The sequence below is a fragment of the Micromonospora sp. WMMD710 genome, assembly GCF_029626045.1.
Taxonomy (GTDB): Bacteria; Actinomycetota; Actinomycetes; order Mycobacteriales; family Micromonosporaceae; genus Micromonospora.
Genome location: NZ_JARUBD010000001.1, coordinates 5,257,816 through 5,372,791 on the forward strand (window position 1 = coordinate 5,257,816; position 114,976 = coordinate 5,372,791).

104 protein-coding genes, 2 tRNA genes, 1 pseudogene and 1 riboswitch (1 of these 108 cut by a window edge) are annotated in these 114,976 nt (G+C 71.2%); of the genes and pseudogenes, 54 read left to right on the plus strand and 53 right to left on the minus strand.

The features are described 5' to 3' along the window. Positions 1-1,592: the 5' portion of a molecular chaperone DnaK gene (dnaK, locus tag O7620_RS24350; RefSeq protein ID WP_278125349.1), read on the minus strand. The gene continues 277 nt to the left of window position 1, outside the view; only the first 1,592 of its 1,869 coding nucleotides appear in the window; it begins with the start codon at positions 1,590-1,592; its stop codon lies beyond the left edge, outside the window. 220 nt (positions 1,593-1,812) lie between these two features. On the opposite strand from dnaK, the gene O7620_RS24355 reads away from it, so the two are divergent. Genes O7620_RS24355 through O7620_RS24365 form a run of 3 tightly spaced genes read left to right on the plus strand, consistent with a single transcriptional unit; the run spans position 1,813 to position 6,592 of the window. Beyond that, positions 1,813-3,630 carry an ABC transporter gene (locus tag O7620_RS24355; RefSeq protein WP_278125350.1) on the plus strand — a complete coding sequence of 606 codons (1,818 nt, stop codon included), beginning with the start codon at positions 1,813-1,815 and terminating at the stop codon, positions 3,628-3,630. Further along, entirely contained in the window at positions 3,627-5,312 is a 1,686-nt protein-coding gene (locus O7620_RS24360) for a GTPase (protein ID WP_278125352.1), read from the plus strand. The genes O7620_RS24355 and O7620_RS24360 overlap by 4 nt, the downstream gene beginning before the upstream one ends. Before the next feature lie 56 nt (positions 5,313-5,368). After that, entirely contained in the window at positions 5,369-6,592 is a 1,224-nt protein-coding gene (locus O7620_RS24365) for a hypothetical protein (RefSeq protein WP_151492642.1), read from the plus strand. A gap of 84 nt (positions 6,593-6,676) precedes the next feature. On the opposite strand, the gene O7620_RS24370 is transcribed toward O7620_RS24365, so the two are convergent. Further along, complete coding sequence (locus O7620_RS24370) at positions 6,677-7,297, minus strand: phosphatase PAP2 family protein (RefSeq protein WP_278125354.1); 621 nt, start codon at positions 7,295-7,297, stop codon at positions 6,677-6,679. A 126-nt stretch (positions 7,298-7,423) separates the two neighbouring features. Here O7620_RS24370 and O7620_RS24375 point away from each other — a divergent pair, with 126 nt between their 5' ends. The 7 genes from O7620_RS24375 to O7620_RS24405 all read left to right on the plus strand — a co-directional run bounded on the left by O7620_RS24375 (position 7,424) and on the right by O7620_RS24405 (position 17,568). Beyond that, the gene (locus O7620_RS24375) at positions 7,424-8,038 is read left to right on the plus strand and encodes a hypothetical protein (protein WP_278125356.1); all 615 of its coding nucleotides are present in this window, start codon (positions 7,424-7,426) and stop codon (positions 8,036-8,038) included. A gap of 641 nt (positions 8,039-8,679) precedes the next feature. Continuing rightward, on the plus strand, positions 8,680-9,855 hold the full coding sequence (gene pdhA / locus O7620_RS24380) for a pyruvate dehydrogenase (acetyl-transferring) E1 component subunit alpha (protein ID WP_151492116.1): 1,176 nt from the start codon (positions 8,680-8,682) through the stop codon (positions 9,853-9,855). Continuing rightward, entirely contained in the window at positions 9,855-10,844 is a 990-nt protein-coding gene (locus O7620_RS24385) for an alpha-ketoacid dehydrogenase subunit beta (protein WP_151492115.1), read from the plus strand. Before pdhA ends, O7620_RS24385 begins: the two co-directional genes overlap by 1 nt. Positions 10,845-10,849: 5 nt before the next feature. Further along, a complete protein-coding gene (locus O7620_RS24390; RefSeq protein ID WP_278127132.1) occupies positions 10,850-12,316 on the plus strand; it encodes a dihydrolipoamide acetyltransferase family protein in 1,467 nt (488 codons plus the stop codon). A 220-nt stretch (positions 12,317-12,536) separates the two neighbouring features. Continuing rightward, positions 12,537-12,674, plus strand: a complete 138-nt coding sequence (locus tag O7620_RS24395; protein WP_167454674.1) for a hypothetical protein — start codon at positions 12,537-12,539, stop codon at positions 12,672-12,674. 333 nt (positions 12,675-13,007) lie between these two features. Then, entirely contained in the window at positions 13,008-15,536 is a 2,529-nt protein-coding gene (locus O7620_RS24400; RefSeq protein ID WP_278125358.1) for a hypothetical protein, read from the plus strand. 193 nt (positions 15,537-15,729) lie between these two features. Continuing rightward, positions 15,730-17,568, plus strand: coding sequence for an NHL domain-containing thioredoxin family protein (locus O7620_RS24405; protein ID WP_278125361.1), 1,839 nt, complete (start codon positions 15,730-15,732; stop codon positions 17,566-17,568). Between the two features lie 3 nt (positions 17,569-17,571). On the opposite strand, the gene O7620_RS24410 is transcribed toward O7620_RS24405, so the two are convergent. From O7620_RS24410 to O7620_RS24420, 3 genes are read right to left on the minus strand one after another with little or no spacing between them, the layout of a single operon-like run. Beyond that, the gene (locus O7620_RS24410; RefSeq protein ID WP_151492112.1) at positions 17,572-18,321 is read right to left on the minus strand and encodes a 5-oxoprolinase subunit PxpA; all 750 of its coding nucleotides are present in this window, start codon (positions 18,319-18,321) and stop codon (positions 17,572-17,574) included. Then, positions 18,305-19,162, minus strand: coding sequence for a biotin-dependent carboxyltransferase family protein (locus O7620_RS24415; protein ID WP_278125363.1), 858 nt, complete (start codon positions 19,160-19,162; stop codon positions 18,305-18,307). The genes O7620_RS24410 and O7620_RS24415 overlap by 17 nt, the downstream gene beginning before the upstream one ends. Continuing rightward, complete coding sequence (locus O7620_RS24420; RefSeq protein ID WP_278125364.1) at positions 19,159-19,824, minus strand: allophanate hydrolase subunit 1; 666 nt, start codon at positions 19,822-19,824, stop codon at positions 19,159-19,161. Before O7620_RS24420 ends, O7620_RS24415 begins: the two co-directional genes overlap by 4 nt. 107 nt (positions 19,825-19,931) lie before the next feature. Between O7620_RS24420 and O7620_RS24425 the strand changes: the two genes are divergently transcribed. After that, positions 19,932-20,609 carry a hemolysin III family protein gene (locus O7620_RS24425; RefSeq protein WP_151492110.1) on the plus strand — a complete coding sequence of 226 codons (678 nt, stop codon included), beginning with the start codon at positions 19,932-19,934 and terminating at the stop codon, positions 20,607-20,609. 139 nt (positions 20,610-20,748) lie between these two features. Here O7620_RS24425 and O7620_RS24430 read toward each other — a convergent pair whose 3' ends face one another. Continuing rightward, positions 20,749-21,036, minus strand: a complete 288-nt coding sequence (locus tag O7620_RS24430; protein WP_278125365.1) for a DUF6458 family protein — start codon at positions 21,034-21,036, stop codon at positions 20,749-20,751. A gap of 112 nt (positions 21,037-21,148) precedes the next feature. Between O7620_RS24430 and O7620_RS24435 the strand changes: the two genes are divergently transcribed. Further along, entirely contained in the window at positions 21,149-21,685 is a 537-nt protein-coding gene (locus O7620_RS24435) for a histidine phosphatase family protein (RefSeq protein WP_278125367.1), read from the plus strand. A gap of 42 nt (positions 21,686-21,727) precedes the next feature. Here O7620_RS24435 and O7620_RS24440 read toward each other — a convergent pair whose 3' ends face one another. The 4 genes from O7620_RS24440 to O7620_RS24455 form a co-directional block, all read right to left on the minus strand. Then, complete coding sequence (locus O7620_RS24440; protein ID WP_030487564.1) at positions 21,728-21,997, minus strand: DUF6458 family protein; 270 nt, start codon at positions 21,995-21,997, stop codon at positions 21,728-21,730. A 444-nt stretch (positions 21,998-22,441) separates the two neighbouring features. Further along, positions 22,442-24,298, minus strand: a complete 1,857-nt coding sequence (locus O7620_RS24445; protein ID WP_278127133.1) for an acyl-CoA dehydrogenase — start codon at positions 24,296-24,298, stop codon at positions 22,442-22,444. A 128-nt stretch (positions 24,299-24,426) separates the two neighbouring features. Then, positions 24,427-25,554, minus strand: a complete 1,128-nt coding sequence (locus O7620_RS24450) for a PP2C family protein-serine/threonine phosphatase (RefSeq protein ID WP_278125369.1) — start codon at positions 25,552-25,554, stop codon at positions 24,427-24,429. A 101-nt stretch (positions 25,555-25,655) separates the two neighbouring features. Further along, positions 25,656-26,288 carry a septal ring lytic transglycosylase RlpA family protein gene (locus tag O7620_RS24455; protein ID WP_278125371.1) on the minus strand — a complete coding sequence of 211 codons (633 nt, stop codon included), beginning with the start codon at positions 26,286-26,288 and terminating at the stop codon, positions 25,656-25,658. A 187-nt stretch (positions 26,289-26,475) separates the two neighbouring features. On the opposite strand from O7620_RS24455, the gene O7620_RS24460 reads away from it, so the two are divergent. The 3 genes from O7620_RS24460 to O7620_RS24470 are packed head-to-tail and all read left to right on the plus strand — an operon-like array spanning position 26,476 to position 28,590. Continuing rightward, positions 26,476-27,027, plus strand: coding sequence for a phosphoribosyltransferase family protein (locus tag O7620_RS24460; RefSeq protein WP_278125373.1), 552 nt, complete (start codon positions 26,476-26,478; stop codon positions 27,025-27,027). A gap of 33 nt (positions 27,028-27,060) precedes the next feature. Then, positions 27,061-28,101, plus strand: coding sequence for a questin oxidase family protein (locus O7620_RS24465; protein WP_278125375.1), 1,041 nt, complete (start codon positions 27,061-27,063; stop codon positions 28,099-28,101). A 57-nt stretch (positions 28,102-28,158) separates the two neighbouring features. Beyond that, positions 28,159-28,590, plus strand: a complete 432-nt coding sequence (locus O7620_RS24470) for an ASCH domain-containing protein (protein ID WP_151491508.1) — start codon at positions 28,159-28,161, stop codon at positions 28,588-28,590. A 10-nt stretch (positions 28,591-28,600) separates the two neighbouring features. Here the strand turns inward: O7620_RS24470 and O7620_RS24475 are convergent, their stop codons facing one another. Continuing rightward, entirely contained in the window at positions 28,601-29,482 is an 882-nt protein-coding gene (locus tag O7620_RS24475) for an LLM class flavin-dependent oxidoreductase (protein ID WP_278125377.1), read from the minus strand. Positions 29,483-30,745: 1,263 nt separating this feature from the next. After that, entirely contained in the window at positions 30,746-30,961 is a 216-nt protein-coding gene (locus O7620_RS24480; RefSeq protein ID WP_278125378.1) for a hypothetical protein, read from the minus strand. Between the two features lie 12 nt (positions 30,962-30,973). Here O7620_RS24480 and O7620_RS24485 point away from each other — a divergent pair, with 12 nt between their 5' ends. After that, the gene (locus tag O7620_RS24485) at positions 30,974-31,459 is read left to right on the plus strand and encodes a tyrosine-type recombinase/integrase (protein ID WP_278125380.1); all 486 of its coding nucleotides are present in this window, start codon (positions 30,974-30,976) and stop codon (positions 31,457-31,459) included. 79 nt (positions 31,460-31,538) lie between these two features. On the opposite strand, the gene O7620_RS24490 is transcribed toward O7620_RS24485, so the two are convergent. Further along, positions 31,539-31,612 (minus strand) — tRNA-Gly (locus O7620_RS24490). 191 nt (positions 31,613-31,803) lie between these two features. Here O7620_RS24490 and O7620_RS24495 point away from each other — a divergent pair. Further along, positions 31,804-32,645: pseudogene (locus O7620_RS24495) on the plus strand (zinc metalloprotease). A gap of 76 nt (positions 32,646-32,721) precedes the next feature. On the opposite strand, the gene O7620_RS24500 reads toward O7620_RS24495, so the two are convergent. Next, positions 32,722-33,279: a pyridoxamine 5'-phosphate oxidase family protein gene (locus O7620_RS24500; RefSeq protein WP_151491511.1), complete on the minus strand. Its 558-nt coding sequence runs from the start codon at positions 33,277-33,279 to the stop codon at positions 32,722-32,724. A 99-nt stretch (positions 33,280-33,378) separates the two neighbouring features. On the opposite strand from O7620_RS24500, the gene dcd reads away from it, so the two are divergent. After that, positions 33,379-33,957: a dCTP deaminase gene (gene dcd, locus O7620_RS24505; RefSeq protein ID WP_151491512.1), complete on the plus strand. Its 579-nt coding sequence runs from the start codon at positions 33,379-33,381 to the stop codon at positions 33,955-33,957. Positions 33,958-34,035: 78 nt separating this feature from the next. On the opposite strand, the gene O7620_RS24510 is transcribed toward dcd, so the two are convergent. Further along, positions 34,036-35,076, minus strand: coding sequence for a C40 family peptidase (locus O7620_RS24510; RefSeq protein WP_278125384.1), 1,041 nt, complete (start codon positions 35,074-35,076; stop codon positions 34,036-34,038). 13 nt (positions 35,077-35,089) lie between these two features. Next, a riboswitch (cyclic di-AMP (ydaO/yuaA leader) is annotated at positions 35,090-35,225 on the minus strand. A 234-nt stretch (positions 35,226-35,459) separates the two neighbouring features. Between O7620_RS24510 and O7620_RS24515 the strand changes: the two genes are divergently transcribed. After that, positions 35,460-37,442 carry a peptidoglycan recognition family protein gene (locus O7620_RS24515; protein ID WP_278125385.1) on the plus strand — a complete coding sequence of 661 codons (1,983 nt, stop codon included), beginning with the start codon at positions 35,460-35,462 and terminating at the stop codon, positions 37,440-37,442. Positions 37,443-37,497: 55 nt separating this feature from the next. On the opposite strand, the gene O7620_RS24520 is transcribed toward O7620_RS24515, so the two are convergent. From O7620_RS24520 to O7620_RS24540, 5 genes are all read right to left on the minus strand, one after another. Continuing rightward, positions 37,498-38,508, minus strand: a complete 1,011-nt coding sequence (locus tag O7620_RS24520) for a C40 family peptidase (RefSeq protein WP_278125387.1) — start codon at positions 38,506-38,508, stop codon at positions 37,498-37,500. A gap of 167 nt (positions 38,509-38,675) precedes the next feature. After that, a complete protein-coding gene (locus tag O7620_RS24525) occupies positions 38,676-39,677 on the minus strand; it encodes a hemolysin family protein (protein ID WP_278125388.1) in 1,002 nt (333 codons plus the stop codon). Then, complete coding sequence (locus tag O7620_RS24530; RefSeq protein ID WP_278127135.1) at positions 39,670-40,983, minus strand: hemolysin family protein; 1,314 nt, start codon at positions 40,981-40,983, stop codon at positions 39,670-39,672. The genes O7620_RS24525 and O7620_RS24530 overlap by 8 nt, the downstream gene beginning before the upstream one ends. Before the next feature lie 119 nt (positions 40,984-41,102). Beyond that, on the minus strand, positions 41,103-43,301 hold the full coding sequence (locus tag O7620_RS24535) for a (Fe-S)-binding protein (protein ID WP_278125389.1): 2,199 nt from the start codon (positions 43,299-43,301) through the stop codon (positions 41,103-41,105). Between the two features lie 288 nt (positions 43,302-43,589). Next, positions 43,590-43,853 carry a cell division protein CrgA gene (locus O7620_RS24540; protein WP_151491519.1) on the minus strand — a complete coding sequence of 88 codons (264 nt, stop codon included), beginning with the start codon at positions 43,851-43,853 and terminating at the stop codon, positions 43,590-43,592. Between the two features lie 222 nt (positions 43,854-44,075). Between O7620_RS24540 and O7620_RS24545 the strand changes: the two genes are divergently transcribed. Genes O7620_RS24545 through O7620_RS24560 form a run of 4 tightly spaced genes read left to right on the plus strand, consistent with a single transcriptional unit; the run spans position 44,076 to position 47,485 of the window. Continuing rightward, positions 44,076-44,879, plus strand: a complete 804-nt coding sequence (locus O7620_RS24545; RefSeq protein ID WP_151491520.1) for a DUF881 domain-containing protein — start codon at positions 44,076-44,078, stop codon at positions 44,877-44,879. After that, complete coding sequence (locus tag O7620_RS24550) at positions 44,876-46,543, plus strand: class E sortase (RefSeq protein WP_278125391.1); 1,668 nt, start codon at positions 44,876-44,878, stop codon at positions 46,541-46,543. Before O7620_RS24545 ends, O7620_RS24550 begins: the two co-directional genes overlap by 4 nt. Positions 46,544-46,547: 4 nt before the next feature. After that, entirely contained in the window at positions 46,548-46,832 is a 285-nt protein-coding gene (locus O7620_RS24555; RefSeq protein WP_151491913.1) for a hypothetical protein, read from the plus strand. Positions 46,833-46,834: 2 nt separating this feature from the next. Then, positions 46,835-47,485 carry an aminodeoxychorismate/anthranilate synthase component II gene (locus O7620_RS24560; RefSeq protein WP_151491912.1) on the plus strand — a complete coding sequence of 217 codons (651 nt, stop codon included), beginning with the start codon at positions 46,835-46,837 and terminating at the stop codon, positions 47,483-47,485. Between the two features lie 14 nt (positions 47,486-47,499). Here O7620_RS24560 and O7620_RS24565 read toward each other — a convergent pair whose 3' ends face one another. Genes O7620_RS24565 through O7620_RS24600 form a run of 8 tightly spaced genes read right to left on the minus strand, consistent with a single transcriptional unit; the run spans position 47,500 to position 57,205 of the window. Further along, positions 47,500-48,195 carry an ElyC/SanA/YdcF family protein gene (locus tag O7620_RS24565; protein ID WP_278125392.1) on the minus strand — a complete coding sequence of 232 codons (696 nt, stop codon included), beginning with the start codon at positions 48,193-48,195 and terminating at the stop codon, positions 47,500-47,502. A 15-nt stretch (positions 48,196-48,210) separates the two neighbouring features. Next, positions 48,211-50,031 carry a Stk1 family PASTA domain-containing Ser/Thr kinase gene (gene pknB / locus O7620_RS24570; protein ID WP_278125393.1) on the minus strand — a complete coding sequence of 607 codons (1,821 nt, stop codon included), beginning with the start codon at positions 50,029-50,031 and terminating at the stop codon, positions 48,211-48,213. After that, on the minus strand, positions 50,028-51,443 hold the full coding sequence (locus O7620_RS24575) for a serine/threonine-protein kinase (protein WP_278125394.1): 1,416 nt from the start codon (positions 51,441-51,443) through the stop codon (positions 50,028-50,030). Before O7620_RS24575 ends, pknB begins: the two co-directional genes overlap by 4 nt. Before the next feature lies 1 nt (position 51,444). After that, the gene (locus tag O7620_RS24580; RefSeq protein WP_151491908.1) at positions 51,445-52,950 is read right to left on the minus strand and encodes a penicillin-binding protein 2; all 1,506 of its coding nucleotides are present in this window, start codon (positions 52,948-52,950) and stop codon (positions 51,445-51,447) included. Next, positions 52,947-54,437, minus strand: a complete 1,491-nt coding sequence (locus tag O7620_RS24585; RefSeq protein WP_151491907.1) for an FtsW/RodA/SpoVE family cell cycle protein — start codon at positions 54,435-54,437, stop codon at positions 52,947-52,949. The genes O7620_RS24580 and O7620_RS24585 overlap by 4 nt, the downstream gene beginning before the upstream one ends. A 30-nt stretch (positions 54,438-54,467) precedes the next feature. Further along, positions 54,468-55,928, minus strand: coding sequence for a protein phosphatase 2C domain-containing protein (locus tag O7620_RS24590; protein WP_278125398.1), 1,461 nt, complete (start codon positions 55,926-55,928; stop codon positions 54,468-54,470). Beyond that, positions 55,925-56,410: an FHA domain-containing protein gene (locus O7620_RS24595; protein WP_074315675.1), complete on the minus strand. Its 486-nt coding sequence runs from the start codon at positions 56,408-56,410 to the stop codon at positions 55,925-55,927. Before O7620_RS24595 ends, O7620_RS24590 begins: the two co-directional genes overlap by 4 nt. Positions 56,411-56,416: 6 nt before the next feature. Beyond that, positions 56,417-57,205, minus strand: coding sequence for a DUF3662 and FHA domain-containing protein (locus tag O7620_RS24600; protein WP_139586798.1), 789 nt, complete (start codon positions 57,203-57,205; stop codon positions 56,417-56,419). Between the two features lie 207 nt (positions 57,206-57,412). On the opposite strand from O7620_RS24600, the gene O7620_RS24605 reads away from it, so the two are divergent. The 3 genes from O7620_RS24605 to O7620_RS24615 all read left to right on the plus strand — a co-directional run bounded on the left by O7620_RS24605 (position 57,413) and on the right by O7620_RS24615 (position 59,481). After that, positions 57,413-57,498: transfer RNA gene (locus tag O7620_RS24605), tRNA-Leu, on the plus strand. 64 nt (positions 57,499-57,562) lie between these two features. Beyond that, the gene (locus O7620_RS24610) at positions 57,563-58,678 is read left to right on the plus strand and encodes an NAD-dependent epimerase/dehydratase family protein (protein ID WP_278125402.1); all 1,116 of its coding nucleotides are present in this window, start codon (positions 57,563-57,565) and stop codon (positions 58,676-58,678) included. Next, on the plus strand, positions 58,675-59,481 hold the full coding sequence (locus tag O7620_RS24615; RefSeq protein WP_278125404.1) for a WecB/TagA/CpsF family glycosyltransferase: 807 nt from the start codon (positions 58,675-58,677) through the stop codon (positions 59,479-59,481). Before O7620_RS24610 ends, O7620_RS24615 begins: the two co-directional genes overlap by 4 nt. A 67-nt stretch (positions 59,482-59,548) precedes the next feature. Here O7620_RS24615 and O7620_RS24620 read toward each other — a convergent pair whose 3' ends face one another. Then, positions 59,549-61,117 carry a S8 family serine peptidase gene (locus tag O7620_RS24620; protein ID WP_278125405.1) on the minus strand — a complete coding sequence of 523 codons (1,569 nt, stop codon included), beginning with the start codon at positions 61,115-61,117 and terminating at the stop codon, positions 59,549-59,551. Positions 61,118-61,335: 218 nt separating this feature from the next. Between O7620_RS24620 and O7620_RS24625 the strand changes: the two genes are divergently transcribed. Further along, positions 61,336-61,935: a hypothetical protein gene (locus tag O7620_RS24625; protein WP_278125406.1), complete on the plus strand. Its 600-nt coding sequence runs from the start codon at positions 61,336-61,338 to the stop codon at positions 61,933-61,935. On the opposite strand, the gene O7620_RS24630 is transcribed toward O7620_RS24625, so the two are convergent. From O7620_RS24630 to O7620_RS24640, 3 genes are all read right to left on the minus strand, one after another. Beyond that, positions 61,903-62,289 carry a hypothetical protein gene (locus tag O7620_RS24630; protein WP_278125407.1) on the minus strand — a complete coding sequence of 129 codons (387 nt, stop codon included), beginning with the start codon at positions 62,287-62,289 and terminating at the stop codon, positions 61,903-61,905. The genes O7620_RS24625 and O7620_RS24630 overlap by 33 nt on opposite strands. Before the next feature lie 213 nt (positions 62,290-62,502). Continuing rightward, entirely contained in the window at positions 62,503-62,724 is a 222-nt protein-coding gene (locus O7620_RS24635; RefSeq protein WP_278125409.1) for a DUF397 domain-containing protein, read from the minus strand. Next, positions 62,694-63,575, minus strand: a complete 882-nt coding sequence (locus O7620_RS24640; protein ID WP_278125410.1) for a helix-turn-helix transcriptional regulator — start codon at positions 63,573-63,575, stop codon at positions 62,694-62,696. The genes O7620_RS24635 and O7620_RS24640 overlap by 31 nt, the downstream gene beginning before the upstream one ends. Positions 63,576-64,202: 627 nt before the next feature. Here O7620_RS24640 and O7620_RS24645 point away from each other — a divergent pair. Both O7620_RS24645 and O7620_RS24650 read left to right on the plus strand, forming a co-directional pair. After that, positions 64,203-64,487, plus strand: a complete 285-nt coding sequence (locus O7620_RS24645) for a hypothetical protein (RefSeq protein ID WP_139586807.1) — start codon at positions 64,203-64,205, stop codon at positions 64,485-64,487. A 98-nt stretch (positions 64,488-64,585) separates the two neighbouring features. Next, complete coding sequence (locus tag O7620_RS24650) at positions 64,586-65,029, plus strand: hypothetical protein (protein ID WP_151493021.1); 444 nt, start codon at positions 64,586-64,588, stop codon at positions 65,027-65,029. Between the two features lie 7 nt (positions 65,030-65,036). On the opposite strand, the gene O7620_RS24655 is transcribed toward O7620_RS24650, so the two are convergent. Continuing rightward, a complete protein-coding gene (locus O7620_RS24655; protein ID WP_278125411.1) occupies positions 65,037-65,867 on the minus strand; it encodes a PASTA domain-containing protein in 831 nt (276 codons plus the stop codon). Positions 65,868-65,991: 124 nt separating this feature from the next. Beyond that, on the minus strand, positions 65,992-66,687 hold the full coding sequence (locus O7620_RS24660; protein WP_278125412.1) for a PASTA domain-containing protein: 696 nt from the start codon (positions 66,685-66,687) through the stop codon (positions 65,992-65,994). Positions 66,688-66,812: 125 nt separating this feature from the next. Between O7620_RS24660 and O7620_RS24665 the strand changes: the two genes are divergently transcribed. Next, positions 66,813-68,153, plus strand: coding sequence for a hypothetical protein (locus tag O7620_RS24665; RefSeq protein WP_278125414.1), 1,341 nt, complete (start codon positions 66,813-66,815; stop codon positions 68,151-68,153). 57 nt (positions 68,154-68,210) lie between these two features. Here the strand turns inward: O7620_RS24665 and O7620_RS24670 are convergent, their stop codons facing one another. Both O7620_RS24670 and O7620_RS24675 read right to left on the minus strand, forming a co-directional pair. Beyond that, positions 68,211-69,689: a glutamate--cysteine ligase gene (locus O7620_RS24670; protein WP_278125415.1), complete on the minus strand. Its 1,479-nt coding sequence runs from the start codon at positions 69,687-69,689 to the stop codon at positions 68,211-68,213. A gap of 293 nt (positions 69,690-69,982) precedes the next feature. Beyond that, positions 69,983-70,564 (minus strand): YceI family protein, encoded by a 582-nt coding sequence (locus O7620_RS24675; protein ID WP_278125416.1) that lies wholly within the window; start codon positions 70,562-70,564, stop codon positions 69,983-69,985. An 86-nt stretch (positions 70,565-70,650) separates the two neighbouring features. Between O7620_RS24675 and O7620_RS24680 the strand changes: the two genes are divergently transcribed. Then, positions 70,651-71,154, plus strand: coding sequence for a MarR family transcriptional regulator (locus O7620_RS24680; protein ID WP_151492509.1), 504 nt, complete (start codon positions 70,651-70,653; stop codon positions 71,152-71,154). A gap of 223 nt (positions 71,155-71,377) precedes the next feature. Here the strand turns inward: O7620_RS24680 and O7620_RS24685 are convergent, their stop codons facing one another. The 3 genes from O7620_RS24685 to O7620_RS24695 form a co-directional block, all read right to left on the minus strand. Then, positions 71,378-74,047: a helix-turn-helix domain-containing protein gene (locus tag O7620_RS24685; RefSeq protein ID WP_278125419.1), complete on the minus strand. Its 2,670-nt coding sequence runs from the start codon at positions 74,045-74,047 to the stop codon at positions 71,378-71,380. 158 nt (positions 74,048-74,205) lie between these two features. After that, positions 74,206-75,354 carry an acyl-CoA dehydrogenase family protein gene (locus O7620_RS24690; RefSeq protein WP_278125420.1) on the minus strand — a complete coding sequence of 383 codons (1,149 nt, stop codon included), beginning with the start codon at positions 75,352-75,354 and terminating at the stop codon, positions 74,206-74,208. 78 nt (positions 75,355-75,432) lie between these two features. Continuing rightward, the gene (locus O7620_RS24695) at positions 75,433-76,965 is read right to left on the minus strand and encodes an acyl-CoA carboxylase subunit beta (protein ID WP_278125421.1); all 1,533 of its coding nucleotides are present in this window, start codon (positions 76,963-76,965) and stop codon (positions 75,433-75,435) included. 163 nt (positions 76,966-77,128) lie between these two features. Between O7620_RS24695 and O7620_RS24700 the strand changes: the two genes are divergently transcribed. Further along, positions 77,129-77,701: a snapalysin family zinc-dependent metalloprotease gene (locus tag O7620_RS24700; protein ID WP_151492504.1), complete on the plus strand. Its 573-nt coding sequence runs from the start codon at positions 77,129-77,131 to the stop codon at positions 77,699-77,701. Positions 77,702-77,754: 53 nt separating this feature from the next. Here O7620_RS24700 and O7620_RS24705 read toward each other — a convergent pair whose 3' ends face one another. The 7 genes from O7620_RS24705 to O7620_RS24735 all read right to left on the minus strand — a co-directional run bounded on the left by O7620_RS24705 (position 77,755) and on the right by O7620_RS24735 (position 87,963). After that, a complete protein-coding gene (locus tag O7620_RS24705; protein WP_278125423.1) occupies positions 77,755-78,675 on the minus strand; it encodes a hydroxymethylglutaryl-CoA lyase in 921 nt (306 codons plus the stop codon). Positions 78,676-78,707: 32 nt separating this feature from the next. Then, positions 78,708-80,147, minus strand: a complete 1,440-nt coding sequence (locus O7620_RS24710) for a M1 family metallopeptidase (protein ID WP_278125424.1) — start codon at positions 80,145-80,147, stop codon at positions 78,708-78,710. Next, complete coding sequence (locus tag O7620_RS24715) at positions 80,144-81,034, minus strand: M20/M25/M40 family metallo-hydrolase (RefSeq protein WP_278125426.1); 891 nt, start codon at positions 81,032-81,034, stop codon at positions 80,144-80,146. The genes O7620_RS24710 and O7620_RS24715 overlap by 4 nt, the downstream gene beginning before the upstream one ends. 122 nt (positions 81,035-81,156) lie before the next feature. Continuing rightward, positions 81,157-82,524, minus strand: coding sequence for a biotin carboxylase N-terminal domain-containing protein (locus O7620_RS24720; RefSeq protein WP_278125427.1), 1,368 nt, complete (start codon positions 82,522-82,524; stop codon positions 81,157-81,159). 71 nt (positions 82,525-82,595) lie between these two features. Next, positions 82,596-83,195 carry a TetR/AcrR family transcriptional regulator gene (locus tag O7620_RS24725; RefSeq protein ID WP_151487724.1) on the minus strand — a complete coding sequence of 200 codons (600 nt, stop codon included), beginning with the start codon at positions 83,193-83,195 and terminating at the stop codon, positions 82,596-82,598. A gap of 83 nt (positions 83,196-83,278) precedes the next feature. After that, positions 83,279-86,173, minus strand: a complete 2,895-nt coding sequence (locus tag O7620_RS24730) for a hypothetical protein (RefSeq protein WP_278125429.1) — start codon at positions 86,171-86,173, stop codon at positions 83,279-83,281. Positions 86,174-86,175: 2 nt separating this feature from the next. Then, positions 86,176-87,963, minus strand: coding sequence for an HSP90 family protein (locus O7620_RS24735; RefSeq protein WP_151487722.1), 1,788 nt, complete (start codon positions 87,961-87,963; stop codon positions 86,176-86,178). A gap of 122 nt (positions 87,964-88,085) precedes the next feature. Between O7620_RS24735 and O7620_RS24740 the strand changes: the two genes are divergently transcribed. Continuing rightward, positions 88,086-89,309 carry an MFS transporter gene (locus O7620_RS24740; protein ID WP_278125431.1) on the plus strand — a complete coding sequence of 408 codons (1,224 nt, stop codon included), beginning with the start codon at positions 88,086-88,088 and terminating at the stop codon, positions 89,307-89,309. Here O7620_RS24740 and O7620_RS24745 read toward each other — a convergent pair. Beyond that, positions 89,306-90,463: an FAD-dependent oxidoreductase gene (locus O7620_RS24745; protein ID WP_151487720.1), complete on the minus strand. Its 1,158-nt coding sequence runs from the start codon at positions 90,461-90,463 to the stop codon at positions 89,306-89,308. The genes O7620_RS24740 and O7620_RS24745 overlap by 4 nt on opposite strands. Positions 90,464-90,570: 107 nt before the next feature. Between O7620_RS24745 and O7620_RS24750 the strand changes: the two genes are divergently transcribed. The 4 genes from O7620_RS24750 to O7620_RS32115 all read left to right on the plus strand — a co-directional run bounded on the left by O7620_RS24750 (position 90,571) and on the right by O7620_RS32115 (position 93,751). Further along, entirely contained in the window at positions 90,571-91,152 is a 582-nt protein-coding gene (locus tag O7620_RS24750) for a TetR family transcriptional regulator (protein ID WP_278125432.1), read from the plus strand. A gap of 68 nt (positions 91,153-91,220) precedes the next feature. Then, complete coding sequence (locus O7620_RS24755) at positions 91,221-91,661, plus strand: SigE family RNA polymerase sigma factor (protein ID WP_278125434.1); 441 nt, start codon at positions 91,221-91,223, stop codon at positions 91,659-91,661. 52 nt (positions 91,662-91,713) lie between these two features. Next, the gene (locus O7620_RS24760) at positions 91,714-93,276 is read left to right on the plus strand and encodes a recombinase family protein (RefSeq protein ID WP_278125436.1); all 1,563 of its coding nucleotides are present in this window, start codon (positions 91,714-91,716) and stop codon (positions 93,274-93,276) included. Between the two features lie 97 nt (positions 93,277-93,373). Continuing rightward, positions 93,374-93,751, plus strand: a complete 378-nt coding sequence (locus O7620_RS32115; RefSeq protein ID WP_347403779.1) for a hypothetical protein — start codon at positions 93,374-93,376, stop codon at positions 93,749-93,751. A 92-nt stretch (positions 93,752-93,843) separates the two neighbouring features. Here the strand turns inward: O7620_RS32115 and O7620_RS24765 are convergent, their stop codons facing one another. Beyond that, entirely contained in the window at positions 93,844-94,461 is a 618-nt protein-coding gene (locus O7620_RS24765) for a hypothetical protein (protein ID WP_278125438.1), read from the minus strand. Positions 94,462-95,457: 996 nt separating this feature from the next. Between O7620_RS24765 and O7620_RS24770 the strand changes: the two genes are divergently transcribed. The 5 genes from O7620_RS24770 (at position 95,458) to O7620_RS24790 (ending at position 99,834) form a co-directional block, all read left to right on the plus strand. Then, the gene (locus O7620_RS24770; RefSeq protein WP_278125439.1) at positions 95,458-96,294 is read left to right on the plus strand and encodes a DUF2637 domain-containing protein; all 837 of its coding nucleotides are present in this window, start codon (positions 95,458-95,460) and stop codon (positions 96,292-96,294) included. Positions 96,295-96,487: 193 nt separating this feature from the next. Continuing rightward, on the plus strand, positions 96,488-97,318 hold the full coding sequence (locus O7620_RS24775) for an IS5 family transposase (protein WP_278122041.1): 831 nt from the start codon (positions 96,488-96,490) through the stop codon (positions 97,316-97,318). Further along, positions 97,315-97,722, plus strand: a complete 408-nt coding sequence (locus O7620_RS24780; RefSeq protein ID WP_278122040.1) for a hypothetical protein — start codon at positions 97,315-97,317, stop codon at positions 97,720-97,722. The genes O7620_RS24775 and O7620_RS24780 overlap by 4 nt, the downstream gene beginning before the upstream one ends. Before the next feature lie 416 nt (positions 97,723-98,138). Beyond that, positions 98,139-99,074: a replication-relaxation family protein gene (locus O7620_RS24785; RefSeq protein ID WP_278125440.1), complete on the plus strand. Its 936-nt coding sequence runs from the start codon at positions 98,139-98,141 to the stop codon at positions 99,072-99,074. A 616-nt stretch (positions 99,075-99,690) separates the two neighbouring features. Beyond that, positions 99,691-99,834 (plus strand): hypothetical protein, encoded by a 144-nt coding sequence (locus tag O7620_RS24790; RefSeq protein ID WP_228543157.1) that lies wholly within the window; start codon positions 99,691-99,693, stop codon positions 99,832-99,834. 168 nt (positions 99,835-100,002) lie between these two features. On the opposite strand, the gene O7620_RS24795 is transcribed toward O7620_RS24790, so the two are convergent. Together O7620_RS24795 and O7620_RS24800 are read right to left on the minus strand one after the other, a co-directional pair. Further along, positions 100,003-100,635, minus strand: a complete 633-nt coding sequence (locus tag O7620_RS24795; RefSeq protein WP_278125442.1) for a 2'-5' RNA ligase family protein — start codon at positions 100,633-100,635, stop codon at positions 100,003-100,005. 13 nt (positions 100,636-100,648) lie between these two features. Continuing rightward, positions 100,649-102,118, minus strand: coding sequence for a helix-turn-helix transcriptional regulator (locus tag O7620_RS24800; RefSeq protein ID WP_278125443.1), 1,470 nt, complete (start codon positions 102,116-102,118; stop codon positions 100,649-100,651). 375 nt (positions 102,119-102,493) lie between these two features. On the opposite strand from O7620_RS24800, the gene O7620_RS24805 reads away from it, so the two are divergent. Genes O7620_RS24805 through O7620_RS24830 form a run of 6 tightly spaced genes read left to right on the plus strand, consistent with a single transcriptional unit; the run spans position 102,494 to position 108,216 of the window. Beyond that, positions 102,494-103,900: an APC family permease gene (locus tag O7620_RS24805; RefSeq protein ID WP_278125445.1), complete on the plus strand. Its 1,407-nt coding sequence runs from the start codon at positions 102,494-102,496 to the stop codon at positions 103,898-103,900. Then, positions 103,897-104,910, plus strand: a complete 1,014-nt coding sequence (locus O7620_RS24810) for an acetamidase/formamidase family protein (protein WP_278125446.1) — start codon at positions 103,897-103,899, stop codon at positions 104,908-104,910. Before O7620_RS24805 ends, O7620_RS24810 begins: the two co-directional genes overlap by 4 nt. A gap of 9 nt (positions 104,911-104,919) precedes the next feature. Continuing rightward, on the plus strand, positions 104,920-105,618 hold the full coding sequence (locus tag O7620_RS24815) for a GPP34 family phosphoprotein (protein ID WP_278125448.1): 699 nt from the start codon (positions 104,920-104,922) through the stop codon (positions 105,616-105,618). Between the two features lie 24 nt (positions 105,619-105,642). After that, on the plus strand, positions 105,643-106,320 hold the full coding sequence (locus O7620_RS24820) for a GNAT family N-acetyltransferase (RefSeq protein WP_278125450.1): 678 nt from the start codon (positions 105,643-105,645) through the stop codon (positions 106,318-106,320). Between the two features lie 49 nt (positions 106,321-106,369). Further along, positions 106,370-106,939, plus strand: coding sequence for a DUF4254 domain-containing protein (locus O7620_RS24825; RefSeq protein WP_278125452.1), 570 nt, complete (start codon positions 106,370-106,372; stop codon positions 106,937-106,939). Continuing rightward, on the plus strand, positions 106,936-108,216 hold the full coding sequence (locus O7620_RS24830; protein ID WP_278125453.1) for a hypothetical protein: 1,281 nt from the start codon (positions 106,936-106,938) through the stop codon (positions 108,214-108,216). Before O7620_RS24825 ends, O7620_RS24830 begins: the two co-directional genes overlap by 4 nt. Here O7620_RS24830 and O7620_RS24835 read toward each other — a convergent pair. After that, the gene (locus O7620_RS24835; protein ID WP_278122040.1) at positions 108,191-108,598 is read right to left on the minus strand and encodes a hypothetical protein; all 408 of its coding nucleotides are present in this window, start codon (positions 108,596-108,598) and stop codon (positions 108,191-108,193) included. The genes O7620_RS24830 and O7620_RS24835 overlap by 26 nt on opposite strands. Beyond that, positions 108,595-109,425, minus strand: a complete 831-nt coding sequence (locus tag O7620_RS24840; protein WP_278122041.1) for an IS5 family transposase — start codon at positions 109,423-109,425, stop codon at positions 108,595-108,597. Before O7620_RS24840 ends, O7620_RS24835 begins: the two co-directional genes overlap by 4 nt. A 331-nt stretch (positions 109,426-109,756) precedes the next feature. On the opposite strand from O7620_RS24840, the gene O7620_RS24845 reads away from it, so the two are divergent. Genes O7620_RS24845 through O7620_RS24870 form a run of 6 tightly spaced genes read left to right on the plus strand, consistent with a single transcriptional unit; the run spans position 109,757 to position 114,326 of the window. Then, complete coding sequence (locus O7620_RS24845; protein WP_278125454.1) at positions 109,757-110,245, plus strand: hypothetical protein; 489 nt, start codon at positions 109,757-109,759, stop codon at positions 110,243-110,245. Next, the gene (locus O7620_RS24850) at positions 110,242-110,796 is read left to right on the plus strand and encodes a phosphoribosyltransferase (RefSeq protein ID WP_278125456.1); all 555 of its coding nucleotides are present in this window, start codon (positions 110,242-110,244) and stop codon (positions 110,794-110,796) included. The genes O7620_RS24845 and O7620_RS24850 overlap by 4 nt, the downstream gene beginning before the upstream one ends. Further along, complete coding sequence (locus O7620_RS24855) at positions 110,793-111,869, plus strand: glycosyltransferase family 9 protein (RefSeq protein ID WP_278125457.1); 1,077 nt, start codon at positions 110,793-110,795, stop codon at positions 111,867-111,869. The genes O7620_RS24850 and O7620_RS24855 overlap by 4 nt, the downstream gene beginning before the upstream one ends. Further along, a complete protein-coding gene (locus O7620_RS24860; protein ID WP_278125459.1) occupies positions 111,866-112,999 on the plus strand; it encodes a hypothetical protein in 1,134 nt (377 codons plus the stop codon). Before O7620_RS24855 ends, O7620_RS24860 begins: the two co-directional genes overlap by 4 nt. Further along, on the plus strand, positions 112,996-113,742 hold the full coding sequence (locus tag O7620_RS24865) for an SDR family oxidoreductase (protein ID WP_278125460.1): 747 nt from the start codon (positions 112,996-112,998) through the stop codon (positions 113,740-113,742). The genes O7620_RS24860 and O7620_RS24865 overlap by 4 nt, the downstream gene beginning before the upstream one ends. Then, complete coding sequence (locus tag O7620_RS24870; RefSeq protein WP_278125462.1) at positions 113,739-114,326, plus strand: histidine phosphatase family protein; 588 nt, start codon at positions 113,739-113,741, stop codon at positions 114,324-114,326. The genes O7620_RS24865 and O7620_RS24870 overlap by 4 nt, the downstream gene beginning before the upstream one ends. Here O7620_RS24870 and O7620_RS24875 read toward each other — a convergent pair. After that, on the minus strand, positions 114,309-114,755 hold the full coding sequence (locus O7620_RS24875) for an NUDIX domain-containing protein (RefSeq protein WP_278127136.1): 447 nt from the start codon (positions 114,753-114,755) through the stop codon (positions 114,309-114,311). The two genes, O7620_RS24870 and O7620_RS24875, sit on opposite strands and share 18 nt — an antisense overlap. Positions 114,756-114,976 lie beyond the last annotated feature (221 nt).

Consider the following 114,976-nt stretch of genomic DNA (forward strand, 5'->3'; position numbering starts at 1 on the left):
CTGGGCAGCTTGTCGCCGCTCTCGGCGAGGAACTTCTCGGTCTGCCACTGCAGCGCCTCGGCCACGTTGCGGGTCTCGGCGTCGTCGCGGCGGCGCTTGTCCTCCTCCGCGTGCTCCTCGGCGTCGCGGCGCATCCGCTCGATGTCGTCCTTCGGCAGCGAGGAGCCGCCGGTGATCGTCATCTTCTGTTCCTTGCCGGTGCCCAGGTCCTTGGCGTGCACGTTGACGATGCCGTTGGCGTCGATGTCGAAGGCGACCTCGATCTGCGGCACGCCGCGCGGCGCCGGCGGGAGGCCGGTCAGCTCGAAGGTGCCGAGCTTCTTGTTGTAGGCCGCGATCTCCCGCTCACCCTGGAACACCTGGATCAGCACCGACGGCTGGTTGTCGTCCGCCGTGGTGAAGACCTCGGAGCGCTTGGTCGGGATGGTGGTGTTGCGCTCGATCAGCTTGGTGAAGATGCCGCCCTTGGTCTCGATGCCCAGGCTCAGCGGGGTCACGTCGAGCAGCAGGACGTCCTTGACCTCACCCTTGAGCACACCGGCCTGGAGGGCGGCGCCGACGGCGACGACCTCGTCCGGGTTGACGCCCTTGTTGGGGTCGCGACCGGTGAGCTGCTTGACCAGGTCGGTCACGGCGGGCATCCGGGTCGAACCACCGACGAGGATGACGTGCTCGACGTCGGAGATCTTGATCCCGGCGTCCTTCACGGCCTGCTCAAACGGGCCCTTGCAGCGGTCCAGCAGATCCTGCGTCATCCGCTGGAACTCGGCGCGGCTCAGTGTCACGTCGAGGTGCAGCGGGCCGGCGGAGCCGGCGGTGATGTACGGCAGGTTGATGTTGGTGGTGGTGGCGGCGGACAGCTCGATCTTGGCCTTCTCGGCGGCCTCACGGAGCCGCTGCAGGGCCATCTTGTCCTGACCGAGGTCGATGCCGTGCTCACCGCGGAACGTCTTGACCAGGTGGTCGATGATCCGCTGGTCCCAGTCGTCGCCGCCGAGGTGGTTGTCACCGCTGGTCGACTTGACCTCGATGACGCCCTCGGCCAGCTCCAGCAGCGACACGTCGAAGGTGCCGCCGCCGAGGTCGAAGACCAGGACGGTCTGCTCCTTGGAGCCCTTGTCCAGCCCGTACGCCAGGGCGGCCGCGGTCGGCTCGTTGACGATCCGCAGCACGTTGAAGCCGGCGATCTCACCGGCCTCCTTGGTGGCCTGGCGCTGGCTGTCGTTGAAGTAGGCCGGGACGGTGATCACCGCGTCGGTGATCTGCTCGCCCAGGTACGCCTCGGCGTCCCGCTTGAGCTTCATCAGCGTCCGGGCCGAGATCTCCTGCGGGGTGTACTTCTTGCCGTCGATGTCGACGGACCAGTTCGTACCGACCTCGCGCTTGACCGAGCGGATCGTCCGGTCCGGGTTGGTCACCGCCTGCCGCTTGGCGACCTCACCGACGAGCACCTCGCCGTTGCGGGCGAACGCGACGATCGACGGGGTCGTCCGCGAGCCCTCAGCGTTGGCGATGACGGTGGGCTCACCGCCCTCGAGAACGCTGACGCAGGAGTTCGTCGTGCCGAGGTCGATACCGACCGCACGTGCCATCTTCGCTTCCTCACTTCGTAAGGTTGTGCAGGTGACGGGCATCGCCCGGGGCTGCCTGGCGGGCACCGCCCGCAGCGGGCCTCACCACAAGTTGAGTGAACTTGACTCAATAGTGCCACGCGTCGGCGAATCGTCAAGTCGACTTGAGCCGACCCGACGCAACCCAGCCGTTATTACCGTCCGGTTGTCTTCCCTTGCATCGGTCGGGCACGCTTTAGCGGTGACGACGCACGGCGATTCCGCCACCCGTTCCGGCGCGCCCGCCGTCGCAGCCCGCACCGGCCCGCCGGACGCCGCGGAGGAGCCGCCCGCCACCACCGGGGACGACAGCCTCCCCGGCGCGCTGTCGGGCCTCCGGGCCGCGATCGGCGCCACCCGCTATCCCCTCTCCCTGCCCTCCGCCGGGTCCGCCCGGCACACCGCCGCCGCCCTCACCGACCAGCTCGACGACTATCTGCTGCCCCGGCTCGCCCGGCTGGACGCCCCGCTGCTCGTGGTGGTCGGCGGCTCCACCGGGGCGGGCAAGTCGACGCTGGTCAACAGCCTGGTCAAGGCCCGGGTCAGCGCCGCCGGTGTGCTCCGGCCCACCACCCGCTCCCCGGTGCTGGTCTGCAACCCCGCCGACGCGGCCTGGTTCCGGCAGGGTGACCTGCTGCCCGGCCTGACCCGCACCACCGAGCCCAGCGAAGATCCGCGCGCGCTGCACCTGGTCACCGCTCCCGCTCTGCCACCCGGGCTGGCCTTCCTCGACGCACCGGACATCGACTCCGTGGTCGACGCCAACCGGGCACTCGCCAGCCAGTTGCTGGCCGCCGCCGACCTCTGGCTCTTCGTCACCACCGCCGCCCGGTACGCCGACGCGGTGCCCTGGGAGCTGCTGCGCAGCGCCCGGGCCCGGGGCGCGGTCATCGCCATGGTGCTGGACCGGGTGCCCGCCGAGGCCACCGACGAGATCGCCGCGCACCTGACCGAGATGCTCGCCGCACAGGACCTCGGCCGGGCGCCCCTGTTCGTGCTCCCGGAGACCTGGGTCGACGGTCAGGGGCTGCTGCCCGAGGGCGTCACGGCGCCGCTGGCCGACTGGTTCGCCCGGCTGGCCGCCGACGCCGACGCGCGGTCCTCGGTGGTCCGGCAGACCCTGGACGGCGCGCTGGCCGCGCTGCATCCGGCCGTCGAGGAGCTGGCCGAGGCCGCCGACGAGCAGGTCGCCGCCGCCGACGGGTTGGACGAGCGGGTCCGGGCCGCGTACCGGGGTGCCGAACGGACCGTCGAGCAGGGCCTTCGGGACGGCCGACTGCTCCGTGGTGAGGTGCTCGCCCGCTGGCAGGAGTTCGTCGGCACCGGGGAGCTCTTCCGCACCCTGGAGGCGCGCATCGGGCGTCTCCGGGACCGGGTGGTGGCCGCCGTCACCGGCCGGCCGGCACCCTCCGCCGAGCTGCGCAACGCCATCGAGTCGCAGCTGGTCACGTTGCTGCGCGGCGTGGCGTCCGAGGCCGCCGAGTCCGCGTACACGGCGTGGAAGGCGCACCCAGCGGGAGCGGGACTGCTCGACCCGGCGCTCGCCCACCCGAGCGCCGACCTGCCCGAGCGGGCCGAACGCATGGTCCGCGACTGGCAGCGCGGTGTGCTGGAGCTGGTCCGGGTCGAGGGTGCCGACAAACGGTTCGTGGCCCGCACCGCCGCGTATGCGGTCAACGCCACCGGGTTGGCCGTGATGATCGCCGTGTTCGCCTCCACCGCGTTCATCCCGACCGGACTGGAGTTGGCCACCGGTGCCGGCACGACCGTCGCCGCGCAGGCCGTGCTCCAGGCGATCTTCGGCGACCAGGCGGTGCGTACCCTCGCCGCCAAGGCGCGTGGCGACCTCCTGGAGCGGGTACGAACGCTGCTCGACGTGGAGGCAGACCGCTTCCTGACCCGCACCGCCGGCGCGCGGCCCGACGCGGAGGTCGGCGACGGGTTGCGCCGGGCCGCCGGCCGGGTCGAGCTGGCCCGACACCGCAGTGGCCTGGCTGCCGACGAGGAGGGCTCCCGGTGACCAACATCACCGGTCGGATCCGGGAGGCGTTCCGGGGTGACCAGCGCGTCGACCCCGACGCGCTGATCGCCCGCCTGGACGCCGTGAGCCGGTTCCTGACCGCGGTGGACGGCCTGCTGCCCGACTCCGAGCTGGTGCCCGCGCACACCCTTGTCGAGCGGGCCGGCACCCGGCTCGCGTTGTCCCGTGACCACACCGTGGTCGCCCTCGCCGGGGCCACCGGCAGCGGCAAGTCCAGCCTCTTCAACGCGTTGGCCCAACTGGAACTCTCGCCGGTCGGCGTCCGCCGGCCAACCACCGGTGTCACGCACGCCTGCGTGTGGGGGCCGTTGGAGGGCGCCAACCGGCTGCTCGACTGGACCGGCGTGCTGCCCCGGCACCGCTTCGTCCGGGAGAGCGCGCTCGACGCGGACGACGAGACCGCGCTGCACGGGCTGATCCTGCTCGACCTGCCCGACTTCGACTCCGTGCAGCGATCCCACCGCCTGGAGGTGGACCGGCTGCTCGGCCTGGTCGACCAGGTGGTCTGGGTGGTGGACCCGCAGAAGTACGCCGACCGGGTCATCCACGACAGCTACCTGCGCGAGTTCCACCGGCACCGCGACGTCACGCTGGTCGTGCTCAACCAGGCCGACCGGCTCTCCCCGGCCGAGTTGCCCCGGGTCCTGGACGACCTGCGCCGACTGCTCGACTCCGACGGCCTGACCGGCGTACCGCTGCTGGCCACCACCGCCATCGACCCGGCCGGGATGGTCGGGCTGCGCACCGCACTGGAACGGACGGTCGCCGAGCGGCAGGCCGCCCTGCGCCGGCTCGCCGGTGACGTCGACTCGGTGGTCGCCGGCCTGGACGAGCTGGTCGGCTCGGCGCGGCCCGCGGGCGGACCGGACGACGCGACCGTCGCCGGACTGAACCGGGCGCTGGCCGGCGCCGCCGGGGTGCCGGCGGTGAGCGAGGCGGTGGAACGGGCGTACCGCCATCGGGCCGGCGCGGCCACCGGCTGGCCCGTGGTCCAGGGCTGGCGGCGGCTGCGGCCCGACCCGCTGCGCCGGCTGCACCTGCCCGGCCCGGCGGGCGAGGGCACCGACCCGGCGGAGAGCCTGGTGGCGGCCACCTCGGTGCCGGATCCGACGGCCGCGCAACGCTCCGCGCTGGGCCTGGCGATCCGCGCGGTGGCCGACCGGGCCGCCGCCGACCTACCCGCGGCCTGGCCGGCGGCGGTCACCTCGGCCGCCCGGTCCCGCCTCGGCGACCTGCCGGACGCCCTGGACCGCGCGATCGCCGGCACCGATCTCGGTCTGGACCGCCGACCGGTGTGGTGGCGGGTCGTCGGCGGTGTGCAGTGGCTGGTCACCCTGGCCGCCGTGGTCGGGCTGGGTTGGCTGGCGCTCGGCTACGCGTTGCGGGTGCTCGGCCTGCCCGCGCTGGACAACCCGATGGTCGGTCAGGTGCCACTGCCCACCGTGCTGCTGCTCGGCGGCCTGCTGGCCGGGCTGCTGGTGGCCGCGCTGGCCCGACCCGTGGTGCGCTGGGCCGCCCAGCGGGCGCGGGCCCGCGCCCGGCAGCGGCTCACGGTCCGGGTCGCCGAGGTGGGCGAGGAGTACGTGCTCGCCCCGGTGCGGATCGTGCTCGCCTCGTACGCGCGGGCACGGGACGCGCTGCGCGACGCCGCCCGCCGCTGACGTCCCCACGGCTCGCTACCGCTCTGCGTACCGGCGCAGCGGCGTAGGGTCGGAGCATGGCCACGCCTCAGACCCCCTACGACGCGGTGCTGCACGCCGCACGCGACGTGACCAAGCTGGAGTCCGCGCTGGACGCCGAGATGCTCGGCAGCGCCCTGCTCGGCAGCGTCTACGCGATCGCGGAAACCGACCGGGACACGGCCGTACGGGAGTTCGTCACCGGGTTCCTCGCCGCCACCGCCCGTCGTCGGGTCGCGTCGGCGACCACCATCCGGCAGGTCTTCGCCGCGCTCGTCCCCACCGCCGACGGCACCGACCGGGTGCGTCCGGGCAGCCAGGCGCCCACCTGGGCCGGCCAGCTCGGCCGGGTGCACCTCACCGGCAGCTGGGCGTACGGCGACGTGTACGGCGACCAGACCTCCTACCTCGCCACCTTCGCCTACGACGACGCGGCCGGCGGCTCCGAGCACGCCCTGGTGGCCCTGGTGGACCACAACATCGGGGTCACCAAGGACATCTTCGTCGGCGGCCCCGCGGAGCGGATCCTGGATCAGGTCCGGCAGATGTGCGCGGATGACGAGCTGACCTGGTTCCGTACCGAGGACCCGGCCCGCCTGCGCGGCGAGGTGGCCCGGCACCTGGCGGTCACCGACGAGCTGAGCGAGCTGCCCGGCGAGGGCTCCCTCGCCACCGACCGGGCGCTGGTCGGCGCCCGCCTGGCGCTGCTGCCGACGGCGACCGCGCCGACCGGCCCGGCCGAGGTCGAGCCGCTCTCCGCCGCCGAACGCACCGACCTGGTGCGGCGGTTCCTGGCCGCGCCGGAGGCCGCCCGCTTCGGCCTGGACGCCGTCGACGGCGCGGAGCTGGCCTCGCTGCACTTCTGCCTGAGTCTGCTGCTGGACCACTCGGCGACCTTCCCGGACGCCGACCCGATGCGGTGGAGCCCCGCGGTGTCCGGGCTCTTCCTGCTCGACTGGGTACACCGCCGCGCGGTGCTGGACATGGACGACGCCGCGATGCTGCCCCGGGTGCTGCGCGCCTGGGCCCGGTACGCGTCGCGCCAGCGCGGCCTGACCGAGGCGGCCGCGGCGCGGACCGACGAGGCGATCGAGGAGATGGTGCCGGAGTTCGCGCGGCTCTACTCGACCGGTGAGCGGCGCAGCCCGGCCACGGCGGCGGTGGCGCAGTTGATGGCCGACGGAGTGGACCCGGACGACCCGGCCGCGCTGGACGCCTGGATCGAGGCGAACCGGCACCGCCTCGCCGACGACGGCGTCTGACGGGCTTACCCGGGCGGGCGGCACCCCGCCGCCCGCCTGGGTTCCCGATCGAGCCGCGCGCCCGTGGCTCCCGATCGGGCTCGCTCAGCGGAGCAGGCCGAAGACCGTGCCGGCGATCAGTGCGCCGAGCGCCCCGCCGGCCAGCACCTGGGGAACGGTGTGGTCCCGCAGCCGCACCCGGGACCAGCCGACCACGGCCAGCAGCGGCGCGGCGACGAGCAGCCGACCCCCGAAGATCAGCGCAAGGATGACCAGCGTGCCGGCGGCGACCGCCGAGTGGATCGACATCTTCCACCAGTGGCTGACGGTGACGGTCACGACGACGCCGACCAGGCCGGCGACCGCCAGTGCCAGCACCGGACGGGGCGCACCGAGCACGGCGAGCAGCACGAGCCCGGCCGTGACCGAGCCGAGGCCGATCAGCAGGGGCACCCTGCGCTGCTCCCGGCGGCCGATGTGGTGGTCGGTGAGCCGGCCGCGCCGTACGCCGCCGACGATGTAGGCGAACGGGATGCCGGTGACGAAGAGTGTGGCGAGCAGGCCCCACGCCAGGCCGTGACCGGTCCGCCGGGCGCTGTGCCAGCTCACCGTGAAGATCAGCAGCGACACCAGCACGGCCGGCGCCGTCAGCTCGGTGACCAGCCGGGCGACCCGCAGCCCCGGGCCGGGCCGGGCGACCGGGCGGAGTTCGGCACCGCCGCCCACGCCACCCCCTCCGGTCCGCGCCTACCCCCGAACACCGCCGGCACCGGATGGGTCGCGGCTGATCGTCACCGTACCGCCGGGGACACCACGGGGTACGTCGGTCCGGGGAGCGGCGACGGGCTGGCCGTGGGCGGCGGCGGGCTCACCGAGGGTGTCCTCGCGCCGGGTGTCGGTGCGTGCGGGCTGGGCGGCGCGTCGGGGGTGGAGGACGTCGCGGGCGTGGTGGCCGGCTCGGACCAGGTGCTGGTCGGCGCCGCCGTCGCGGTCGAGGAGTCGGTCTCGGTCGGCGTCGGGCTGATGGTCGGAGTCTGGCTGAAGGTGGGCGTCGGCGTCGGGGCCGGAGGATCGGTCGGCGACGCTGTCGGGGGCGGTGGGGGCGGTGGGGGCACGGGCGGTCGGGTGTTCCGGGTCGGCCCGGGCATTGGGGGCAACCCGCGGTCGACGCGGTCCGGGTCGACGGCTCTCGGCACGGGTGCCGGCCGGTCCGGGGTACGCCGGGGTGCGGCGGGCAGCCAACCGGGCGTGACGGTCGGGGCGGCGCTGGGCGTGCCGAGTGGCGGGGGCGCCGGCTGGCTGGCCATCGGCAGCGGGATCACCACCGGCCCGACCGACGGGGTCGGGATGAACGGCGTGCTGCTGTCCGGCAGCGCGGTGCTGCCCGGGGTGGCCGAACCCGCGCTGATCGCGGCGAGAATCGGCATCGACGCGGTGCCGGCCAGCAGTGCGACGGTGAGCAGGTAGCCCCGGGGTGGCCCGCCGGCACCGGGGGCCCGGTGCACGCCGACCACCCGTCGGTAGCCTCCGGTCGACCGGTGCCGGCCGAGCGCGGGTGTGCCGGGACCGTCACCTGGCTCGTACACCGCACACCCCTTGTCGTCGACCTTGCAGCACGCGGATGGCCGTCGCCGGCGACAGAACCCGGCAATTGACCCTATCGGCACGATCCAGCGGTAATTAGCCTCGCCCAGTCACCCTCCGTCAGCCAACCTCCACCGCGTGTCGACACGCGATGCTGACCGAACGGTGACGAATCATCGCCGGAACGCCCGGTGGACGCGGGACAGCACGATGGCGACAAAGAGTGACAAACGGTGGACGGTCGGAATGCGGGGCGGGCGTACTGTGGGCGCGCTCACCTGCTCTGCGAATATGGGACACGACGGCAACGCAGCCGTGACCTCCGTGCACCCTCGCGGCAGGCGCGGTTGTGTACCGGCGCTCCCGAACCGGATTCGGCCAGAATCCGGCTCACGCCGTGCGGCAACCCCCACCGGGGCTAGGCGCGGCCGCCAGGAACCGGTCCGGCAGCAGCCGGACAGGCGCACGAGTTGCGCGGCCGGGTGACCCCCCGGTGCCGACGCAGACACGACAGGGAGAGACCGATGGCAAAGGGCGACCCCGGGGGCACCACCCGCAGCAGGCGGGCAGCTCCCCGCTCCAAGAAGGGCGCGGCCGGCGACCCCGAGCTGGTGCAGCTGCTCACCCCCGAAGGCGAGCGGATCGACAGCGCCACCGGGCCCGACGGCACCGAGTACCGCGTCGACTTCACCGACGAGGAGTACCGCGGGCTCTACCGGGACCTGGTGCTGGTCCGCAAGCTGGACGCCGAGGCGACCGCGCTGCAGCGCCAGGGCGAGCTGGGCCTCTGGGCCAGCTTGCTCGGCCAGGAGGCCGCGCAGGTCGGCTCCGGGCGGGCGCTGCGGGCGCAGGACATGGCTTTCCCGACCTACCGGGAGCACGGCGTCCTCTACTGCCGGGGCATCGACCCGATCATGCCGCTGGGCCTGTTCCGCGGGGTCGACCAGGGCGGCTGGGACCCGAACGAGTTCAAGTTCAACATGTACACGATCGTCATCGGCGCGCAGACCCTGCACGCGACCGGGTACGCCATGGGCATCACCATGGACGGCAAGGTCGGCACCGACGACGGCGAGGCGGCGATCGCCTACTTCGGCGACGGGGCCACCAGCCAGGGCGACGTGAACGAGGCGTTCGTCTGGGCCAGCGTGTTCAACGCGCCGCTGGTCTTCTTCTGCCAGAACAACCAGTACGCGATCTCCGAGCCGCTGGAGCGGCAGACCCGCGTCCCGCTCTACCAGCGGGCCGCCGGCTTCGGCTTCCCCGGCGTACGGGTGGACGGCAACGACGTGCTGGCGTCGTACGCGGTCACCCGCACGGCGCTGGACAACGCCCGGCACGGGCAGGGCCCGAGCCTGATCGAGGCGTACACCTACCGGATGGGCGCGCACACCACCTCCGACGACCCGACCCGTTACCGGATCGCCAGCGAGGTCGAGTCGTGGCAGGCCAAGGACCCGATCATCCGGGTCAAGGCCTTCCTGGAGAAGCAGCAGATCGCCGACACGACCTTCTTCGCCGAGGTCGACGAGCAGGCCCGCCGCGAGTCGGTGCACCTGCGCGAGCGGGTGCTCAGCATGCCCAACCCGGAGCCGGTGACGATGTTCGACCACGTCTACCCCAACGGGTCGCCGCTGCTCGATCAGCAGCGTGCGCAGTTCAACCGTTACATGGAGTCGTTCGAGGGGAGCGCCCACTGATGGCCACGGAGACGCTCACCCTCGGCAAGGCCCTCAACACCGGCCTGCGCCGCGCCCTGGAGACCGACCCCAAGGTCATCATCATGGGCGAGGACGTCGGCAAGCTCGGCGGCGTCTTCCGGATCACCGACGGGCTTCAGAAGGACTTCGGCGACCAGCGGGTCATCGACACCCCGCTGGCCGAGTCCGGCATCATCGGCACCGCCGTCGGCCTGGCCATCCGTGGCTACCGGCCGGTCTGCGAGATCCAGTTCGACGGCTTCGTCTACCCCGCGTACGACCAGATCGTGTCGCAGGTGGCGAAGATGCACTACCGCTCGGGCGGCCGGCTCAGCATCCCCATGGTCATTCGGATCCCGTTCGGCGGCGGCATCGGCGCCGTCGAGCACCACTCCGAGTCGCCGGAGGCGTACTTCGCCCACACCGCCGGCCTCAAGGTCGTGACCTGCTCCAACCCGCAGGACGCGTACGTGATGATCCAGCAGGCCATCGCCTCGGACGACCCGATCGTCTTCCTGGAGCCCAAGCGGCGCTACTGGGAGAAGGGCCAGGTCGACCTGGACGCGCCGCTGTCCGACGCGTACCCCCTGCACTCGGCGCGGGTGGTGCGGCCCGGCACCGACGTGACCCTGCTGGCGTACGGGCCGATGGTGCGGACCTGCCTGGAGGCCGCGACGGCCGCCGCCGAGGACGGCCGGGAGCTGGAGGTCATCGACCTGCGCTCGCTGTCCCCGCTGGACCTCGCCGCCGCCTACGAGTCGGTGAAGCGCACCGGCCGGGCGGTCGTGGTGCACGAGGCGCCGTCCAACATCGGCCTCGGCGCGGAGTTGGCCGCACGGATCACCGAGGAGTGCTTCTACTCCCTGGAGTCGCCGGTGCTGCGGGTCACGGGCTTCGACACTCCCTACCCGGCCGCCCGGGTGGAGGAGGAGTACCTGCCGGACCTCGACCGGGTGCTCGACGCCGTCGACCGCACCTTCGGCTGGTGAGCGCCATGTCCCGGATCAAGACGTTCAACCTGCCCGACCTGGGCGAGGGGCTGACCGAGGGCGAGATCCTGTCCTGGCTCGTCAAGGTCGGCGACACCATCGAGCTGAACCAGCCGATCGTCGAGGTCGAGACGGCCAAGGCGGCGGTGGAGATCCCGGCGAAGTGGGCCGGGCAGGTGCAGGCGATCCACCACCCGGAGGGCACCACGGTCGAGGTCGGTACGCCGATCATCGCGATCGACACCGACCCGGGCGCCGGCCCGCTGGACACCACGTCGTCGACCACGGCCACGCCCACCGCTGACCTGCCCACCCCGTCGGCTGCCTCACTGGCGGCCGTGGAGCTGGCCCCGGCCGAGGGCATGGTCGAGCCGGGCCTGATCGGCGGCGCCGCCCCGGGCGGGCGGACGGCGGTGCTGGTCGGCTACGGCCCGCGTACCACCGCCGCGAAGCGCCGCCCCCGCAAGGGTGCCGTCCCGGCGCAGGCCGAGGCGCCGGTCGCGCCGGAGCCGGTCGCGCCGCAGCCGGCGGTCACGCCGGAGCCGGTCCGTAACGGGAACGGCGGTCCGGTGCCGGGCGGGCTCGTGTTGGCCAAGCCGCCGGTCCGCAAGCTCGCCAAGGACCTCGGCGTCGACCTGCGCACGCTGACCGGGTCGGGGCCGCTGGGCTCGATCACCCGGGAGGACATACAGCAGGCCGCGAGTGGGTCCGTGGCGGCGGCCGAGCCGGTCGCGGTCACCTCGACCGCGACGAGCGCCGCGAGCTTCGGCACGGACCGTGAGCAGCGCATCCCGGTCAAGGGAGTACGCAAGCTCACCGCCGAGAACATGTCCCGCTCGGCGTTCACCGCTCCGCACGTGACGGAGTTCCTGACCGTCGACGTGACCCGGGCGATGAAGGCACTGGATCGGCTGCGCGGCCGGCGGGAGTGGCGCGACGTCCGGGTTTCGCCGCTGCTGCTGGTGGCGAAGGCCGTGCTCCTGGCGGTCAAGCGGCACCCGATGGTCAACTCGACCTGGGCCGGCGACGAGATCGTGGTCAAGGAGTACGTCAACCTCGGCATCGCGGCGGCCACCGAGCGCGGCCTGATCGTGCCGAACGTCAAGGACGCCGGCCGGCTCTCGCTGCGGGAGCTGGCGGACGCGTTGAACGGCCTGGTGCAGACGGCGAAGTCCGGCCGCACGGCACCGGCGGACATGTCCGGCGGCACCCTGACCATCACCAACGTCGGAGTGTTCGGGGTGGACACCGGCACGCCGATCCTGCCCCCGGGTGAGTCGGCGATCCTGGCCTTCGGCGCCGTGCGGGAGATGCCCTGGGTGCACAAGGGCAAGGTCAAGGCACGTCAGGTCACCACGCTGGGGCTGAGCTTCGACCACCGGATCATCGATGGCGAGCTGGGTTCGAAGTTCCTGCGCGACATCGGCGACTTCCTCGCCGACCCCGAGGCGGCGCTGCTCGCCTGGACCTGATCGTCGGAGATCACCAGCCACGGCCGGTGTGCCACGGGTTAACACCCGGCACACCGGCCGTGTCCGTTAGGCGAAGAAACCCTCGGCCGGGACGCCTGTTGACCTTTGATTGTTAGGCGAGTGTCCCAGCTCACCTAACAATCGATGGAAGTTCACGGGGTTCTGCTGTTGAATAGAGACATCAAGGGGCTGACAACCGAATAGCCAGGGGGACCCAGCAATGAGCATGATCGAGCGAATCCGCAACCACCGCGACGCCACCCGCCGCGCCCGTGCCATCGAGCACGCGCTGCGCTCCGCGAACTCGCCGGCAGTTCGCGAGGAACTCCTCGTCATCGCCCAGCGTCACATGAGCTGACGCTCCACAACTTTCCTCACCTCCTCCAGATCGATGGCCCACCCGGCCCACCGGGTGGGCCATCGGCGTTTCGCCACCACGTGGCACCGGGATTCCGCCCTGCCGCGACGCCCGGTACGGTGGGCTTCGGTCGCCGCCCGCCGCCCCCACCGGCCGAGCTGATAGAAGCTGCTCGACACCGCTCGGCAACACGGAGTGACGGGCGATGCTCCTTGGACACCCCGTGCGGCCACCCGATACGGTGCGGGGAGCCGGCACGCCGGTGACGCCGGCAGCCATGCCGAGGACACCGATCGGCACCGGCGGCCGACATGTGATGGAGGAGGCGCACCCATGACGTCCGAGGGCCCGCACCGTCCCGGCCAGGAGCCGGACGAGGTGTCACCGGGCGCCGGCGTACCGGCGCCGTACGGCGACCGCCCGGCGCAGCCGGACAACGGCTACAACGCCGCCGGCCCCGACCTGGGCTGGGCACCCCCGCCACCGGCGCAGCCGAACCAGGCCGCCCCGGCCTGGGCCAGCCAACCCGAGCAGCAGCCCAACCCCGCCTGGGGTGCCGCGCCGCAGCCGGCCGAGCCGGCACAGCCCGCCTGGGCCACCGGCGGTGGCGCGAGCGAGCCGCAGCAGCCGGGCGCCTGGGCCGGCAACAACGCCACCCCCGACAACCAGCAGCAGCCCGCCCCGTGGGCGACGTCGCAGCAGGGCTGGACGCCGCCCGAGCAGAACGCACCCAACTGGGCCACCAGCCCCGCGGAGCAGCCGGACTGGGCGCAGGCCCAGCCGGCCAGCAGGGGTGCCGCTCAGGTCCCGCCGGCCACCGCCGCCTGGCCCGCCCAGGAGGACCCGTCCCGCTCCGGCGGCTGGGGCACCTCCGCGCAGGCCACCCCGCCCGCCGGTGACTGGCGCGGCGACGAGCCGCAGCAGCCCGAGACGGCACAGCCCGGCGGTTGGCCCGGGGGGACGGGCCAGCAGGACCAACCGGTGTGGACGCCGGCGGAGCAGTCGCCCCCGGCCTGGGGCCAGGCCGCCCAGCCGACCGAGCAGCCGGCCCCCGAGTGGGGCCAGGCCGAGCCGCCCGCAGCGCGGGGCGCGGCGCAGGTGTCGGCACCAGCGACGAACTGGCCGGGCCAGGACGACCCGGCCCGCTCCGGCGGTTGGGCCGCCCAGCAGCAGGCCCAGCCCGCCGGCTGGGGCGACGGTGCCAACGCGCAGCAGGACGAGGCCGCGCAGCCCGCCTCCTGGGGTGGCGCCGAGGGGCGTCCGCAGCAGCCGGACTGGGTGCTCGCCCCGCAGGACCAGCCGGCGGGACGCCCGGCGGAGCAGGCCGGTGCGGGCTGGACCCCGACCGAGCAGCCCGGTCTGCCGGCCCGGGCCAGCGCCAGCATGCCCGGCAACGACGGCACGCCCAACTGGGCCGCCACCCCGGACAATCCCGTGCCGCAGAGCGGTGCCGCTGAGATCCAGCCGTGGGCGCCCGGCGAGGTGTGGGGTCGTGCCGAGGCGGAAGCGTCCGCTCAGTCCCGCGGCGGCTGGGAGCCCGACCGGGGCGACGACGCGCCGGTCTACCAGCCCGCGCCCGCGCCGGGCATCTCGCCCGCCAACGCCGTACCGCTGCCGCCGCAGGAGCAGCGCGTGCCGGGTGCCAGCCTGGCCGCCGCCCCGCCGGCCGACTTCGTACCGCAGGCCCAGTACGCCCCGCTCCCCGAGCGGGAGACTCCCGCCGCCGCCCAGTACGAGGCGGAGCCGGCCGGTTGGGGTCGCGCGGGGGACCCGCCGGTGAGCGGTGCCGTGGTGCCCGCCCCGCGTACCTCGCCCGAATCGGGAGCGGGCCGCGCGGTCGTACCGGTGCCGGAGGCCGAGCCGGCGGCCGGCGCGGTCGGCCGGGCCTCGGCGAGCGCCTCGGTGCCGCTGGCCAGCCGGGTGATGCCCCCGACCGACCAGGCGATGCGACCGTCCGGCACGCCCACGCCCCAACCCCGGGTGTACGGCCGCCCCGCCGCGCCCGAACCGGCGGGCGAGCCGCAGCAGGACGCCTTCCCGGCGGAGCCGGGTTCCGAGCGTCCGAGCGCACCGGACTGGCAGCAGGGCCCGGACCGGCACAGCGGCCCGGGTTGGAGCGGCGAGTCCACGCCGGAGCCACGCTTCGACGACCGTGACCGGCCGTCGACGCCGAACGGGTTCGGTGAAGCCCCGTCCGCGCCGCCGGCGTTCCCACCCGGTGTGCCGTCCTTCGTCGACGCGCCGGGCAACAACCGACCGGTGAACGGGGTCCGGCCGCAGGCCGGAGCCGAGCGACCGGACGACCGGTTCGGTGGTTCCGCGGCACCGGCGGCCGGCGCCGCCACGGTGAACGGCGCGCCGAGCTTGGGCGGGCCGCCCTTCGGCGGTCCCGACACCGAGCCGGCACCGGACGGTGGCTTCCCGCCGGCGTTCCCGCCGGCCAGCCAGCAGCCCGCGCCGTCCTGGGGTCAGGAGCCGGAACAGGGTCGGTTCGACGCGTTCAAGCCGGACGCCGAGGAGCCGAAGGTGGAGGCGCCGACGCCGAAGGTGCGCAACGGTCGGGTGCTGGCCGCGGTGCTGATCGCCGCGGTACTCATCCTGGCGGTGCCGCTCGGCCTGCTGATGCTGCTCGGCAAGTTCGGTGGCGGCGACGAGACCCCGGCCTTCGACCCGGCGGTCGGCACCTGCGTGAAGAAGTCCGGTGAGGGCGCCTCGGCGGCCGACTGCGGCGAGGCGGGCGCGTTCACCATCGTCTCGAAGGTGGACGCCAAGGAGAAGTGCACCGACATCACGCAGCCGCACGTGGTGCTGCCAGGTGACGGCACCAACCGGGTGCTCTGCCTCAAGCCGGCCACCCCGTAGACACCTGCGAAGGCGGGGCCACGGACGTCCGTGGCCCCGCCTTCGTCGTGACCCCGTCCCGTGATCGGTGGCGGCTCAGCGACTCGACACGCCGAGCGTCGCGCTGCTGAACTGCCGACGATCACCCTGGCTCGGGGGCGCTGTCGTCCGGGTCACGGCGGACGGGCCGGTGCGGCGTGGCAGGCTGGCAGGCATGGGAACGACAGCGCGTGTACGTGCACCCGAGCTGCGCGGCCGGGGATGGCTCAACACAGGCGGCCAGGACCTGACCTTGCAGGATCTTCGAGGTCGCTGCGTCTTGTTAGATTTCTGGACCTTCTGCTGTATCAACTGCCTGCACGTGCTCGACGAGCTGCGCCCGCTAGAGGAGAAGTACGGTGACGTGCTCGTCGTGATCGGCGTGCACTCGCCGAAGTTCGAGCACGAGAAGGACGCCGACGCGCTGGCCGCCGCCGTCGAGCGGTACGGGGTGCACCACCCCGTGCTCGACGATCCCGAGATGGACATGTGGCAGCAGTACGCGGCCCGCGCCTGGCCGACCCTGTCGGTGATCGACCCCGAGGGTTACGTGGTGGCCACGATGGCCGGCGAGGGCCACGCCGAGGGGCTGGCCCGCCTCATCGACGAGCTGATCGCCACCCACGAGGCCAAGGGCACCCTGCACCGGGGCGACGGCCCCTACGTTCCGCCGCCCGCGCCGGAGACCACGCTGCGGTTCCCGGGCAAGGCGGTGGTGCTGCCGGACGGCAACCTGCTGGTCTCCGACTCGGCGCGGCACTCGCTGGTCGAGGTGGCGCCGGACGGCGAGTCGCTGGTGCGCCGGATCGGCTCGGGCGAGCGGGGCCGTGCCGACGGGCCGGCCACGGCGGCGACCTTCTCCGAGCCGCAGGGCCTCTGCCTGCTGCCCACGCACGTCGCCGAGGTGGCCGGCTACGACCTGGTCGTCGCCGACACCGTCAACCACCTGCTGCGCGGCGTACGCCTGGAGTCCGGCGAGGTGGTGACCGTGGCCGGCAGCGGTCGGCAGTGGCGCGCCTCGGTCGACGACCACGCGCACGACGCGCTGGCCGTGGACCTGTCGTCGCCGTGGGACCTGGCCTGGTACGACGACAAGCTGATCATCGCGATGGCGGGTATCCACCAGCTGTGGTGGTTCGACCCGATCAAGCGGACCGCCGGCATGTACGCCGGCACGACGGTCGAGGCGCTGCGCGACGGCCCGCTGGCCGAGGCGTGGATGGCGCAGCCGTCGGGGCTGTCCGTCTCCGCTGACGGCGTTCGGCTCTGGATCGCCGACAGCGAGACCAGCGCCGTGCGGTACGTGGAGAACGGGGTGCTGGGCACCGCCGTCGGGCAGGGCCTGTTCGACTTCGGTCACGTGGACGGGCCGGCGGAGTCGGCGCTGCTCCAGCATCCGTTGGGGGTGTGCGCGCTGCCGGACGGTTCGGTGCTGATCGCGGACACGTACAACGGTGCGGTGCGTCGCTTCGACCCGGCCACCGGCCAGGTGTCCACGGTCGCCGACGGGCTGGCCGAGCCGAGCGACCTGGTGCTCACCGGTGACGGTGAGGTGCTGGTGGTGGAGTCCGCCGCGCACCGGTTGACCCGACTGGCTCCGGGTGCCCTGTCGGCGGCGGGCGCCAGCACGGTGGACGGCCCCCGGCACCGCACCGAGCGCAAGCCGACCGATGTGGCGGCCGGCGAGGTGACCCTGGACATCGTCTTTACGCCCGCGCCGGGGCAGAAGCTGGACGAGTCGTTCGGGCCGTCGACCCGGCTGGTGGTGTCGGCGTCCCCGCCGGAGCTGCTGGTGGAGGGTGCCGGCACGGGCACCGAGCTGTCCCGCCGGCTGGTGCTCAACGGCGACGTCACGGGCGGTGTGCTTCAGGTGACCGCGCAGGCGGCGACCTGCGACGCGGACGTCGAACACGCGGCCTGCCACCTGACCCGCCAGGACTGGGGCGTACCGGTCCGGGTGGTCGACGCCGGCGCGGCGCGGCTTCCGCTGGTGCTGCGGGGTCTCGACGCGTAGCGCTCAGGCGAACGGGGCGAGGGTGACGCCGGCGTCGATCAGGCTGGCGCGCACGAGTTCCGTGGCGGAGACCGCCCCGGGTGTGTCGCCGTGTACGCAGATCGACTGCACCGGGCAGGGGATGACGGTCCCGTCCGTCGCCACGACGACCCGTTCGGTGGCCATCCGCACGGCGCGGGTGGCCACCTCCTCCGGGTCGGTGATCAGTGCGCCTGGCTGGTTACGGGGCACCAGCGACCCGTTGGGCAGGTAGCCACGGTCGGCGAAGGCCTCGGCGACCACGGGCAGGCCGGCGCCGACGGCGAGCTGGGCGAGGGTCGAACCGGGCATGCAGAGCACCGGCATCTCGGGGTCGTGGCCGCAGACGGCGGCGACGACGGCGGCCGCCTGGGACTCGTCGGTGGCCGCCGCGTGGTAGAGCGCCCCGTGCGGCTTGAGGTAGCGGACGCGGGTGCGGAACAGCTGGCAGAACGCGTCGAGGGCCCCCAACTGGTAGGTCACCTCGTCGCGTAGCTCGCTGAAGTCGTACGCGATGCGCCGCCGGCCGAAGCCGGCCAGGTCCCGGTAGCCGACCTGCGCGCCCACCGCGACCCCGCGTTGCGCCGCGCCCTCGCAGACCCGCCGCATGGTGGACGGGTCGCCGCCGTGGAAGCCGCAGGCGACGTTCGCGGAGGTGACCAGGTCCAGCAGTGCCTCGTCGTCGCCGAGTCGCCAGATGCCGAATCCCTCGCCCAGGTCAGCGTTGAGGTCCATGGAATCTGACGGTAGTACCTGGCCGGGCCTGCGCGAGCGGGGTCACGTCGGTGACCACCCCGACGACGGGGTATCCGCCGGTGGTCGGGTGGTCGGCCAGGAAGATCAGGGGTTGTCCGTCCGCCGGCACCTGCACCGCGCCGAGCACGATGGCCTCGCTGGGCAGTTCGCCGGCGACCGCGCGGGGCAGCGGCGCGCCGGCGAGTCGCGCGCCGACCCGGTTACTCACCGGGCTCACGGTGTACGGGGTGCCGAGCAGCCGCTCGAGCGCGGTCGGGGTGAACCAGTCGTGCCGGGGGCCGAGGCGCACGCTCAGGTGCAGCTCCGGCGGCGGCGCGGTGCCGACGGTCAGGTCCACCGACGCGGGCTCGCCGGGCGGCCGGCCGAGCGGCAGCCGGTCGCCGTCGCGCAGCGGGGGCGGCCCGAGCCCGGAGAGAGTGTCGGTGGAGCGGCTGCCGAGCACCGTTGGCACGTCGATCCCGCCCGCCACGGCCAGCCAGCTCCGTACGCCCCGGCGGGCCGGTCCGATCCGCAGCACGGCGCCGGCCGGCACGCTGAGTGGGCGGCCGGTGTCGCCGGGCCGGTCGCCGACATGGACCGTCACCTCGGCGCCGGTGAGGGCGAGCGTGGTGGCCCGGGTCAGCCGCAGCGCGCAGCCGGTCAGAGTGATCTCCAGTCCGGCGGCCTGCTCGGGGTTGCCGACGAGCCGGTTGGCGAGCCGCAGGGCGGTCGGGTCGAGCGCGCCGGACCGGGGTACGCCGAGGTGCGCCCAGCCGGGCCGGCCCAGGTCCTGCACGGTGGTGAGCGCGCCGGCGCGGAGCACCTCGACCGCGCCGGTCACCTGATCTCCATCCGCACCTCGGTGCCCGGCCCGAGCAGGGCGGGCGGCGCCCGGTGCACGTCGAAGAGGACCAGGTCGGTCCGGCCGACCAGCAGCCAGCCGCCGGGTGACGGACCCGGGTAGATGCCGGCGTACGGGCCGGCCAGGGCGACCGATCCGGCCGGTACGCGGGCGCGGGGTGTGGCCAGTCGGGGCAGCGCCAGCTCGGCGGGCAGCCCGGTCAGATAGGGGAACCCGGGGGCGAAGCCGCAGAAGGCGACCCGGAACCGGGTGCCGGTCAGCCGGCGCAGTACCGCCGGCACGTCTACTCCCCAGTGGTCGGCCACGGCCGGCAGGTCCGGCCCGTCGAAGTCGACCGGAACGACGACCTCCGTACGGGCCGCAAGGGTGGCCTCGGCGGCGCGGGCCGCGTGGATGACCGTTGGTGCCCAGCGGGACATCTGCTTCGCCGTGGCGGCCGGGTCCGTCAGACCGTCGAGCAGGACGGTGCTGGCCGCCGGCACGATCTCGACGACGGCCAGGTCACCCTGGTCGCGGCGGCGCCACAGCTCGGCCCGCCACGCTTCGACCAGCTCGGCCTCGGGCAGGTCGGCCTCGGGCGCGTCGGCGGGGGCGGTGCAGTCGAGCAGGAGGGCGTGCGCCCCGACGGGTCGGATCCGCATCGGCTCATCTTCGCCGATGGCCCGCCGGTACGGTGTTCACGGCGACGGTGCCAAGCGTCACCGAGGCAACTACTTGCAGGTAACCTACGGTGCCGTAACCTGATGGCGTGACCACCTCCGCCCCGCTTCGCCTGAAGCCGGTCGACATCGGTAAGCCCCGGATGCGCGGCTGGCTGCACACGTACGCCTTCTTCGTCGCCTTGGTCTCCGGCATCGTGCTCTGCTCGATCGCCGCCACCAGGCCGGGATGGGCACCGCTGGTCAGTTGCGTCGTCTACAGCCTGACGGTGTGTGGACTCTTCGGCACCAGCGCCCTGTACCACCGTCGCGTGTGGTCGGAGCGTGGCTACCAGGTGATGCGCCGGATGGACCACTCGATGATCTTCGTGTTCATCGCCGGCACGTACACCCCGCTCTGCGCCATGCTGCTCACGACCCGGCAGGCCACCATCATGCTGGCCCTGGTCTGGGGTGGGGCGCTGGCCGGCGTGGCGCTCAAGGTGGTCTGGCCGCACGCGCCGCGCTGGGTCTCCGCGCCGCTCTACCTGGCGCTCGGCTGGGTGGCGGTGGCCATGCTGCCGGAGATCCTGCACGGCGGCGGCGTCACGGCGCTGGTCCTGCTGATCGTCGGCGGGGCGATCTACAGCGTCGGCGCGGTGTTCTACGCCCTGCGCCGACCCAACCCGTGGCCGACCGTCTTCGGCCACCACGAGTTCTTCCACGCGTGCACCCTGCTGGCCGCGCTCTGCCACCACATCGCGATCTACTTCGCGCTGTTCGCCTGAGCCGAGCTTCGTGCGGCCCGTAGCGGCTGCATGATCGGGCCAGCCGCCCGGCGGCGAGGTCGGGGGCGGGCCGCGGGAGGCGACACATGCGAGCCGGGGCCCCGCGACGCTGCGGGACCCCCGAGTGTGCGAGCGACGGTCAGACCGGGCGGCCCGGCCGACGCACCTCGCGGTACTCCCGCATGACCTGGTCGTCCTGGACCGGCACCACCCGGTCGGCCACGACGCGCTCCGCACGGACCGGCGCGGCGACCACGGTGCGGCGGCGGCTGTTCCAGAAGTACAGGGTGGTGATCAGGCCGGCGACCCCGGCCAGCATCAGCACCCAGCCGACCACGGCCAGGTCCAGCCAACCCAGGTCGGCCTCCACGGCGAATGCGAAGATCGCGCCCAACGCGATAAGGAAGATGCTGCCACCAATGCCCATGTCTCGCTCCTCGGCTCTAACCTGGCGTACGTCCCGCCGCGGCCGTCGGTAGGGGTGCGGCATCCATCGACTTACCCAGGCACGGAGATCACCAATCGGGCAAGCTGGGGGCATGACGGACGCCCATCCCGAGACACGGACACTTGTGCTGCTCCGGCACGCGAAGGCCGAGCAGGGCAGCGACGCTGCGGACGACGCCAACCGCTCGCTGAGCGCGCGGGGGGACGCCGACGCGGCAGCGGCCGGCGCGTGGCTGGCCCACCACGGGCTGCTGCCCGACGTGGTGATCTGCTCGACCGCCAGACGCACCCGGCAGACCTGGCACGGGGTGGCGATGGGGATGACCGGTTCGCCGCCGGAGGGCGGGCCGACCGGTCCGAACCCGACGGTCCGCTACGAACCGGGTGCGTACGACGCCCACCCCGAGGAGTTGCTGGCGCTGGTCCGCACCGTCGACCCGGCGGCCCGTACGGCGCTGCTGATCGCCCACAATCCGGGCATCTCCCTGCTGTCGGCGTATCTCGACCCGGAGGGTACGGACGAGGAGGGTCTGCGGACCGCGGAGGTGGCGGTGCACACCGGCACTGTCGGCTGGGCGGAGTTCGGCCCCGGAGCGTCGCTCACCGCGCGGCACACCGCACGCGGCTGAGCCACCCGTCGACGATCGGCGGGTGGCTCAACGGTGGGCCGCTCAGGAGGGTGGCGCGGTGGGCGGCGGCGGGTCGGGCGGCGGCGGCATCATCGCCGTCGGATGGGAGAGCCGGTTCTCCTCGACGATGAGGGTCCGGGCCCGCTTGCGCCGGTCCTGCCAGAACCAGACGGTGGTCAGCAGGACGGCCAGCCCGGCCAGAATGAACACCCAGCCGACCGCCCGCACGTCAATCCACCAGACGTTGGCTCTCAGCGCGAAGGTCAGGATCGCGCCGATCGCGATGAGAAAGATTCCGCTACCTACACCCATGTGCGCTGCACTCCCCCGTGCGGTGGCTCTGGGCGTTCCCTTTCGTGGTCACGCGACGGTTACCCGCCACGGGGCCGGCATACCCGACCGGGCACGGCCAATGCCGGGACGACCAGCCGTCGGTCTGCTATCCCGACATTCGGCGTTGCGGGGCGACCTCGCCGCACCGGTCAAGGTGACGACCCGCAACCGAACGAGTCGGCGGCCACCCTGCCCTCTCTTGTTGTACGAGGGCTCCCGGGCCGGACAAACGCCGCGGCGCGCACCGCCGCGGCTCGTCGCCGGGCCGGGCCGGGCCGGGCAGGATCGCTGCCGGGGCGACGGACCGACCCGCCGGCGCGGACCCGGGTCGCGGATACGGCGACGGCCGGCGGGGCGGATGCCCTCGCCGGCCGTGGCTGCCGGGTGGTGCGACCCGGGACCGTCAGGCGTGCCGTGGCACGGTCAGAAGGCCTCCTCCGGGAGGTCCATGATGTCGAGGTCGGCACCCTCGATGATCCGCCGGTCGGCGCCGATGCGCGGCAGCACCTCGCGGGCGAAGAAACGCGCGGCGGCCACCTTGCCGGTGTAGAACGCCTTGTCGCTGGCGGAGACGTCGCCCGCGAGGGCCTTCAGCGCCACGTCGGCCTGCTTCTGGAGCAGCCAGCCGACCACCAGGTCACCGATGGCCAGCAGGAAACGTCGGCTGCTCAGCCCGACCTTGTAGAGCGCGCGGGTGTCGCCGCCCTGCGCCTCGCCCAGCCACCCGGTCAGCACGCCGAGGATGGTCTGGATCTCGGCGAGCGCCTTGCCGAGCGCCTGCCGCTCCTCCTTGAGCTGGCCGTTGCCCGCCTCGGAGGAGATGAACTCCTGGATCTCGCCGGCGACCACCATCAGCGCCTTGCCGTTGTCCCGGACGATCTTGCGGAAGATCAGGTCCAGGCTCTGGATGGCCGTGGTGCCCTCGTACAGAGTGTCGATCTTGGCGTCCCGGACGTACTGCTCCAGGGGGTAGTCCTGGAGGAAGCCGGAACCACCGAAGGTCTGCAGGGCCTCGTGCCCGAGCAGCTCGTACGCCCGCTCCGAACCGACGCCCTTGACCAGCGGCAGCAGCAGGTCGTTGACCCGCTTCGCCAGCGTGGTGGCCTTCTCGTCGCCGGCCGCCTCGGCGATGGCGACCTTGTCCTGCCAGGTGGCGGTGTAGAGGACCAGGGCGCGCAGACCCTCGGCGTACGACTTCTGCAGCAGCAGCGAGCGGCGCACGTCCGGGTGGTGGGTGATGGTGACCCGCGGGGCGGTCTTGTCCGCCTGCTGGATGAGGTCGGCGCCCTGCACCCGGTTCTTCGCGTACTCCAGGGCGTTGAGGTAGCCGGTGGAGAGGGTGGCGATGGCCTTCGTGCCGACCATCATCCGGGCGTACTCGATGATCATGAACATCTGCCGGATGCCGTCGTGCTTGTCGCCCAGCAGCCAGCCCTTGGCCGGTACGCCGTGCTCGCCGAAGGTCACCTCGCAGGTGTTGGAGACCTTCAGGCCCATCTTGTGCTCGACGTTCGTGGCGTAGACGCCGTTGCGCTCACCCAACTCGCCGGTGGTCTCGTCGAAGTGGAACTTCGGCACCACGAACAGCGACAGCCCCTTGGTACCCGGACCGCCGACACCCTCCACGCCCACCGGGCGGGCCAGCACGTAGTGCACGATGTTGTCGCTCAGGTCGTGCTCACCCGAGGTGATGAAGCGCTTGACGCCCTCGATGTGCCAGGTGCCGTCCGGCTGCTGGACCGCCCGGGTGCGGCCGGCGCCGACGTCCGAGCCGGCGTCCGGCTCGGTGAGCACCATGGTGGAGCCCCACTGCTTGTCGATGAAGAGCTTCGCCCACGCCTTCTGCCGTTCGGTGCCCTCGACGTGCAGCACGTGCGCGAAGGACGGGCCGGAGGCGTACATCCAGACCGGGGCGTTCGAGCCGAGCACCAGCTCGGCGAGCGCCCACCAGAGGGCGCGCGGCGCGTTGGTGCCACCCAGCTCGGGCGGCAGATCCAGGCGCCAGAACTCGGAGTCCATGAATGCCTGGTAGGACTTCTTGAACGACTCCGGCAGCGGCGCGGTGTGCGTGGCCGGGTCGAAGACCGGTGGGTTGCGGTCGCTGTCCGTGTAGCTGGCGGCCAGGTCCTCGCGGGCGAGGCGGTCGACCTCGGCGAGGAAGCTCCGGGCGGTGTCGGTGTCGAGATCCGAGTACGGCTCCTGGCCGAACGCCCGGTCCGCCCCGAAGACCTCGAACAGGTTGAATTCGAGATCCCGGAGGTTGCTCTTGTAGTGGGTCATGCTCACTGGCCCCGCTTCCGGACAGGTGTTACCGATCAGTAACCCCGACTGTATTACTCGCGGGTAGGCAGCGACAAGCGGATCACCCAAGTGACGGCGATTACACACACGCTTGTAACAGACGCCGGTCAGCTCTCGGCCGCGCCGACCTCCCAGCTCGGTACGGCCGCGGCGGCCCCGGTACGGGCGCCCACGTACTCCATGAGGACCAGCGCGATGTCGTCGTCGAGGCGACCGTGCACCCACTCCACCAGGGCGGTCTCCAGCGAAGCCAACCCGTCGGCGACCGTGCCGTGCCCGAGCAGCCGCCAGGCCCGGTCGGCAGTGGGGAAGAACTCGCCGTCCCGCCGGGCCTCACCGAGGCCGTCGGTGAACAACAGCAGCCGGTCACCGGGCTCCAGGCGCTCCACCCGGGGGCGGACCACCGGCATGAACCCGAGCGGGGGCGCCGGCGCCGGCGGCTCCAGCGGAATCACCGCACCTCGACGGAGGAGCAGCGGTGGCGGGTGCCCGCAGTTGACGATGGTGAGCGTGCCGCCACGCTCCTCGACCAGCGCCGCCGTCACGAAGTCCTCGTCGCCGACGTTGCGGGCCACCGCACGATCCAGGTCGGCGACGACCGCGCGCAGGTCCGCCCGCTCGTAGGCCACGTGCCGGTACGAGCCGAGGACGATGCTGGCCAGCCGGACCGCGTCCAGGCCCTTGCCGCGTACGTCACCGATGATCATGCGCACCCCGTAGGGCGTGTCGATCGCCTCGTACAGGTCGCCGCCGATCTCGGCGGTCGCCGTGGAGGAGATGTAGCGCCCGGCGACCGAGAGTGTGCCGACCTGCGGGCCGAGCGGACGCAGGACCGCCTGCTGGGCCACCGAGGCGAGCTTCGACAGCTCGGCGATGTGCTGGGCCTGCCGCTGCCGTACCGCCGCCACCGCCACGGCCAGACCGGTGGCCAACGCGACCCCGACAACGTTGACCGAGGTGACCAGCGCCATCTTCGGCTCGATGACGGCGAAGCCGGCCCCGATCACCGTCGCCGCGACGCCCACCCCCAGCACCACCTGCCAGGACGCCAGGGCGGCGGCCAGGACCGGTGCGGCCGCCAGCAGGGCGATGTAGTGCGCGGGACGGCCGTCCGCCGCCTCGACGGCCGAGACGATCAGGAGCAGCGCAACGGCCGCGCCGAGGCCGGCGCGGGATCCGGGGCTCAGCGGGCGGCGGCCCGACTGGAGGAGTCGCGTGGGTACGAGGGACAGCATGCCTGATCCGCGTGAGCAGGTGAATGAACCTGGCCCGTCGTCCGAGAAGGTTCTGACCGGCCGGCTCGGGTGTCCGGCCGGATCGGCGGGAACCGGACCGCTCAGCCGAGCACCTCGTAGCGCACAGTGAGCGCGCCGACGTCCACCGACGCGATGGTGGCGAACGCGGCCCGGGAGAGGTCCAGGCAGCGGCCGTCGATGAACGGACCACGGTCGTTGATCCGCACCACGACCGACTTGCCGTTGGCCGGGTTGGTCACCCGGACCTTGGTGTTGAAGGGCAGCGTCTTGTGCGCGGCGGTCAGCGCGTCCGGGTTGAACGACTCGCCGTTGGCGGTGAGCTGCCCGTCGGAGTAGAACGAGGCACCGCACGAGCCGCTGTCGAGCACCTTCGCCGCCGCGGTGGTCTTCTTCGCGGTCGGGCTCGGCTTCGGCGACGCGGTGCGGGCCTTGGCCCGGGAGGCGGCCTGCGCCGACCGGCTGGCCGACGGGCTGGCCGTCACGCTCGGCGAGGCGCTGGCGCTGGGGGATGCGGCCGGCGAGCTGGGGGTCAGGCTGCTGGGGGCGGTGGTCGGGGTGAAGTCGAGAGCCGCCTGCTCCGACTGTCCGGAGCCGGAGGTCAGCTGGACGGCACCGAACGTGCCTCCGACGGCGAGGGCGACGCCGACGGCCGCGGTGGCCACGATGCCCGCCGGGGAGGAGAAGATACGGGTACGGGAGTGCTTACCAACCACCAGCCCGGTCCTTTCGTCGACTGAACAAACCGGGTCGGACCGTAACGAGAGAAGCACTTCCGAAGTCAACGTGATCATTGTGGTATGCCCGGATTTGCACTGGTACGTGTAGCCGATCATACGAGCCGGCATGGGTCAACCGGCCCGGGTGCGGACGCCCCGAGCGCGCGTGCCGCAGGATGGACGGATGCCCGCTGACCTGACCGGACGCCTGGCCGCCCTGTTCCGGTGGATCGACCCCGGGCCGGGCACCAGCCACCTGGTCAGCGACATCTCCGGCTGGTGGCGTGACCCCGCCGTGCTGGCGGAACTGGGACCGGCTCTGGTGGCGCCGTACCGGGCCGCCCGGCCGACCGTGGTGCTCGCGCCGGCGGTCACCGGCCTGCTGCTCGGCCCGTTGGCGGCCACCGCCCTCGGCGTCGGCTTCGTGGCCGCGTACAAGCCCGGCGACGGGCGACTGCCCGCCGGTCCGCTCACCTGGGCACAGAGCCCCCCGGACTACCGGGGCCGGCGGGTCGACCTGGCCGTCCGGGACCGGCACCTCGGCCCCGACGACCGGGTCCTGGTGGTGGACGACTGGGTCCGCACGGGGGCGCAGATCCACGCCCTGCACGACATCTGCGCGGCGCGCGGCGCCCAGGTGCTCGGTGCCGCCGTGGTGGCCCTCGACTGCCCGCCCGAGGTCGCGGCCGCGTTCCGGATCACCGGCCTGATCAGCGGGGCGGATCTGCCGGGTTGACCTGAACCTTGGTTCACCTTCGACGATCGAGGTATGAGTGACGGAATCCTCGACGAAGCGTACGAACGGCTGCACCGCACCGGCCCCGAATACGATGGCTGGCTCTCCAACCACGGACCCATGGCCGTCGAGGCGCTGGCCCGACACGGACACCAGCAGCGGGTGCACCGCTGGCTCGACGACTACCTCGGTCGGCTCGACGAACTACCCCGGGGCCTCCGCCCCATCGACGACTGGCGGACCGCGCTGGGCGACGAGAAACGGGCCGGCGACTGGCTGGCGTACTTCGACCGGCAACTGCGCGAACACCCGTGGCGGGACGTGCTCGGCACCTGGTGGCCCCGCCTGCTGCCCGGCATCGCCGCCGGCGCCACCCACGGCGTGATCCGGGTCGGGCACGCCGTACGCGCGCTCGAAGCGGACGACACCAACCCGCACCGGATCACCGAACTCGCCCAGGCCCTCGGCTACTGGGCGGCCCGCTGGCAGCCCGTCCCCGGCGCCGACCGACTCCTCGGCGGACCCTCCGTCGACCCGGGAGAGTTGGACGTCGACGCCGCGCTGGCCGGGGTGCCCCGCATCGACGACCAGACCGGGGGCGTCCGCGATCGGCTGGGCCAGCTGGCTGGCGTACCCCGCTGGGAGCCGGCGCTGACGGCGCTGCGCCCCGCGCGGACCCCGGCCGAGGCGCAGCAGGGGCTCACCACGCTGGTGCACCGGGCCGGCCTGAACTATCTGCGCTACGGGCACGCGTCGCCGGTCATGCTCGTACACGCGGTCACCGCGCCGACCGCGGTGCTGCGTACCCTGCCGGCACTGGACCGGGCGCTGTGGGCGCCGAGCCTCGCCGCGGCCTGGGCCGCGACGGCGGCCATGACCTCGGTGTACGCCTCGACCGCCGGGATCGCGCCACCGACCGTGACCACCGCGACCCCGGCGGAGGCCTTCGCCCGCGCGGCCCGCCACGGCGACGAACACGTGGTCAAGCTGGCCGACGCCGTCCTCGACGCGCACGCGGCCAGCGGTGACGAGCGGCTGCTCGCCGCCGCCGGTTACGCCGGACAGCTCATCTGAGCAGGGCCGGGCGAATTGCGGCGGCGGGGTGGGCCGCGCTGGCCTAGCCTCGGCAGGATGTGGCCTCGGATCGGTGAACTGCGCACCCTCGCCCTCGGCACCCCCGGCGAGCTGCGGGCGACCCTGAACACCCTCGTGCTGGCCGGCGTGAAGACCGCCACCGCCGGCCGGCTCGCCGAGTACGCCGAAGAGGGCGAGGAGCTGGAGCGGGTCGGTGAACGGCTGGCCCTGGTCGACGACGACGACGCGCTGGCCGGCGTCGTCGAGATCACCGGCGTCGAGGTGGTCCGCTTCGCCGAGGTGCCCTGGGACTTCGCCCGCGCCGAAGGTGAGGGCGACCGTTCGATCGAGGAGTGGCGGGCCGGGCACGCGGCCTACTGGGCGCGGCTCGGCACCCCCGTCGACGGCGACACACCCATCGTCTGCCTGCGGCTGCGGCTGGTCTCCGGCGGCGAGGGCGGCGTGGCCAGCGGAGACCTCGGCACCTGAGGGTGCGGCCTCAGCCCCGCAGCTCGGGCAGCAACCGCGTGGCCACGTCCACCAGGACGGCCTCGTCACCGGCGTACCAGCTGCTGGCGCGCGGCCAGTGCGTCACCACGTCGGTGAAGCCCAGGTCGGCGGCCCGGCCGACCTGGTCGGCGAAGAACTGCGCGCTGCTCAGCGAGAACACCGGCGCCGCGTCCAGCGACAGATAACGGTCCAGAGTGGCCGGGTCGCGGCCCGCCTCGTCCAACGTGCGGTCCATCCGCGCGGACAGCGCCGACACGCTGGCCCACCAGTTGTCCAGATCATCGTCGTCGCCGGTGCCGGTGGTCACCCACCCCTGACCGAACCGGGCCACCAGGCGCATCGACCGCGGCCCGTTGGCGGCCACCACGAACGGCACCCGGGGCTGCTGCACGCAGCCGGGATTGTTCCGCGCGTCCACCGCGGCGAACCACTCGCCCCGCCAGGTGGTGCCGTCCTCCCGCAGGATCAGATCCAGCAACTCGGTGAACTCGGCGAACCGGTCGACCCGCTGGCGCGGCGGCAACGTCTCGCCGCCCAGCACCGCCGAATCGAAACCGATACCGCCCGCACCCAGGCCGAGCAGCAACCGGCCGCCCGACACGTCGTCCACCGTGGTGATCTGGCGGGCGAACGCGGCCGGGTGCCGGAAGTTCGGCGACGCGACCAGGGTGCCCAACCGGATCCGTTCGGTCACCGTCGCGGCGGCGGTCAACGTGCCCATCGAGTCGAACCACGGGCCATCGACCAGGTCCCGCCAGCCCAGGTGGTCGTACGTCCAGGCGTGGTCGAAGCCCCACTCGTCGGCCTGCCGCCAACGACGCCTCGACTCCGCCCAACGCTGATCCGGCAGGATCACGATGCCAATCCGCATGATCGCCAGCCTAGCCGCGTCGAGACACCTGCCCCAGCATCGCGATGATGCGGAGGACCGGGCCGGTCGTGCGGCCGGCGAACCTGTCAGAGACTGTGAGCATCTGAGTGTCGAGTTCGGATGGTCACTTGCAGGACTCGGCCTTGTTGGTCGCCGCGGTGGTCCGCCGGCAACGTGCACGGCCAGCGGCAGGCCACACCCTCGGCGCCGCCTGGCGAGCCCCACCCCGACCGGTTCACCCGCCGCCTCCGACCCCCGACCCTGCCCGACACCGTGTGGATCAACAAACCAGCAGCTCAGCCCACACAGATCTACAGAACACCTGATCACGAAAACGTCTCACCTGACTTGACAGGTTCCGACGCTCGCACCCCGATTGAACCAACACTGACGCAGCAACGTTTCTCTAGTTAGTGCGCCGGTCAGGGCGGAAGCAGCGCCGCCTGCTTGGAGCACGGAAGACACCCGAAGTGCACTAGCGCTGGGGCGGCAAGTGCCGACGTCCGGAATGTGCAGAAATTTTCAATATGGCCGAGCATTGTTGATGCTACCGAAGGGATATCGAATGCCTCCCTCAGATTCCATCATAACTGCCGCAAAAACCCTATCAGGGTCTAGCATGGTCGCAAGTGGCGCTGCCCTTATCCAAGAGGGGGCTAGAACCGGAAGTACCCTATTTATTTCGGCTGGGATCGCATCCACGATGACTGGTGGCTTGATTCTCGCCGATACCGTACGGGATGCGGGGGCCGCTCCCGCAATTCAGCCTCAGCCTGCTGCTGGGGCTGCCAATCGTGCTCCAGTGCGGCGCTAGACCGCGCCGACTGGCACCAGGGCTATTGCTTAGTCGCTTGAGTGCCGGCTGACCTGCGGGAACTCGCGGTCAACCGTCCGGTGCAGGTGGTCGGCTCGGCTGGGCACCGAAGCTGAAGTGGTGCGACCGAAGGCCCGTAGCTCCGTAGGCCGATAAACCGGGACCGCCACGACGGGGGCTGCGCTGGAGCTGGCCTGCGAAAACGGACTACGCAATAGCCCTGGGTGCGCACCAACCAGTCCAGATAGGGGGTCGGAGAGGATTCTGTACCGATCCTCCCCGACGCCCTATCCCAACCATGGCCCGCTGCACCGCCGCCCTGCCTGCGCTGCGCACATACATAGCCAAGATCCATCGCTATCCGTTGTTTATTATTCGCCTTCGCATCGCGATAAGTGCTCGCGCCCTGGACTCAATGACAGCGAATCTCGTTCGGCGCTCTTCCTCGTCTACATGAGCGTTTTTCGCCGTGCTTCGCAGCGGCCGTTTCTGACAAACAGGCCGATTTCCGGAATGAAGTATCCTGCCGCAAGAACGTTGGTAGCTATGAATAGTCCCGCGTCTTCCGAGGAGAGTAGCGCCATCCAGCCACCCAATCCGACGATTAATTCACGTCGAATACACATGGTTCCCGGAACGACTGGCGGCAGGCGTTCGTAGAGCATCGGGGAACCGGCTTGATTCTCGGTCCGCCGAAATCGCGGGCCGGTGTTCGGACCATCGCGCTACCGAAGGCCGCTCTACCCGCGCTGAAACAGCATATGGGCAGCCACGTCGACGAAGCGTCCGAGGCGTTCGTGTTCACCGGTGATAGCGGCCGGAACATCTGGCGTGGCAACTTCAACAAGCTGGTCAAGTGGCCCGAGGCGGTCAAGGCGATCGGCGCGTCCGGGCTGCACTTTCACGACTTGCGGCACACCGGGAACACCCTTGCCTCCCGGGCACCTGGCGCGAGCCTGCGCGACATCATGGCGCGGATGGGGCACGACAGCCCGCGTGCCGCGCTGATCTACCAGCACGCCAACCGGGAGGCCGACCAGGGCATCGCCGACGCCGATCGACAAGGCGGTCAAGGCTGCCCGGCGCAAGCCGAGCAAGCGCAAGGTCAAGCGGGTTGCCGAGGGCGACGGACCGGCCGCCGAGGCGGGCTAATGGCCCACTAATGGCCCATCCCTGTTTCAGCATGACCTAGAACCACGGAAGCCCTGGCGGGACATGTGTCCTGACCAGGGCTTCCGTACGTGGAGCGGGTGACGGGAATCGAACCCGCACTGTCAGCTTGGGAAGCTGATGTTCTGCCATTGAACTACACCCGCAGGCGGGACCACTGTACCCGAGTCACCCAGCCGGTGCACCCAGGCACCCCCACGGCACGCATGCAGGGAGAAGTTTCCAGACGGCAACATATGGTCGTTCTCGAATGCGTCGATGGGTTGTAACGTCTGCCACACGTTCCCAGCCACGGCGTGACACACCCCCTGCCGCGCCGCCAGAAAGAGGTGGGCCCATGGGACTCCGTCCCAACCTGCTGACCCGGCGTGCCGCCGGTGTCGCGTCGACGACCCTCGCGTTGCTGCTCAGCACCGCTGCCGTGGGCGTCGTTCCGGCTGCCTCGGCCGTCTCCGCAGCGCCCGGTGGCGCCTGCGCGGAGCCAGCCGACAGTCACACCAACGCCCGGGTCAAGCCGGGCGCCGCGGCCCGGCACGACCCGAACGAGCTGACCGCGAAGCAGGTCCGTGAGCGGGACGCCGACCTCGCGGCGGCGCTGCGCGAGCGCGCCAACTTCCGCACCGGCGCCGGCGCGACGGCCCTGGCCACGGTCACCATCCCGGTGGTGGTGCACGTGATCCAGGAGAACAGCACCCGGGCCGGCGGCAACATCCCTGACTCGATGAGCGGTCGATGAAGTCCGCACTGCGGGTCGGCGGCAAGAACACGCTCAATATCTACCTGGGTGAACTGAGCGACGACCTGCTGGGTTGGGCGACCTTCCCGCAGCGGAAGCTCGCCAGCACCGACGGCGTGGTCGCGCTTAACGAGTCGCTGCCGGGCGGCACCGCCACCAACTACAACCAGGGCGACACCGGCACCCACGAGGTCGGCCACTGGCTGAACCTCTACCACACCTTCCAGGGTGGCTGCGGCGGCTCGGGTGACAGCGTCAGCGACACCCCGGCGGAGGCGTCGCCCGCGTACCAGTGCCCGACCGGGCGCGACACCTGCTCGGCGACCGGGCTGGACCCGATCACCAACTTCATGGACTACACCTACGACTCGTGCATGTACCAGTTCACGCCGGGCCAGGCCAGCCGCATGCTGACCGCCTGGAACGCGTACCGCGCGGCGTAGCTTTCCCGCGTACAAGCCGGTGCCGGCTCCGTCACGACGGAGCCGGCACCGGCTTTTCCCCAGGACCGGGCCGCGGTCAGGCGGCCGTGCACTGAACGTCACGGCTGAGACGGGTCGGGCGCGTCTGCGGTACGGCGGCCGGCGCGACCGGCGCCGGCGGAGCCTGCGGGTCGAGCCACACCCGGACGGCCGGCCGCCCCGGCGGCACCCCCGGGACGCCGGCGATGTGCTGCTCGCGGCGGGTCAGCATCGCCACGTCGACGGTGAACTCGAACAACCGCCAGTCGGCGTGCGGCTCGGCTCGGGCACCCTGCGCCAGCCGGGCCAACTGGGCCGGATCGGTCACCGGACGGGCGCGACCCGCCACGTACGCCTCGTCGTCGCTCTCCTCCGGCGGGAACGAGTGCAACGCGTAGCGGCCGTCGCGTTCGAGGTCACGGCGCTTCGGAGAGTCGATGACGAAGCAGAACAGACCCTCGTCGGTGATGACCGGGGAGACCGGGTGGACCCGGGGCCCGCCGTCGGCGCGGACCGTGGCCAGGTAGCCGAAGCCCGGCCCGTACTGCTGCAGGAGAACGCGGATCCCGTCGGCGAGGCGGGGCTCGTCGGCGGCGAATTCGGACCAGGAAGCCATGCGGGCATTCTATCGAACAAATGTACGAGCAGCGACCTCGACGCGCTGGTCACCGGCACCGAATCCGGGCGCCGCGCGAGACGCCGCTATGGTGGTCCGATGCTGCTCTCCGACCGCGACCTGGTCTCCGAGATCAAGGCCGGCACGCTGGGCCTGGAGCCCTTCGAGCCCATGCTGGTCCAACCGTCCAGCATTGACGTACGACTCGACCGGCTGTTCCGGGTCTTCAACAACCACCTCTACACCCACATCGACCCGGCGATGCAGCAGGACGACCTGACCTCGGTGGTCGAGGTGCCCGACGGCGAACCGTTCGTCCTGCACCCGGGGGAGTTCGTGCTCGCCTCGACGCTCGAGGTCATCTCGCTGGGCGACCAGCTCGCCGGCCGGCTCGAGGGGAAGAGCTCACTGGGCCGACTCGGTCTGCTCACCCACTCCACCGCCGGCTTCATCGACCCGGGCTTCTCCGGGCACGTGACGCTGGAGCTGTCCAACGTGGCGAACCTGCCGATCACGCTCTGGCCGGGCATGAAGATCGGCCAGCTGTGCATCTTCCGGCTCTCCTCGCCGGCCGAGCACCCGTACGGCTCGGTGGTGTACGGCTCGCGCTACCAGGGGCAGCGGGGGCCGACGCCCAGCCGCGCCTGGCAGCACTGGCGTACCTGGCCGACCCGCTGACCCGCGACGCACGACCGGGCAGACGCCGAGGGCCCGCCGCGAACGGATCGCGGCGGGCCCTCGGGCGTCCGGGCTGGGTCAGCCTGGGCGGCCGTAGCTGTGGATCGGGCCGTCGCCGACCTTCTTCATCTTGACGGGCTGACCGGCCTGGGGGGCGTGCACCACCCAGCCATTGCCGACGTACATGCCGACGTGGTGGATGTCGCTGTAGTAGAAGACCAGGTCACCGGGGAGCAGGTCGCCCTTGCTGACGTTCTTGGTCACCCGGCTCTGCGCGGCGGCGTTGTGCGGCAGCGACACCCCGGCCTTGGCCCAGGCGGCCAGCATCAGCCCGGAGCAGTCGTACGAGTTCGGACCCTCGGCACCCCACACGTAGGGCTTACCGATCTGGGCGCAGGCGAACTTGACCGCCGTGCCCGCGGCACCTCCGGGATAGCTGGCCGGGCAGGGCGCGGGACGCAGCGGGCCGCCGCCACCGTTGCCGTACACCTTGAGGCGCAGCTTCTGCAGGCGGTCGATCTCCTCGTTGATCTGCTTCTTCTTCGCCGCCAACTGCGCCTCGGTACGGCCCAGTTGGGTCACCATCTCGTCCAGCGGCGCCTTCTGCGCGGCCAGTTCGTCACGCAGGTCGGCCACCTGGCGGACGTCCTGCTGCTGGTTGTGCGCGAACCGGTCGAGCATCTCGAGCTGCCCGACCACCTCGCTCGGCGACCGGCTGCCGAGCACCGCGTTGACGGTGGAGACGTTCTCGCCCTTGTACGCACGCACGGCCAGGGCGCTGACCTTGTCCATCGCGGCGTCGACCTGACGCTCCAGGGGAGCGATCCGGGCGGCCAGGGCGTCGGCCTGCTTGCGCTTGACGGCGAGGTCGGCCCGGGTGGCGTTGTGCCGTTCGATGATGGGTTCGAGTTTGTTCCAGTCGGCGTCGATCTGGCGCTCGATCTCGGCGACGGACGGGTCGGCGTGGGCCGCCGTGGCGCTGCCCGTCAGGACGACGGCGACGCCGACCAGTGCGGCGAGAGCGTTGGTGAAGCGGGACCAGCGTGGGCGCGGCACGATCGTTGTCGGGCCGGCTGCTGCCGGCCGCTCGGACGGCGGCCGCGGGGCATGGAGTGCCACCGGGGTTCCGTTCTCCTTCTTCCTGACCGCCTACCGGGTTAGCTGACGGGTTCGGGCGGGAAGTCGGCGCCCTACCGCAGTGGCTGCGGATTCACCCCGAGGAACCTGGGTCCCCGGTTCGTTCGGAAACGACTCGGCGGTGTCGGTCCGTCACCGCCCGGGGTGGGCGGACCTGCTATCGGGCCGACGAATGACCAGCGTAGAGACGCCCGTTACCGATCCGCAACCCGTGCGGCCGTGACACTCCGTACCGATCGGAGAGGGTCGCCGGCGATAGGCGAAGATTTCCTTCCGAACGCGTCGATACATGGAAAGGTATTGACGCGGACTCCCGGGCGGCGCGAAGGTGACCTCACCTTTGTCCGTGGAATCTAGGGGGTTCGATGCACCGTCCAACCCTGTCCGCCGGCCGGCGCGCCCTGCTCGCCGCCGCCGTGGTCGCCGCCGCGACCGGGGTACCGCTACCCGCCGGCGCGGCCGCCGCCGCACCCACCGTCGACCGTCAACAGCGGTACGCCGCCGCGGCAGCGGAGTACGGCGTACCGATCGACGTGCTGCTCGGCGTCTCCTACCTGGAGTCGCGCTGGGACAGCAACGCCGGCACACCGAGCACCAGCGGCGGCTACGGCCCGATGCACCTGACCGACGCCCGCCACGTGGCCGCCCTGCCCGGGCGCGGTCACCACGACGCCGGCACCGAGGACCCGCGCGGCGACGACTCCCGTCCGGCGCTGGCACCCGCGCCCCCGCAGGCCGCGGACCCCGCACCACCCGGCACCGCGTTGCAGACCGTGGACACCGCCGCCACCCTGACCGGCGCGGCGCCGGAGTCGCTGCGCACCGACCCCGACGTCAACATCCGGGGCGGGGCGGCGCTGCTGGCCGCGTACCAGAAGGAGCTAGGTGCCCCGGTGGGCGCCGGCACCGACCCGGCCACCTGGTACGGCGCGGTGGCCCGCTACGCCGGCGCGGACAGCGCCGACGCGGCGGCGGCCTTCGCCGACGAGGTCTTCACGACGATCGGCGCCGGCGAGTCCCGGGTGACCGACGACGGCCAACGGATCACCCTGCCGGCCCGCGCGGTACAGCCGGAGCGTTCCTGGCTGGACCGGCTGGGCCTGCGCCGGCTGGCCCGACCGGACGGGCTGGAATGCCCCCGCACCGTCTCCTGCGAATGGATCCCGGCGCCCTACGAGGCGTTCGGCGACGGGGACTACGGCAACCACGACCTCTCCGACCGGCCCGCCCGGCAGAAGATCGAGTACATCGTCATCCACGACACCGAGGCGAGCTGGGCGACCACCCTGAAACTCGTTCAGGACCCGACCTACGTGAGCTGGCACTACTCACTGCGCTCGGTGGACGGGCACATCGCCCAGCACGTGAAGACCAAGGACGTCGGCTGGCACGCCGGCAACTGGTACGTCAACGCCAAGTCGATCGGCCTGGAACACGAGGGCTTCGCCGCGCAGGGCACCTGGTACACCGAGGCGATGTACCGGACCTCGGCGAAACTCGTCCGGCACCTCGCGCTGCGGCTCGGCATCCCGCTGGACCGCCAGCACATCATCGGCCACGACAACGTGCCCGGCACCATCGCGTCGACCGTTCGCGGGATGCACTGGGACCCGGGGCCCTACTGGGACTGGTCGCACTACTTCGACCTGCTGCACGCGCCGCGACTGGACACCGGCACCCCGGCCACCGGGCTGGTCCGGATCGACCCGGACCCCGCCACCAACCAACCGGTGTTCACGGGATGCGTCACCCCCGGCGTGCCGTGCGCGCCGCGCGGCTCCTCGTCGGTGGTGCTGCACACCGCGCCGTCCGCCGACGCGCCCCTGGTCAACGACATCGCACTACGCCCGGACGGCACCCCGAACACCATGGAGGTGTCGGATCACGGCGCCCGGGCCTCCGCCGGCCAGACGTACGCGTTGGCCGGCCGGCAGGGGGACTGGACGGCCATCTGGTACCTCGGACAACGCGCCTGGTTCCACAACCCGGCGTCCGCGCCGACGGCCAGGTGGACCGTGGGCGTGGTGGCCACCCCGAAGCCCGGACGGGCCACCATCCCCGTGTACGGGCGGGCGTACCCGGAGCAGGCGGCCTACCCGGCCGGCGTGCCCTACCAGACGATCTCCCCACTTCAGTACACCCTCGCCGCCGGGCAGCGGTACGCCGTCGGCGCGGTACTGGCCGGCGAGTACTACCGGGCCAGCACGTTCGACGGGTCCTCGCCCGGCGACTGGACGGTGATCCGCGGCGAGAACCGGTACGCGCAGATCCAGTTCGGCCACCGCATCATGTACGTCAACCTGGCCGACGTGCAGCTCCTGCCGTGCCCGGCGGGCGCACCCCGCTGAGAAACCGCGACGGCCCCCGGTCGGTGACCGGGGGCCGTCGTCGTGCCTGGGCGGATCAGCCGGGTCTGCGGAAACCGGCGACCGGCATGGTGAGGCTAGCCACCGTCACCGGTCTTCCGGCGCGGGGCGCGTGCACCATCAGGTTGTTGCCCAGGTACAGGCCGACGTGGCGCAGGTCGCCGTAGAAGAAGACCAGGTCACCGGGGCGAGCGTCGGCCCGAGAGACGGCCTTACCCTCGTTCCACTGGGCGCCGGTGTAGTGGGTGAGGTAGATCCCGGCCGACTTGTAGGCGTACTGGGTCAGACCCGAGCAGTCGAATGCGTTCGGGCCGACGGCACCCCAGACGTACGGGTCGCCGACCTGCTGGCAGGCGGTCTTGATCGCCTTCTGGGCGGCGGTGCTGGCGACACCGTTGATGGTCGGGCAACCGGCGGTCTTGATCGTGGTCTTCGGCAGGGACGCCTCGAGCTTCTTGATCTCGGCGTCGATCTGCTTCTTCTTGGCGGCCAACTCGTTCTGCTGCTTGGTCTGGGTGGCGATCAGCGCGTCCAGCTTCTGCTTCTCGCCGTCGTACTTGGCTCGCACGGCGAGCACACCCGCGACCTCCTTGCGCTCCTGCGCGGCAAGCCGGTCCAGAACGGTGAGCTGCTCGGTGAGGGTGTCCGGCTTGGCGCTGACCAGCAGCGCGCCGATGTCCTGCGACGGACCCGACATGTAGTAGCGGGAGGCGAGGTCACCGACCCGGGTGAGGGCCAACTCGCTCTGCAGTGCCAGCGGCTCGATCTTCTTCTGCAGGTCCGCCGATTTCTTGCGGTTGACCTGCAGCTGCGATCGCACCTTGTTGTACTGCTCGACGGCGGGCTCCAACTGCTCCCACTGCTTGTCGATCTGCGCCTCGATCTCGTCGACCGAGGGCTCGGCCTGCGCGGGCACGGCGAGCACACCGGCTCCGACGGCCGCCGCGGCGACCAGGACGAGCAGACGGTGTGCGACCCGGCGCAGACCGCCCGGCCGCGCGGACAGCCCTGGGGCGTGACGATGAGGGGGCATGGTTGCCACCGGCATCGACTCCTTTGCAACCGACCGCCGGGCGCCTCGCGTGCGGGAAGGGCCGAGGCAGACGACCCACAGCGGTCGGTGCCCCACATTAGGGAAGCGCCGCACCGGAATCAAGGCGAACCCGGTCACCATCACTGTCACGCAACCGCTTGCACACCGAGGGTATCAGTCGATCAACCAACGATTGCGGTCAATACGTCATCGAGTGTCACCACACCGAGTGGACGCCGCCCGTCGCTCACCAGCACCATGTGCCGCCGTTCGCGGCGCATCGCGAGCAGGAGGTCGGCGAGCGTACGCTCCGGCGGCACCACCGCCAGCGGCCGGTACACCTCGGCCGGCACCGGCGCACGACGACCCTGCCCGGCGTAGCCGAGCACATCCTTGACGTGCACGAAGCCGAGCACCCGGCGGGTCGACCGCTGCACCACCGGGAAGCGGGACCGACCGGTCCGGGTGGCCAGCACCTCCAGCGACGCCGGCGAGACATCCTCGGCCACCGTCACCACCGTCGACCACGGCTGCAACGCGTCCGCCGCCGTCCGCGCGTGCAGGGCCAGCGCGCCGGTGATCCGCGCGTGCTGCTCGGCGTCCAACAATCCCTCGGTACGTGCCTGGGAGACCAACCCGGCCAGCTCCTCGGCGGTGAACACCGACTTCACCGCCTCGGACGCCTCGATCCGCCACAGCGCGAGCACCCGGCGGGCCGCCCACTTCATGGCCAACAGCAGCGGCTTGGTCGCCACGCAGAACGCCAGCATCGCCGGGCCGAGCCACAGCGCGGAGACCTCCGGACCGGCCAGCGTGATGTTCTTCGGCACCATCTCGCCGACGACCGTGTGCAGGAAGACCACCACGCCCAGCGCCAGCACGAACGCCACCGGATGCACCGCCCGGTCCGGCAGGCCGGCCGCGTGGAACGGCGGCTCCAGCAGGTGCGCCAGCGCCGGTTCGGCGATCGCACCGAGGCCCAGCGAGCAGACCGTGATGCCGAGCTGGGCGCCGGCGATCATCAGGGGGATCTGGTTCATCGCCGACAGCGCCCACCGGGCCCGCTTCGAGCCGGCCGCGAGGGGTTCGATCACCGTCCGCCGGGACGCGATCAGCGCGAACTCGCTGCCGACGAAGAACCCGTTGCCCAGCAGCAACAGCACGGTCACCAGCAGCTCAGTCATCGTCGTCCGGCTCCGCCGGGCGCAGCACCCGGACCTGCTCGATCCGGTGCCGCTCCACCTCCACCACGGTGAACTCCCAGCCCTGGGCCTCGACCGTCTCGCCGGCCAACGGGATGTGCCCGAGCCGGGCCATCAGGTACCCGGCCAGCGTCTCGTACGGACCGTCGGGCAGCCGGAAACCGGTCTGCTCGGCCAACTCGTCGGACCGCAACACCCCGTCGACCAGCACGGTGCGTTCCCCGCCGGGCACGGTCAGCTCGACCGGACCGGCGTCGTCCACGGTGGCCGGATCGAACTCGTCGGCGATCTCCCCCACCAACTCCTCGACCAGGTCCTCGACGGTCACCACGCCGTCCGTGCCGCCGTACTCGTCGACCACGATCGCCAGATCCGCGCCGGCTGCCTTCAGCGCGGCCAGTACGCCGTCCAGGTTGAGGCTCTCCGGCACGTACACCGGCTCGCGGGCCACCGAGCCGACCATGGTCGAGGCCCGGGCCGCCAACGGCACGCCCAGCGCGTCGGGCACACCGGCCACGCCGGTGACCAGGTCCAGGGTCTCCTCGTACACCGGGAAGCGTGTCCGCCCGGTCTGTCGGGACGCCTCCAGCAGCTGCGCCACCGTGGCCGTGGCCCGCAGCGCCACCACGTCCACGCGGGGGGTCATCGCCTCGGCCGCCCGCTTGTCACCGAACCGGATGGTGCGGCGCAGCAGCATCGCGGTGTCGGTGGGCAGCGCACCGGCGCGGGCCGAGATGGCCGCCAGCAGGCCCAGTTCCTCCGGTGAGCGGGCGCTGGCCAACTCCTCCTGCGGCTCCACACCGAGCGCCCGCACCAGCCGGTTCGCCGAGCCGTTCAACCCCCGGATCAGCCAGCCGAACGTACGGGAGAAGGTGTGCATCGGACCGGCGGTGGCCAGCGCGGCCGGCATCGGCCGGGCCAGCGCCGCGTTCTTGGGCACCAGCTCACCGAAGAGCATGGAGAGCAGGGTGGCCAGCGCCAGGGCCAGGAAGGGCGTGAACCGCTCGGCGCCGCTTCCCGCCACCGGACGCAGCAACGGGGTGAAGATCCGCGCCAGGGCCGGCTCGGCCAGGTATCCGGTGAGCAGCGCCGTGATGGTGATGCCGAGCTGCGCCCCGGAGAGCTGGAAGGACAGCTCACGCAGTGCGGTGCGTACCGTCAGGGCGGCCTGGTCGCCGGCGGCGGCCCGCCGGTCGATCTCCGCCCGGTCGACCGTGACCAGGGCGAACTCGGCCGCGACGAAGAACGCGTTGCCCGCGGTCAACGCGACGAAGCCGACCAGGGGCAGCAGCGTGGTCAGCAGCAGGCCGTTGATGTCGCCTCACCTCGGCGGGAATTCTCCCACGACGGCGGCGGCACCCGGGGGCGCCACCGCCGTCGATCGACATCGATCCAGGGGTACGCTGCTCAGCCGCCGACCGGCGCGGCGTCCCTGTCGCTCTGCGGCTGCTCCGGCTTGACCGAGCGGAGCAGCACGGTGGCCACGTCGATCACCTCGACCTGCTCGCCGGCACCCTTGCCGTTGACGCCGTCGCTGAGCATCGTCGAGCAGAACGGGCAGCCCACGGCGACCGTCTTGGCGCCGGTGGCCATGGCCTCCTCGACGCGATCCACGTTGATCCGCTTGCCGATCTTCTCCTCCATCCACATCCGGGCACCGCCGGCGCCGCAGCAGAAGGAGCGCTCGCTGTTGCGCGGCATCTCGGTGAGTTCGCCCTCGATGGCGTCCCCGAGCACCTCGCGGGGTGCCGCGAAGACCCGGTTGTGCCGGCCCAGGTAGCAGGGATCGTGGTAGGTGACCCCGCCGTCGACCGGCTGCACCGGGGTGAGCTTTCCGGTGGAGACCAGGTGGGCCAGGAGCTGGGTGTGGTGGACCACCTCGAACTCGCCGCCGAGCTGCCCGTACTCGTTGCCCAGGGTGTTGAAGCAGTGCGGGCAGGTGGCGACGATCTTGCGCTTGGCCTTCTCCCGGCCCTCGAACGCCTCGTTGAGGGTCTCGACGTTCTGCTGGGCGAGCATCTGGAACACGAACTCGTTGCCGATGCGTCGCGCCGGGTCACCGGAGCAGGTCTCACCCTCGCCCAGGATCGCGAACGTCACGCCCGCCTCGTTGAGCAGCGTGGCCACGGCGCGGGTGGTCTTCTTGGCCCGGTCCTCGAACGCGCCCGCGCAGCCGACCCAGAACAGGTACTCGAAGTCGTCCACCTCGCCGACCCGGGGCACCTCGAAGTCCAGCCCCTTGGTCCAGTCCTCGCGGGTGTTCTGCGGAGCACCCCACGGGTTGCCCTTGTTCTCCAGGTTGCGCAGCATCACGCCGGCCTCGGACGGGAAGCTCGACTCGATCAGCACCTGGTAGCGGCGCATGTCGACGATGTGGTCGACGTGCTCGATGTCCACCGGGCACTGCTCGACGCAGGCGCCGCAGGTCGTGCAGGACCAGAGCACGTCCGGGTCGATGACGCCACCGGACTCGGCGTCGCCGATCAACGGCTTGTCGCCCTCGGCGAGCGACAGCACGTCGAGGTGGGCGAGCTGCGCGGCGGTGGCCTTCTCCTCGCCGGTCAGGTCCTTGCCGCCGCCGGCCAGCAGGTACGGCGCCTTGGCGTACGCGTGGTCGCGCAGGCTCAGCACGAGCAGCTTGGGCGACAGCGGCTTGCCGGTGTTCCAGGCGGGGCACTGCGACTGGCAGCGGCCGCACTCGGTGCAGGTGCTGAAGTCGAGCAGGCCCTTCCAGCTGAACTGCTCGACGTGGGCGACGCCGAACTGGTCCTTCTCCGGGTCCGCCTCCTCGAAGTCGAGCGGCTTGCCCTGACTCGTCATCGGGCGCAGCGCGCCGAGGCCGGAGCCGGCCGGCTTGGCCGGCTCGCGCTTGAAGAAGATGTTGGGGAACGCCAGGAAGCGGTGCCAGGCGACGCCCATGGTGACGTTCAGGGAGATGACGATCAGCCACGTCATCGAAATAATGATCTTGATGGCGGCGGCGACGCTGACGCCGTCCGCCCAGTCCGGCAGGACCGCACCGACCGCGTGGCTGACCGGGGTGGCCCAGAACGGGAACTCGAAGTGGCCGGTGGCGACCTTGAAGCCCCGGATCACGAACCCGAAGATCAGGACCAGCAGCACGATCCACTCGACGAAGTAGCCCTGCCACATGGTCGAGCCGGTGAACCGGGAGCGTCCGCCCGGCCGGTTCGGTCGGTTGCGCAGGCGGATCGCCATCAGCACCAGGATGCCCACCAGACCCAGCACACCGATGATCTCGGTGACCAGGCCGAAGATCGTCCAGTGCCCGATGATCGGCAAACCGCCGTCGGTGGTGGCCACCTCGAAGTACGCCTCGAGCACCAGCAACGACAGCACCACGAACCCGACCATCACGAACCAGTGCGCCGCACCCACCACGCTCCACTTGAGCATCCGGGTGTGGCCGGCGGTCTCCACCAGCATGGTCCTGGTGCGGGCGGCCTTGTCGGCGAACCGCTCCGGCGCGGGCTGCCCGAGCCGGATGACGGCCGTCATCTTCATGACCGCGCGCACCGCAAGCCACACCGCCACCGCGGTGATGGCGGCCGCGAGGATCGTGGTGACGATCTGGACGCTGCCCATCGAGTTGGCCTCCCGGTCTGCTGCCTGTCGAGCGGCTCGGCGACCGGGGCCGGGTCAGGTGCGAAGCGGCCTCACGCCGTTGCCGCACCCGCGACCGGACCGGTCGATGACCTCGCTCCGCTCGGTCATGCAGTGCAGCCTACGCGCAAGGTTACCCAGCAGTAACGTGAGTCATCTCGCATCCGGCCACGCCGCCCTGCGGACACCATAGGGTGCCCCGCCCGATCCCGCCGGGCAGGGGCTCGTGGGGTGACGTGGACCCTCCGGCGTCTCGGCGCCGGGGCCGGCTCAACGCCAGCGGGAGAGCAGCGCCAGCGAGGCGACCATCGCACCGAAGCCCACCGCGAGGTTCCAGTAACCCCACGACATGACCGGGTACTCCTGCTCGGAGAGGTAGTAGACGACCAGCCAGCCGATGCCGGCGACGATCAGGGCGACCGCGGTGACCGGCAGCCACACCGGGCTAGGCTTGCGCGACGTCGCCGCCGTCGTCGGACGCACGTCCGTCGGCGGGGTGTACACCTTCTTCTTGCGGACCTGTGACTTGGGCACGACGCTCTCCAGAGGGGGTGACGACCTCGTCCGGCCTGACAACCGGGCGCGGGGGCGACGGTCCATGGCCAATAATGTTCGAGAGCTAGCGTAGTCCGGAACGCCCGCCCGGACCACGAATGGGGTCAGGCCGGTGCACGGAGTGACCGAAAAAGGCGGGACTGTTCGTATCACCGGCCGGGCCGGGGCGGACCGATCCCCGACACGCGGAAGGAACGCTCGGTGGAGTACACATCCGGCGCCGCCTCCTGGCAGAAGGTCCTCCGACGGGCCGGCGCCGGGCTGCTGCCCCGGCGACCCCGTCAACGCAGACCGGGCTGGTCGATCGGGGTGCCCCTGATCGCCGCCGCGGCCGGCCTGCTGTTCACCACCTCCGCCACCACCGCCGACGGCACCGCGCTGCGCGAGGACCGCCGGCCCCAGCTCAACCAGCTCATCGAGGACCGCCGCGAGCAGGTGGCGGGCAGCGAGCGCCGGGCCGCCACACTGCGCGGCGAGGTCGAGCAACGGACCGACGCGCTCGCCGACTCGGACGGCCCGATCAAGGCCCAGCGGGACCGCGCCGAGGGCGGCCTCCAGGCCGCCGGCTTCACCCCGCTCGCCGGCCCCGGCGTGACGGTCGAGCTGAACGACGCGCCGCAGTCGGACCAGGCCCACCCGGACGCCAGCAACGATGACCTGGTCGTACACCAGGGCGACGTGCAGGCGGTGGTCAACGCGCTGTGGGCCGGCGGGGCGGAGGCCATGTCAATCATGAATGTCCGCGTGCTCGCGACCAGCGCGGTACGCTGCGTCGGTAACACCCTGTTGCTCCACGGGCGGGTGTATTCTCCACCGTTCAAGATCGTGGCAATCGGCGACCCCGCTGCCCTTCAGCAGGCCCTCGCCAGCTCTGAGGGAGTCCGGTTGTTCAAGGACGCAGTCGATGACTACCAGCTCGGTTATAAGGAGGAGGCCGTCTCGAGGGTGACGGTCCCGGCGTTCGAGGACTCGACGGCCCTGCGTTCGGCTACGGTGCCCAGGTGAGCGGCGCGGACGGGCGACACCGGGACCAGGCCGACGACCCGACGGCGTTCCTGCCGAAGGTCGACCGGCCCGATCAGACGCCGGCCCGGCCCGGCCCGGCCAGCAACTGGCCCACCCCCGAGCTGCCGGCCCGCCCCCGGGCCACGCGCCCACCGACCAGCCCCGAGCCACCGCCCGCCGCCGCGCCGCCGCCAGCGGCCGTGCCACCGCCGGTAACCGCGCCGCCGCCAGCGGCCGTGCCACCGCCGGTAACCGCGCCGCCGGCCTGGCCTGGTGCTGCCGCCGCCGGGCCACACGACGGGTCAGGCCTTGCCCCCGGCGGCAACCCCGGCCGACCGACCGCGCCCAACCAGGAGCCGGTACGCCCGAGCACCGCCGGCGAGCTGCCATCCCGCACGCCCACACCCGGCACGGCATCGACCCCGCCAGCCTCTGGCACCGGGCCGACCCGCTCACCTGCCCCCGGCACCGGGCCGTCGGCCACCGGTGGCACGCCGGGTCTGCCGAAGGCCACGCCGACCCACCCGGGTACGCCCGGTGCGACGCCATCCCGGTCAACCGCTCCCGCCCCCTCGATCCGGCCGGCGGTTTCGGGTGCGCCGACTCCTCCGGCTGGCGACGCGCCGACCGCGTTCATCCCCACGGTCGGCACCGGGTCCACCCGCGCGGCCGGCTCCCCGGCCGCCGCCCCGACGTCCCCGGCCGGCTCGATCCCCCCGGCCGGGCCTCAACGCACCGCTGACCCGTCCGCCACCGCGCTGATCCCCACCGTCTCCGCCGGGCCGTCGGTCCGACCGCCGGCGATGGACTCCACGGCGCTGATGGGTGCCGTGCCCCGCACACCGACCGACGTAGACGAGCCGCCCGGTGCCGGCGACGGCCCCGCCGAGCCTCCCCGGCCCCGGCGCGGCGAACGGGTGGTCCAGCTCCGCCCGCACCAGACCGGTGCGGGCTACAAGAGCGTCTACTCGGAACTCACCCGCCCGTCGTTCGGCTCCCGGCTGCGCAGCGGCATCCGGGTCACCGGCGAGGTCCTCATCACCTTCGGCCTGGTGGTGCTGCTCTTCGCCGGCTACGAGGTGTGGGGCAAGTCGGCCGTCGTCGACGCCCACCAGAACGACCTCACTCACCAGCTCACCCAGGCGTGGGGCGGCGACCCGACGGTCGCGCCGTCGGCCGGCGCCCCGAGCGCCAAGCCGTCCCCGCCGGTGCACGGCAAGCCGATCGCGGGCCTCTACATCCCCAAGCTCGACAAGAACTGGGTGGTCGTCGAGGGCGTCACCCAGGACGACATCCGGTACGCCCCGGGTCACTACCCGACCAGTGCGCTGCCCGGCCAGGTCGGCAACTTCTCCGTCGCCGGCCACCGCAACCGGGCCACGTTCTGGCGCCTGGACGAGCTGGACGACGGCGACGCGATCGTCGTCGAGGGCAAGAACGACTGGTACGTCTACCGGGTGGCGCAGATCCGGATCGTCAAGCCGACCCAGGTCGAGGTGGTCGCCCCGGTGCCCGGCGAGCCGGACAAGAAGCCCACCAAGCGGATGCTGACCCTGACGACCTGCAACCCGAAATGGGACAACTACCAGCGGCTGATCATCCACGCGGAGCTGGACCGGACCCAACCCAAGTCGGCGGGCCGCCCCGCGGAGCTGGAAGGCTGACCCGATGTACGCGTTCATCTGGCGCAAGCTGCCCTTCGGGCTGGCCGGCAAGCTCACCGGCTCGGTGCTGCTCGCCGCCGCCGCGGGGGCCCTGCTCTGGTACGTGGCCTTCCCCTGGGCCGAGCCGCTGCTGCCCTTCGACGACGTGCAGGTCACCCAGGATTCCGGCGTACCCGGTGAGACGGGCGGCGGGGACGCCGTGACGGATGAGACCCCGGCGGGCGACGAGCACGACCTGCCGTACGACACCGACCAGAACAACTCCGCGCCGCCCTCCCCGAGCAGGTGACCATGCGCGTCCTGGTGATCGACAACTACGACTCGTTCGTCTTCAACCTGGTGCAGTATCTGGGCCAGCTCGGCGTGGAGTGCGAGGTCCGCCGCAACGACGAGATCGACGTCGCCGAGGTCGGCCAGGTGGGCGCGGCCGGTGTCCTGCTCTCGCCGGGACCGGGCAGCCCCGACCGCGCCGGCATCTGCCTGGACGTCATCCGGGAGTACGCGGGCAAGCTACCGATCTTCGGTGTGTGCCTCGGGCACCAGGCGATCGGCGAGGCGTTCGGGGCGACCGTGACCCGCGCCCCCGAGTTGCTGCACGGCAAGACCTCCGAGGTACGGCACCAGTCGGTCGGCGTCCTCGCCGGTCTGCCGGACCCGTTCACCGCCACCCGGTACCACTCCCTGGCGGTGCTGCCCGAAACGCTCCCCGATGAGCTGGAGGTCACCGGCTGGACCGGCTCCGGCGTGGTGATGGCGATGCGACACCGGACGCTGCCCATCGAGGGCGTGCAGTTCCACCCGGAGTCGGTGCTCACCGAGGGCGGCCACCTGATGCTGGCCAACTGGTTGGCCGGCTGCGGTCACCCCGAGGCGCTGGAGCGTGCGCCGGCGCTGGCCGCCGAGGTCGACGCCCGTCGCCGGGCCGCCTTCGTCACCATCTGACACGGGCCGGTGGTTCAGCTGCCCAGCGCGTCCCGGACCGCCGGGTCGGCGGGCGAACGGACCTGCGGCGCTCGACCCCGACCCGCGTCCCACGCGGCCTTGCCACTGGCGAAATAGTCCCGGACCGACTTCTCGACGAGCAGGGCGCGTCCGCAGCCGGGGCAGCGGGCGGCCACCCCGTCGACGTCGAGGCCCAGATGACGGCACAGCGTCACGGCCCGGGACAGGTGGTAGGACTGCGTCACGATCAGCGCCCGTTCGACGCCGTACACCTGGCGGGCCCGCGCACAACTGTCGTAGGTGTCCAGGCCGGACGGGTCGGCCACCACGCGCCGCGGATCGACGCCGAGTTCGGTGAGGTACGACGTCATCACCGCCGTCTCGTCACCCGACGTCCCGCCGCCGTCGCCCGACACGAGGATAACCTTCGCCCGCCCGCCGGTCACCAGGGCGGCGGCGGTCTCCAGACGGCCGGCGAGGCGTTCACCCGGCCGCCGCCGGTCGGCCGCCACGGCGGTGCCGAGCACGATCACCACGTCGGCGGAGGGCGCGTCGGCCTCGGCGTACAGGTGGCCGCGTGCGGAGATCGTCGTCCACAGCCACGGCAGGCTGGCGAGCAGCAGCGCGACGACGCCCAGAACGGCCAGACGTCGGAGGCGTCGCCGCCAGCGGTGCGCCGGCGTCGCAGCGGGCGCCTGCGCGTCACCCACGCTCGTTGGCTCGGCCTAGTCCTCGGGAAGCCGGTTCGGCGGGGGCGGGATCGGCAGACCGAGGCCGGCCCCGGTGCCGGGGGAGGTCGGCGTGCCCGTCGGCGTACCCGTGGGTGTGCCGGTGGGCGTCGGGTCGGTGACGGGCTCCGGTTGACTGATCTTGATGGTCACCTTCGTGCCGGTCGGCTTCTTGTCCTTGCCGTTCGGGCTCTGGTCGGTGACCTTTCCCGCCTCGGTGGCGGGCACCTCCGGGCCGTCCTGCGCAACGACCGTGAAGCCGGCGTTGCGCAGGACGCGGGTGGCCTCCTCCTGACCCAGTCCGACGACGTCCGGCACCTCGCGGACCTTGCCGTTCGAGACGGTGAGCGTCACCGTCGTGCCCTCGGGCACGCTCTGCCCCGACGGTGGGTTGACGCTGAGCACCTCGTCCTCGCTCGCCTCACCATCGACCGTCTTGATCTCGGGGACGAGCTTCGCCTCCTCCAGCCGCGCGATGGCGCTCTCCCGCTTGCTGCCCTTGAGACCTGCCGGGACGGTCACCTCGGGCTTGCCACCACAGATCTGGATGGTGACCGTCTGGCTCTCCTTCAGCCGCGCACCGGGCTGCGGGTTCTGCTGGAACACCGTGTTCGGTTTGCAGGTGCTGTCCAGCACCGGATCGCCAACCTGAGGCTGCAAGCCGGCGTTGCGGATCTCGGTGATCGCGACTTCCTGGCTCTTGCCGGTGAGTGTGGGCACCGACTTCAGGGCCTTGTCCTGTTGCTGGTTCCAGAGCAGGGCGGCGACCAGGGCGATCACCGCCAGCACACCGACCGCACTGAACATCGCGATCAGCCAGGACGACGCCTTACGCTGGCGCGGGTCACCCACCCGGGCCGGGATCTGCCGGGTCTGCTGCCCGCCGGCGGGAGCCGGATAGCCGCCCCCGCCGCCGGCCGGGGCCATCGCCACCGTCTCCGCCTCGCGCATCACCGGCGTGGCCAGCACGGGCCGGCCGGCGGCGGCGCGGAGCAGGTCCGCACGCATCTCGCCGGCGCTCTGGTAACGGTTGAGCGGGTTCTTCGACAGGGCCTTGAGCACGATCGCGTCGACGGCCGGGGTGACGTCCGGGTTGATGTCGCTCGGCGTCGGCGGCGTCTCCCGGACGTGCTGGTAGGCGACGCTGACCGGGCTGTCCCCGACGAACGGCGGGTGCCCGCAGACCAGCTCGAAGAGCACGCAGCCGGCCGCGTACACGTCGGAACGAGCGTCCACGGCCTCGCCGCGCGCCTGCTCCGGCGACAGGTACTGTGCCGTGCCGATCACCGCGCTGGTCTGCGTCATGGTGGTCGCGCCGCTGGCCAGCGCCCGGGCGATGCCGAAGTCCATCACCTTGACCTGGCCGGTCTGGGTGAGCATCACGTTGCCGGGCTTGATGTCGCGGTGGATGATGCCGTGCCGGTGGCTGAACTCCAGCGCCGCGCACATGTCGGCGCAGATCTCCAGCGCGCGGCGGGGCTGCAACCGGCCCTCGGCGCCGAGCACCTCTTTGAGGGTCCGTCCGTTGACGAACTCCATGACGATGAACGGCAGCGTCTCACCGGTCGGCGCGGTCTCCTCGCCGGTGTCGTAGACCGCCACGATCGCCGGGTGGTTGAGCGACGCGGCGTTCTGCGCCTCCCGACGGAACCGCATCTGGAACGTCGCATCCCGGGCGAGGTCGGTGCGGAGCATCTTGATCGCGACGTCCCGACCGAGTCGGAGGTCGCGACCGCGGTGCACCTCGGCCATGCCGCCATAGCCGAGCAGCTCGCCGACCTGGTACCTGCCACCGAGCAGGCGGGCCTGCGCTGTCATCGCGTCTGTCGTCCTTCGCTCGTCGTCGTCCCGCCGTCGTCCGGCTGGAGCCGTACCTCACGACGGTACGACGTCCGGGTCGGATCGTCGCGTCCGTCTGGCCGCAGCGCGCCGGACGTCGCCGCGTGCGGAGCCAGCGCACCGGTTTCGCCGGACTGCGACTGTTGCTTCTTCAGGTTGTAGGAAATCACGCCCGAGCAGAGCAGGACCAGCACGGCCAGCAGGATGGCGAGAAGCACCATTCCGGGCCGGGACCGGCGGGGCGCGGACGTGGATGGCGCAGGAATGCCCTGCCGGACGTACGCCGGAGGGTGTTCCTGCCGGGTCTGCGCTTGTGGCACGGCTGCGGCACCGCGTGGGTAGCCGGTCGGAGCGGCCGGCGGCCGGGCGTACGGGACCGCCGGCGCGACGGCGGTGGGACGGGGCTGCTGGGCCGGGGCGATCGCGGTCGGCCGCTGCCCGGCGGGCGCCGGACGGTGCGGGCCGGCCGGTGGCCGATGGTGCTGCGACTGCGGCACCTGCGCACGGCCCGGCCCGGCCGGCGAGGCCGGCGCACCGGAGACCGGACCCGGGTGGCCGCCCCGGGCCTGCTGGGAGAGCGCGGCCTTGAGCTGGCGGGCGACTCCGGCGAGGGCTGCGGCGCTGGGCCAGCGGGCGGCCGGATCCTTGGCCAACGCTCGTTCCACCACTGCCCGGACCTGCGGCGGAATGTCCGCGGGCAGAGGGCGCGGGGTCTCCCGGACGTGCCGCATGGCGATGTCGAGAGGGTTGTCGCCCTCGAACGGACGCCGCCCGGCCAGGCACTGGTAGGCGACCACGCCGAGGGCGTACACATCGGAGGCTGGCGTGGCGACACCGCCGGTGGCCTGCTCGGGTGAGATGTACGAGGCGGTGCCGAGCACCGAACCGGCGGCGGTGAGCTGACCGACCAGGTCGGAGCGGGCGATGCCGAAGTCGGTCAGCACCAGCGTGCCGTTCGGCCGGACGAGCAGATTGCCCGGCTTCACGTCGCGGTGCACGATGCCCTTCTCGTGGGCGGCGTGCAGCGCGTCCGCGGCCTGCGCGACGAGGGCCATCGTCCGGGCCGGCGTGAGCCGGCCGACCCGGCTCAGCGTCGACGACAGGGCGTCGCCCTCCACGTACTCCATGACCAGGAACGCGATCTGCTGGTCGTTGCCAAAGTCGTAGACGTCCACGACGCCGGGGTGGTTGATGGTCGCCATGGTCCGGGCCTCGCCGCGGAACCGCTCGGCGAAGTCCGGGTCGTCGAGCAGCGCGGGAAGCAGGCTCTTTACCGCGACCGTCCGGCCGAGCACCTGGTCGGTGCCGCGCCAGACGTCACCCATGCCGCCGCTGGCGATCCGCTCGTCGAGGCGGTAGCGGTTGCCGAGTTGGACGCCGGGGCTGAGCATGTCAGCGGCCTCCGGGGTCGGCGATGGCGGCCCGCATGATCTGGCCGCCGATCCGGGCCGCCTCGGCGCTGCCGCCGCTGCCGGCCTGCTCCAGCACGACGCACACCGCGGAGACGGGATTGCCGTTCTTGTCGATGGCGAATCCGATGAACCAGCCGTGGTCGGGCCGGTCCGGGGCGGACTGCGCGGTGCCCGTCTTGCCGCCGACCGTGTAGCCGGCGATGGCCGCCTTCCGGCCGGTGCCGTTCTGGACCACGGTGAGCATCATGTCCCGCAGGTCGCCGGCGACCTGCGGGCTGACCGGCTGGCGCAACTCCCGCGCCTTGGCGGTGTAGTAGCTGGTGGTCCGGTCCGGCGCGAGGAGCTGCCGGACCAGGTACGGCCGCATCTGGCTGCCGCCGTTGGCAACCGACCCGGCGATGAGGGCACCCTGCAACGGCGTCATCCGGACGTTGTTCTGGCCGATCGACGACTGGGCCAGTGCGGCCGGGTCGGTGCTGCCGTCCGGGTTCTGCATGTCCCCGGTGCGGCTGGCCGCCGTCGGCAGACCGCCCTCGCCGAGCTGGCCGACGGTGAGGTCGTCCTGCTCGAAGCCGAACTGCCGAGCCTTTTCTTTGATCTTGTCGGCGCCGAACCGCACGCCGAGCTGGGCGAAACCGGTGTTGCAGGACTCGGTGATCGCCTCCTGCAGCGTGACCTGCGCCTCGGGGCAGATCGACGGGGCGGCGTTGCGGATCGGGCTGCCCGAGGTGGGCGGGGTGTAGCTGGGGCCGGCCGGGATCGGCGTCGACTTGCTGACGCCGTTCTCCAGCGCCGCCGCGGCCACCACGATCTTGAAGGTGGAGCCCGGCGGCAGCGTCTCGGCGAGCGCGCGGTTCTTCAACGGGCCTTCCGGATCCTGCTCCAGCTTGTTGAACGCCGCGGCCGCCGCAGCCGTGTCGTGGCTGGCCAGCGGGTTCGGGTCGAAGCTGGGCATGGAGACCAGGGCCTGCACCGCACCGGTACGCGGGTCGATGGCGACCGCCGCGCCCCTCTTCGCACCCACCTGGTTGTTGCGCAGCTGGTCGTACGCCACGTCCTGGGCCCGCCTGGAGAGCGTGAGCAGCACGTTGCCGCCCCCGGTCTCGTCGCCGGTGAACATGTCCTTGAACCGGTCGCCGATCAACTGGTCGCTGGTGCCGGCAAGGAAGTCGTTCTCCACCTGCTCGATGCCCTGGTCCGCCAGGTTGACCGGCTTGTAGCCGAGCACGTGGGCGTACTTGGCGCCGCCCGGGTAGGTGCGCTGGAACTTCAGCTTGCCGGTGGTCTCCTTGCTGGTGGCCACCGCCGTGCCGCCGGCCTCGATGTTGCCGCGCTTGCGCTTGTAGTCGGCAACCTGGACCCGGCCGTTGTAGTCGCTGGTGCGGTACTCGTCGGCCTTGTACGCCTGGATCCAGTTGAGGTTCGCGAAGAGCAGGCCGAACAGGACCATGACGACGACGCCGACGCGGCGCAGGGGTGCGTTCACGGCTTGATCACCTCCGTGGGAGCACCATGCAACTGCTCGGGCGGCCCGCCGGCCGGTCGGCTCGCCTTGCCGGCACCGCCGGTCACCGGCCGCCGAGCGCCGTCGGAGACCCGCAGCAGGACCCCGATGAGTAGCCAGTTCGCCATCAGCGACGAACCACCGGCGGACAGGAACGGGGTGGTCTGGCCGGTCAGCGGGATGAGCTTGCTGATGCCGCCGGCGATCACGAAGACCTGCAGGCCCAGGGTGAAGGCGAGACCGCCCGCGAGCAGCTTGCCGAACGAGTCACGCACCGCGAGCGCGGCGCGCAGGCCCCGCTCCACGATCAGCAGGTAGACCACCAGCAGTGCGGAGAGGCCGAACAGGCCGATCTCCTCACCGATGCCGGCGAAGATGAAGTCATTCTGCACCTCGGGGAGGATGTCCGGTTGACCGCCGCCCGGCCCGGTGCCGAAGAGCCCGCCCGTGCCGAGGGCGAGCAGGCCCTGGACGAGCTGGTAGCCCTTGTCGGTCGGGTCGGCGAACGGGTCCAGCCAGATCTCGGCCCGCACGTAGAAGTTGGCGAACGGCCCGCCGACCGTCGAGCCGAGGACGTACGCCAGGTACGCACCGCCGAAGAAGAGGACCAGACCGATCAGCAGCCAACTGACCCGTTCGGTGGCGATGTAGAGAGTCACCACGAACATGCCGAAGTACAGCAGCGAGGTGCCCAGGTCCTTCTCGAACACGAGCACCAGGAGGCTGATCAGCCAGACCCCGACCACCGGGCCGAGGTCACGGCCACGCGGGAAGTCGATGCCGAGGAACCGCCTGCTGGCCAGCGACAGCACCTCGCGCTTGCGCACCAGGTAGTAGGCGAAGAAGACCAGCAGCGCCAGCTTGGCGAACTCACCCGGCTGGATGGAGAAACCACCCACCCGGATCCACAGCTTCGCGCCGTTGATCTCGGAGATGCTGGACGGCAGCACCGCCGGGAGCATCACCAGCACGATGCCGGCCAACCCCAGGGTGTACGCGTACCGGGACACCGAACGGTGGTCACGCATGATGGCGAGCAGGCCGGCGGCGAGGATCACCGCGGCGAGCGTCCACGCCAACTGCCGGCCCCCGATGCCGGCGAAGACGGCCAGGGTCTCCCGGTCGGCCACCGGGGCCTCACCCAGGTCGATGCGGCGCAGGAAACCCACCCCGAGGCCGTTGAGCAGGGCTACCGCCGGCAGCAGGGCCGGGTCGGCGAACGGGGCGAGGAACCGGATGACCAGATGCAGACCGAGGAAGACCGCTCCGAGGGCGGCGGCGGGCATCCAGAAGTCCGGAGTGACCGTGTCCAACAGGTTCGCCTCGACGGTCGCCCCGTACGCGGCCACCAGCACCATCGCAAGCAGCAGCAGGGACAGCTCGGCGTTGCGCCGGGACCGGGCCAGGCGTACGCCGGACTGCCCGCCCGTGGTCGCGGGCGAGGGTGCCGGTGTGGCCGCTACGGTCACGGGTGGAATCCTCTGGATCTCAGCCGACGCTCACTCAGGAGACCGGCAACCGGCCGGATCGAGCGTCGGCGGTGTCGAATCGGAGGGCGTGGCGTCGGGTGTGGTCGTCGGGCTGGTCACACCGACGGTGGCGGTTGCCTCGGTGCTCGGGCCCGCGGTCACGGTCCCGTTGGGAGTCGCCGGCGCATTGGCGGTGGGGCTGCCGTTCGGTGCCGGGGTCGCCCCGTCCGGGGTCGGCGTCGCACCCACCACGGCCTGGTCGGACGGGCAGAGCGGCTTGAGGTTGGGGTTGCTCGGGGTGTCGCTGGTCAGTTCGGCGAGCTGGCGCTCGGCGTCCGGCTCGCTCTTGGCCCGGATGCCCACCTTGACGGTGTCCTGCGCGGCGACGGTGAGGTCGTCCAGCCGGGTGCCGCTGGTGCGGTGCACGGTGGAGAGGTCCATCCCGGCGATCTGACCCTGGATGCCCCGGAAGACGGCGACCTGCCCCTCCTCGGTGGCACCCACGTAGTACTGCCGCTGGGTGTACGTCCAGCCGGCGAAGGACCCACCCCCGACGATCACCAGCAGGGCCAGCGCCATCGCGGCGGCCCGCACCGGCCGGCGCTTCGGGCGATCCGGCTCGTCGTCGGAGGCGGAGGGCTCCTCGGGCACGGCCGGGCGCGGCGCGGAGAGCGCGGAGGCCCGGGCGGCCGGCGTGGAGTCGTCGGCGGAGGTGGCCATGCCCCGGTCCCGGGCGGCGGCGCCACCGACGATCGGGGTCGCCTCGACGATGTCCTGGTCGGTGGCGTCGGCGATGATCACGGTGATGTTGTCCGGGCCGCCGCCGCGCAGCGCGAGCTGCACCAGCCGCTCGACGCACTGCTGCGGGTCGGGGTACTCCCGCAGGGTCTCACCGATGGTCTCGGCGCTGACCACGCCCGAGAGGCCGTCACTGCAGATCAGGTACCGGTCGCCGGGAAGAACCTGGCGCACCGAGTACTCCGGGTCGATGTCCCGGCCGTCGAGGGCGCGGGTCAGCAGCGACCGCTGCGGGTGGCTGCTCGCCTCCTCGGCGCTGATCCGGCCCTCGTCGACGAGCATCTGGACGTACGTGTCGTCCTTGGTGATCTGCGCGAACTCACCGTTGCGCAGCAGGTAGGCCCGCGAGTCACCAATGTGGACCATCCCGATCTTGCTGCCGGAGAAGAGGGTCGCCGTCAGCGTGGTGCCCATCCCCTCCAACTGCGGGTTGGCGTCCACCGTGTCGCGGAGTTGTTGGTTGGCGGTACCCACGGCCGAACGCAACGCGTCGACGAGAGCGTCCCCCGGGACGTCCTCGTCGAGCGGCGCCATGGCACCGATGACGATGTTGCTGGCGACGTCACCGGCGGCCATGCCGCCCATGCCGTCGGCAACGGCGAGTAGCCGCGGCCCGGCGTAGACGGAGTCTTGATTGCCGTCTCGGATCAGACCGCGGTCGCTGTGGGCCGCATAGCGCAGGGTCAGAGTCATGGCCGTAATTCGAGGGAAGTGCGGCCGATCCGGATCGGCACGCCGAGGGGGACGGGGGTTGGTCCGGTGACCTTAGCGCGATCTAGGTACGTGCCGTTAGTCGAGCCGAGGTCCTCGACGAACCACTGCCCGTCGCGGGGCACGAGCCGGGCGTGCCGCGCGGAGGCGTAGTCGTCGGTGATGACCAAGGTGGAGTCCTCGGCCCGACCGATGGTGATCTGCGCTTCACCGAGAGTGATCCTGGTGCCGGCCAGCTGACCGGCGGTCACCACCAGCTGGTGCGCCGCCCTGCCCCGCTTCACCTTCGCCGGCTTGGCCGCCTGCCCCGTCGAGGCGCCCACCGCTCGCGGCGCCGCCACCAGGCGACCGGACCGGGCCCCCGCGAACAGGTCGCGGCGAATCACGCCGACCACCGTGAACACGAAGATCCACAGCAGGATCAGGAATCCGAACCGGGCAACGGTGATGACCAGTTCCGGCAAGGCGGGTCAGCCGTCCACGCGGAAGGTCAGCGTCGTGGTGCCGAGCTGGACCATGTCACCCGGGTTGAGGGCGACCGCGGAGACCCGCTGGCCGTTGACCATGGTGCCGTTGGTCGACCCCAGATCGGTCAGCACGACCTGGCCGCCGTCGAAATCCAGCCGGGCGTGTCGCCGGGAGATGCCGACGTCGGGCAGACGCAGGTTGGCTTGGTCGCCACGACCGATCACCGTCGACCCCATCTGGAGGGGGTAGGTGCGGCCGTCGCCGGAGACCAGCCGCACGTTGCGGCCGCCACCGTGGCCGGGCGGCGGGCCGTAGCCACCACCCTGGTCGTACGCGGGGTAGGCGGGCGGGCCGGCGTCGTAGCCGGGCGCCGACACCGGGGCGACCTCGCCACCGGTGTAGACCTCGGCGGTGACCCGGAACATGCCCGTGTCCAGGCCGTCACCCCGCTCGATCTCCACGATCACGTCACCGTAGACCGTCCACGCCTGCTCGCCGATGAACTCCGCCTGCGACTGGGCCAGCTCCTGGGCCAGTGCGGCGGCGTACGGCGCCAGACGACTGTGGTCGAACGGCGAGAGATCGATCACGTAGCGGTTGGGCACCAACGTGCGCCCACCGGCCAGGATCGCCTTGTGCGCCTCGGCCTCCCGCTGCATGGCGTTGAGGATCTCCACGGGGTGGACCACCCCTTTGAAGACCTTGGCGAAGGCCCCTTCGACCAGGCCTTCCAGACGCTTCTCGAAGCGTTGCAGCACGCTCACCGGCTCCTCCTCGGGTCCCGAGGACATGATGGTATCCGGCCGGCGCGCGTGCAGCTCACACGCCGCTCGGCCGGCTGCTCCCGGCCCACTCGGAAGGACCGGGACTGCCGTGCTAATCTTTCGTCCGCCACGAACGGTAACCGCTCGTGGCGAGCACCTGGGACAGCGTAGTATTCCCGAGGCCCGCTGGAGACAGCGGGATCGGGGCGGCTACAGTGTTCCGGGTTGTGCCACGGGGATGTGGCGGAATGGCAGACGCGCACGGTTCAGGTCCGTGTGCCCGAAAGGGCGTGGGGGTTCAACTCCCCCCATCCCCACCACCGACGAGGGCTCCGCATCATGCGGGGCCCTTCCGTCATATCGGGGCGCGTCGGGCGTCACGCTATGCTCCGATGGATTCTGCCTCCGATGGACCAGGAGTGGCGTGTGAGTGTCGCGTTGGTGACCGGGTCTGGTGGTCTGATCGGCTCCGAGGCGGTCCGGCACTTCGCCGGCCTCGGCCTGGATGTCGTCGGCATCGACAACGACATGCGCCGGTACTTCTTCGGTGAGGACGGCTCCACATCCTGGAGCCTGGAGCGGCTCGGCCGTGATCTGGGTAACTCGTACACCCACTTCGCGGTGGACATCCGGGACCGCGACGGCCTGGAGCAGGTGTTCAAGAGGTACGGCTCGGACATCGCCGTGGTGATCCACAGCGCCGCGCAGCCGAGTCACGACTGGGCCGCGAAGGAGCCGTACACCGACTTCGACGTCAACGCGGGCGGCACGCTCAACGTCCTGGAAAACACCCGGAAGCACGCGATCGACGCACCGTTCATCCACTGTTCGACCAACAAGGTCTACGGTGACCGGCCCAACAGCCTGCCGCTGGTCGAGCTGGAAACCCGGTACGAGCTGCCCGAGGACCACCCGTGGTACGAGGGCATCACCGAGGACATGTCGATCGACAGATCCCTGCACTCGATCTTCGGTGCCTCCAAGGTCGCCGCGGACGTGATGGTCCAGGAGTACGGCCGCTACTTCGACATGAAGACCGCCTGCTTCCGGGGCGGCACGCTGACCGGCCCGGCGCACTCGGCGGCCGAGCTGCACGGCTTCCTGGCGTACCTGATGCGCTGCGTCATGGAGGGCCGGACGTACAACCTGTTCGGCTACAAGGGCAAGATGGTCCGCGACGCGATCCACTCGCGGGACGTGCTGAGCGCGTTCGAGGCGTTCTTCCGGGCACCGCGCTCGGCGGAGGTCTACAACCTGGGCGGCGGCCGGCACTCCAACACCTCGCACATCGAGGCGTTCCGGATCGCCGAGGAGATCACCGGCCGCGAGGCGCGGATCAACTACGTCGAGCAGAACCGCACCGGCGACCACAAGTGGTACGTCAGCAGCATGGCCCGGTTCGAGGAGCAGTACCCGGACTGGAAGATCACCTACGACGTACCGATGATCCTGCGGGAGATCTACGAGGCCAACGTGGACAAGTGGGTGCCCCAGTCATGACGTCCCGCACCAAGCGCAACGTGCTCGGCGTCCTGGTCGACGCCACCGACTACGCCACGGCGACCGACGCGGTGGTGACCGCCGCGCACGAGCGGCGTCCGCTCGCGCTGACCGCGCTGGCCGTGCACGGCGTGATGACCGGTGTCCTGGACCCGGCGCACAACGCCCGGCTCAACTCCTTCGACGTGGTCACGCCGGATGGGCAGCCGGTGCGCTGGGCACTCAACCTGCTGCACCACGCCGGGCTCACCGACCGGGTCTACGGCCCGACGCTGACCCTGCACGTGCTCTCCCGCTTCGCCGACGAGGGGCTGCCGGTCTACCTGTACGGGTCGACCGAGGAGACGCTGGCCAAGCTGATCCCGGCACTGGAGCGGATGTTCCCCGCGCTGAAGATCGCCGGGGTGGAACCGTCCAAGTTCCGGGCCGTCCAGCCGGGCGAGGACGCCGAGATCGCCGACCGGATCCGGTCCAGCGGCGCGCGGCTCGTCCTGGTCGGGCTCGGCTGCCCGCGCCAGGAGGTCTTCACGTACGCCATGCGACCGCTGCTCGACATGCCGATGATGGCGGTCGGCGCGGCCTTCGACTACCACGCCGGGCTGCTGCGCCAGCCGCCGCCGTGGATGCAGCGCGCCGGGCTGGAGTGGTTCTGGCGGCTCGGTCTGGAGCCGAAGCGGCTCTGGCGTCGCTACGTCATCCTCAACCCGGCCTACCTGACTCGGCTCGCCGCGCAGAAGACCGGCCTGTGGAAGGCCCGTCCGCCGGCACCGGCCACCGAGCGGCCGACCACCTTCGCGGTCTGACCCCCGATCCCGTACGACCCGAGGCCCCACCCGACGATCCGGGTGGGGCCTCGGTCGTGGGAGGCGGTCAGACGGTCAGGGTCCAGGTGTTGATGTAGCCGGTGTCGGCCGAGTAGGTGTCCCGCACCTGCAGGCGCCAGGTGCCGTCGGCGGCCTCACTGGACACGTTGGCCGTGTAAGTCGTGTTCACGTTGTCGGCGCTGTCCGAGCTGCTGCTGTTCTTCAGGCGGTACGCGCTGCCGTCCGGGGCGAGCAGGTCGATGACCAGGTCACCGCGGTAGGTGTGCACGATGTTCACCGCCACCGTGGCGGCCGACGAGGCGTTGCGGCCGCAGCCGGCGATGGTGATCGAGCTGGTCACCGCCGCGCCGGCGTCCGGGATCGACACGTCCGTGCCGTTGGTGCCGGTGCAGCCGGTCGGCGGCGGGGTCGTGCCGCCGCTGCCCACGTAGAGCAACTGGTTCGGGGTGCCGGTGCCGACGTTGGTCACCACGTTCGGGGTGGAGTTGCTGACCAGGTAGTCCCGCACCTGCTGCGGCGTCCAGGACGGGTTCGTCGACAGCGCCTGCGCCGCCGCACCGGCGACGTGCGGCGAGGCCATCGAGGTGCCGCTGATCGTGTTGGTCGCGGTGTTGCTGTTGTACCAGGCCGAGGTGATGTTGACGCCCGGTGCCAGGATGTCGACGCAGGTGCCGAAGTTGGAGAAGCTCGCGGCCGCGTCGTTGTTCTGCGTCGCACCTACGGTGATCGCGGAGGCCACCCGCGCCGGGGAGTAGTTGCAGGCGTTCTGCCGGACGCCGAGGGTGTTGCCATTGCCGGCCGCGACCGCGTACGTGACGCCGGAGTTGATCGAGTTGTTGATGGCCGTGTCGAGCGAGCTGTTGGCACTACCACCGAGGCTCATGTTCGCCACCGCCGGCTTGACCGCGTTCGCGGTGACCCAGTCGACGCCGGCGACCACACCCGCGATCGTGCCACTGCCGGAGCAGTCCAGTACCCGTACGCCGACCAGCTGGACGCCCTTGGCGACCCCGTACGCGGACCCGCCGACCGTGCCGGCGACGTGCGTCCCGTGGCCGTTGCAGTCGTCGGCCGACCCGCCGTCCACGGCGTCGTAGCCGGAGGTGGCCCGGCCGCCGAAGTCGTTGTGCGAGAAGTGGATGCCGGTGTCGATGATGTAGGCGTGCACGTTGCTCGCCGTGTTCGGGTAGGTGTAGGAGCTGTCCAACGGCAGGTTGCGCTGGTCGATTCGGTCCAGGCCCCAGGAGGGCGGGTTGGCCTGCGTTCCGGAGATCGAGACGGTGTGGTTCTGCTCCACGTACGCCACCGCGGGGTCGGCCGCGATCCGCGCCGCCGCGTTGGCGCTCACGGTGACCTCGAAGCCGCGCAGCGCCGTGCCGTAGGTGCGGGCCACCCTGCCGCCGTGGCGGCTGGACAGCCGCTTCGCGGTGTCACCGACCCGGTCGCGGGCCACCGCGCTGTCCTTGAGGACCACGATGTAGCTGTCCGGCACGGCGGTGGCTCCACCGGCGGCCTGGACCACGCCGACCGGTTCCGCAGCCAGGGCTGGGGTGCCGACGGCCAGCGCGGTCGCCGTGGCCACCCCGACCAGTACGGACCTGCGTGGAAGACCCATCTCCTACCTCCCTCCGACCGGCGGCGGATCGCGACCACCGGCCCCACCGTCAATCGACTGTTGCCGATCGAGCTGAGGGTATTTCAATGGTCGCCCGGTTGAACATGTCGAAACGTCCATAACCTCGGTGGGATGACCCCCCTACGGGGTCTGGGTCCGGGGTGAACGGGGGACCGGCCCGGATTCGCTCGACGTCGATCCGGGAAAGACTCTCCGACATGGAGAGTCAGCTCACCATCCTGTTGCCGATCGCCGCCGTCTGGCTGGCCGCCGGCGTCCTGGCCGACGGCCTGCCCCGGCTGCGCAACACCCGCACGTTGCGTAGGCGTACCGGATGGTTGCTGGTCCTCGCCCTGAGCGGTGTGACCCTCACCGCGGCCGTGCTCGCCGGTGGGCTGTTCAGCGCGGGCACCGCCCCGGTCGACCGGGCCGCCGCCGGGCTGACCCTGGCCGTCGGCCCCGCGCTGGTGGTGGCGGTCTGCTCCGTACGGCGGATCCGGCGGCTGTGGGCCGGCGCCAGCGCGTTCGCCAGCGCGCCCGCCACCCCGGCCCCGCACGGCCTGCGTGCCGCGGGGGCACATCCCCTCGTCGGGCTGCCCTTGCAGGTGAGCGCCCTGACCACGCTGCCGGCGGTGATCGCGGCAGCCGGAGCCGACCTCGGCGCCGAGCCCGGTGTCACCGGGCCGGCGATCACCGTCGGCGCGCTCACGGTGGCCGTCATCGGCGTCCGGCACGCGCTGCGACACAGCCGGCTCGCCGAGCGGACCCGCCCGGCGGCGTCGACGTCAGCGCGAGCGGCCGGGCCCCTGCACGTATAGCAGCTCCAGGATCGCCCTGGTCGCCTCGAACCAGCGGTCCAGCCATCCGGGCGGCGGCACGCTGCCCTTCGGCGGCAACTCCAGCAGCAGACCGCGCAGCAGCGGGTGGTCGGCCAGCGAGCCGGTCGCCTCCATCGGCCAGCCGCTCGGCGGGAACGACGGCTCGACCAGCGGGTTCGGGTCGAGTGAGGGCAGGGAGAGGGGCGGATCGACCGACTCGGCGGCGGACGCCTCCTGGTCGCTCGACACCACCTCGGTCAGTACGGTGTCCCGACGCGCCCCGCGGTACTTGCCACCGAACCGCTCCGGCTTGCCCGGACCGTTGGTGAGATTGTCTGACCCGATCGTCGTCATCCGTCTCGCCTACCTCGCTCGGTTGCGGATCGGCGCGGCGGATCATCGACCAGCGCCGCTACCGACCGGTTCAACGAGACGGACCCGCTGTGGCGACGGGAATCCCGGCGGAACCTCGCGGCCCCCGCCCGACGACGGCGCGGGCGGCCGGGCCCCGGGCACGGGAAGGTCCCCGCCCGGTCGGAACCGGACGGGGACCGCACAGCCGCTCGGTCAGGCCGAGCCGAACACACCACCTCTGGTGCCAGCGACGAAGGCGTGCCAGTCACCTGGGGCGAAGACCAGGGCCGGGCCGGCCTTGTCCTTCGAGTCCCGCACTCCGACCGCCCCCGTCACGTACGCCACCTCCACGCAGTTGTCACAGTTCGGCCCGCTCTTCGAGCTCTTGAACCATGCTGCCTGCGTCAGGTCCACGGGGAACTCCTTGGTCGCCATTTCCACAACGGCTCCTCTGCCAGTTTTGCGATGTGTGCGACGGACTCCTCGGGACGTATGGCCGCAGCGCGGATGTGATCGAAGATGAAGCTGTACTTCTGTAGTTCGTCGCTCTTCTCGAGGAAGAGCCCACCCGTGGCGTTCTCCGCGTACACAACATCCGGATCACCGGGCTCAGGGAAGCTGAGGATCGTGAAGGTCCCGTCCATGCCGGCGTGCGCACCCACCTCGAAAGGCAGGATCTGAAGCGTCACGTTCGGCAACTCGGCCACCTCGACCAGCCTCTTCAGCTGGCCGCGCATCACCTCGTCCCCGCCCACCGGCCGACTCACCACCGCCTCATCGAGCACCACCCACAGATCGACCGGATCGTCCTGGGTCAACAACGACTGACGGCCCAGACGGACACGCACCCTTTGGTGTACCTGATCGGCCGTGAAGTCCGGCCGGGCGGCGCGGATCATGGCACTGGCGTACTCCTCGGTCTCCAGAAGACCCGGCACCACCTGCTGCTCGTACGCCCGGATCGAGCTGGCCGCGGCTTCCAGCCCGACGTACGCGCCGACAAGCACCGTGCTGTACGGGTGCCACCAGCCCTTCTGTCGGGCCTCCCGGGCGATCTGCACCAGCTCGTCGCTCTCGGCGCCCACCACGCCGTAGATCCGCAGCATGTCCCGCACGTCGCGGGGCGTGGCCGTGGTGTGGCCGGTCTCGATCCGGGAGACCTTCGACGCGGAGCACTCCAACTGCTCGGCGACGACCTCGATGGTGATCCCGGCGGACTCCCGCTGGCGGCGCAGCTCGGCACCGAGCCGCCGCCGTCTGATGGTCGGGCTGCGCCGTTCACTCATCGCGCAACCTTCGAGTCACTGGTTCCCGCCGCTGGCTGCTCGACCCCACCCGTGCTACCTCCGGTCGACGCGCCGCTGGCTGCCGCCCGCCGGGGGCGCGACCGTCGACCGGCGAACGCTCGCGGCGAGGGGGTGGTGCCGGTCATCGGCCGGCCGCGACGGGCGACACTGGCCCCCAGTGTGCCGTCCGGACACGGAAGGCTTCAAGCGCCGCTTTGCGCGACACGCTCGCGTATCGGCAAAACTCGACGTGCAACTTGCATGAAGCACGTCACTGATGCACTCTGTCCGTATGGCACGGATCACTCAGCGTCTCCGTCTGATCCCCCGGAGTGGTGACCCCACCGACCCGGGGGCGTCGGGCACGACGCGGGCCTGGCCGGCACCACCGAGACCTGCTCCGGGGTGATGACCCCGCCGCTGCAAGCCGGCAAGCTGCGGCGGCGGGCGCGGTTCCCGGAAGCAGCCGGGTGATGGTCGGGTGGCGGCACGCCACCAGCGGAGTACGGCCCGACCACCACCATCCGCACCACCGGTCCACGAGGCACGACCCCGTCACCGGCCGAGACTCTTCCCCGATCAGTCACCGCCGGCGCAACCGCCGGCCAACCCTCCCCAGGAGCCCATGTGCTTCCCCGCTCCGGTGACGTTCTGCACGTGACTCGCGCGGCGAGTGTCCAGTTCCTCAGGCCGATCATGTTCCGGGTGATCCGGGTGCTCGACTGGCCGACGTACGACGGTTGGCTCTGGCTCGACGGCTACGAGCTCAACGCCGCGGGCGACGCGGTCAACCGACGGTCGATCTTCGTCCAGCGGGAAGGGTTGCAACAGGTGCAGGCCGCACCGGAACCCCGCCCGCACACCGTACGGACGCGGCGGCCCGTCTCCCGTACCCCCGTCCGGGTGGGCTGACCACCGCGATCCGCCGCCGGTGGGCGTGCCGTCACCATAGAATTGATACGCCCACCCCGGCACCGTTCCACCCGCACGTCCCGGGCCCTGATCCTGGGATGGTCATGGTCAATCAGCCCGCCCCGCGGCGGCACCACCGCTCCCGTATCGCCTATGCCCTCGGATTGCTCGCCCTGCTCGCGGCCGTGACCACAGCCGTGGTCCTGGTCCGCGACCCGGCGTCGTCCGCGACCCGGCTGACCACCCCGGTGCCGGCACCGGAGATCACCGTGGTGGACGCCGACCCACCACTGGACGACGACCCCGGCTGGATCGGCGCCGTCGCCCCGAGCCACCACGCCGCAGCGGCCGACCCGACCAGCTCAGTGGCCGGCGCCGGTGCCGGTGGTCAGTCCGACGGACGCCAGGACCTCGCCGAGGCGGGCCCGACCGGGGACGCCTCGACGGACGTGCGCCGCTCACTGTTCTGGTCCGGGATCTTCGGTCTCACCATCTCGCTGGCCGGGCTCGGCCTGGTCGGCACCCGCCGCCGCATGTGGTGAACACCGGTCACGGTGTGCTCGTCGCCGTCGGGCTCGGCGCGGTCGGGCTGCTCCCGGTCGAGGGCCGGGCCTGCGAGACGATCAGTAGTACGTCCTCGCCGGTCGACACCGTCGTACCGGCCTCCGGATCGGTGCCCACCACCGTCCCGGGCGGCAGCTCCGACGGCCGGTACACCACCCGGTAGGGCAGGCCGAGCCGGTCCAGCAGCCCCTCGGCGGTGGCCTGCGGCAGGCCGGCGACCGGCGGCACCGGCACCTCGGCGGGCTCGCTGGACGGCGGCGGGCTGCTCGGCGTCGCACTGCTCGGCGTCGCGGAGGTGGGGGCGGCGCTGGTCGGCGCGGCGCTGGTGGCAGTGGTCGGGGGAATCGACGGGGTGGACTCCGGGTCGTCCCGGTCGCTGTCCCGAGCATTGAGCACCACCCAGAGCGCGGCCCCGAGCAGGCCGGCGAGCACCAGCGCGAGCACACCCCAGAGGATCGGCAGCCACCATCGCCGCCCACCCTGATCTTCGGCGTACCACTCGCCGCCCGGCTCGGCCGGTCGCGGCGGCCGTACCTCCGCCCGCCCCGACCACGGCGCGGGGTTGGACCGCTCCGCGGGCATCCGCGCCGTCCGGTCGGCCGGCTGCGCGAATGCGGAGCGGTCGATCGGCGCCGTCTCGTCGGGCGAGGCGGAGCGATCCATCGGCACCGTCTCGTCGGGCGAGGCAGCCCGGTCCATCGGCGCCGTCTCGTCCGGCGCGGCGGGCGTCCGCTGCGGCCGGTCGGCGGGCGGCAGGGCGCGGGTCCGGTCGTCGTCGTGCTCCCCGGCGGGCGGCTCCTGGCGGTCGTCGCTCATCGCACGTCCTTTCCCGAACCGGGCGGGCGGCATGGCCCTCGACCGTCAACCTAGCGGCCCACGGCACCATCGGCGGGGATCAGCGGCCCCGGCGAGCCGGGACACGGTCACCGGCCGACGTGGATCATAAGGTGGGTTTCGCGGTCGGCTGGCCGTTCGGATCCGCACCGCACCAGATGCTGACCTGGTCGTTCCAGCGGGCCGGGCCGTCCTCGGCCGGTTCCTGCCGGGTGACCTTTCCACTGCGTCCGCTGCGGTAACTGGGGTAGAGGCCCTCCTCGACCAACTCGTCGGCGGCCTTGGCGCAGTCGTCGCCAACCACATCCGGCACCTCGGCGGGCGGCGGCGGCCCGGCGATCTGGAGTTGCACGGTGGTGCCCCGGACGACCTCGGTGCCCACGGCGGGTGAGGCGCTCTCCACCGTACGACCGGTGCCACCTCCGAAGACCAGCCGCCAGCCCAGGCGCTGCTTGCGCAGCATGTCCCGGGCCTCCTCGAAATCGGCGCCGAGCACCGGCGGCACGGTCAGCCCGGACGCCTTGGTCGTGGTGGCGGTGGTGCGGGGAGCCGAGGGCGTGGTCCGGCCCGTACTCGGCCTGGGCGCGGTGGTCTGGGTGGTCGGCGTGGCGGACGCGGTCGCCACGGCGAGTGGCTGCTCCGGATCGTCGTCATCGCCGGCCAGCAGCCAACCGCCGGTCGCGCCCACCGCGGCGAGGAGCACCGCCACCAGCCCGCCACCGAGCAGCACGGTGGCCCTGCTCGGGCCGCCCCCGTCCCGGTCGCCAGCGGATTCCTGCCGCCCCGTGTTCACATCCGTCATACCGCACACCGCCTCATCACCGGCGACCGTACCGGTCACCGCCAAGCCCGTTCGCGCCCATCGGCCCGTGCCGGCGGATCATCTGCGACTCGCCGCGCCGTCGACGGGACGTTACGCTGCCCGGCATGGCCAGACGGGGCTGGGGAGTATCGATCGCGACGGCGATCGGCGTCGCTGCCGGCGCGGGCGCCGCACAACTGGGCTTCGGCTACGGGCTCGGCGTCATCACCTGGACGCCCACCGACGCCGGCGCCGCCGACACGGCATGGGCGGACGGCCTCGCCTGGGCGACCTGGCTGGCCGCCAGCTCAACGGTGCTCGGCGCGGTCTGCGCACAGCGGTTGCACCAGCGGCCGGTGCCGGTGACCCGTCCCGAGGTGCCCACCCCGGTGCCGGCGGACGGGTCCGAGCGTCCCTCGACTCCCGCCACCGGCCCGACCGGGACCGACCGACCGCCCACCGTGGATGGACCGACGGCTCCCGCTGAGAGCCGTGGCCTGCACGGACCGACGGCTCCCGCCGAAGGCCGTGACCTGCTGGGGCGGGTGGCCATCGCCCTCGGCGCCGGGCTCGGCGGGTTGGTCACCGTGCTACTCGTCGCCGTGCCCGCGCGGGTCGCGGTCGGCGCCGACAGCGACGTGCCACAGCGGATCGCCGCCGCGCACACGGCACTGGGCATCCTCATCGGCGTACTCGTCGCGCTCTGGGCGCTGCGCGCCCGCGCCGCCGCGGTGAACGTGACCGCGACGGCCGCCTGGCTGTGGCTGCTCGCCGTGGTCTCGGTGATCGACGGGGTACGCGTCGGAGGCGGCCTGGTCGGTGCTCAGCTCGGCACGTGGCAGCTCGACCCGGATCACCCCCGGTACTGGATCGGGGACCAGCTCTACTGGCCCGGTGCGCTGCTGGCTCTCGTCCCCGCACTGGTGATCGGGGCGTCGGCCGCGCGGCGGGCCGCCCGATCACCGGGTCACCGGGTCGGCGCGGCGGCGTCCGGGGCGGCCGGCCCGTTGCTCGTCGCGCTCGCGTACCTGAGCACCGTGCCGCGCTGGTCGACGCCGGGCCCGGCACAGCTGTCCACCCAACTGATCGCCCCGTACGCGGTGATCGTCGGTGTCGGCGGGTCGGTGCTGGCCGCCGTCCTCGCCGAGCGCGCCCAGCGCCACCGGCACGTGGTTGCCCCACCCGCCCAGCCCGACCCGACGAGGGCCACGGTGGACGTCCCGGCCGGTGCGGCCGAACCCGGGTCGCCCGCACCCGGCATCGAGATCGGCACGTCGGCGCGGCGCGACGGACCCGACGCGCCAGAGGAATCCGGGCCTGGTGACGCGACTCGCGTACCCCGGGTGCCCGCACCACGGTCGGAGCCGGACCTTCCCGCCCACACCGGGATGCCACCGCAGGACCCGGTACCAACCCTTCGCCGCGCCCGGGCTACCCGCAAAAACCCCCGCCCCGCCAGCGACTGACCTGCGCCGCTGCCGCTCCCGCTCCTCCGCGCGGAGCGGGAAGTGAGGCGGGGGACGTCAGTGGACCGGCCAGGTGTGGACCGGCTCGTTGGTGCGCTGGAGTTCGGCGTAGTTCTGAACCATGTGGTGCAGGGCCGCGGGCCGGTCCATGCCCTGGTGCCGTTCCGCCGCCCAGACCGCCTCCGTCTGCCAGACCGCACCGTTGCGGCCGGTACGGCAGCGCTGCTCGATGATGCCGAGCAGCCGGTCCCGCTGCTCCGCCGCGACCCCGAACCCGTCCAGTCCCGCGGCGGCGGTGGGCAGCAGCTCATCCAGCACCAGCTTGGTGACCGGCACATCGCCGAGCTGGGGCCAGTGCAGGACGGCGTCCAGACCGCGCCGGGCGGCGGCGTGGAAGTTCTCCTCGGCGGAGCTGAAGGTGAGCTGGCTCCAGATCGGCCGGTCCGCCTCGGCCAGACCACGGGCCAGGCCGAAGTAGAAGGCCGCGTTCGCCAGCATGTCCACCACCGTCGGGCCGGCCGGCAGCACACGGTTCTCCACCCGCAGGTGCGGACGGCCGTTCATGATGTCGTAGACCGGGCGGTTCCAGCGGTAGACCGTGCCGTTGTGCAACCGCAGCTCACCGAGCTGCGGCACACCGCCGGCGTGCAGCACCTCCACCGGGTCCTCGTCCTCGCAGATGGGCAGCAGCGGCGGGAAGTAGCGGACGTTCTCCTCGAACAGGTCGAAGATCGAGGTGATCCACCGCTCGCCGAACCACACCCGGGGGCGTACCCCCTGGGCCTTGAGCTCGTCCGGGCGGGTGTCGGTGGCCTGTTGGAACAGGGCGATCCGGGTCTCGGCCCACAGCTGGCGGCCGTACAGGAAGGGAGAGTTCGCCCCGACCGCCACCTGGACCCCGGCGATGGCCTGGGACGCGTTCCAGTAGTCGGCGAAGCTGTCCGGCGCGACCTGGAGGTGGAACTGGAGGCTGGTGCAGGCGGCCTCGGGGGCGATCGAGTCGGTGTGCGTCTGCAACTGCTCGACGCCGCGGATGTCCAGCTCGATGTCCTCGCCGCGGGCGCCGACGATCTGGTCGTTGAGCACCCGGTAGCGCTCGTTGGTGGAGAGGTTGTCCTCCACCAGGTGCCCCTCGGTGAGGGTGGGCAGGATGCCGACCAGGACGATCTTCGCGTCGGACCTGGCCGCGCGTTCATCGGCCCGGGCCAGGCTGCTGCGCAGGTCGTGCTCGTAGTTGGCGAAGCCGGTGCCCTCGATCAGTCGAGGTTCGGCGTTGAGTTCCAGGTTGAACTGCCCCAGCTCGGTCTGGAAGAGCGGGTCGGCGATGTCGGCGAGGATCTCCTCGTTGCGCATCGCCGGCTCGGCGGCCGAGTCGACGAGGTTGAGTTCGATCTCCAGGCCGGTCATCGGCCGGTCGGCGTCGAAGCCGAAGTCGTCCAGCATCAGGGCGAAGACGTCCAGGCATCGCCGGACCTTGTGCCGGTAGCGGACGCGGTCCTCCCGGGTGAAGGCGCCCTGCGAGACGTCCCTGCCCATGTGTCCTCCCGACGGCCGGCGCGGTCGGGATCCTGCCGTCCCGGAAAGCGCATTGTGAACCATCCACGGTAAGAGCGCTCACCTGGCCGGGCCAGAGGCCGGTTGCGGCGTTCCGACGCCAGCCGTGGCGAGCGCGCTCGTGCCGCCACCTGTACCCCGTCGACATGGTGACGGATCCGCTCGCGGTGCGAGCAACTCGTGACAATTCACACCCGGACGGGAGGCCGTGGAGATGACGGCGGGCCCGCGCCGACGTGCGGCGCGGGCCCGGAGCGTACCGGCGATCCGAGGGATCAGGCCTGGCGGATGCCCTCGCCCTCGATCTCGATCTTGACCTTCTTGCCGACCAGCACGCCACCGCTCTCCAGGGCGACGTTCCAGGTCAGGCCGAACTCCTCGCGGTCGATCTCGGTGCTCGCGGAGAAGCCGAAGATGTCCTGGCCGAAGGGGCTGCGACCGACGCCCTCGAACTCCACCTGGAGCTCGACCGGACGGGTGACGTCCTTGATGGTCAGCTCACCGGTGAGCACGAACTCGCTGCCGCGGCGGGACGTGACGCCGGTGCTGCGGAACTCGATCGTCGGGTACTTCTCGGCGTCCAGGAACTCGGGGCTGCGCAGGTGCGCGTCCCGGTCGCCCTGGGTGGTGTCGATGCTGGCGGCCTGGATGGTCGCGACGACCGAGGACTGCAGCGGGTCCTCGGCGATGGTGATGGTGGCGGTCGCCTCGTTGAACTCACCACGGACCTTGCTCACCATCATGTGTCGGGCGACGAAGCCGACCCGCTTGTGCGCCACGTCCAGCACGTAGGTGCCGGCCGCCGGGATGGTGAGGCCGTCCCAGTCGCGGGTAACCGCATCGGTGCTGCTGGTCATGCTGCTGTCCTCCAGAAGAGATCGTTTAGTACGCCAACTATAACGATAACAATATTCCCCGTGTCAAGTACTGGTAGGATGAACGAGTGACCAACGTCTTCGACGATCCCCGGATCACCGCTGTCGGCCTGCTCTTCGAGGTGCACGCCGGGCTGTCGGCCCGGTTCGACGCACAACTGGAGGAGCACGGCTTCTCCGCGGTCGAGTTCGAGGTCATCACCCGACTGGCCCGCTCGCCGGGCAACCAGCTGAGGATGACCGACCTCGCCGCGCAGACGTCGCTCTCCACCAGCGGGGTGACCAGGGTGGTCGACCGGATGGAACGCGACGGTCTGCTCACCCGCCGGGCGTGCCCGAACGACCGACGCAGCTCGTACGCCGTGGTCACCCCGGCCGGCATGCAGCGACTGGACGAGACGCTACCGGGGCACCTGCAGATGATCGAGCAGTGGTTCACCGGTCAACTCGACCCGGAGGCCCTGGCCGCGCTCCTCGACGGCCTGCGTCGGGTCCGTGACGCCGTACATCCCTGCGCCACCGCCGGCAGCACCGACGCCGCCCCGGAGGAGGCCGCCGCGCCTCGACCCTGACCGGTTCGGCGGCCGTCGGCGGCACCGAGAAGCCGTGTGACACCACCGGCAGAAAGACCGGCAGAACTGACCTTGGCATCCGGATAAAAACCACGAAAAGCGCCTTCCGCTCGGGCTGCGGTGGCAGGCTTCGTCCACCGGGGATCCACCGGGGGGTGACGGCGCGGGCGAACAGCGAGGGGTAGCACCAAGGGGGCTCTTCGTCCGCGCCACTCCGCCGCCACTACCGCGTCGCCGGCCCTCCCCGGCTGGCGGTCAACGCGTAGAGCAACCCGGACTCCTGCGGCAGCAGTTGGATGCCACTGTCCTGACAGACCCGGTCGAGCCGGTCGAGGATCGCCGGGTCTCCGGTGCTCGCCGCCAGCCCCACCAGCGCCTCCACCACGTCCCGCCGGTCGTGACCGGCGTCGGCGGCGGCCGCGAACCACTCGGCGGCCAACTCCCGGTCACCCCGGTGCAGCGCCAGATTCCCCTCAATCAGCGCGCAGATCCCCACCTCGGGGCCACCCCAGGCGAGCACGGCGTCGTCCGAACGCGGCCGCGGCGGGCCGGGCGAGGGCATCAGGACGGCCGCCGCCTCGGCAGCCCCCGCGCGCAGCTCGGCGAGCACCTCGGTCGCCTCCGCACCGCGACCATCCTGGGCGAGCGCCAGGCCCACCGTGCCGAGCACCCGACGGCGATGCCCCGGATCCCCCAGCTCGGACAACGCCGCCACCGCACGCCGCCCCTGGTCCACGGCGTCGGCGTACCGGCCCTCCAGGCGGGCGACCTCGGCCCGGTTCGCCCAGGCCAGCACCCGTAACCGCTGCTCTCCACCCTCGGCGGCGAGCCGGTCCACGGCGGCCAGCCGGCGGCGCGCCGCCGCCAGGTCACCCACTCGGATCTCGTGCCAGGCGAGACTGTTCTGGGCCACCGCCAGGTCCCGCGTCCGCCCGTTGCGAGCAGCCAGCCGGAGTGCCGCCTCGGCCTGCTCGCGGGCCTCGTCATGGCTACCCACGGTGATCAGCAGCGCGCCGAGCACGTTCCGCGCCTCCAACTCCCCGGTCACGTCGCCCGCCTGCCGGAACATGTCCAACGCGGCCCGCGCCGTGGGCAACTCGTCGGCACCCGCACCGTGCTCGGTGGCGAGCCGAGCCACCCCGAGGGTCGCCCAGGCCCGCAGGACCGGATCGGCGTCGGCGGTCCTCGGGTCGGCCAGCAGCCGCCGCAACCACTGCCGCCCGGTGACATCGCGCCCGCGGAACCGCCACCACCGCGGCAGGCAGGCCGCCAGGCGGAGCGCGGTCAGCGGGTCGTCGGTCGCCGCGTGGGACAGCGCCGAGCTGATGTCGCTGCTCACCTCGTCCAACCGGTGCACCGCATCGGGCAGCCGGGGGCCGGCCAGGTCCGCCGCGGTACGCGCCGCCAGGCGGGCGACCACCTCGGCGTGCCGGCGCCGCAGACAGCCCAGCTCACCACCCCCGGCCGCCTGCTCGACGGCGAAGTCGCGGACCGCGTCGAGCAGACGGAACCGGAACGAACCGGTGCCCCGCACGCTCAGCAGGCCCAACTCGACGAGCCGGTCCAGCACCGGAAGGGGGTCGATCGCCACGGTGCCGTCCCGGTCAGCCTCGTCGGCGAGCATCTCCTCGGCCTGCTCCACCGACCATCGGTTGCCGAACATGGCGAGCCGACGCAGCGCCGCCCGCTCGTCCGGGGCGAGCAGGCGGTAGCTGGTCGCCACCGCGTCCCGGAGGGTGCCCGCCACCGCCGCACGGATGGTGTCGGCACCGCTCGGACGACCGGTCGCCGCCTCCGGTCCGTCCCAGCCGGGATGGGTCGGCGGGTCGGCGGGGGTGGTCAGGTCGAGCACGCGGTCGCCGTACCGGTCGAGCAGTTCGGTGAGGTTGAGGAGCCGACCCCGGGCCGCCATCAGCTCGATGGCCAGCGGCAATCCGCCCAACCGGCGGACCAGCGCGGCCAGCGCCGGCAACTCGTCGGGGGTGGGCGGCTCCCGACGGACCTGGGCGAGTCGGGCGGTGAACAGGGCGACCGCCGGCCACGTTCCGAGCGTCGCCGATCCGGCCCCGTCGGCGTCTGGCGGCGGTACGTCGAGCGGCGCGACCGGCCAGACCCGCTCGCCGGGTAGCCCGACGGGATGCCGTCCGGTGACCAGCACGCGCAGGGACGGCAGCACGCCGGTCAACCGGTGCAGCGTCTCGGCCACCGGGCCGGGAGCGCGCTCGACCGCGTCCATCACCAGCAGCGTCGGCCGCCCGGAGAGCCGGGCGGCGAGTTCTGGCAGCCGGGCCCCACCGAGGACCGCCATCGAGGCGGCGAGCACGTCCGGGCCGTCCGAGCCCTCACCGATGAGCACCCCGGCCACACCACCCGGGTACGCCCCGGCGGCCGCGTGCGCCACGGACAGCGCCAGCGCCGTCTTGCCGACCCCGGTCAGCCCGACCAGGCTGACCAGCTGCGGCCCCGGCTCCGTGGTCAGCATGCCGGCCAGCTCGCCGACGTCCCGGTCCCGCCCGATGAGCGTGACCGGCGGCGGGAGGGCGACCGGCGGATCCGTGTTGGCGGGCCGGGTCGCCGCCGGAGCGGTCGTCAACGATGTCGAAGGTACGTCCGGCGGGGCGGTCTCGCCCCGGACCGGGCCACGAGCGGCGGCCATGAACGCCGCCCGGGTCGCGCCGCTCAGCTCCAACGCCTCGGCGAGCAGGCCGACCGTGGTGCGCTGCGGCCGGACGGACCGGCCACGCTCCAGGTCACGCACCGTCCGTACGCCCACGCCAGACCGGGCCGCGAGTTCGGCCTGGGTCAGGCCGGCGGCCCGACGGTGGGCGCGGAGCAGTTCCGGCAGCCCGGTACGACCGGCCGGCCCCGGTGACCCGTCATGATCCGGAGTCATGGGCACGAAGAGTACGGATCGGCTACGACCATCGGCAGTCGAACGTCGGGCTGCCGACGCCCGCTCGCCGAAACCCGACAGCCGAACGGACAGCCCCGCCCGGCACGCCCGGTCCAACGATGCCGGACGATGCCGTACGGCGGGTCCGGTCGTTCCGGTCAGAGGCCCAGATCGCGCGCGATGATCATGCGCTGCACCTCGCTGGTGCCCTCACCGATCTCCAGGATCTTGGAGTCCCGCCAGAACCGGGCGACCGGGTACTCGTTCATGAATCCGTAGCCGCCGTGGATCTGGGTGGCCTCCCGCGCGTTGTCCACCGCGATCGTGCTGGCGTGCAGCTTGGCGATGGCGGCCTGCCGCTTGAACGGCTCGCCGGCCAGCATCCGGGCGGCGGCGTCGTAGTAGGCCAGCCGGGCGGTGTGCGCCTTCAACTCCATGTCGGCGATCTTGAACTGGATCGCCTGGTTGTCACCGATCGGCCGGCCGAAGGCGTGCCGCTCCTTCGCGTACTTGATCGACTCGTCGACGCAGCCCTGGGCGAGGCCGACGGCCAGCGCGGCGATGGCGATCCGACCCTCGTCGAGGATCCGCAGGAACTGGGCGAACCCCCGACCACGCGCACCGAGCAGGTTGGCCGCCGGCACCCGGCAGTCGTCGAAGGTCAGCTCGTGGGTGTCCGAGGCGGTCCAGCCCACCTTGGAGTAGCCGGGCGCCACGGTGAAGCCGGGCGTTCCGGTGGGCACGATGATGGTCGACAGTTCCTTCGAGCCGTCCGGGTTCGTGCCGGTCACCGCGGTGACGGTGACCATGGCCGTGATGTCGGTCCCCGAGTTGGTGATGAACGCCTTCGACCCGTTGATCACCCACTCGTCGCCGTCCAGCACCGCTCGGGTCTGGGTGCCGGCGGCGTCCGACCCGGTGCCCGGCTCGGTGAGCCCGAAACCGGCCAACGCCTCGCCGCTGAGCAGCTTCGGCAGCCAGGTCGCCTTCTGCTCCTCGGTGCCGAACCGGTAGATCGGCATCGCGCCCAGCGAGACCGCCGCCTCCAGCGTGATCGCCACGCTGGAGTCGACCCGGGCGAGTTCCTCCAGGGCCAGGCACAGCGCGAAGTAGTCGCCACCCATGCCGCCGTGCTCCTCGCCGAAGGGCAGGCCGAACAGGCCCATCTTGCCCATCTGCCGGATCACCTCGTACGGGAAGGTGTGCTGCTCGTAGTGCTCGGCGATGACCGGTGCGACCACCTCGCGCGCGAAGTCCCGCACGCTCTCCCGCAGCGCCGCTTGGTCGTCGGTGAGCCGGAAGTCCATCTCATCCTCCTGTGGGGACGGTGCCGTCGGACGCTCGTGACGCCGGGACGGGTGGCTGTGCGGGGGTCGGTCGTCGGGTCAGACCGGGGTGACGCCGTGCCGGCGCCGGGAGAAGTGCCGATCCTTGGTACGCGCCGCCGCGAACCGGCGGACCAACTCGCCGCGCAGGTCGTGCGGCTCGACGATGGCGTCGACCACCAGCTCGCTGGCCAGCCGGACGACGTCGATGTCCTGCTCGTACTCGGCCCGCTTGGCGGCCACGAAGGCGGCCCGCTCGGCCTCGCCCTCGATCGCCGCGATCTTGTTGGCGTAGACCGCGTTCACGGCGGCCTCGGCCCCCATAACCGCGATCTTCGCGCTGGGCAGCGCGATGGTCGCGTCCGGCTCGAACCCGGGGCCGGCCATCGCGTAGAGACCCGCGCCGTACGCCTTGCGGACCACCACGCAGATCTTCGGCACGGTCGCCTCGGAGATCGCCGTGATCATCTTGGCGCCGTGCCGGATGATGCCCTGCTTCTCCACGGCGCTGCCGACCATGAAGCCGGGCACGTCGCTGAGGAACAGCAGGGGCACGTTGAACGCGTCGCAGAGCTGCACGAACCGGGTCGCCTTGTCGGCGGAGTCGACGAAGAGCACGCCGCCCTTGAACATCGAGTTGTTGCCGAGCACGCCCACGACCTGGCCGTCGAGGCGACCGAACCCGATGGTCAACTCCTTGGCCCACAGCGCCTGGATCTCGAAGAACGAGCCCTCGTCGAGCAGGCCCTTGACGTACCGCCGCATGTCGAACGCCTGCCGCTCGCTGGCCGGCACGAGCGCCGCCAGGTCGGCCTTCGCGGGCGCGGCGACGGCCGGCGCGGCCGGCGGTGCCTGCGTCCAGTTCGCCGGCAGGTACGACAGGTAGGTTTTCACCACGTCGAGCGCGTCGGCCTCGGTCTTGCAGAGGAAGTGCCCGACGCCAGACTCGGCGGTGTGCACCTTGGCGCCACCCATCGCCTCCAGGGTGGTCTTCTCCCCGGTGACCATCTCGACCATCCGGTCGGAGCCGAGGTACATGCTGGCGTTGCCGTCGACCATGGCGACCACGTCGCAGAACGCCGGAATGTACGCCCCACCGGCGGCGCTCGGGCCGAACAGCGCGCACACCTGCGGGATGGAGCCGGAGGCGCGGACCTGGTTCCAGAAGATCTTGCCGGCGCCACGCCGGCCGGGGAAGAGGTCGACCTGGTCGGTGATCCGGGCGCCGGCCGAGTCGACCAGGTAGACCATCGGCACGCCGGCGCCGTACGCCCGCTCGATGATCCGGATGATCTTCTCGACGGTACGGGCGCCCCAGCTGCCGGCCTTGACGGTGGAGTCGTTGGCCATCAGGCAGACCTGCCGCCCGTCGATGGTGGCGGTGCCGGTAACCACGCCGTCGGCGGGCAGCCCGTCGGCGAGCGCGTTCGCGTAGAGGCCGTCCTCGACGAACGAGCCCTCGTCGACCAGGAGCGCGACCCGCTCACGGGCGAACAGCTTGCCCTTGGCCGCGTTGGCGGCGTGGTACTTGTCCGCGCCGCCGGACCGGGCCCGCTTGCGCAGTTGCTCCAGCGCCTCACCGTCGAGCGTCACGCCGACCCCCTCGCCACACCAACCTAAACGATCGTTAGGTTAGCGCATTCGCGCGCCAGTCGGCGACCCGACGCGGCCAACCACCCCTCGAAACTCATGCATTGAAATGTATTGATGTTTGCCGTTAGGCTCCTGGCACCCCCTCCCAAGATTGGAGTCAGCGATGACCTCACGACTCAATCGGCTCGCGGTCGCGATGCTCGCGACGGCACTCGCCACCCTCGGCGTCACGGTCGCCAACCCGTCGCCCGCGTCCGCCGCCATGACCATCTGCTACAACACCAGCCAGGCAGGCGCCTACGCCGGCACCGCCAACCAGGCCGCCTCGATCTGGAACAACGCCACCGTCAACCTGACGCTTTCCGCCAACTGCGGCTCCAACCTGCGGATCTACCAGATCACCGGCGGCGGCTCGTACGCCGTGCGGACCAGCCTCGGCAACGGCCGGGTCTACATCGACACCCAACAGGCCGCGCAGTACAGCCCGCTGCGGATCATGACCCACGAGATCGGGCACATCCTCGGCCTGCCGGACAACTACAACGGCAACTGCGCGATCCTGATGTCCGGCGGCAGCGCCGGCACCAGCTGCACCAACCCGTACCCGAGCACCACCGAGGCGAACCGGGTCAGCAACCTCTTCGCCGGCACGTTCAGCGCCACCGAGCGCAGCACCGACCGCAGCGCGGACATCTTCCGCGACAGCTGGCCGGCCGCGCTCGCTCCGGTGAGCTGACCGACAGATACGTGGAAGGGGCCGGCGCACGCGCCGGCCCCTTCGTCGCGTCCTCAGCTCGGCATCGGCGTCAGCCGGGTACGCGGACCGGCCCGCAGCACGCCCGACGGCAGCTTCTTGCCGAGCAGATCCTCGGCCAACTCCGCCGCCTCGATCAGGGCCGCCAGGTCGATGCCGGTGTCGATGCCCATGTCGTGCAGCATGTGCACAGCCTCCTCGGTGGCCAGGTTGCCGCTCGCCCCGGGGGCGTACGGGCAGCCGCCCAGACCACCCACACTGGCGTCGAACTCGGTCACCCCCAGCTCCAGAGCGGTCAACAGGTTCGCCAGCGCCGTACCCCGGGTGTTGTGGAAGTGCAGCAGCACCGGCACGTGCGCGTTGCGGTCGCGTACCGCCGTCAGCAGCTCACGGACCCGGCGCGGCGTGCCCATGCCGGTGGTGTCGCCGAACGCCACCCGGTCCGCGCCGTCACGGACCACCCGGTCGACGATGCCGGCCACCCGCGCCGGGTCGACATCCCCCTCGTACGGGCAGCCGAAGCTGGTCGCCACGATCACCTCGACCCGCGCGGAGGCACCGTGCAGGAGGTCGATCAGCTCGGCGATGTCGTCCAACGACTCGTCGGTCGAGCGGTTGACGTTGCGACGGTTGTGCGTGTCGCTGGCCGACACCACCACCTCGATCTCGGTGAACCCCGCGGCCAGGGCCCGCTGCGCGCCCCGGGTGTTCGGCACCAGCGCCGAATAGCGCACCCCGTCGGCCTTCGCGGCCCGCCGCCACACCTCATCGGCGTCGGCCATCTGCGGAATGGCCTTCGGATGCACGAACGACACCGCCTCGATCCGGCGTACGCCGGTGGCGGAGAGCGCGTCGAGCAGCCGCACCTTGGCGGCGGCGGGAATCGGCTCCTCGTTCTGCAACCCGTCCCGCGGCCCAACCTCACGGATGGAGACGAAATCCGGCAGTTCCGCCATAAGGAGTCACCTCACGCAATCGACTATGTCCGTTACTTGTGGTCCGCCAGCGGGCCGGGGTAGAGGTTCGCTGGGGAGGGCACGGCGGTGCCGTGGACCCACTCGGCGAAGAAGCCGGTGAGGTCGACGGTGGTGTTGCGCTGAGCAAGCGCCTCGAACTGGGTGAACGACGCGTTGCCGTAGCGGTGGTCGCGCAGCCACTGCCGAAGCGTACCGAAGAAGGCAGTGTCACCCACCGTGCGGCGAAGTGCGTGCAGCATCAGCGCACCCTTGCCGTAGAGAGCCGAGTCGAGCTCGCGTCCCGGCCCGGGATCGTAGAGCTTGACCCGCCAGTACTCGGGGTCACCGAGATTCTCCGCCACCAATTCGAGGTAGTCCTCGTCGATGTCAGCACCCTTGTGCTCCCGCCACAGCTGGGCCGCGTACGTGGCGAAGCACTCGGCGATGCATCCGTCGCGCCAGTCGGCGAAGGACACGCTGTCACCGAACCACTGGTGTGCCACCTCGTGCGCCATCGACTCCTCGAAGAAGACGCCCTGATAGGTGGGCCTGCCCTGGGTCTCCAAGGCCAACGGCGCCCCCGGCGGGCTCAGGTAGGGCACCACGGTGGCACCCGAGACGCCGAACGGAAAGGGGCCGAACGTGTCCGTGTAGAAGTCGAGGATCGACGGCATCACCTCCTCGGATTCGGGCCAGATCTCGGTGCCGGGAGCGTACGCGTACAACAGTGGTGTGCCATCGGGCATCGCCGCCTTGTGAACGGTGAACCGGTCGATGGCGATGGTCGTCAGGTAGGTCGCGATCGGCCGGTCCTCGTGCCAGCTGAACGTGGCGCTCTTGGCGTCGGTTCGGGTCGTGCCGGGTCGGCCGTTGCTGATCACGGTCCAACCTGTCGGGACGGTGGCGGTCACGTCGAACGTCGCCTTGTCCGACGGGTGGTCGTTGGCCGGGAACCACGAGGTGGCACTGTGCGGCTCACCGAGCGCTACCGCACCGCCGCCATCCGTGGTGTACCAATCCTTGCCAGTGGCGCCGGCGTAACGCACGCGCACCGTGAACTCCCGCCCCGCCTTGATCTCGACCGCCGGCCGGATCACCAGCTCGTGCGCACCTTCCCGACTGACCTTGTGCGCGGGACGACCATCGACCGACACCGCGGTGACGTCGAAGCCCACCAGATCGAGGTGGAAGACGCTCAGGGTGGTGGTGGCACGCGCCGTGATCGTCGTGTCGCCGGTGAGCCAACCGGGCTTCGCCGGATCGTAGGCGACGCGCACGTCGTAGTGCCCCACGTCGTAGCCGGCATTGCCGTCGTCGGGAAAGTACGGGTCACCCAAGCCTGACCGGGCAGTGGATCGCTGCGGGTACGCGCCAGCGGACGGCGCGCCGAGGAGCAGGCTGACGCCCACGACGACGGTGGTCGCGCAGGCGGCTCGGAGGAGGCGGCGATTGCGGGAGGCGTACCTACTCATGCGCGCTTCCCGTCGCTGAGACCCCAGAGGGCATAGATGATCGCGTTGGTGCTGGTGGTCTGCACGGTGGGAGAGATGTTCTCCAACCGATCGCACGCGAGGTGATAGCAGGCGTCGATGCCGGTGGTGAACCCGCTGACCGGGATGCCCCGATCGGCGAACGACACGTGGTCGGAGCTCCCCACCCCGATATCCCACGTCGGGATGTCGTGCACCGCGAAGTAGTCGTAGAACCCCTTCGCGAGCCCGTCTCCGGTGTCGACGACCAGCCACATTCCGGTCGTGTCGATCCCAGTCATATCGAAGTTCAGATAGGCGCCGATCGCCTTGCGCTGCCTGCTCGGCAGGTGTTTGAGGTAGGCGGCGGACCCGAGCTCGCCCAGTTCCTCCGCGCCCCACCAGGCGAACCGTAGGTGTCGACGCGACACGAGATGTGCCCGTGCCACGACTTCGGCGGTGGCGAGCACCGCCGCCGCGCCGGAGCCGTTGTCATTGATCCCCGGGCCGGCGGGGACGCTGTCCAGATGCGCCCCCACCATCACCACGTCGTTGTCGTCCCCGCCCGGCCAGTCGGCGATCACGTTCTGACTGGTGTGGCGGACGCCCTTCTCGTCCACGTACACGAACTCGTCGATCCGGGTGCGGAAGCCGGCACGGTCGAGCACGCCCTTGACGTAGCGCACGGACTCGGTGTAACCGGGTGTGCCGGCAGCCCGGGTGTCGCCGTTGCGGTCGGCGATCTCCTGCAGTGCCGTGAGGTGCGGCATGACCGCGCCGGCGCCGACGGTGGGCGGGGCAGCGGCGGCGACCGCCGGCGTCGGGGTGAGCGCGGCAGCCAACAGCAGCCCGACAGCGACCATGCCGTTGGGCAAAGCCCGTTTCCTCATGGATGGACCTCTCGTCAGCGACGGATGATCGGATTGACCTCCGTTCAGAAGACGATGCTTGGTGATCGATGTCAGGAAGTCGTCAGCTTCCTATTGTCATCCTGCACTCGAACCGACCGGGGTCAGCGCATGCGACCGACGATGCCGGTGTCGTAGGCGCCGGAGAGAAACTCCCCGTTCTCCAGCAGCTCGGCGAAGAACGCGACGTTGTTCTTGGGGCCCTCGATCCGGAAGGCGCCCACCGCCGACCGGGCACGCTCGAGCGCCTGCTCGCGGGTGTCGCCGGTGACGATCAGCTTGGCCAGCAGGCTGTCGTAGAACGGGGTGACCGTGTTGCCCTCGGTGTAGCCCGAGTCCACCCGGACACCCTCACCCGTCGGCTCCACCCAGGTCTTCACCACACCGGGGCCGGGCAGGAAACGCTTCGGGTCCTCCGCGTTGATCCGCATCTCGATCGCGTGTCCGCTCGGCGTCAACGCGTCCGGGTCGAACGTCGGCGCCAACCCGGCCGCCACCCGCAACTGCTCCTCGACCAGGTCGATCCCGTAGACGTACTCGGTCACCGGGTGTTCCACCTGAAGGCGCGTGTTCATCTCCAGGAAGAAGAAATCTTCGGAGCCGGAGCCGGCACCCTCAGAGTCCCGCTGACGCGGGACCAACAGGCACTCGACGGTCCCCGCGTTGCGGTAGCCGACCGCCTCGCCGGCACGCACCGCCGCAGCCAGGAGACGTGCCCGCAGCTCCGGCGAGACCGCCGGGGACGGGGACTCCTCGACCAGCTTCTGGTTGCGCCGCTGCACCGAACACTCCCGCTCGCCGAGCGCCACCACCCGACCGTCGGCCAGGCCGAGGATCTGCACCTCGACGTGGCGCACCCGGGGGAAGTACCGCTCGATCAGCACCGAGCCGTCACCGAACATCCGCTCGGCGAACGCGCGCACCTTGTCGTACTCGGTGCGCAGCGCGGCCTCGTCGACGGCCACACCCATGCCCATCCCACCGCCGCCGGCGGCGGCCTTGACCATCACCGGGTAGCCGATCTCGGCGGCGGCCGCCACCGCCGCGTCCAGGTCGGCGGCCGGGTCGGTGGTGCCGGGCGCGACCGGAACGCCGGCCGCCGCCATCAGATTCCGGGCGTTGATCTTGTCGCCCATCGCGGTGATCGCGTCCGCGTCGGGCCCGACCCAGATCAGCCCACTCGCCTCGACGGTACGAGCGAACTCGGCGTTCTCGGACAGGAAGCCGTACCCGGGATGGATGGCCTGCGCGCCGGTCGACTTCGCGGCGGCGAGGATCGCCTCGGCGTTGCGGTAGCTCTGTGCCGGATTCGGCGGACCGATCAGGACCGCCTCGTCCGCCTCGGTGACGAACGGCAGGTCGGCGTCGGCCTCCGAGTACACCGCGATCGCGCGGATGCCGAGCCGCCTGGCGGTCCGGATGATCCGGCGGGCGATCTCGCCCCGATTGGCGACCAGCAGTGACTCGATCATGTTTCCTCCCGGCGTCCGGATGGTGGGACGATGTCAGGGAATCATGACCGGTGCACTTCTGACGAGTCGACTCAGGCGAGCAGAGCGGCCAGGGTCGCGCCCCGCAGCAGCTCGGCGCGACGGCGCCGGTCCACCTCACCACCGAGGAACGGCGTCGAGTTCATCAGGCCGAACGCGGCATGGGCGAGCACCCGCGCCTCACCGTCGGGCATGCCCGGATGCAGTGCGGTGAGCACCGTCACCCACTCCTCGACGTACATCCGTTGCAGGCGGCGGATCCGCCGCCGCGGCTCCTCCGGCAGGCGGTCCAACTCGTGCAGGTGCAGTGCGATCACCGCGGGGTTGGCCAACGCGAACTCGACGTGGAAATCGATCAGCGACTCCAGTACGCCACGCGGGTCGTCCGGATGCCCGGCGGAGCGTTCCCGCCCGCCGGCCAGCAGTCCCTCGCTCACCGGGATCAGCGCGGCGGCCAGCATCGCCTCCTTGCCGGCGAAGTGGTGGTAGAGCGCCGGACCGGTGACTCCCGCTGCCGCGCCGATGTCGTCCATCGACACACCGTGGTAGCCACGGGCGGCGAACAGACCGACCGCGATCTCCAGGATCTCGTCCTTGCGGGACCGGCGCCGGCCCGCGCCCGCCGCGCCCCGTGCCTGCTGCTCCACCGTCACCGGGCAAGCGTAGACCGCGAGGCGAGCCCGGTGGGACGCTGGTTACCGAGCGGTTACACACACCCCGGCGCGCGCCGGCGCGCTCACTCGTCGTCCGGGTCGAGGTCGTGCTCCGCCCGCAACGCGGCGGCCTCGGCGGGCCGGTCCAGCAGATCCAGGGCACGGGCCAGCAGCCAGGCGGTCTGGCGCACCGGCCGCGAGTTGGCCGGGAGCCCACCGAGGACGCGCCGCAGGAGCGGCTCCGCCTCGCCCGGCCGGTCCAGTCGCAGCAGCAGCTCACCGGTGAGGACCTCCACCTGGGCGGCCTCACCGAACGCCTCGATCGACCGCAACCGGTCCGGCACCCCGGCGAGCCGGGCCAGCGCCTCGTCCGGCCGACCCTCGGCCGTCAGCACCCGCGCCCCGGCCTCGGCGGCCATCGCCAGCTCGTACGTCACCGGCGGCTCCGGCTGCCCGGTCATCGTCGCCGCCAACCCGTCCACCTGCTCGACGGCACGGATCGCCGCCGGTCGGTCATCGGCCCAGAACCAGGCGTACGCCTCCCGCCTGCGGGCCCGCAACTCGTCCAGCGGCAGGCCGCCGAGCCGGTACGCGGTGGCAGCCGCTGCGAACCGCTCCGCGCCGGCGGCGTCCCGGTCCGCGTCGTACAGGATGCCGCCGGCCTCCTCGAGCACCTGCGCCCGGTACGGGAGGTTGTCCGGACCGTCCAGATTGCCGGCCAACTGCTCCAGTAGGGCCAGTGCGGGGTCGATCTCGCCGAGCCCGGCGTACACGCCCGCCAGCAGGTGCCGGCACCGGTCCGCCTCGGCCTGTGCGCCGAGCCGGTCGAGACCGAGGACGGCCTCCTCGGCGACCTCGGCCGCCTCGGCGAGCCGACCCACCACCCGGTACGCGTTCGCCAGCTCCCAGCGCAGGAACGCGTCGCCCTCGGCACCCCGCTCGACGCAGAGCGTCACCGCCTCGACGAAGTCGTCGACGGCGTCGGCGGCGCGGCCGGCGGAGAGCAACGCGCGGGCACGGGCGACCCGCACCGGCAACTCCGCGTCCGCCGGTGCCACCAGCAGCGCCTCGTCGCAGGCGGCCACCGCGTCGGCCGGATCGTCCACCGCGCGGGCGTAGGTCAGGCAGGCGGCCGTGACCAGTTCGCCGACACCCAGCTCACGGGCGATGCGGCGGGACTCGTCGGCGGCGGCGCGCGCCTCCTCGACCCGTTCGGACTGCTCCAGCAGGTGCGCGCGGTGCAGCGCGATCCGGGCCGCGAGGTGTGGGTCGCCGCCCGCGTCGGCCGGCACCCGGTCGAGGGCCGCGAGCGCGTCCGCCCAGCGTTCCCGGTGCAGCAGCGCCAGCGCCACCCGGTCGTGCGCGGCGGCCCGCTGTCGGGCGTCGCCGTCCCGGTCCAGCGCCTCGGCGGCCTCCCGGACCAACGCCAGCCCCTCGTCGGCGTCGTCGTCGGAGCGGGTCAGCAGCACACCGAGTCGCCCGGCGACCACCTGGGCCGGCAGGTCCTCACCCGCCGTCCGGTACAGCTCCAGAGCCGCCCGGTTCATCTCCACCGCACCCTGGATGTCGTCCTCGTCGCCGCGCTCGGCGGCCCGCAACGCCAGCCGGTGGGCGACCGTACGCGGGGGCAGGTCGTCGGAGCCGAAGCGCTCGTCGCAAGCGGCCAGCGCCGCCCGGAACGTGGCCCGGTCGTGCCGACCCCAGCTCTGCTCGGCGAGATCCAGCAGCTCGTCCGGGCCGGCGTCGGCGGGCACGGTCACCGCGGGCGCCTCGGCAGGACCGGCGTGCGGCGCGTCGCCGACGGTCGCCGGTGCAGCCCCGCCGAGGGGGATGGTCGGGTCGTCCCCGGTCGGACGCGACGGGCGACGGCGGACGCTCGCCGACAGCGGCACGTGCTCGCCGCTCGGCCGCACGGCGAGCCGGCGGGCGATCCACTCCGACTGGTGGGTGGTGCCGTTGCGGGCGTCGAAGCGCGCCGCCAGGTCGGTCGCGGTCCGCGTCAACTCGTCGGCGAGCACCAGCGTCGACACCTCGCCGGCCGGCCGTCCCTCGGCGGCCCGGCGGTACACGGTCGTCCCGGCGCTCCGGCCGGCCTGGCGCAACGCCGCGGCGGCCGTCGCCGCGAAGTGCATCGCGGCGGCCGGCGACGGCGGCCGGTCCAGCCAGTCCAGGTGCCGTTCGACCAGCTCCAGCGCCCGTGCCTCGTTACCGGTCATCGTGCAGAACTCGACGTGGTCGCCGATGTCCCACAGGTTGGCGAGGTTGCCGCGCAACCGGCGGTACGCCTCCCGGTGCGCGTCGCGCGCCGACTCGCCCCGCCCGGTCCGCAGGTACGGCAGGAGCAGCGCGGTGAGGATCGACTGTGGCTGCTCGTTGCAGCTGAGCCGGCCGGCGAGCACCGGCTCGGCCAACGCCACCGCCTCCGCGTCCCGCCCGTTGTCGGCGAGGTAGCCCACCTGGCTGGTCGGATCACAGCCGGCGCAGTCGGAGAGGTCGTCGCGCGGGGTGGTCTGCCAGAGCCGGTACCAGTGCTCGGCCGCCTCGGCGTCGCCCACGTGGTCGGCGACCCGGAACCGGTGCTTGTGGACGGTCTGCAGGCTGTGCCCACCCGCCCGGTAGCGGCGCTCCATGTCGTCCAGCACGGCGTACGTGCGGTCGAGCGGCACCTCCGGGAAGTTCAACAGCCCGTTGATCATGTACTTGAAGTGCCAGAGCAGGTTGTGCAGGTGCCGCTGGTGGTAGGGCTGCGGGTCGCGGTCGAACTCGGACAGACACCAGGAGAACGTCACGAAGGACTTCGCCGGCTCGCCGCCGTAGATGTAGCCCGTGGTGGCCTGCATCCGGGTGACGAACGCGAGGTGCCGGTCGTCGGCGGCGTCCACCCGGCGCAGCAACTGCTCCAGGGCGGCGATCTGCCCCGCCCCGTACGGCATGTCGGAGATGCCACGCAGCACCCGCCACAGATCCTCGTCGCTCATGCTCACTCCCGTCCCGGCACGGCCCGGCCGAGCAGGCCGAGGAAGGAATCGTTCAGCAGCGCCGCGTCGGCGGCGCGGATCGGATGGTGGCCGAGCAGCAACGCCTGCCCGTACAGCGCCTCGATGGCGAGCCCCACCAGCTCCGGGTCGGCCAGCATGGTGACCCGGCGGACCAGCGGGTTGCGGTGGTTGAGCACCAACTGCGGGCGGTCCGGTGGGGCGGTCGCGGCGAGCGCGTCGAGCACGCCACCCCACAGCTCGTCGGCCCGGTCCCGGCTGGCCGCGAGCTGGTCGTTGAATGCCGCCGACCGGCTGACCAGGTAGAGCGCGGGCAGCGAGACCGGGTCGTACGCCCGGATCACCACCTCGCAGCCGGAGCGTTCGACGGCCCGCTGCGCGGCGGTGAGGAACGGCCGCAGCGCCAACTCCACCTGCGGGTCGAGGCTGTCGAAGCGGGTCGTGAGGTCGCTCGGCTCCAGCCGTTCGATGAGCACCGAGCGGTCCACCACCGGCAGCCGCTCGATCAGCTCGGTGTCGTACGTGTAGCCGGCGTTGACCACCGCCAGGTCCTGCGCGGCGGCCACCGCGGCGAGCTGGCGGAACTCGTCCAGGCTCGCCGCGTAGCGGAGCACACCGTGGCGTTCCCGGAACTCGGCGAGGGTGAGCGTGCCGACGTTGGTGTCCATCGGCCACCACCGGTCGACCAGCCGCAGCATCTCGTCGTCGTGCAACGCCAGCGCCTTCACGCCGAGGTGGTGCACCTGGAGGAACTCGGCGAGCCGGTGCGGGTCGTGCCGTGCCAACCGGACCAGCCAGCCGCGGATCTGGTCGCCGAGCGCATCCCGGGTCGCGGTCAGCAGGGTGTCCTCGTAGAGGGCCTCCCGGCTGGCGGTGGGGCGCAGCTCGCTGGCGTCCACGACGCAGTGCGCGAAGAACGCCCAGTCCGGCAGCAGCCCGTCGGCGTGCTCGGTGAGCAGCATCCGCTTGAGGTAGACCCGGTGCCCCGCGCGGGCCGCCGGGTTCACCGGGGTGGGCAGGATGACGGCGACACCGGTCAGCCCGGCCTCCGGCACGCTCAGTGGCAGCACGTCGAACGGGTCGACGCCGAGCGCCTCCCGGGCGTACGCGATCAGCGCGGCCCGGTCGACCGGCGCACCCGGCGCGGTCGGCCACGGCGGTTCGCCGGTGGTGGTGACCACGTCGCCGACCCGGACCGTGACGGGCAGCAGCGAACCGAAGAGCCGGGCCAGGTCGGTGACGGTCGGGGTGGCGAACCACTGGTCGGCGTCGCGGCGGGGCACCAGCGTGACGGTGGTGCCCGGTTCGGCGCGGGCGGCCTGCGGCGGTGCCACGCTCACCGCGTACCGGCCGTCGGCGTACCCGGTCCAGCGGACCGTGGGGTGCTCGCCGTTGCGGGTGAGCACCTGGATTTCGTCGGCGACCAGGAAGCAGGAGAGCAGGCCGATGCCGAACTGGCCGAGGAACTCGTGGCGGGAGAACCCGAGCTCGTCCCTTTTGGAGCTTCGGCCGATGGTGGCCAGCAGCTCGTGCACCTGCGCCTCGGTCAGGCCGATGCCGGTGTCGTGCACCCGCAGTGTGCCGTCGCCGGTGCGGTCCGGGGTTTCGATGCGGACCAGGGCGGGCGCGTCCGGTTCGGTCGAGCGGCGTGCCGTGATCGCGTCCACCGCGTTCTGCAGCAGCTCACGGACGTACACCCGTGGGCTGCCGTAGAGGTGATGGCTGAGCAGGTCGACGACGCCACGGAGGTCGACCTGGAAGGTGTGGTCCACGCCTGTTTTCTCCCCCGGTCCCGAATACCGGCGCCCACCGTACCGATGATCACCGACGGGCGCGTCCCCCTTTCGCCCGGCGGCTTGACCCTCGACCCGGTCGAACCCGCACGGTCACCGGCATGACAGCTTCCGCTCTCGGCCGGGACTTCCGGCTGCTCTGGTGCGCCGCCGTCGCGTCGCGGTTCGGCGACGCCCTGCGTACGCCGGCTCTGGCCCTGCTGGCGGCGGCGGTGACCCGCGATCCCCGGGTCATCGCGGCGGTCACCGTGGCCGCGCAGGTGCCGCCGCTGCTCCTCGGCCTGCTCGGTGGCGTGTACGCCGACCGTTGGGACCGCCGCCGCACGATGGCCCTGGTGGACGGGGTACGCGCCGGGGTGGTGGCGGCGTTGGCCGCGGCGGTCGCCGCCGACCGGGCCGGCGTCGAGGTGCTACTGGTGGCGGCGTTCCTCCTTGCCGGGTTGGGCACGCTGTTCGACTCCGCCTCGTTCGCGCTGCTTCCCGCGCTGGTGCCGCCGGCCGGGCTGACCCGGGCGAACGGCCGACTTCAGGCCGGTACGGCCGTCGCGGGTGGTTTTCTCGGCGCTCCCGCCGCCGGTGTCCTCTTCGCCACCGCCCCGGCTCTCCCCTTCGCCGTGGACGCCGTCACCTTCGCCGTGGCCGCCGTACTGGTGCTGGCGCTCGCTCCGGCACCCGTGGTGGCGGCGAAGGCGCCGCGCGGGTCGGTGTGGGGCGAGGTCGTCGAGGGGGTGCGATGGCTGCGCGGGCACCAGACACTGTGGAGGGTGACGCTGCTCGCCGCCGCGAGCAACCTGGCGATCAGCGGCATCATGGCGGTGCTGGTGCTCTACGCGCTGGACGTGCTGCGGGTGCCGCCGGCCGGGTACGGGCTGTTCGCCGCTGCGGCGATCCTCGGCGGCGTGGCCGGGGCGCTGGGTGCGGGTCGGCTCGCCGCCCGACTCGGCACGGTGCCCGCGCTGTGCGCGGTGCTCGCCGCGCAGACGGTGGCGCTGACCGGGTTCGCGCTGGCCCGACATCCGCTGCCGGGCGGGTTCGCGCTGGCCGTCTTCGCCGCGGGCACGGTGGTGTGGAACAGCCTGTGTGCGTCGTACGGGCAGCGACACGTGCCGGCGGGGCTCCTCGGCCGGGTGGGCGCGGCCCAGCGGATGGTCGGCCTGCTCACCGCCCCGGTCGGCGCGATGCTCGCCGGGCTGGCCGCCGCGGCGTACGGCACGGTGCCGGTGACGGGCGCGGCGGCGGGCACGTTCGCACTGGTCACGCTTGCCGCGTGGCGGACACTGCGGCCAGCCGCGCGGGCTGCTTCCCGCCCGGTCGGCGCAGCCTAGCCCGGGGTCCGTTCCCGGTGGGACAACCCGGACAGGCGCAGCGCGATCCGCCGTCGGGCCGGTGGCACGGCGCCAACCACCCGGAGCAGGACGTCACGGGCCGGCCGCCGGGCCGGGGAGAGGGTGGCCATCCGGGTCAGCCCGGCGGCGAAGCTCAGCACGTCCTCGGCCATCGGCCGCTGCCGGGCGTTGTAGTCGTCGAGCGCCGTCTCCGGGCCGCCGTCCAGGACGTCGGCGAGGGCGGTGCCGAGGGCCACCGCGTCGCAGATGCCGAGGTTCATGCCCTGACCGCCGGCGGGGCTGTGCACGTGGCCGGCGTCCCCGGCGAGCAGCACCGGCCCGGACCGGAAGGTGTCGGCGATCCGGTGGCGTACCCGGAACCGGGAACCCCAGAGCACCTCGGTCACCTGGTCCGGTCTCCGTGTCGGGCCACGCTCGTCGAGCAGCGCCTGGAGGTACGCCGCGTCCGGGTCGGCCGGGGCCGTCGCCACGGCGGCGACCAGCCGCACCACACCGTCCGGCAGTGGTGCCCAGACCAGCGGCCCGGGGCGGGCGAGGAAGAGCGCCGCCTCGTCGCGGGGCAGCGTGCTCCGTACGCGTACGTCGGCGAGCACGAAGGACTCCTCGTCGGCAGGACCGGTGAAGCCGATGCCGGCCAACTGACGGACCGTGCTGTGCAGGCCGTCCGCGCCGACCACGTACCGGGCGCGCACCTCCGTGCCGTCGACCTGTGCGAGCACCCCCTCGCCGGTGCGGCTCAGACCGGTCAGCCGGCACGGCCGGCGTACCCGTACGCCGAGGTCGACCAACTGCGCGGTGAGCACGTCTTCGGTGACGGCCTGGGAGACCAGCAGCGCATAGGGGTAACGGGACGGCAGCTCGTGGAACGGGACCGACAGCAGCACCCGGTCCCGGTCGCGGACCGTGAAGCGCGGCGCCCGCACCCCCTGGGCGACCAGCGGCGCCGCGGCGCCGATCCGGTCCAGCACCTCCAGGGTGTACGCGTGCACGACCGCCGCGCGAGACGTCACCGGTGGGTCGGCGACCTGGTCAAGGACGGTCACCCGCACCCCGCGCCGGGCCAGTGTCAGCGCGGTGGCGAGGCCGGTGGGGCCCGCTCCCACCACCAGGACGTCGGTACTCGTGGGCAGCATGGCCACCTCCGGAAACGACTGCTGCCAACACATGTTGGCAAACGCTTGTTGGCAGATTAGGAGCGTGCCGATTGTGTGTCAACAGGTGTTGGCCTACCGTCGTTGGCATGACCGCGCCCGCCCGCTCGACCCAGCCCCGCCGTTCGGACGCCACCCGGGCGGCGATCCTCCAGGCCGCCCGGGAACGGTTCGCCGCCGACGGGTACGAACGCGCCACCATCCGGGCCATAGCCGCCGACGCCCGGATCGACCCGTCCATGGTCATGCGCTACTACGGCAGCAAGGAGGGGCTCTTCGCGGCGGCGGCCGAGTTCGACCTGCGCCTGCCCGACCTGGCCGTCGTACCGCCAGCGCAGCTCGGTGAGACGCTGGTCCGGCACTTCCTCAGCCGGTGGGAGGGCGACGAGACCCTCGTCGCGCTGCTGCGGGCCGCCAGCACCAACCCGGGCGCGGCCGAACGGATGCGCGGCATCTTCACCGACCAGCTCACCGCCGCCGTGTCCACGTTCGGCACCGACCCCGCGATGACCGCCCGGCGCGCCGGCCTGGTGGCCAGTCAGATCCTCGGCCTCGCCTTCACCCGCTACATCGTCCGCCTGCCGCCCATGGTGGACGTCGAGCCGGATGAGCTGGTCGCCTGGATCGGGCCGACCCTCCAGCGCTACCTGACCGGGCAGCCGGAGGCCTGAGCCAACCTTTTGCCCCTCCCCGTGCGTCTGCCAGGTGACGCGCGACGCGACGGCCGGAAGGGGGGCGGATGGGATCCACGGCGAACGACGGCCGCGACGGCTACCTCGCCTTCGTGGAGAACCACCAGCACCGGCTCCTGCGTGCGGCCTACCTGATCTGCGGCAACCGGCACCAGGCCGAGGATCTCCTCCAGGACGCCCTGCTGAAACTCGCGCTGCGTTGGCCCTCGGTCCGCGAGGGCGACCCCTCCGCGTACGTGCGGACGATCCTCTACCGCGACGCGGTGTCCTGGTGGCGTCGCCGCCGTCGCGAATGGCTCAGCGCCACACCGCCGGAACAGGTGGCCCCCGACCGGGACGGCGCGTTGCGGCTCACGCTGCACGACGCGCTGGGTCTGCTGCCGCCCCGGCAACGGGCCGTACTGGTGCTGCGCTACTACGAGGACCTGACCGAGGTCGCCACGGCGGAGGCGCTCGGGGTGACCGTCGGCACTGTCAAAAATCGTTAGAAGCTATGGTCGATGTTGCCGACACGAACGTCGATCCAAGGGGACGGTTCTGATGGTACGGCGGAAGGCCCGGTCGGAAAACCGGGGCCGGTTCGACAGCAAGGACGCGCTGCTGGCCGGTGGCGTAGAGGTGCGGGCGTTGCGGTATCAGCGCGCGAGCCAGGACAAGAAGGAGCAGGGCAAGAGCGTTCACGACCAGGGCGTGCTCAACCTGGCCGAGATCACGAAGCGGTCGTGGACCGACGCGGGGTCGTTCACCGACAACCACCGCTCGGCCAGCCGGCGCGCCACGAAGGAGCGCGAGCAGTTCGAGTTGCTGATCGAGCAGATCCGCGCGGGCAAGGGCGATGTGCTGGTGGTCTGGGAGATCTCCCGCAAGGAACGCGACCTCGCCGTGTTCGTGAAGATCCGCGACATGTGCCACGAAGTCGGTCTCATCTTCTGGCTGGTCGGCGGGGTGCTGTACGACCTGCGGGACAAGAACGACCGGATGATGCTCGGCTTCCAGGCGGTACAAGCCGAGTGGATGGCCGACTCGATCCGCGACAACGTGCTGCGCGGCATCGTCGGCGCCGCCGAGGCCGGTCGTCCGCACGGGAAGGTCACCTACGGCTACCGGCGGATCTACGACCAACGTACCCGTGCCCTGCTGCGCCAGGAGCCAGACGACGAGATCCGCACTGCGGTGGCGGCCGACGGGACGGTGACCCGGTATTCGCGGGAGCAGGTCGTGCGCGACAACTTCCGCAAGATCGCCGAGGGTATGCCGTTGACCGCCCGGGAGGCCGAGTTGAACCGCCTCGGGATCCCCGCAGCCCAGGGCGGCAACTGGTGGCGGGGTATCCTGCGCAAGCAGGTGATGAACCCGGCCTACATAGGTAAGCGGATCCTGCGCGGGGAGATCGTCGGCGACGGGATCTGGCCCGCCCTGGTCAGCGAGGAAACCTACTGGGCGGTGGTGCGCATGCTCGGCGACCCGGCGCGCACCACGACACGTCCGGGCCGAGCCGTGCACCTGCTGTCCTACATCGTGCGGTGTGGCGTGTGCGATGGGCCCCTCTCATCGCAGCGGCAGAATCGCCACGGCTGGACCGGACAGGTGTACTCCTGCCTGCATAACCGGCACGTCGGGGTGAAGGCGCCGATCCTCGATGAGTATGTGCAGCGCGTCGTGGTGGCGTGGCTGTCCCGCACCGACGTTCACAACATCCTCACCGCTGCCGGTGGTAGCGACGAAGACGTCACCCATGCCCGCGCCGAAGCCCAGCGCCTACGCGGAGAACTCGAGGACTGGCGCCGCCTCGCCGAGGAGGGCGACGTCACCGCCATCGCCTACGCCCGCGCCGAGAAGGGCCTCCTCGCCCAGATCGCCGACCACGAACAACGTGCCGCCGACGCCGGCATCCCCGCCGTGCTCCGCGGACGCATCGGCGACCACGCCGTGCAGGCATGGCAGGAACTCGACGGCAACACTCCCGTTAAACGAGAGATCATCCGCCTCGTCGCCGACATCAAACTCCTGCGCGCCGCATACAAAGGCGACCGCAGTACGTTCGGCCGCCACCGCCTGGACTGGCGGTGGAAGTTCGGCCCGCAGGACCAGCGGGTGGCCTGACGACTTGACCTTCAGGAAGAGGTGAGCGTCGATCGTGTCCGTCGTCCCGCCGTGATCGGGCGGGGCGGCGTGACCCGTCGACGGAAGGTTCCTCGCCGTGCCCCGCGAACGACTCAGTACTCTCGCTGCCCTGCCCGATGATGTGATCGATCCGCTGTTGTGGCGGCTCGCCTTCGATGTCGCCACCGCGCACCAACCGAATGAGCGTGGCAACTGCCGGAATCTGCAGTGTGTCGGGCAGCGGGGCATGTGCGCCGCCGCGGGCGCTGCCCGCCGCGCGATGGCCCTCGCTCGGTCTTCCCGAACGACCGCCTCACGTACCCGATCAGCCCGGGGGCGCGCGACGGTGGCCGGGTCTTCCCAACGCGGTTTTGCCGGCTGGTTCACGACGCGGTCACTATTCGAGGTGACGCGTCCCATCAGCCGTTCGGCTACCCTCCCGCACTGGTCAGCCGTGAGGAGCGCCGTCGCGTAGCGGGGCCAGCGTCAGAGGCATGCCTGCGTGAGCGCTCATGCATACCTGAGCGGTGTCGCGGCGGGTGTCCGAACAGGCCGGAAGGTAGGCGGTCACAGTCGAGCGGGCACACCGGGTGCGAGCGGCTGGGTACGTGGTTCGGCCCCCCAGACGTTCCAGGCGTCGATCTCGCCGTATTCCAGGTCAATGTCGTAGTGCTCGCCCCGGCGCATCGGATATCTGCCGTCGGGGGCCATGTCCGGGTCGTGCAGCCGTGCGGTGATGACGCCGTCGCACGGCAGCCGGAAGTCGCAGATCAGCTCACCATCGTGGTCGGAGGCGTCGTTCACGACAGTGGCGGGCATCCGCATCGGCGCGGCCACCACCCCTTGGCGGCAGTCTGGGCACGTGGTGAGGTGCGCCTGCCGGGCCTGCTGGCAGGCGATGCTGAAGGGCACGTCGCGGAAGTACTCGCGGCCCGCCGGCGTGCGTCTGCCAATCTTGGCGCAGACAGCGATCAGCTGGCGTTCCGCCCACTGGGCGCCCTGCCACTCGTCGGAGACCCAGCGACGCTTGATGGTGAGACCGTAGCGACCGCAATCTCGCTGGTGACGCTCGTGGCGCGTGCGGGGGCCGCCGGTGCGGCCCACCTTGATGACCCCGTTGTCGAACTGCAGGACGTAGAGGTGTTCCCCGCCCGGGCGCATTGATGTCGACTGACCTCTTGTCACGGCCGGGGAGTGTAGCGGCGGCCTCTGACAGCGGCCGGCAAGGATCGGCTGCCATCGCGATCTGACGATCTTCGGCCACGGCACCCGCACTCCGTGGCACCACCACAGCCGTGGGACACAAGGCCGCGAACCAGGTGGCTGAGGCCAGAATGGCCTCCCGGTTCGCGTTCCAGCATCCGCCTACGGAGATCGACATCCCATCATGCGAGACGTCGCAGAAAGATTCTCGACTGCGATCGCGTGGACGGACAGGGACCGTCAAGGACGCGGGCGACTTCTATAGCACTCAGGCGGACTGGCGGCAAGACCCGGTGGCTGATCGGTTGAAATGGGTGGTTGACTCCATCGGGTTTCCGGGGCGTAATGGAGAGACGTTCCCGCAGCGCCGGCTGGCGCGGTCGACCACAGACGCAGCGGGCAGGCACCCCCCCGAGCGGGGGGGGCCTGCCGTTGCTGGTGCCGACCCTGTCGGGGTACGTCGAGTGATCGGAGGACCCCATGAAGGATCGTCTGTCGGCGAGTTGAGCCGCCGCACCACCTGAGCGCCTGCGCGCTGTCAGTGGTGGGTCCTGATTATCTGTGGCTCGGCTTGGCCGTCCGCCCTGTGTCCACGCTGTTGACCGCAGCCTGCTGTGCGGGCCGCGGCGACGCCTGCTTGCCCTGCTGCCTGCCCCTCCGTGGGGTCTGGCGTGTTCCTTGACTCGACCATAGTGACTTCGCCGTCCCCCGCGCCACGTGAGGGGCCCGCCCGGCCGGGCGTCACCCGGCAGGGTCGCGCCTGCCCGTACCCGGCGGGCAGGCGCGACCCACGGGGCCATCCCGCCCTCGTGCCGCACCTGGAACCCACAACAACAATCTTGGAGAAGATCGTGACTTCACTCGACAACATCGTCTCTACGGGCACGGCCGTCACGGCCGCCCTCCCGGTGGTCCACATCTGGGCGACGACGCCTCAGCAGGTGTCATCCGGGCCAGCCGACCGCAGGTGGTGGGCCCTTGGCGACACATGACCAGCGACGCCGCGACCCGCCCGCTGCGGCGGGGCCGGGGCGGCAGCGGCTGGAGGACCGCGCCCAGGTGGCGATCATGCTGCTGATCGGCGGGGCGGCTGGCGCGGCGTCGTTCACCCACGTGCATGACGTCGCCGCCGCGCACGGCCAGCCGGGCTGGCTGGCCTGGGCCGACGCGATCGTCCTGGAGCTGACCTCGATCGCCTCCGGTCTGGAGCTGCGCCGCAACCGACGCTTGGGCAAGAGCATCGTCTTCCCCGCCACCATGCTGACCGCGGCGGTGCTGCTGTCGCTTGCCGCGCAGGTCGTCGAGGCCGAGGCGTCGGTGATCGGCTGGATCGCCGCCGCCCTACCCGCCCTGGGTTTCCTGGCGATGGTGAAGATCGCCCTCGGCCGCGCCGACCCCACCCCACCCACCTCAACCGCCCGGCCCGCGCCGACGGGGCGCGAACGGCCGCGGACCGTCGACACGTCAGTCCCGGACAACCATCTGTCGGTCCCCGTCACCGCCGCCGCGGTCCCGGACTCCGCAACCGTGGTCCCCGCCGTCGCGGACCAACCATCGGCGGTCCCGGACCGCCCGGACCATCAGCCATCGCCCAACGAGGGCGGTCCGGAGGTCACCACGCTGCTCCCGGCCGCTCGGACCGCCGTCCGCACCCTCACCGTCGAGGGGACACCACTGTCCCGCAAGGCCCTCGCCCACAAGCTACGCGCGGACGGGCACCAGTTGTCCAACGCCACCGCCTCAGCCCTCGTGCGCGTCCTGCGCGCCGAGACCACCTCTTCGGCACCGGATCCGTCAGCGAGGGAGGCCGCGTGACAGAACCCGGACCTACGGCTTCTGTCAGGCCGAGCCGACGCTGTCAGAGGGCGGTCTGAGGATGTTCGACTTGATCTATGGCTTGCGTCCAGTTGGCGATCTTTCAGCGGGTTTCGTCGTATGGCGATCGCTCGATGTTGTGAAAGGTGAATCCTGGTCGTGACCGTCGAGCGGTCGCGGCGTTAGGCCCGTCATGGGTGATCGAAAGCCGTATCCCAGTGACGTCAGTGACGAGCAGTGGGCGTTGATCGGGCCGTTCCTGCGGGCGTGGAAGGCCAGGCGTGTCTCGGTCTCGGGTCATCAGGGCGACTACGACCTGCGGGAGATCGTGAACGCGATCCTCTACCAGAACCGGACCGGCTGTCAGTGGGCGTACCTGCCGCACGACCTGCCCCCGAAGTCGGCGACCTACTACTACTTCGCCCTGTGGCGTGACGACGGCACCGACCAGACGATCCACGACCTCCTGCGCTGCCAGGCACGGGAGAAGGCCGGCCGGGCCGAGGACCCGACCGCGGTCGTACTGGACACCCAGTCGATCCGGGCCGCGAACCACGTCCCGGCCGCCACGACCGGCAAAGACGCCGCGAAGAAGGTACCCGGCCGCAAGCGGGGCCTGGCCGTGGACACGTTGGGCCTGATCATCGCGGTCGTGGTGACCGCCGCGTCGGCCACCGACAACGCCATCGGCATCCATCTGCTCGACAAGGTCGTCGAACACACACCGACGGTCACCCGCGCCTGGGTCGACGCCGGGTTCAAACAGGACTTCGCGCTGCACGGCGCCGTCCTGGGTGTCGATGTCGAGGTCGTCAAACGCGCCGACACCAGGCCCGGCTTCGTGCCGATCCGCAAACGGTGGATCGTGGAGCAGACCCACGGCACGCTCATGCTCCACCGCCGTCTCGTGCGCGAGTACGAGAGCCGACCGGAATCGGCCGTGTCCCGAACGTTGTGGGCATCCACGGCGAACATCATGCGTCGGCTGACCGGGACCAGCACACCCACCTGGCGGCACCGGTGAACCTGCCCGCGATCCTCGACCTGATCGCCGAACGCGAAACCACCGCGCGCCAGGCCGCCGACCAGCTCCGCGAGAAGATCACCACCCTCACCGCAGAACTCGCCCGCATCGACAGCGACCTGGCCGACCTGGCAACCACCCGCACCACCCTGCGCACCCTCGCCGCCACCGAGTTCACAGCCGAGGACCCGACGATAGCCAGCGCCCCCTACCAGCAGATCCTGCACGTCCTCACCACCGCGCCCACCGGCATGCGGGCAAAGGGCATCTGCCTCGCACTCGGCGTCGAACCCTCACCGAAACACGTCGAAGCCACCCGCGCGAAGCTGAAACGCATGGTCAACCACCAGGTCCTGACCGAAGACGAACCCGGAATGTTCACTCTCGCCCCGAAACGGACCTAATCTTTCGAACCACCCTCTCAGACCAGCGTGCGCGCCTGTCAGCACGCCCGCGAGCTGACAGAAGCCGACCGGACCTTCCCCACCCGCTCTCACCCGCTGCGGCGGCAGGCGCACCACCGTCACACCCACTCGTACTTCTGACCTTGGAGCAACAACGATGATCACCCCGCACCGCGAACCTCACCAGCGTCACCGGCCCGACTCACACCCACCCTCACCACACCGTCACGCCGAACCCGTTGTGCCCGGCGCTTCAGCGGTCAGTGTCGATCTCCGTTCTACCGTCCGTCTTGATCCTGACCCCCAACCTGACCCCGCACGGCCGCTCACAGCCCAGGTCAACCCCGCTGTCAAGAGTCTGGGACCGCTCCAGACAGACCCTCCAGTCTCGGGTCTCTCCCCCAGGGCTTGTTCCCATGGGTAAACACCTACCGGCCGCAGACCCGCTGCTGCGTCTGCAGGCCAGCATCACCGCCCGCGACGACCGGCTCCTGGGCTGGCTCTACGACCACGGCGTGCTCACCACCGACCAGATCGCCGCCGCCCTGTTCCCATCCCTGGACTTCACCCAACGCCGCCTGCGCCGCCTCACCGCCCTGCGAGCAGTCGACCGCTTCCGACCCAACAAAGCCGACGGAGGCTCCCACCCCTACCACTACGTCCTGGACCAACTCGGCTACGACCACGTCCACGCCCAACGCGGCCTCGGCCGGCCCCGCAGGGACCAGGCCCGCCGCCGCAAACACTCCCTCACCCGCCGACCGGACCTGCCGCACCTGCTCGGCGGCAACCAGGTCTTCATCGACCTCGCCGCCCACGCCCGCACCCACCGCCACACCGAGTTGGTCCGCTGGCAGCCCGCGTCGACCTACCACGAACCCGGCACCCTCTACCGCGAAGGCGCCAACCCGAACGTCATCCTCGCCGGAGCGACCGGCCTCCCCCGTCCCGACGGCGCCGGAATATGGACCGAGGACGGAAGGTCCGTGCCGTTCTTCCTCGAGTACGACACCAGCGGTGAGAACCTGCAGGTCCTGACCGACAAAATCATCAAATACGAGCGGCTGTACACGATGAGCACCTGGGGATGGCCGGTGCTGTTCCACCTCCCCTCCGCCCGCCGCGAGGCGAACCTGCACCACCGGATCGCCGGCACCAGATGGAAGACGGTCATCGCCACCACCACCGCTGAACTACGCACCGCCCTCGCCGCCAGCCCTGCCCACCAGATCTGGCAACTACTCAGCCGTACCGGCCGTCACCGCCTCATCGACCTGCCCTACAAAGACACCCACCACGACGAGGATTACCCCAGCCACGATCAGCCCGGCCGGGATGAGCGGACCGCCTGATGCGGTCACACGGGACGTGCAGCGCGTACGGAGGCCCTGAACGCCCCGCACACCGCCGGACTACCCGCACCCGCCCCAAGCCCGCCGGGCGGTAGCCATTTGTTTCGCGTGAGGGCACGCACCGAGGGCGACGAGAGCGGACCGCCCGCCGTCAGGCGGGAGCAGCTGTCGTCTGTCAGCAGCGCAGTTCGGCGACAGACCGCGCCCGTCCGAGTACTCACACCGACGGCACGCCGCTGTGAGTCGCTGTGAGTGGCGAACGCCTTCACTTCCGTGGCCACCGGAGGTACCGTCCGCCGCCCTCCACCGCGCTGCTCGCCGCATCAGAAGTCGCCCGACCGGTGACCGCGTCGATCCGCCGCCCGACTCCGGCTGGCCGTATCCGCCGATCGATCTTCAGAAACCCCTACCTGCCGAGAGGAGATGCCATGGCCCTACACCTCACCCCCACGCCACGAGCCGTCCTGGGAGGGACATGGCCGCACGCCGTGACCAGCAATCACGCGCGCACACACCGCACTCGTCGCCGCCGACCCCGCCCACGCGGACAACCGGCGGCGAGGCCCCGACCGCACACCCCGAGGCGGACGCTCCACTCCTGCCAGGGACGTTGTCGATGGCCCGCTACCTGACCGACCCCGCAACCGAGACCGAAATCCAAGCCTTGGCCGCCGAAGCCGGCCTCCCGACCGTCGACCAGGCCGCCACCCTCGCCCGCCTGCTTCGCCTACACCAACCCGCACCGCCACGCGCCGCCTGACCTGCGCCCGCCCGCCTGGGGCGGGCGCAGCCTCCTCCACCCGAATGCCCGCCGAGTGAGCAGCCATCTCTGTGGCGATCTCCACCCGCTGCCCGCGACGGGCGCGGAGCGAGGAAGCATGGGCATGACGATCACCACCATGGGGTGACGCGGCGGACGTAACAGGGTTCAGGAACCGAGTTCTACCGTGGCGTACGGTTCCCACACGTACATGCCCTCGTCCCGGTTGAGGACGATGAGCTGGCACGAGGTGATCAGAGCGTCCGCGCTGATCTTCGGGGCGGCGGAGAGTGCCTCGATGAGCGGCGCCGCGGGACCGTCGGTGTTGGTGTAGGCCAGGCTGAGATGAGGGTTGTAGGGCTCGGCGGCCTCGGGTACGCGGTCCTTCCCCCAGACGTCGGCGATGGCGGCACGGATGGCGGCGCGTAGTTGCCGCACGGGCTCGATCGGGTCGACAGCGATCTGGATGGACTCGGGATCGACGTGGGGGGCGCCGATGGTGAGCTTGAAGGGTGACAGGCGCGAGCAGCGGTCACTGGCGGCGGCCGTCATGGCGTCGACGTCGTCGGTGGCGACATCTTGGACGAAGCCGATGCCCTGCATGGTGAGGTGAAGCCATCGGTTCGGAATGACGTCGAGGCTGGGCTGCGAGGACAGTAGGGACCGGTACTGGTCAGCGAGCTTCTCGACCTCGGGCTGCCCGTCGAAGGTGATGTGCCAGGTGTAGAAGCGGGAGCCGATGCCCCAACCCGGTCGCCAGTACCAGTGGTTACGGATATCGGTGGCGTGCGGGACTGCCATGGGTTCTCCAGGTTCAGGGAAGTTGCCGGGCGGCGCCGGTGGCGCAGAACTCGGTGATTGCTGCTTGGACACTGCGGGCCTCGATGCTCGTGCGCAGCGACGGGTTGCCGGCGATGTTGCGCCCGACGCCGCGCAGGCGGTGCACCAGCGGGTCGAGCCGCTGTTCGGGTGGCAGAGCGAGCACCGGTGACAGGACCGAGACCGCACCGTCGAGGCTGCCGGCTTTGAGATGCGCCGCAGCGGCCCAGATGCGGATCTGGGCGAGCGTGCCGTAGGCAACCGAGGGGTCCGCGGCGGCTTCCGTAAGGGCGTGCTCGGCATGCTCGATGGCGTTGGCGGCCTCGCCGATGCGGAGCAGCACTGAACCAGCGTAGTTGTGTTGGCGCACCGCGCCGCAGGCGAGAAGGCCACCCACGGGGTCGCGGCTGGCATGTTGGCGGGCCTCTTCGGCGCGTTGCAGTGCTGCCCGGGCCGGCTCGACAGCGCCGATCTCCGCCCACGCGTCCGCTTCCTGGCACGCAAGCATGACCGCCGCGCTGCCTTCGGCGGCATGGCCGTAGCCGCGCACGGCGGCGTTGGCCGCGTCTTCGAACCGCCGCTCCCACAGGTGGGTCTTGCTGATCGTGGAGAGGACCCAGGCGCGGAGGGTGTTGTCGCGGACGGTCTCGGCGCACATCCAGGCGGTGCGCGCTTGGGACTCGGCTGCGGCCGGGTGTCCGAGATCGCCGGCCATCCAGGCGAGCAGCGTGCAGAGGTAGCCCGCCCAGGTGTAGAGCTCCCGAGACTGATCAGGGTTCTGACGCCCCGTCTGCAGAAGGCGGAATACGCGGTCGGCCAAGAGCCCGGCCCGCGCGTAGACGACGACGGGCGGCTCAGTCAGGTAGTCGACGGCGATCCTGCGGGTGGAAGCAGCGACATCGTCGAGGGTGAAGGGCCCGACGTTGGAGGCTTGCGCCCATGTGCCGAAGCTCGCCGTGCGTTCTGCCACCGCTATCACCAGTTCCGCCTCGTCCTGCAGAGCGCCGAGGTCCCACCGCAGAGGCTCAGCCATCGCGCCAGGCGGTGCTGAGGATGCGACCGATGGTGCAGGCATCGGGGCGGCGTTCCTGCCGCTCAGCGCCGCTCGGTCTGCTTCCGGCATAGCGGTCAGGTCGTCGAGGTCGACCAGACTGCTCGGTTCGGTGCCGAAGACCTGCGCCAGTGCGTTCAAGGCGGCCAAGGTGGGCCGACGACCGCCGAAGGGCCACCGCTCGTAGTCGCTGATCCGCGCCCCGGTGAACGTCGCCGAACCGTTTCCTTTGGCGTTCAATCTTTCGGCTACCGCGTCCTGGGTCCAACCATGGGCTTGGCGGAAGGCATCTCGGGGGCGTAGCCCGAAGCGGCGCTGCAGCTCGGCGGCGATGGCGGCCGGGGTCACTCCGAAACCGGCCAGTGTCTGGCGTACGTGATCACGCTGCGCCTTGGTGCCCGTCGTCCTTGCCATCGCGGTCACCTCCTACCTGCGGCCTCCTGTCGCACGGTATCGCCCCTCTCATCGGAATCGGTACGGGGCGCGACGAGGCCACCGGCCCGGGGGTGGGGAGCTAGCCGCTAATTGATCAAAGTTTGTGCAGGTCGCGGGCATGCGCGGGTGGGGGAAAATCTCACCACCACTGGGGATCCATTCACGTAGATGTGCTTGGCAAGCTTGCTGAGCCGGATCACCGATGGTCCGGATGTAGCCACCGCCCGTGATGAATGGAGTGGCTGCCATAGCAACGCCAACCGCGGATGCCCGTCGCCGTCGGGTCGTTGACGACCACCCGGCAGGCGTCTCACCGCGCCCTGCTCGCGCTTCTCATCCTCGTGAGGATTACCGATGACAACCTCGAACGACTTGGCCCGCTACGGCTATCGGCAGGAACTCAGCCGCCAGCTGCGGTTTCGGGACCTGTTGGCGTACGGCTTGGTGTACATGGTGCCGATCGCGCCGATGGCGATCTTCGGAAGCGTCTATGCGGGCTCTGGCGGCATGGTGGCCCTCGCCTATGCCATCGGTGTGGTGGCGCTGGTGTTCACCGCGTTCTCGTACGCGCAGATGGTGAAGGCCTTCCCGATGTCAGGCAGCGTCTACAACTACGCCGGTCGGGGCATCAGCCCGCCGGTCGGGTTCCTCGCCGGCTGGGTGATCCTCCTCGACTACGTGCTCGTGCCCGGCCTGCTGTACCTGGTGGCGTCGGTGGCGATGCACTCCACGGTGCCGGCGGCGCCGGTGTGGCTGTGGCTGCTCGGGTTCGTCGCGGTCAACACCGTCGTCAACTCGGTCGGCATCCGCATGACGGCGGTGGTCACCCGGGTGATGCTCGTCGGTGAGCTGATCGTCTTGGCTTTGTTCCTGGTCGTCGCCGGTTGGGCCCTCGCGACGGGTAGGGGCCGGTTCAGCTGGGACGCGTTCTACAACGCCGACACCTTCACCTGGTCCCTCGTGGCGGGGGCGGTGTCAATCGCGGTGCTGTCGTTCCTGGGCTTCGACGGCATCTCCATGTTGGCGGAGGAGACCCGTGACGGCGCCCGGCAGATCGGCCGGGCGATGGCTGCCGTGCTTGTTCTGGCGGGGGTGCTGTTCATCGCGCAGACGTGGCTGGCGGCGATGCTCGTGCCCAACCCCGGCGGGTTGCTGGCCGAGGGCGACGTGAACGGCACCGCCTTCTACGACGCCGCCGCCGTAGCCGGCGGGAGTTGGCTGGCGACGGTGTGCGCGGTGGCGACCGCGATCGCATGGGGTTTGCCGAACTCGATGGTCGCGCAGGTCGCCACGTCCCGGCTGCTGTACGCGATGGCCCGTGATCGGCAGCTCCCCGCCTTCCTTGCCAAGGTGTCGGTGCGGCGCAGCGTGCCGATCAACGCGACCCTGCTCACCGGCGTCGTGTCCCTCGCCCTGGGCTTGTACATGGCGACGCGGGCGGATGGCATCACGCTGTTGTCGTCGCTGATCAACTTCGGCGCGATGGTGGCGTTCCTGGTCCTGCACGTCTCCGTGGTTGTGCACCACGTGATCCGCCGTCACAGCGGCAACTGGCTCGCGCACCTGCTCATGCCCGGAATCGGGTTCGTGATCCTCGCCTACGTGGTGGTGAACGCCAACATCGCCGCCCAGCGCCTCGGCCTGACCTGGCTAGGCCTCGGCGTGCTGGTTCTGGCCGGCCTGTACCTGACCGGCCGCCGGCCGGTGCTGTCCGGCCTGGCCCCCACCCAGGCCGCCGGGCGTGACATGGAGCGGATGTGATCGCGATGAGCCACTTCACCTACCGGCCCGCCCGCGACGAGTTGGCCTACACCTTCGGCGGACGCCTGCCGGTGGCGCACGTCCGCTCCGGCGACATCATCACCGTGCACACCGAGGACTGCTTCGGCGGCCTCGTGCGAGGACCGGCGGACCTGCCGTCGCAGGTCTGCCAGATGCCGTACCTGAACCCCGTGTCGGGGCCGTTCTTCGTCGAGGACGCCGAGCCCGGCGACACCCTCGCCGTGCATCTCCTGTCGATCGAACCGGCCCGGGACTGGGGCGTATCGGCTACCTTCCCGTACTTCGGGGCACTCACATCGACCTCGCACACAGCCACCCTGCAGCCGCCGCTGGAGGAGCGGGTGTGGGTGTACGACATCGACCGGCACGCGGGCATCGTCCGCTACCGGGCCACCGCCAGCGAGCACACCGTCGAGCTGCCGCTGGATCCCATGATCGGCACCATCGGCGTCGCCCCAGGCGGCATGGAGTCCCGGTCCACGATCGTTCCGGACTACTACGGCGGGAACCTCGACACCCCGGAACTGCGCGCCGGGACCACCCTGTATCTCGGGGTGAACGTGCACGGGGCGATGCTCGCCCTCGGCGACGGTCACGCCCGCCAGGGCCACGGCGAAGCCTGCGGTGTCGGCGTGGAGATCGCCACCGCCACCAACCTCGCCGTCGAGGTCGTCAAGGGTGCCGCCACCGCCTGGCCGCGCCTGGAAACTGACACGACCATCATGTCGGTCGGCTGCGCCCGCCCCCTGGAGGACGCCTACCGCATGGCCCACCGGGACCTCACCGCCTGGACCGTCGACTTGTGCGGCCTGCAGACCCTGGACGCCTATCAGCTCATCTCGCAGGCCGGGCGGGCACCCATCGGCAACGTCTGCGACCCCAACTACACCGTCCTGGCGGCCATCGACAAAGCCCTGCTCCCGCAGTCGCAGGCTGCCTACCGCGACGCGCACGCCCGGCTGCGGGACATTGCCGCAGTTCAGGAATAGGGGCATCTGATGACCGCGTCGATACCCCAGCTGTCGCTGCGCGACGAGCTGTCGCTGCGCGACGAGCTGTTCCTGCTCGGGCACCACGACGACACCGGCCAGCCGCACGTGCACCGCCAAGCCTTGGCCCTCGGCATGGCCGGCGGAGTGCTGATCGACCTGTTCCTCGCAGGACGGATCACCCTCGACTCCTACGGCGACCATCGGGCTGCGGACCGGTGGCTACGCCTGAACTCCGACCAGGTAGTCGGTGACCTGATCGCCGACACCGCCCTCGCCGTGATCCACCACTCCCGGACCACCCCAACCGTGAAGGCGTTCCTGCGTAGCTTCGCCGACGACCTGTACGAACGCACCCGCGCCGGACTCGTCGCCGCCGGCATCCTGCGCCACACCGCCCGCCGCCGCCTCGGCGGCCTAATCCGCGCCGACGCCTACCTCGCCACCGACACCAAGTGGGCCGTCGTCGCCCGCGCCCGGCTGCGCTACCTCGCCGCCGGTCGCGAACAACCGGACAACCACACCGCCGCGCTCGCCGGACTCGTCGCCGTCCTCGGCCTCGCCGATCACCTCTACCTCGACGACGACACCGCCACCCTCACCGCCCACCTGAAGACCATCGCCGCCCAACACCACCGCCCCATCCGGGAGATCACCGCCGCTGTCGACGCCGCGACCGGTGACCTCGCCACCGCCACCTACCGATAGATTGCCGAAAGGGACGACAACGCCGTGGACTCAAGCGTTCGTATCCGCGCCGCCCGCTGGACAGACAGACAGGCCGTCGCCGCGTTGATCGCCGACGCCCTGCACCCCAGCCCGCTCGGTGCCTGGCTGGTACCGGACGCGGCGCAGCGCCGCCAGGTGATGACCGACGTCGTCGCGGTGTGGGTGGAGCACGCGATGTTCTTCGGCGACGTGCACCTCACCGACGACCTCACCGCCGCCATGGTCGGCTTTCACCGCTACCGACCGATCCCGCCACCGGCCAACTACCCGACCCGCCTCGTGGAGGCCGCCGGAGCACACGCTGAGCGCTTCAACGCCCTTGAGTGCCTGATCGCACAGCAGCAGCCCACCGAACCGCACTACCACCTGGCGCTCCTCGCCGTATCCCCAACGCGGCAGAAGGCCGGCTGCGGCAGCGCCCTGCTCAGCCATCACCGCGCCCGCCTCGACCGCATCGGCCTGCCCTCCTGGACCGCCGTTACCGCAGAACCGGAGCACCTGCTCGCCCGCTATGGGTACACGCTCCGCCCGCCCCTCACCGTGCCGAACGGGCCGAGCCTGCGACCCATGCGCCGTAACCCGCACCGCGCCAGTAACCCAATGCCGATCAACTCCCCGCGTCCGGTCGGCAACCGCTGGCAAGACAACACCACCCACACCGGCACCTCCCTACGGCCCTGACAGGCCGTGCACCGGCCGCCGCCCTACCAAGGACCAAGGAGGCTCACCCATGCCCCTCCGTTCCGTCGGTGACCCACCACTCGCCCCCGACCCGCAGCATTGTCCACCGCTGCCCAGCTCAGACCTGATCACCAATACGTTCGGCGGCCATCCGCGGGTTCTGCCAGAGGTTTGGGCAGTGCCCCTTCACGCGGCGTCTCGGCTCGCCTCGCACCACCGCGAACAATGGGCGGCGGAGACAATCTCCCGCGACCCGGCCGCTGACGACCACGTGGTAGCTGCTGCCAAGAGATCGATCGATCGTCTCAACGCCACTCGCGTCGCTCTCATCGGGGAGATCGACTCTTGGGTTGAGCATGTGATTCGGCCTCCGGGTGGGGCACCGTTGCACACCGAGACGATCGGCTCCGTGATCGACCGCATGGCCATCGCATGGGTTCGGTGGAGGCGATTCTCGGAGACCGCCCAGCTGGACCCGAACGAAGTCGATCCTTCGCTGGCGCTCCAGCAGTTCACCGAACTCACCGAAGCCTTCGACACCCTTGTGCTCGACATCCATGGAGGTCGCCGCCGGATTCCTCACTGGCGCGCGCTCAAGAGCTATCGGGAGCCGCGATGAGGATCGCCGTCACCCTCAACGGCGCCGACAACGTCGGCAAGACCACGAACGCCCGTTGGCTGGCGTCGGCGATGCCGAACGTCGAGTTCACCGGGACAGTCGATCGGTGGGACCGGCGATGGGCCGAGGTGTCGCGACGAGACTTCAGTCAGTGGTGGTTCGTCGACAGCACCACCGACGAACACATCGACCTCGTGTTCAGCTCCCACGCCGCACGGTGTGCCGGTGGCGGCCCCTTGGCTTTGGAGGACCGCGGTTGGCCGATGCTTGTGGCGACCTGCGCGGCGACAGCGGCGGTCAAGGACGGCATCTCCACCGCCGAGGCGCTCGCCCAAGTTGAGGCCAAAGCACGTCGCTATGCCCCCGCGCCGCGCCGTGAGCTGCACCTGCTGCTGCGCCACAGCGACCAGCCGGTCGCCGAGGCGCACCACGCCGTGGCACGCGAGCCTGTGCCGACTACCGAACGCTACGTCGAGTACCAGCGGCGACTGGCCGAGGCGATCGACCTTCAAGTCGATGGCGGGGAGTACCAGGCCATCGTGGTGCGCGGGCACCGCCCACTCCTCGACGTGCAGCGTGAAATCCGTGAGGCCCTGACGCAGCTCGACGTGCCCGTCGTTCCGCTGCCACCAGACCGGATCAAGCACCTATGGGTGCTCGCTGGTATGTCCGAGAGCGGCAAGAGCACGGTCGGTGAGTTGCTGCGCACGGAGCACACAGCCACCCGGCTGAAGATCGGCTACCTCATGCAGCTTGCCGCCGATCGGCTCGGTGCGGCCGATCCGTATCGCGAATGGGACGAGCTGACCCAGGCGCAGATGCTCACAGAAGAGATCCTTCGGTTCGCCGCGCTGAACCCGGGCTCGCACCGGATCAGCCTGGAGAGCGCGCACCGCTTGGAGGCCACAGCACACCTCCGCAGGATCTGGGGCGAGCGCTGCGAGATTGTGTTCCTCCGCCTCCCGGACAGGCTTCGCGCGCAGCGCGCCACCGAGGCCATGGAGTCGCTCTCCGCCCGCGACGCGATCAAGCGAAGCCGGGGTGGAGACCGCATCGCGTCGATCGCCGACACGGTCATCGACAACGGCCACAGCCTCGCCGCGCTGAAGTGGGCCGTCACGGAAGTGGTTCACCGCAGGTCCGGGGCAAGGGTTCCACCGCACGCGGACACGGCCATCCCCGAGGCCCTGCAACCGGTACTCGCGGAGTGCGTCGCCAGACTGACCGATTCTGAGAGGGTGGTTCGAAAGATTAGGTCCGTTTCGGGGCGAGAGTGAACATTCCGGGTTCGTCTTCGGTCAGGACCTGGTGGTTGACCATGCGTTTCAGCTTCGCGCGGGTGGCTTCGACGTGTTTCGGTGAGGGTTCGACGCCGAGTGCGAGGCAGATGCCCTTTGCCCGCATGCCGGTGGGCGCGGTGGTGAGGACGTGCAGGATCTGCTGGTAGGGGGCGCTGGCTATCGTCGGGTCCTCGGCTGTGAACTCGGTGGCGGCGAGGGTGCGCAGGGTGGTGCGGGTGGTTGCCAGGTCGGCCAGGTCGCTGTCGATGCGGGCGAGTTCTGCGGTGAGGGTGGTGATCTTCTCGCGGAGCTGGTCGGCGGCCTGGCGCGCGGTGGTTTCGCGTTCGGCGATCAGGTCGAGGATCGCGGGCAGGTTCACCGGTGCCGCCAGGTGGGTGTGCTGGTCCCGGTCAGCCGACGCATGATGTTCGCCGTGGATGCCCACAACGTTCGGGACACGGCCGATTCCGGTCGGCTCTCGTACTCGCGCACGAGACGGCGGTGGAGCATGAGCGTGCCGTGGGTCTGCTCCACGATCCACCGTTTGCGGATCGGCACGAAGCCGGGCCTGGTGTCGGCGCGTTTGACGACCTCGACATCGACACCCAGGACGGCGCCGTGCAGCGCGAAGTCCTGTTTGAACCCGGCGTCGACCCAGGCGCGGGTGACCGTCGGTGTGTGTTCGACGACCTTGTCGAGCAGATGGATGCCGATGGCGTTGTCGGTGGCCGACGCGGCGGTCACCACGACCGCGATGATCAGGCCCAACGTGTCCACGGCCAGGCCCCGCTTGCGGCCGGGTACCTTCTTCGCGGCGTCTTTGCCGGTCGTGGCGGCCGGGACGTGGTTCGCGGCCCGGATCGACTGGGTGTCCAGTACGACCGCGGTCGGGTCCTCGGCCCGGCCGGCCTTCTCCCGTGCCTGGCAGCGCAGGAGGTCGTGGATCGTCTGGTCGGTGCCGTCGTCACGCCACAGGGCGAAGTAGTAGTAGGTCGCCGACTTCGGGGGCAGGTCGTGCGGCAGGTACGCCCACTGACAGCCGGTCCGGTTCTGGTAGAGGATCGCGTTCACGATCTCCCGCAGGTCGTAGTCGCCCTGATGACCCGAGACCGAGACACGCCTGGCCTTCCACGCCCGCAGGAACGGCCCGATCAACGCCCACTGCTCGTCACTGACGTCACTGGGATACGGCTTTCGATCACCCATGACGGGCCTAACGCCGCGACCGCTCGACGGTCACGACCAGGATTCACCTTTCACAACATCGAGCGATCGCCATACGACGAAACCCGCTGAAAGATCGCCAACTGGACGCAAGCCATAGATCAAGTCGAACATCCTCAGACCGCCCTCTGAGACCGCGCTCGTCGCCGCCACGGGGAGCCTCGCCCATCAGGGCTGGCAGTCCGGGTGGAGCGACATCGACCTCCTTGTCGTACGCGACACGCTGCCGCTGCACTGGCTTCAGACCAGGCGTGTCCCCCAGAGCGGACCGGCGGGGGAGAAGATCGCACTGTCGTCGTTCACCACCCGGGAGATGCTCGCCGGGTTGGTCCCACCCCGAGTACTGCACGCGGTGCGGCAGATAGCCCGCGATGGCTGCGGACTGCTCTACCGCCGAAGCGACCTCGTACTGAACGCCTTCGACGCACCAGCCGACGACCGCGCCTCACGCAGCGAGCTGCCGCTCGTGGCGATGGTGTTGCGGCGACTCGCCGCGAACCCTGAGCCCGATGTCCGCGCTGTCTACAAGCACGTCGTGCTGATCATGAAGATCATCCTGCGCGCCGACGGGGTGGACCTCGACGCCAGCGAGGAGGTTCGCCTCGCCTTCACCACCAGTCATCCGGACGCCGACGTCGACCTCCCGGCGGTGGCCGAGGTCAGCGGCGGCCGGTGGCGGCAGGACGAGATTCTCTCCCATCGGGTTCGCAGAGCCGCCACCAAAATCCTCGCCTACCACGACGCGCTCGGCTGCTTGGTCGCGTCCAACACGCCCCAGACGGAAGGATCAGATCCTCGATGACCACCGCCTTTGACGAGGTTCTTCACGCCGATCGGGTGACCCGGCTCGGGGTGGGAGACACCACTCGTCCGATCCGCGTCGTCCACGGCCTCGATGGCATCCGCACCGACGCGGCCGCGGAACAGGTGCTTGCGACGGGGAGCAGCTTGTGGAAGCGATGGTGCGAGCACCCGGCGTACCGGCCGCATGACCTTCTCCTGGGCCTGGACGCCGGCGGCATCATTCCGACGATCGCGGTGGCCTGGGCCAGTGGTAGCCAGTATCGGCTTGCCTGGAAAGTCAACCTCGACCTACCCGGGAAGCTCGTGTTCCACGAGCCGCATGCCCGGCGTCTTGAGGTCTTCGCCTACGGCGACTTCGAAGGACTGCGCGTCCTCATCGTGGACGACGAGATCACCACCGGACTGACTCTGGCCAATCTCGTCGAGGCGCTTCGCGCGGCCGGCGCCGACATCACCGGCGCGCTCTGCCTCGTCGAAGACACCGCTGGCGAGGGCCGACAGCTACTCGAACGCAATGGGGTCCCGCTGTGCGTACTGACCACGCTGTGACCCTCGTCGAGGAACCGGTGTGCCACCGCGGCGGACGGTACGTCGTCCGACGTGAACAGGCGCCGCTCGGCCGGCTCCTGCCGTATCGCCGGGCCAACGGAGAGATCCCACCCCGGCGGGCACGCCTCGACGCGGTTCGTGAGAATGGGTGGCGCGTCGACTTCCGCTCTAGCGGACTCGGCGACCTGCTGCTCGGCCTCGCCATGGCGCAGGCGCTTCACGATGCCACCCACGATCAGTTCGGAACCCTGGAGTACGCGGGCAGCCGGGCGGACCTGATCGCCCGGTGCACCCTTCCAGTCACGGTCACGGGCGGCGACGGGCACCAACTGGGCACGCTTCGCAGCGAAGACGCCTCAAAATTCGACGCGGTACCGGAGTCGCCTCCAACGCTGCTCGACCTCATCGACGCCGACCTTGTCGAGGTCCACGCCGCGCTGCCGATGCGCTACTACCTCGATATCGAGCAAGCCCTCGGCGTCAGGCTCCCCGCATCCGATGATCCGTCCCCCAGGTTCCGGTCGTCGGTCGCAGCGCCGAAGCCACTCCACGTGATCTTCGTGGCCACGACGAGTCGCCCCGACCGCAAGGACTACGGCATCGACAGCTTCGGCGCACTCGCCGAACATCTGTCGGCCCGCCACTCGGGCGCCTGGCGCTTCAGCCTGGTGACACCGCCGGGCCACCAGCCTCAGGCATCCGTAGGGCAGATTGAGGTGATTCACGGACCAACGGCGGTCGAGTGCATTGACCTGTTCGCCGCTGCCGAGCTGGTCATCGGCAACGACACTGGCCTGACCCATCTCGCCGCGCTCACCATCCGAGCGGACGGCACCCAGCCGCATGTGGTCGGCCTTTATGGACGGCACGGCTACGCCAAGTGGATCACCGGATCAGCAGGCCACCACGCGGTGGCGACCCCGTTCTCGCACCTGATGTCGGTCGCCGACGCGTGTCCCGTGCGGGACCGCTACGACGACACTCTCTGGTCCACCGCGAGCGACCTTCGCGCCATCCCCGCCAAGGTCATAGCCGACTTCGCGGGGCAGTGCGCGGGCTGGTGGACTCGATGATCCGCGTCGGCCGCTACCGCCGCTTCACCATGAACCGCACCTTCCACCTCGACATCGGCGCACACCACCTCTTCGCCAAGGTGAATCCGAACCCCGTGGAGGCTGCGGCCGAAGTCGCTGGGCACCACCGAATCCGCCACCACTACCGGCTACCGAGGCTGCATTCCCAGCACCGCGTCGGGCACTGGACCCTCACCCTCTACGACCGCCACCGACCTGATCTTCCGGACACCGGCCTGCTCCTCGACGCTCTCACATCCACCGGCCCCGGCAGCGCGGCCAACCTCGACCGCGGGCTCGACGCGATCCTCGATCACTACCGCCGAACCATCGACGCGACCATCTGCCGAGTCCCCGCCTCACGCGCCAACAGCAAGCTCTACCGCGACCGGGCCCAGCCCGGCGGCAGGCTGGACCACTACTACGGCCACAACCCGATCGTGCTCAAACTTGCCGGCGCCGACGGTCTCCGGCCCTCCGAGCTGCGGGAGACCACCCTCATGGTCAACGGACAGCCCCGACGGCTCGACCTTCCTGCCCTCCTCGGTGAGCTACGCGACGCCTTCCACCCGGACGAGCAGGTCTGGGCCGCGATGACCCAGGGCGACCCCACCGACTTCAACATCGGCCTCGACGCCGAAAACCAGCCCGTCTGGTTCGACTACGACACCGCAGGCCTCAACGCCCTCCCCGGCGAGATCGCCTGCTTCCTGTGGTACCAGAGATTGCACGGCGCCTGGCTCGTCCCTCACTACAACACCGACGCCTACGCCGACCACCGGATGGCACTCGTCGAAGCTGTCGAGCCCACCGTACGGCTCAGGAGACTCTCCCACCGAGCCGTCGGCATCGACTACCAGCACCAACCATCGCCGGCCCGGCAGCATGCCATCACCCGATACCTCACGACGCTCGCCCGGCCGCTCGCACTCTCCGCCGCCACCGACCTACTCACCTGGATACGCCCATACCTCGCCATGCGGATCCTCGCCGTCTACCCACTACAGCTCCTGGAACCCCGCGACGCCGCTCTGTCGCTGGGCCTACTCGCCGACCTCTACGCACCCGACGCCGACCTTGAGCGGATTCTCGGACTCACCCCTCAGACGCCAGCGGAGCCGCCCTCATGAGCCGCCCCATCGCCGTCATCACGGGAGCAGGCACAGGCATCGGGGCGGCCATCGCCGCCCGGCTGTCAGCCGCCTTCGACCTCATCCTGACCCACCGATACGACGACACCAACCTCGCCGCAGTCGTCGACGCCGCCCGCCGCCACGGCGCACAGACCCATACCGTCACCGGCGACCTGACCGCCGCTGACACCCAGACCGCACTCCGCGCCACCATCGAGCAACACGCCACCCAACTCGCAGTCCTGATCAGTAACGCCGGCGCGTACCCCCGCATCCCGTGGAGCCGGACGGACCTCAACGTCCTTCGCTACCAGCTCGAACTCAACCTCGTCACGCACGCCGCCGCGATCCGCGCCGCCACACCAGCCTTCATCAGTAACAATTACGGCCGCATCGTCGCTGTCTCGTCAGTCATGACCCAGATCGGACGCGTCGACCTCGCCGGTTACATCGCCGCGAAAAGCGGCCTGGAAGGACTCGTTCGCGCGCTCGCCCGCGAACTCGGCCCCCACAACATCACCGTCAACACTGTGCGGCCCGGCTCGATCGAGGTCCCCGCAGAACATAGCGTCGTACCCGATCACGAGGCCATGGTCCGACGCCAGATCGACCGACAGTCCATTAAACGACGGGGCCAACCCGCAGACGTCGCCGCCGCCATCGCCTTCCTGGCCTCACCAGAAGCGGGCTTCATCACCGGCCAAGCGATCAACATCGACGGCGGCTGGCACCTGTCATGACGACCCTCTGGATCCGCCACGGAACCAGCCTCGACGGAATCACCCGCCCCCACGCCCATGCCCGCCCCGAGACGCCTCTCAGCGCGCGCGGCGCGGCACAAATCGCCTCCGCCACCCACGCACTTCGTGACCGCGGTGTCCGACCTGCAATTGTTTTGACCAGCCCGCATCCGCGCGCCGCCACAAGCGCGGAGATTCTGGCTGCGCTGCTCGGCGTGCCGCTCGCCGCTCCCAACCCGCTGTACGCCGAGTGGCGCGCCCCCGATTGCGTCCTCGGCAAAGGACCGGACGACTACCCAGCCGAGTACCAGACCTGGCGCACGAACCGGCTCCGCGACCCAGACTCAACCCTGGCCGGCGGCGAAAGCCTCACAGCGCTTTACGAACGGGCGGCGGCTGCCTCGGCGATCGTCGGCCACCCGGGTGAAGGAAACACAGCATTGATCGTCTCGCACCGAATGCTCATCGGCGCGGTCGCAGCGCTCACCGCCGGAGCGAGCCGCCCCCAAGACGTGTTCCAAGCCGCGCGCCGCTTCACGCTTCCACCGGCAGGGATCTGGCCCGCCTTAGCTGAACTCCGATAGCAAGGCATCGGCGTTCGCGAGGATGAACTCTTTCAGGGCTTCAGGCTTCAGGTCTACCTCAGAAAGGCGGTCGACAGCCACGCGGTCCAAGGCATAGCCACCACGGCCCGGATCTGTGAACTCCGCACCCGTACGGGCGCTCTTGTCTACTCGAGTGAGCCGGCAGGAGACGAAGTGCTGTACGGACACTCCCTCACCCGACGGTGAGCTGAACAAGAACACCTGGCTAAGCTGCTCTGCCTCCGCGCCCAACTCCTCTCGCAACTCACGCCGCAGGGCTGCATCAAGGGATGCGTCCGTCGGTTCGAGGCCGCCACCGGGCGCAGTCCAGTAAGGGACCTGGCCAGGCTTCGTCCTCTTGATCAACACGAGCTGATCGCGTTCGTCCCACAGGATCGCCCGTACCGACCGACGTACGACCTCACGCACGTAGACCTCCATCGACATCACGCCTGGCACAGACAGTAGAAGTTACACCCCGGTTGCCCCACTACCCTCAGCGTGGGGTATGGCGGCTGGGCCTGCTGCTTTAGCCTGCTGATCTATCGAGCCGCACCGCCAGCGTCGCCTGAGACGAGCTCGGAGGAGTGGACCACCGGGTCCAGGACGGGGTCGGTGGTTGCCGTGGTGGGAGCAGGCGCCGGAGGGCG

Coding starts and splice junctions, on each gene's coding strand:
- O7620_RS24450 (WP_278125369.1), bottom strand. CDS start 25,554: ATGCTGTCCCTCGTACCCACGCGACTCCTCCAGTCGGGCCGCCGCCCG.
- O7620_RS24445 (WP_278127133.1), bottom strand. CDS start 24,298: ATGACCCACTACAAGAGCAACCTCCGGGATCTCGAATTCAACCTGTTC.
- O7620_RS24575 (WP_278125394.1), bottom strand. CDS start 51,443: ATGCTCAGCCCCGGCGTCCAACTCGGCAACCGCTACCGCCTCGACGAG.
- O7620_RS24520 (WP_278125387.1), bottom strand. CDS start 38,508: ATGCCGGTGGCAACCATGCCCCCTCATCGTCACGCCCCAGGGCTGTCC.
- O7620_RS24775 (WP_278122041.1), top strand. CDS start 96,488: ATGGGTGATCGAAAGCCGTATCCCAGTGACGTCAGTGACGAGCAGTGG.
- O7620_RS24590 (WP_278125398.1), bottom strand. CDS start 55,928: ATGACTCTGACCCTGCGCTATGCGGCCCACAGCGACCGCGGTCTGATC.
- O7620_RS24395 (WP_167454674.1), top strand. CDS start 12,537: ATGAGCATGATCGAGCGAATCCGCAACCACCGCGACGCCACCCGCCGC.
- O7620_RS24750 (WP_278125432.1), top strand. CDS start 90,571: ATGACCGCGCCCGCCCGCTCGACCCAGCCCCGCCGTTCGGACGCCACC.
- O7620_RS24685 (WP_278125419.1), bottom strand. CDS start 74,047: ATGACTCCGGATCATGACGGGTCACCGGGGCCGGCCGGTCGTACCGGG.
- O7620_RS24620 (WP_278125405.1), bottom strand. CDS start 61,117: ATGGGTCTTCCACGCAGGTCCGTACTGGTCGGGGTGGCCACGGCGACC.
- O7620_RS24640 (WP_278125410.1), bottom strand. CDS start 63,575: ATGAGTGAACGGCGCAGCCCGACCATCAGACGGCGGCGGCTCGGTGCC.
- O7620_RS24635 (WP_278125409.1), bottom strand. CDS start 62,724: ATGGCGACCAAGGAGTTCCCCGTGGACCTGACGCAGGCAGCATGGTTC.
- O7620_RS24870 (WP_278125462.1), top strand. CDS start 113,739: ATGACGACCCTCTGGATCCGCCACGGAACCAGCCTCGACGGAATCACC.
- O7620_RS24410 (WP_151492112.1), bottom strand. CDS start 18,321: ATGGACCTCAACGCTGACCTGGGCGAGGGATTCGGCATCTGGCGACTC.
- O7620_RS24405 (WP_278125361.1), top strand. CDS start 15,730: ATGGGAACGACAGCGCGTGTACGTGCACCCGAGCTGCGCGGCCGGGGA.
- O7620_RS24385 (WP_151492115.1), top strand. CDS start 9,855: ATGGCCACGGAGACGCTCACCCTCGGCAAGGCCCTCAACACCGGCCTG.
- O7620_RS24825 (WP_278125452.1), top strand. CDS start 106,370: ATGCCCCTCCGTTCCGTCGGTGACCCACCACTCGCCCCCGACCCGCAG.
- O7620_RS24845 (WP_278125454.1), top strand. CDS start 109,757: ATGCTCGCCGGGTTGGTCCCACCCCGAGTACTGCACGCGGTGCGGCAG.
- O7620_RS24715 (WP_278125426.1), bottom strand. CDS start 81,034: ATGAGGAAACGGGCTTTGCCCAACGGCATGGTCGCTGTCGGGCTGCTG.
- O7620_RS24420 (WP_278125364.1), bottom strand. CDS start 19,824: ATGCGGATCCGACCCGTCGGGGCGCACGCCCTCCTGCTCGACTGCACC.
- O7620_RS24840 (WP_278122041.1), bottom strand. CDS start 109,425: ATGGGTGATCGAAAGCCGTATCCCAGTGACGTCAGTGACGAGCAGTGG.
- O7620_RS24600 (WP_139586798.1), bottom strand. CDS start 57,205: ATGTCCTCGGGACCCGAGGAGGAGCCGGTGAGCGTGCTGCAACGCTTC.
- O7620_RS24610 (WP_278125402.1), top strand. CDS start 57,563: ATGCTCCGATGGATTCTGCCTCCGATGGACCAGGAGTGGCGTGTGAGT.
- O7620_RS24660 (WP_278125412.1), bottom strand. CDS start 66,687: ATGACGGATGTGAACACGGGGCGGCAGGAATCCGCTGGCGACCGGGAC.
- O7620_RS24745 (WP_151487720.1), bottom strand. CDS start 90,463: ATGCTGCCCACGAGTACCGACGTCCTGGTGGTGGGAGCGGGCCCCACC.
- O7620_RS24630 (WP_278125407.1), bottom strand. CDS start 62,289: ATGACGACGATCGGGTCAGACAATCTCACCAACGGTCCGGGCAAGCCG.
- O7620_RS24470 (WP_151491508.1), top strand. CDS start 28,159: ATGTGGCCTCGGATCGGTGAACTGCGCACCCTCGCCCTCGGCACCCCC.
- O7620_RS24815 (WP_278125448.1), top strand. CDS start 104,920: ATGACCGCGTCGATACCCCAGCTGTCGCTGCGCGACGAGCTGTCGCTG.
- O7620_RS24615 (WP_278125404.1), top strand. CDS start 58,675: ATGACGTCCCGCACCAAGCGCAACGTGCTCGGCGTCCTGGTCGACGCC.
- O7620_RS24850 (WP_278125456.1), top strand. CDS start 110,242: ATGACCACCGCCTTTGACGAGGTTCTTCACGCCGATCGGGTGACCCGG.
- O7620_RS24525 (WP_278125388.1), bottom strand. CDS start 39,677: ATGACTGAGCTGCTGGTGACCGTGCTGTTGCTGCTGGGCAACGGGTTC.
- O7620_RS24865 (WP_278125460.1), top strand. CDS start 112,996: ATGAGCCGCCCCATCGCCGTCATCACGGGAGCAGGCACAGGCATCGGG.
- O7620_RS24655 (WP_278125411.1), bottom strand. CDS start 65,867: ATGAGCGACGACCGCCAGGAGCCGCCCGCCGGGGAGCACGACGACGAC.
- O7620_RS24710 (WP_278125424.1), bottom strand. CDS start 80,147: ATGAGTAGGTACGCCTCCCGCAATCGCCGCCTCCTCCGAGCCGCCTGC.
- O7620_RS24365 (WP_151492642.1), top strand. CDS start 5,369: ATGGCCACGCCTCAGACCCCCTACGACGCGGTGCTGCACGCCGCACGC.
- O7620_RS24830 (WP_278125453.1), top strand. CDS start 106,936: ATGAGGATCGCCGTCACCCTCAACGGCGCCGACAACGTCGGCAAGACC.
- O7620_RS24720 (WP_278125427.1), bottom strand. CDS start 82,524: ATGATCGAGTCACTGCTGGTCGCCAATCGGGGCGAGATCGCCCGCCGG.
- O7620_RS24650 (WP_151493021.1), top strand. CDS start 64,586: ATGGTCATGGTCAATCAGCCCGCCCCGCGGCGGCACCACCGCTCCCGT.
- O7620_RS24430 (WP_278125365.1), bottom strand. CDS start 21,036: ATGGGCATTGGTGGCAGCATCTTCCTTATCGCGTTGGGCGCGATCTTC.
- O7620_RS24690 (WP_278125420.1), bottom strand. CDS start 75,354: ATGGACTTCCGGCTCACCGACGACCAAGCGGCGCTGCGGGAGAGCGTG.
- O7620_RS24625 (WP_278125406.1), top strand. CDS start 61,336: ATGGAGAGTCAGCTCACCATCCTGTTGCCGATCGCCGCCGTCTGGCTG.
- O7620_RS24785 (WP_278125440.1), top strand. CDS start 98,139: ATGGGTAAACACCTACCGGCCGCAGACCCGCTGCTGCGTCTGCAGGCC.
- O7620_RS24460 (WP_278125373.1), top strand. CDS start 26,476: ATGCCCGCTGACCTGACCGGACGCCTGGCCGCCCTGTTCCGGTGGATC.
- O7620_RS24675 (WP_278125416.1), bottom strand. CDS start 70,564: ATGACCAGCAGCACCGATGCGGTTACCCGCGACTGGGACGGCCTCACC.
- O7620_RS24730 (WP_278125429.1), bottom strand. CDS start 86,173: ATGAGCGACGAGGATCTGTGGCGGGTGCTGCGTGGCATCTCCGACATG.
- O7620_RS24535 (WP_278125389.1), bottom strand. CDS start 43,301: ATGGGCAGCGTCCAGATCGTCACCACGATCCTCGCGGCCGCCATCACC.
- O7620_RS24800 (WP_278125443.1), bottom strand. CDS start 102,118: ATGGCAAGGACGACGGGCACCAAGGCGCAGCGTGATCACGTACGCCAG.
- pdhA (WP_151492116.1), top strand. CDS start 8,680: ATGGCAAAGGGCGACCCCGGGGGCACCACCCGCAGCAGGCGGGCAGCT.
- O7620_RS24440 (WP_030487564.1), bottom strand. CDS start 21,997: ATGGGTGTAGGTAGCGGAATCTTTCTCATCGCGATCGGCGCGATCCTG.
- O7620_RS24500 (WP_151491511.1), bottom strand. CDS start 33,279: ATGGCTTCCTGGTCCGAATTCGCCGCCGACGAGCCCCGCCTCGCCGAC.
- O7620_RS24480 (WP_278125378.1), bottom strand. CDS start 30,961: ATGCTCTACGAACGCCTGCCGCCAGTCGTTCCGGGAACCATGTGTATT.
- O7620_RS24700 (WP_151492504.1), top strand. CDS start 77,129: ATGACCTCACGACTCAATCGGCTCGCGGTCGCGATGCTCGCGACGGCA.
- pknB (WP_278125393.1), bottom strand. CDS start 50,031: ATGACAGCGCAGGCCCGCCTGCTCGGTGGCAGGTACCAGGTCGGCGAG.
- O7620_RS24435 (WP_278125367.1), top strand. CDS start 21,149: ATGACGGACGCCCATCCCGAGACACGGACACTTGTGCTGCTCCGGCAC.
- O7620_RS24465 (WP_278125375.1), top strand. CDS start 27,061: ATGAGTGACGGAATCCTCGACGAAGCGTACGAACGGCTGCACCGCACC.
- O7620_RS24760 (WP_278125436.1), top strand. CDS start 91,714: ATGGTACGGCGGAAGGCCCGGTCGGAAAACCGGGGCCGGTTCGACAGC.
- O7620_RS24790 (WP_228543157.1), top strand. CDS start 99,691: ATGGCCCGCTACCTGACCGACCCCGCAACCGAGACCGAAATCCAAGCC.
- dcd (WP_151491512.1), top strand. CDS start 33,379: ATGCTGCTCTCCGACCGCGACCTGGTCTCCGAGATCAAGGCCGGCACG.
- O7620_RS24515 (WP_278125385.1), top strand. CDS start 35,460: ATGCACCGTCCAACCCTGTCCGCCGGCCGGCGCGCCCTGCTCGCCGCC.
- O7620_RS24755 (WP_278125434.1), top strand. CDS start 91,221: ATGGGATCCACGGCGAACGACGGCCGCGACGGCTACCTCGCCTTCGTG.
- O7620_RS24560 (WP_151491912.1), top strand. CDS start 46,835: ATGCGCGTCCTGGTGATCGACAACTACGACTCGTTCGTCTTCAACCTG.
- O7620_RS24805 (WP_278125445.1), top strand. CDS start 102,494: ATGACAACCTCGAACGACTTGGCCCGCTACGGCTATCGGCAGGAACTC.
- O7620_RS24670 (WP_278125415.1), bottom strand. CDS start 69,689: ATGGGCAGGGACGTCTCGCAGGGCGCCTTCACCCGGGAGGACCGCGTC.
- O7620_RS24665 (WP_278125414.1), top strand. CDS start 66,813: ATGGCCAGACGGGGCTGGGGAGTATCGATCGCGACGGCGATCGGCGTC.
- O7620_RS24860 (WP_278125459.1), top strand. CDS start 111,866: ATGATCCGCGTCGGCCGCTACCGCCGCTTCACCATGAACCGCACCTTC.
- O7620_RS24390 (WP_278127132.1), top strand. CDS start 10,850: ATGTCCCGGATCAAGACGTTCAACCTGCCCGACCTGGGCGAGGGGCTG.
- O7620_RS24400 (WP_278125358.1), top strand. CDS start 13,008: ATGACGTCCGAGGGCCCGCACCGTCCCGGCCAGGAGCCGGACGAGGTG.
- O7620_RS24705 (WP_278125423.1), bottom strand. CDS start 78,675: ATGGCGGAACTGCCGGATTTCGTCTCCATCCGTGAGGTTGGGCCGCGG.
- O7620_RS24555 (WP_151491913.1), top strand. CDS start 46,548: ATGTACGCGTTCATCTGGCGCAAGCTGCCCTTCGGGCTGGCCGGCAAG.
- O7620_RS24740 (WP_278125431.1), top strand. CDS start 88,086: ATGACAGCTTCCGCTCTCGGCCGGGACTTCCGGCTGCTCTGGTGCGCC.
- O7620_RS24795 (WP_278125442.1), bottom strand. CDS start 100,635: ATGGCAGTCCCGCACGCCACCGATATCCGTAACCACTGGTACTGGCGA.
- O7620_RS24475 (WP_278125377.1), bottom strand. CDS start 29,482: ATGCGGATTGGCATCGTGATCCTGCCGGATCAGCGTTGGGCGGAGTCG.